We start from the raw sequence: 92,851 nt of genomic DNA on the forward strand, positions 1-92,851 counted from the left end.
GGCCGAACGCAGGCATTGTGGAGTGGGCATCCCGGCATGGATGCCGGGATAGCCGCGCTGGGCCATGGATGGCCCTTCGCGGCGGGCCCACGGAGCAATGCCGGAGTGAGGGCATGCCGAGCCTAGGCGAGGCACCAAGTGGTGGGGCATGAGCGCTTTGGTTACTTTCGCGCTTTTCGAAAGTGACCCGCTGTAAGAGCGGAACCGTCAGCAGCCATTACCGAAGAAACGGATATACACACTAAAACCAAAAGCGGGCTCGCCCAAAAGAAGGCGCAAAAAAAACGGCGCTTCCCATTTCTGAAAGAAGCGCCGTTTTTTCAAGCAAGCAGCACCGCGTTTTTCCAGCAAACTCACGCGCTATGGTAAGTCGGCAGCGCAAACCGATGCTGGCTCTGCAACAAGGTGATCTGTGGCAACTCGCTAGCCTGTTCAGCCAGGTCACGACGAATCGCACTGATCGCCCAGGACAACTGATCCCCAGCGTGCAGTTGAGCATAGGAAATCGTGCGTTTGAACAGCTTGCCGTCGCCATTGCGCAAGGTCAGCAGAATGCCGCCATCCGGGCGGGGCTGGGTGGTCACTTCGTAGTTGGAAAACAGGGACGCAAACTTTTCTTGAATCATGTTCATAGTTGACTGCTCCATGGTATGGCAAACCGTGGAGGGAAAGTTGCACTGTCTGTGCCAGCATTCGGCTTTGTATAAAACCCTTAAAAAACAGTTAGTTATATTTTTCCTGCATTTTTGATTTCGTGCATCTTGCATGAATAGCCATCGTGCATCCTGCATTTTGCGTGGTTGGGCAATGATTTTTGGAACCAAATCGTTTTGCGGCGCTCACGCTTCGCCTGTCTCGGGTAGCGGATACAAAACATTGCAAAAACCGCGTGTACAGCGCCGCAATCGCCGGCGTACTTTCGAGCCAAAATCACCTGCTGCCCGATAACAAGAACCGAGACCCACGCGGTCGAACGGGGAAGATCACCATGAGTCGAACACCCAGCGACGCGATTACCTGGGGCATGATGCTGCGCAAGCTGCCTGCCATTGCCAAAGCCGTCCCCCGGATCGTCAAGGGCATGAAGCAGGCCAACGTCCAGGACTCGACCCAGCCTTGCGGCCTGGGCTGGTGTTTCGAACAGGCCACGCAACGCAATCCCCAGGGCCCGGCACTGCTGTGCGGCGAGACGGTGTTGAGTTATGCACAGGTCAACGCGCAGGCCAATCGCATCGCCCATTACCTGCTGGCCCAAGGCATCGGCAAGGGCGATTGCGTGGCGATATTCATCGAGAACCGGCCACAGCTGTTGATCAGCGTGCTGGCGATGGCCAAGGTTGGCGCGGTCAGTGCCATGCTCAACACCTCGCAAACTGGCGACGCACTGGTGCACAGCCTGGCCCTGGTCAACCCGGTCGCGGTGGTGGTCGGGGATGAACGGGTTGCGGCCTTCAACGACATACGAGAGCGAACCACTCTGTCGAGCAGCAGGACCTGGTGGCTGGCGGATCAGGACAGGGTCGAAATCTCGTCTTATGCCCCGTCCGGTTTCATCGACCTGATGGCTTGCAGCGAGGATTACCCAAGCGATAACCCGGCGTGCAGCCGGCAGGTCTTCTGCAATGACCCGTGTTTTTATCTCTACACCTCGGGCACCACCGGGCTGCCCAAGGCCGGGGTGTTTCGCCATGGTCGCTGGATGCGCACGTCCACCAGCTTCGGCCTGATCGCCTTGGACATGCAGCCCGACGATGTCGTGTATTGCACGTTGCCGCTGTACCACGCCACCGGCCTGTGCGTGTGCTGGGGCGCGGCGATCTGTGGGGCATCGGGGTTCGCGATTCGGCGCAAGTTCAGCGCCAGTCAGTTCTGGAGCGACGTGCGCCGTTACCGGGCGACCACGCTGGGGTATGTCGGTGAGTTGTGCCGCTACCTGATCGACCAGCCTGCCGCTGCCGATGACCGTCACCACGGTGTGAAGAAAATGATCGGCAACGGCCTGCGGCCCGGGGCCTGGTCGACCTTCAAGATCCGGTTTGGCATCGACCATATCTGTGAGCTGTATGCCGCCAGCGACGGTAATATCGGTTTCACCAACATCCTGAATTTCGACAACACCATCGGGTTTTCCCTGATGGGCTGGGAGCTGGTGCAGTACGACCATGCCAGCGGCCTGCCGTTGCGCAACCTGCAAGGTCGCATGCAAAAAGTGCCCAGGGGCCAACCGGGCCTGTTGCTGGCGCGGATCGACGAGAAGGCGCCACTGGATGGCTACACCGATCAGGCCTTGACTGAAAAAACCATCTGCAGGGATGTCTTTGCCCTAGGCGACCGTTACTTCAATACCGGAGACCTGTTGCGCAACATTGGTTTCGGGCATGGGCAGTTCGTTGATCGACTCGGCGATACCTATCGCTGGAAAGGCGAAAACGTCTCCACCACGGAAGTCGAAAATGTGCTGCTGCAACATCCGCAGGTGGCCGAGGCGGTGGCCTATGGCGTGGAGATCAATGGCACCAATGGCCGTGCCGGCATGGCGGCAATCACCCCGTCCGAATCCCTGGCGACCCTGGATTTCAGCGAGTTGTTGCAGTTTCTGCAATGCAAGCTGCCTGCCTATGCCGTGCCGCTGTTCCTGCGTATCAAGGTGAAAATGGACACCACCGGCACCTTCAAGTACCAGAAGACCCGCCTCAAGGCCGAAGCGTTCGACCCATGCGTTACCGGGGATGAGCCGATCTTCGCCTGGCTGCCGGGCACCGATACTTACGTGCGGGTGGATCGGCAGTTGGCCGTTCGGATTCAGGGCGGACAATTGCGTTATTGATTCTGGCTATGACGGGCACAGTGAAAAAAGGGATGACAGCGCCCGGGTCCCTCGGGAAACTAGCCGCTTTGCGAAGACCCGAGTGGAGTTTCCCATGTCCGATACAAGCCGCCAGATGACCCCGGAAGAGGCTGCGGAGTTTGCCGAGCAGGTGTTCAACGTCGCACGCCAGGGTGATGCGGCCATGATGGCTGCGTTGCTGAGCAAGGGCCTGCCGCCCAACCTGCGTAACCACAAGGGCGACACCTTGTTGATGCTGGCCGCTTACCACGGGCATGTGGAAACGGTGAAGGTGTTGCTGGAGCACAAGGCCGATCCGGAAATCCGCAACGACAACGGCCAGAGCCCGATTGCTGGCGCGGCATTCAAGGGCGACCTGGCAGTGGTTTCGGCGTTGGTGGATGGCGGCGCGCAAGTGGAAGGCGCCTCCTTCGATGGTCGTACCGCGCTGATGATGGCGGCGATGTTCAACCGCGTGGAAATCGTCGACTACCTGATCGGCAAAGGTGCCGACCCGAAAGCCAAGGATGCCAACGGCGTCTCGGCTCTCGATGCCGCCAGGACCATGGGCGCGGTGGACACCACGGCGCAGTTGGAAAAGTTGTTGGCCCTGTAGGAGCTGCCGAGCGAAGCGAGCCTGCGATCTTTTCCCTGACAGTTGAATCTCAAGTGAAAGATCAAAAGATCGCAGCCTCGCTTCGCTCGGCAGCTCCTACGGACCGATATGATGCGTTATCCTGCCCGCCCTCAAAACACCCTTCGCCACAGGATTCACCCCATGAAAGCCGCCCTCATCGAACTCATCGGTAAAATCAGCTCCGGCTGCCTCGGCGAGGCGGACATCGCGAAAATCGCTGACGAAGCGGCCCAGGCCTACGCCGATCCGATGGCTTTCCTGGCGGCCAACCCCGATATCAACTACGACGACACGTTCCCGATCCCGTTGGGTGAGTGGATCGTGGTGGGCAGCCTGCCGGACACCGTGCTGTTCCAGGCCGACACCTACGTGGACCTGTTCGAACAGATCGTCGCCTCGTTCGGCCCCGGCGTGGCGTTCAACCTCAAGCCCAAGCAACTGGCGAAAACCGAAGCCCTGACCGCGCTGAACCGCATCCAGATCCAGATGAGCAGCCTGAACAAGGAAAACGGCGGCTACGTGCTGATGAACTTCAGCCAATTGCTCGACGATGAATTGCAAATGGTGCTGGTGTACGGCAACGACGTGCCGCGGGTGCTGGAGCTGTGTGCCGAGGTCGGCATTGCTGCCACGCCGTCCCTGGAAGCCCTCAAGGTCGCGGTCCACGTCTGAAGCAATAAAACGGAACCCTTGCCTGGGGCCCGCTATCCTAAGTGTGCACATCACCATTTGGGAGCGACACCATGGGTTCCACTTTCAACGGCCTGGTCGGCCTGATCATCCTGGCGCTCGATATCTGGGCGATCATCAACGTACTCAAGAGTGGCGCGGAAACCGGGATGAAAATCCTCTGGGTGCTGCTGATCCTGCTGTTGCCGGTACTGGGCCTGATCATCTGGGCGATTGCCGGGCCGCGTGGCAACGTGCGGATTTGACACGCTCCACCAAAAAGCCCGGGCGCTGAAGGCGACCGGGCTTTTTTATGCGTGGGGTATTCAGGCCGTAGCCAGGGACTGCTTGCGCGAGGTGCTCAAGAAGCGCAGCAAGGCCAACAGTGGGAAGGCACTGCCGACAATCACCACCCACAACCAGCCGCCGTGTTCGTACACCGCACTGGCAATCGATGAGCCGAAGGCGCCACCGACGAAGATGCTGGTCATGTACAGCGCATTCAGCCGGCTGCGACTCTTGGCATCGAGGGCATAGATGGTGCGCTGGCCCAGGACCATGTTCATCTGCACACAGAAATCCAGGACCACGCCGGTCACCGCCAGGCCGATCACGCTGTAGAGCGGATGGATGAACGTTGGCAGGAAACTCAGGCTGGCGAACAGCATCGCCAGCAGCGAGGCGATGCGGGTATGGCCGGCATCCGCCAGGCGACCGGCGATGGGCGCGGCGATCGCACCAATGGCACCGACCAGGGCGAACAAGGCGATTTCAGTCTGGGACAGGCCATGGTTGCGTGACAGTTCCAGCGGCACGGCGGTCCAGAACAGGCTGAACGTGGCAAACAGGCAGGCCTGGTAGAACGCCCGTTGCCGCAACAGCGGTTGTTGACGCAGCAGGGTGCCGAGCGAGCCCAGCAGTTGGCCATAAGAGGCGCTGTGGTCGGGCTGGCGCTTGGGCACGGTCAGTGCCAGGACGATGCTGATGGCGGCCATCAACGCGGCGGCGATGATGAACATGGCCCGCCAGCCGAAGTGATCGGCCACCACGCTGGAGACTGGCCGCGCCAGCAGGATCCCCAGCAGCAGGCCGCCCATGATCCCACCCACGACCCGACCCCGGGTCTCCTCCGGCGCCAGGTGTGCGGCCAGCGGAATCAGGACTTGTACCGACACCGAGCTGAACCCCACCAACAGCGAAACCAGCAGGAATACGTTCGGTTGATCGGTGAACGCTGCCCCTAACAAACTGGCAATCGCCACCACGGTGGTGATGATCATCAGCCGACGGTTTTCCAGCAAGTCCCCCAGTGGCACCAGGAAAAACAGGCCCAAGGCATAACCGATCTGGGTCAGCGAAACGATCAGGCTGGCCATGGTGCTGCTCAGGCCGACGTCGGGAGCGATCAGTTCAATGATCGGTTGGGCGTAGTAGATGTTGGCGACGATGGCACCGCAGCAGAAGGCGAAGAGCAGGACCATGCCGCGGGTCAGCGGGCTGCCGGGTGAGGTAGGTGAATGAGCACTCATGGCAATCTCGTCGATCAATTGGAAGGATGGCGTGAGGCTAAAGACTTAGAGGGGGCAGGAACAGGGCTTGTGGTCGATAGCTGTCATGCCTGCGGTTGATGATAGGCAGCACCACAGGAGATAAGGGAGTGCTCTTGTGGCGAGTGCTCTTGCTCCCGCTCGGTTGCGCAGCAACCGCCAGAGTGGGGCCGCTGCGCAGCCCAGCGGGAGCAAGCTCCCTCGCCACAAAAGCCTCCCTACCCACCGATGAATGAAAAAGGTGACCCGGAGGTCGCCCTTTTATTCGAATCAGCGCCTCACTGCCCGCTGTAGATCTGGTCGAAAACCCCACCGTCATTGAAGTGAGTCTTCTGCACCGTGCGCCAGTCGCCGAAGGTTTTTTCCACCGACAGGAAGTCCACTTTCGGGAAGCGGTCGGTGTATTTGGCCAATACCGCCGGGTCCCGTGGGCGCAGGTAGTTGGCGGCGGCGATTTCCTGGCCTTCGGGCGACCACAGGTATTTGAGATACTCTTCGGCGGCTTCGCGGGAGCCTTTTTTCTCGACGACTTTGTCGACCACGCTGACCGGTGGCTCGGCTTCGGCGGAAACGCTCGGGTAGATCACCTCGAACTGGTCGCGGCCGAATTCGCGGGCGATCATTTCTGCTTCGTTTTCAAAGGTCACCAGCACGTCGCCGATCTGGTTGGTCATGAAGGTGGTCGTCGCGGCGCGGCCGCCGGTGTCCAGTACCGGCGCCTGCTTGAACAGTTTGCCGACGAAGGCCTTGGCCTTGTTCTCGTCACCGCCATTTTTCAGCACATAGCCCCAAGCCGAGAGGTAGGTGTAGCGACCGTTGCCGGAGGTTTTCGGGTTGGGCACGATCACCTGCACACCGTCCTTGAGCAGGTCAGGCCAGTCTTTCAAGGCTTTCGGGTTGCCTTTGCGCACGATGAACACCGTGGCCGAGGTGAACGGCGCGCTGTTGTTCGGCAGGCGGGTGACCCAGTTCTCGGGCACCAGTTTGCCGTTGTCCGCCAGGGCGTTGATGTCGGTCGCCATGTTCATGGTGATGACATCTGCCGGCAGGCCGTCGATCACCGAGCGCGCCTGCTTGCTGGAGCCGCCGAACGACATTTGCACGGTGATGTTTTCGTTGTGCTCGGCCTGCCAGTGCTTCTGGAAGGCTGCGTTGTAGTCCTTGTAGAAATCGCGCATCACGTCGTAGGAAACGTTGAGCAGGGTCGGGGCGGCGTGGGCCAGGCTGCCAAAGGTCAGGCCAGCGGCGAGAAGGGCGGCGCCAAAGAAGTTCTTCACTGCGAATTCCTTTTTATCAACGGGGGTTCCGGGCAATTAGCCAGCACACTAGCTGCAAGCCTATAGACCTTCAAGCATCAAAAAGTGCTTTGCTTATTCCAATTTCTTAAACAGCGCATTGCCACAACGGGAGCAGAAAGCGGCACCGTGTTCGTGGTTGTTTTTGCTGCACACCGGGCAATCGTGCTGGAGCTGGTCGCCGCGCATGGCGGTGGCCAGTTCAGCCGTGAAAATACCCGTCGGCACGGCGATGATCGAATAGCCGGTGATCATTACCAGGGATGACACCACCTGGCCCAGCGGCGTCTTGGGCACGATGTCGCCGAAGCCCACGGTGGTGAGTGTCACGATAGCCCAATAGATGCCCTTGGGAATGCTGGTAAAGCCATGCTCGGGACCTTCGATGACGTACATCAGCGTGCCGAAGACGGTCACCAGGGTCGAGACGCTGACCAGGAACACGATGATTTTCTGCTTGCTCCCCCGCAGCGCCGCCATCAGGTAATTGGCTTGCTTGAGGTAAGGACTGAGCTTGAGCACGCGGAAAATCCGCAGCATGCGGATGATCCGAATGATCAACAGGTACTGGGCATCGCTGTAGTACAGCGCCAGGATTCCCGGCACGATCGCCAGCAGGTCCACCAGCCCGTAGAAACTGAAGGCATAGCGCAGCGGCTTGGGCGAGCAGTACAGGCGCAGGCCGTACTCGACGATGAATACGAAGGTGAAGCCCCACTCGATACCGGCCAGCAGGGCCGCGTAGTTTTTGTGCACGCTGTCGATGCTGTCGAGCATCACGATCACCAGGCTGGCGAGGATGATCAACAGCAAGGTGCTATCGAAGCGCCGACCGGCGACGGTGTCGGTCTGGAAAATGATCACGTAGAGGCGTTCGCGCCAGTTGTTGCTGCTTTGCATAATCGTCGCCTGAACCGGAATCAGCGAAGCCTAGGGCGATTGCCCTGCAGAGCGCAAGGCGCGCTGTCGAGGCTGGCCTGGCGCCACGCCCGGCCGGTGGCCTGGATCAACCAGCACGCGAGGATGAACGGTGCCGTCAGGGGAGGCAGGCCGAGGGTGATAAAACCTGGGGCAAGCATGAGCGCCAGGAGAATGCCCGCCAGTGGCAGCCAGGCATGGCGGCGCTGTTGGCTGAGGGCCAGCGCCACCAACACCGGGTTGTAGCCACCCAGCCCGCAAAGGGCGGTTACGTTTTCATGTTGCGACAAGGCGAAGGCCAGGCCGGCGGCGGAACCGAACAATGCCCAAGCGGCGGCACGACGGTCGGCCAGCAGCAGGCCCGCCGCGATCAGCGCCCCCGCCGCCGGGTGGCTGAGAAACATGACTTGGCCCAGCCCGCTCAAATGCGCTGCCAGCAGGTTGGGTACTGTCATTTCAATCGAGGTGGTTGGGGGCGGCGGCAGGGTGAAACTCATCAGCAGCCAAGCCAACCCTACAAAAGGCGCGGTGTAGGCGGGCAGGCATCGAGGGCCTCGGGTGCGCTTGAGCCATTGCTGGGTCAGCATCGCGCTGAGACCGCCTGTGGCGAGGATCAACGGTGGCAACAGGACGGACCAGGGCAACGCGAGGCTCAGCAGCAAGCCCAGCAGGATGCCGTTGTAGCTGAACAGCCCGGCTTGCCGGTCGGCCTTGGCGTAACCGCGTCGCTGGGCCGTGAGCAACCCGGCCACCCCACCCAGCAACGCACCGCCGAACAGAGCGGGCGCAGTGAGCAGGATCGCCAGCAGGCACAGCAGGCCGCACAACGGATGGCGCTGGAGGAAGACTTGGCTGAAGCCGTTGAGCAGGGCGGTGGCCCAGTCTGGGCAGGGGGTGTTGGGCATAGTAGGTGTGTCAGAGGGACTGAGTCGACTTCATCGCGAGCAAGCTCGCTCCCACACTGGACTTGTGGCATTCACAAAACCCTGTGGGAGCGAGCTTGCTCGCGATGGGGCCAGTAGAGCCGCTAGATCAGGGTCTCAATGCGCAGCGAATTGGTCGACCCCGGCTGCCCGAACGGCACGCCCGCCGTGATCAGCAAGGTATCGCCGCGCTGGGCCATGCCTTGGGCCTGGGCGATTTCCAGGGCGGTGGAACAGACTTCATCCACTTGCTTCAACCGATCGTTGACCACCGAGTGCACGCCCCAGGCCACTGTCAGGCGGCGAGCGGCCTGCAGGTTCGGCGTGAGGTTGAGGATCGGCACCGTCGGCCGTTCCCGCGCCGCCCGCAGGCTGGAACTGCCCGATTCGCTGTAGTTCACCAGCACCGCCACCGGCAGCACGTTGCTGATACGCCGGATCGCGCAACTGATCGCGTCCGACACCGTGGCTTCGGCTTTCGGCCGGCTGACGTCCAATTGCGCCTGGTAGTCGGGGCCGTTTTCCACTTGGCGGATGATCTTGCTCATCATCTGCACGGCTTCGAGGGGGTAATCCCCTGAAGCGGTTTCCGCCGACAGCATCACCGCATCGGCCCCCTCGGCCACGGCGTTGGCCACGTCGGTGACTTCGGCGCGGGTGGGCGCCGGGGAGAAACGCATCGACTCGAGCATCTGCGTCGCCACCACCACCGGTTTGCCGAGGGCGCGGCAGGTGCCGATGATGGTCTTCTGGATCTGCGGCACGCTCTCGGCCGGGACTTCGACACCCAGGTCACCGCGAGCAACCATGATCGCGTCACTCAATTCGGCGATTTCCCGCAGTTGGGTCACCGCCGACGGTTTCTCGATCTTTGCCATCAGGAACGCCTTGTCGCCGATCAGCGCCCGGGCCTCGCGGATGTCCTCGGGGCGTTGGACGAACGACAACGCCACCCAGTCCACGCCCAGCTCCAGGCCGAAACTCAAGTCGTGCCGGTCCTTGCTGGTCAACGGGCTCAGGTCAAGCACGGCCTGGGGCACGTTCACGCCTTTGCGGTCCGACAGCTCGCCGCCGTTGAGCACCTCGGTGTCGATGGCGTCGCTGTGCCTGGCGGTCACGCGCAGGCGCAACTTGCCGTCGTCCAGCAGCAGGTCCATGCCGGGCTCCAGGGCCGCGATGATCTCCGGGTGGGGCAGGTTGACCCGGCGTTGATCGCCGGGCGTCGGGTCCAGGTCCAGACGCAGGGCCTGGCCGCGTTGCAGCAGGACTTTGCCGTCGGCGAACCGGCCGACCCGCAGCTTCGGGCCTTGCAGGTCCATCAGGATACCCAGCGGGTAATTGAGCTGCTGCTCGACCTCGCGAATCCACTGGTAGCGCTGGGCGTGGTCGGCATGCTCGCCGTGGCTGAAGTTCAGGCGGAAGATGTTCACGCCGGCCTGTACCAGCTCGCGAATGTCATCGATGCCGCGGGTGGCGGGGCCGAGGGTCGCGAGGATCTTGACCTTTTTATCAGGCGTCATGTTCGGGGTTCTCGAGGATCAGGATGGCGCGAAAGTCATTGACGTTGGTGCGGGTCGGTTCGGTGACGATCAGCCCATCCAGGGCGGCGAAGTAGCCGTAGCCATTGTTGTTGTCCAACTCGTCGCTGGCGCACAGGCCCAGCGCGGCGGCGCGGCGATAACTGTCCGGGGTCATGAGGGCACCGGCGTTGTCTTCGGAACCGTCGATGCCGTCGGTGTCGCCGGCCAGCGCGTAGATGCCAGGATGACCCTTGAGGCTGTCGGTCAGGCTCAGCAGGAATTCTGCATTGCGCCCGCCACGACCGTCGCCGCGCACGGTGACGGTGGTTTCGCCGCCGGAGAGGATCACGCACGGCGCCGCCAGTGGCTGACCGTGCAGGGCGACTTGCCGGGCGATGCCGGCGTGGACTTTCGCCACCTCCCGGGATTCGCCTTCCAGGTCGCCGAGGATCAATGGGCTGAAACCGGCCTGGCGCGCCTTCACTGCCGCGGCCTCCAATGACTGCTGGGGGCGGGCGATCAATTGGAAGTGGTTGCGGGCCAGGCTTGGGTCGCCGGGCTTGACGGTTTCCGATGCCGGGCTGTGCAACCAGTTGCGCACCGAGGCCGGCACCTCGATCCGGTAGCGCTGGAGAATCGCCAGGGCTTCGGCCGACGTGCTGGGGTCGGCCACGGTGGGGCCGGAGGCAATGACCGTGGCAAGATCCCCGGGCACATCGGAGATCGCGTAGGTGTACACCGTCGCCGGCCAGCAGGCCTTGCCCAGGCGCCCGCCCTTGATCGCCGAGAGGTGCTTGCGCACGCAGTTCATCTCGCCGATGGTCGCGCCGGATTTGAGCAGGGCTTTGTTGATCGATTGCTTGTTGGCCAGGGTGATGCCTTCGGCGGGCAAGGCCAGCAGGGCAGAACCGCCGCCGGACAGCAGGAAGATCACCCGATCGTTTTCGCTGAGGTTGCTGACCATTTCCAGCACCCGCTGGGCCACGGCCAAGCCGGCGGCGTCAGGCACCGGGTGGGCGGCTTCCACTACTTCGATTTTCTGGCAGGGCGCGCCATGGCCGTAGCGGGTCACCACTAGGCCAGACACTTCGCCCTGCCAGCAGCGCTCGACCACTTGCGCCATGGCCGCCGCGGCCTTGCCGGCACCGATGACGATCACCCGACCGCTGCGGTCGCTGGGCAGGTAGCGTTCAAGGACGTGTTGCGGATGGGCCGCGTCGATGGCTGTGGCAAACAGCTCGCGCAGCAGTTGTTGCGGATCGACCGACATGGCGGGCTCCCGATTTTTATTATTGGCTGAGGCGACTTGGTTACTTGTGGGAGCGAGCTTGCTCGCGATGAGGGCCTGACATTCAATATCGATGTCGACTGAAAGTCCGCTATCGCGAGCAAGCTCGCTCCCACAGGGTTCTTTGGTGTGTCAGTTATCGCGGATGGAGAAATTGGCCATGTGCTCCAACCCCTTGATCAACGCCGAGTGATCCCAGTTGCTGCCACCAATGGCCGCGCAGGTGCTGAACACTTGTTGGGCGTTGGCGGTGTTGGGCAGGTTGATGTTCAGTTCCCTGGCGCCTTGCAGGGCCAGGTTCAGGTCCTTCTGGTGCAGGCTGATGCGGAAGCCCGGGTCGAAGGTGCCCTTGATCATGCGTTCGCCGTGCACTTCGAGGATCTTCGACGAAGCGAAACCACCCATCAGCGCTTCACGGACCTTGGCCGGGTCGGCACCGTTTTTCGAGGCGAACAACAACGCTTCGGCTACCGCCTGGATGTTCAAGGCAACGATGATCTGGTTCGCGACTTTGGCGGTCTGGCCATCACCGTTGCCGCCCACCAGGGTGATGTTCTTGCCCATGGCCTGGAACAGCGGCAGGGCACGCTCGAAGGCGGCGCTGTCGCCACCGACCATGATGCTCAGCGTCGCGGCCTTGGCGCCGACTTCACCGCCGGATACCGGAGCGTCGAGGTACTGCGCGCCTTTTTCATTGATCTTCGCCGCGAAGGCCTTGGTGGCGGTGGGGGAGATCGAGCTCATGTCGATCACCACCTTGCCCGCGCCCACGCCCGCCGCCACGCCGTCGGCGCGCAACAGTACGTCGTCGACCTGCGGGGTGTCCGGAACCATGACGATGATGAACTCCGCTTCCTGGGCCACTTCCTTCGGGTTGGCCAACGCTACCGCGCCGCCCGCCAGCAGGTCGGCCGGGGCCGTGTCGTGGTGCTGGGACAGGAACAGGCTGTGACCGGCCTTTTGCAGGTTCAGTGCCATGGGGTGGCCCATGATGCCGGTGCCGATGAATCCGATTTTAGCCATGGGGAAATCCTCTTGTTGTTATCGCTGCTTCAAACCGATGAAGAACTGCTTTTCTGTGGGAGCGAGCTTGCTTGCGATAGCGGTGGGTCAGTGCCGGTGATATTGGCTGTACCGACGTCATCGCGAGCAAGCTCGCTCCCACAGGGGGGAAGAGTGGGTTAGATCGCGTTATGGGTTTTCAGCCAGCCCAATCCCGCTTCGGTGGTGGTCAGCGGCTTGTATTCGCAGCCGACCCAACCCGTGTAGCCGATGCGGTCCAGGTGTTCGAACAGGAAGCGATAGTTGATCTCGCCCGTGCCCGGCTCGTTGCGTCCCGGGTTGTCCGCCAGTTGCACGTGGTTGATCTCGCCCAGGTGCGCCGACAGGGTCCGGGCCAGGTCACCTTCCATGATCTGCATGTGGTAGATGTCGTATTGCAGGAACAGGTTGGCGCTGCCCACCTGCTCGCGGATCGACAGGGCCTGGGCGGTGTTGTTCAGGTAGAAGCCGGGAATGTCGCGGGTGTTGATGGCTTCCATCACCAGCTTGATGCCTTTGGCCTGCAGCTTCTCGGCGGCGTATTTCAGGTTGGCGACGAAGGTTTTTTCCACCAGGGTTTCACTGCAGTTCTGCGGGCGAATCCCCGACAGGCAGTTGACCTGGGTGTTGCCCAGCACCTGGGCGTAGGCGATTGCCAGGTCGACACCGGCGCGGAATTCCTCGACCCGGTCCGGCAGGCAGGCAATGCCGCGCTCACCCCTGGCCCAGTCGCCGGCCGGCAGGTTGAACAGCACCTGGGTCAGGTCGTTGGCGTCGAGCAAGGCCTTGAGTTCGGCGGAGCTGTAGTCATAAGGAAACAGGTATTCGACACCACTGAAACCGGCCTTGGCGGCGGCTTCGAAACGGGCGAGAAAATCCTGCTCGGTGAACAGCATGGACAGGTTGGCGGCGAAACGCGGCATGGTGGTCTCCTTAAATAATGTGAACGCACCCCTGTGGGAGCGAGCTTGCTCGCGATGAAGGCAGTACAGCCAACATCACCGGCACTGACCCACCGCTATCGCGAGCAAGCTCGCTCCCACAGGAGGGTGTCGGCAGTCAGTCGAGTAGCGAAATGGCAGTCGGTGCATCGTTGCCCACAAGCGCCAGATCTTCAAATTCATTGACGGCGTTGATCTCGGTGCCCATGGAAATGTTGGTCACCCGTTCCAGGATGATCTCGACGATCACCGGCACCTTGAACTCCTCGATCATGGCCTGGGCCTGGCGCAGGGCTGGCTGGATACCGGACGGTTCGAACACCCGTAGCGCTTTGCACCCCAGGCCTTCGGCCACGGCAACGTGATCCACGCCATAACCGTTGAGTTCCGGGGCGTTGAGGTTGTCGAAGGACAGCTGCACGCAGTAGTCCATGTCGAACCCGCGTTGGGCCTGGCGAATCAAGCCCAGGTAGGAGTTGTTCACCACGACGTGGATGTAGGGCAGCTTGAACTGCGCACCCACCGCCAGCTCTTCGATCATGAACTGGAAGTCATAGTCGCCCGACAGCGCCACGACCTTGCGGCTCGGATCGGCCTTGACCACCCCCAGCGCGGCCGGAATGGTCCAGCCCAACGGCCCGGCCTGGCCGCAGTTGATCCAGTGGCGTGGCTTGTAGACGTGGAGGAACTGCGCCCCGGCGATCTGCGACAGGCCAATGGTGCTGACGTAGCAGGTGTCCTTGCCGAACACCTGGTTCATTTCTTCGTACACACGCTGTGGCTTGACCGGCACATTGTCGAAGTGCGTCTTGCGTTGCAGGCTGGCCTTGCGTTGCTGGCAGTCTTGCAACCAGGCGTCGCGGTTTTTCAGCTTGCCGGCGGCTTGCCATTCACGGGCCACTTCGATGAACACCGTCAGGGCCGAGGCGGCATCGGAGACGATGCCCAGGTCGGGCGTGAACACGCGGCCGATCTGGGTCGGCTCGATGTCCACGTGAATGAACGTGCGGCCTTCGGTGTAGACGTCCACCGAACCGGTATGACGGTTGGCCCAGCGGTTGCCGACGCCCAGCACCGCGTCCGACTTGAGCAAGGTGGCGTTGCCGTAGCGATGGGAGGTTTGCAGGCCGACCATGCCGACCATCAGCGGGTGATCGTCGGGGATGGTGCCCCAGCCCATCAAGGTTGGGATGACGGGGATGCCGGTCAGCTCGGCGAACTCCACCAGCAGTTCGCTGGCATCGGCGTTGATGATGCCGCCGCCAGCCACCAGCAATGGACGCTCGGCCTGATTGAGCATCGCCAGGGCTTTCTCTATCTGCACGCGGTTGGCCGCGGGTTTGGCCAGGGGCAGTGGCTGGTAGGCGTCGATGTCGAATTCGATCTCGGCCATCTGCACGTCGAACGGCAGGTCGATCAGCACCGGGCCCGGACGGCCGGAGCGCATCTCAAAGAACGCCTTCTGGAAGGCATACGGCACCTGGCCGGGCTCCAGCACGGTGGTTGCCCACTTGGTCACGGGTTTGACGATGCTGGTGATATCCACAGCCTGGAAGTCTTCCTTGTGCATACGGGCGCGGGGGGCTTGCCCGGTGATGCACAGGATCGGGATCGAATCGGCCGAGGCGCTGTAGAGCCCGGTCACCATGTCGGTGCCGGCAGGGCCCGAGGTACCGATGCACACGCCGATATTGCCAGCCTTGGTGCGGGTGTAGCCCTCGGCCATGTGCGAGGCGCCTTCAACGTGGCGAGCAAGGACGTGATCGATGCCACCCACCTTCTGCAGGGCGGAGTACAGCGGGTTGATCGCGGCACCCGGGATACCGAAGGCGGTGTCCACGCCTTCACGGCGCATTACCAGAACGGCGGCTTCGATTGCTCTCATTTTGCTCATTGTTTTGTGCCTCTTACGTTTTGTAATTGTATACAAGTTGCTTTGCGCAGAGTGTATTCACGGTAAACGGCGCAGGTCAATCCATTTCCTCAAGCATCTGTTTCATTCGTCGGAAGGCCAGGTTTTGCTGCAGTCTTTCATCGATTAAGGTGCTTTGTGAAAATTATTGTATACAAAAAAATGTATTGTTGTGTTCTATTTGTTGTGTTCGGTTTTGCTGAAAGTGAAGCCCACAAGGCTCTCCCATAACAAAAGAAGGACAGCACCCATGAGCGTTCTAACCTTGAAAATCGCCGTCAACCTGGCCGGGCAAGCCCTTGTCGCCGGTCGTGAAATCAGCGCAGCACCCCTGACCGTCGCGGTCCTGGACAGCGGCGGGCACCTGGTTGCCTTGCAACGCGAAGACGGCGCCAGCCTGCTTCGCCCGCAGATCGCCATCGCCAAGGCCTGGGGCGCCATTGCCCTGGGCAAAGGCTCACGCCTGCTCGCCCAGGACGCCCAGCAACGCCCGGCGTTTTTCGCGGCATTGAACGGGCTGGGGCAGGGCAACGTCGTACCGGCCCCGGGTGGGGTATTGATCAGGGATCAGGATGGGAAGGTGCTGGGGGCGATTGGTGTCAGTGGTGATGTTTCGGATGTGGATGAGCAGGTGGCGGTCAGGGCGGTAGAGGCGCTGCAGTTGAGGGCGGATGCGGGGGCTTGATTTGTACTGACTGAGCCTTTGCTATCGCGAGCAGGCTCGCTCCCACAAGAGGGCGGCGGGTGGGGGCATATTCTGCAAACACTGCAAATTCACACTGTGGGAGCGAGCCTGCTCGCGATAGCAATCTAGCAGACACATTCAGCTAAAAGTCTGCCTCCTATCCAGGCATCCACGGGTCTAGCCTTCTTTATGACTCAATCATCAAAGGGGCAAGGAATGCCTGTTTCACCTGCTTCACATAGACTGCGCCTCGGCCGCTATGCCGAGTCCAGCCGGATCTATTTACTGTCCACCAACACATTTGGCCGCGCACCAGTTTTTAAGGACGTTGTCCTGGGTAGACTGGTCGTTGAGCAATTTCGAAAGGCTCAGGAACAAGGCCGGGCCGACTCATTGGCCTGGGTTGTTATGCCGGATCATTTCCATTGGTTGATCGAGTTGCGCAGGGGATCTCTGAGTGAGTTGATGCAAAGGACCAAATCATTGAGTACCAAGGCTGTAAATCTGTGCCTGGACAGTAAAGTCAGCCTTTGGCAGCAAGGATTTCATGACCGAGCACTGCGGCGGGAAGAAGATCTGAAAATAATGGCTCGCTATGTCGTCGCCAACCCGTTGCGGGCAGGCTTGGTGAGCCGACTTGGCGACTATCCGTTGTGGGATTCCATTTGGCTTTGACTTGAAATCGAGTTGCCGCTTTCGCGAGCAGGCTCGCTCCCACAAGGGATTCAGGTTGCTCGCAGAATCTATATTCACAGCAGAACCCTGTGGGAGCGAGCCTGCTCGCGAAGGCGGCGACTCGGTCCTGAGCCTAGCGATCCACCTCACACCCCTTCAACACCAACCGAATAATCGTCTGCGCCGCCGCTTCGTAATCCGCCTCATCGAGCTTGGCCTTGCCGGTCACGGCGCTGATCTGCCAGTCGAAATCGGCATAGGTCTGGGTGGCGGCCCAGATGCTGAACATCAGGTGGTTGGGGTCGATGGGGGCGATCTGGCCGCGGTCGATCCAGGTCTGGATGCAGTCGATGTTGTGCCGGGCCTGGGCGTTGAGTTGGTCCACCAGGTCGGGGCTCAGGTGGGGGGCGCCGTGCATGATTTCGCTGGCGAAGACTTTCGAGGCGAAGGGCAGGTCGCGGGAGATGCGGATCTTGGAGCGGATGTAGTGGCTCAGTACCTCGCCGGGCACGCCGTCGGCATTGAACGGTGTCGAAGCCTGGAGAATCGGCTCGATGATGCTTTCCAGTACCTCGCGGTAGAGGTTTTCCTTGGATTTGAAGTAGTAGTAGACGTTGGGTTTGGGCAGGCCTGCCTTGGCCGCGATGTCGCTGGTCTTGGTCGCGGCGAAGCCCTTGTCGGCAAACTCTTCGCTGGCGGCACGCAGGATCAATTCTTTGTTGCGCTCGCGGATAGTGCTCATAAACCCAGGGGTTCCTTGCCTGTTCTGGCGGTGGCGCATGGTAGCACCGGCCTCGCGCGGCGCTCAAGAATGCCCCTGGTGGCCTGTGTGGCTAATTCGTGCACTCAACTTCGGCGCCAGTGCTTGCCAAGCTGCGTTACCATTCCTCGCCGTAGCGGGCTACGACTCGTCATGGCGCCTTGCCTGGCAAGCACTGGCACTCGAATTTGAGTACTCGAATTAACAGTACAGGCCACAAGGCGCTGCGGCTCGCGGTATGCTGCGCGGCATTATTATTCAAGGAGCCCCTCCATGGCCGGAAGCAGTTTGCTGGTACTGATCGACGATATCGCCACCGTGCTCGACGATGTTGCGCTGATGACCAAAATGGCCGCCAAGAAGACCGCTGGCGTGCTCGGCGATGACTTGGCGCTCAATGCCCAGCAAGTCTCTGGTGTACGGGCCGAGCGGGAACTGCCGGTGGTGTGGGCGGTGGCCAAGGGATCGTTCATCAACAAGTTGATCCTGGTGCCATCGGCGCTGGCGATCAGCGCCTTCGTGCCCTGGCTGGTGACGCCGCTGTTGATGGTGGGCGGCGCCTATCTGTGTTTCGAAGGGTTCGAAAAACTGGCCCACAAGTTCCTTCACAGCAAGGCCGAGGACCAGGCTGAACATGCGCAACTGGTCGAGGCGGTGGCGGATCCGGCGGTCGATCTGGTGGCCTTTGAAAAGGACAAGATCAAGGGCGCGGTACGCACCGACTTCATTCTGTCAGCGGAAATCATCGCCATCACCCTCGGCACTGTTGCCGACGCCGCGCTGACCCAGCAAGTGATCGTCCTGTCGGGCATCGCCATCGTCATGACCATTGGCGTCTATGGCCTGGTGGCCGGGATCGTCAAGCTCGATGACCTGGGGCTCTGGTTGACGCAAAAGCCAGGGCAGACCGCCAAAAGCATCGGCGGCGCCATCCTGAGTGCAGCGCCCTACATGATGAAAAGCCTGTCGGTGATCGGCACGGCAGCGATGTTCCTGGTGGGCGGCGGCATCCTGACCCATGGCGTGCCAGCGGTGCATCACTGGATCGAAAGCGTGACGGCCAGCGCCGGTGGTGCCGGGTTTATCGTGCCGACGTTGCTCAATGCGGTGGCGGGCATTGTCGCGGGGGCGGTGGTGTTGGTCGGTGTGCTGGCGGTGGGCAAGATCTGGAAGACGCTCAAAGGCTAAAACTGACAACTCCTAACCCCTGTGGGAGCGAGCTTGCTCGCGATGAGGGCCTGGCATCCAACATTAATGTTGCCTGACAGACTGCTATCGCGAGCAAGCTCGCTCCCACAGTGGGTTTTGGGGGGGGCCGAAAGTTATTCGGCAATCTGCAACTTGCGCGACTCGGTGTACACGTAGCGCACCTTCTCATACTCGAATGGCGAGTTCAGTTGCCCGTAGCGGAAGCTGGTCTGGTAGCGCTTGTCCACGCCGCGCAGAAGCAGCAGCTCCGGGTGGTTGGAGCTGACTTCCGAGACGTTCAGGAAGTTGATCGCCGATTCGGCCGTGTAGTCCACCAGCAGGCCTGAGGTGTCGCGCAAGTTCGACGGGCCAAAGATCGGCAACACGAAGTAGGCGCCGCCCGGTACGCCGTAGAAACCCAGGGTCTGCCCGAAGTCTTCGCTCTGGCGCGGCAGGCCCATGGCGGTGGCTGGGTCCCACAGGCCGGCGATGCCGACGGTGGTGTTGAGCAGCAGGCGCGCCGTGGTTTCCATCGAACGCTTGCCCTTGAATTGCAGCAGGCTGTTCATCAGGTTTGGCACATCCCCCAGGTTGTTGAAGAAGTTGCTCACCCCAGTGCGCACGAAGCTTGGCGTGACGTAGCGGTAGCCATCGACCACGGGCAGGAATACCCATTGGTCGAAGCGATAGTTGAAGTGGTAGACGCGGCGGTTCCAGGACTCCAGCGGGTCATAGACGTTCAGGGCGTTGAGGGTCGAGCGCTCGAATTCGCGCTGGTCCAGGCCCGGGTTGAACTTGAGCTTGCTCGACGGCTCCTTGAAGCCGTCCGAATCCACCACCACAGGCGCATTGGCCTTGCTGTTGTCGGCGTGGACCATGCCCGCACTCATTAACGCAGCGATAAGCAGCAGATATTTAGCCACGGAAGAACTCCAGCATGGCGTCGCTGTTGACGCGGTAGTTAAGGTTGCCGCAGTGGCCGCCCAGCGGATAAACCGTCAGGCGATCGCCAAAGGTCTTGCGCAGGAAGCCCAGGTCGCCCGGACCGAGAATGACGTCGTCGGCATTGTGCATGACGGCAATCTTCGGGCTGTCGTGCAGGTAATCCTTCAGCGCGTACAGGCTGACCTGGTCGACCAGTTGCAACAGGCTGCCGCCGTCAGTACGCGCGCGCCACATCGGAATCACCTGCTCGGTGAGGTAACAGTCGAAATCGCATTGCAGCGCACGCTTGAGGAACGGCGTCAGGCTGGTGCTTTCGGTAATCGGGAACTTGGGCGGGATGATCAGCCCGCGCCGATTGATCAGGTCCGAAGTGAACGCGATGTCGGCCGCCGAGAAACGGAACGAGGTGCCGATCAACATGGCCATCTGCTCGTTGCTCAGGTGCTGCTTGGACTGCTGGAAGTCGTAGACCAGGGCATCGTTGAGGTCGATGTAGCCTTTTTGCTGGAAGTAGCGCGTCAGCTTGTTCAGCACCAGCTCATAGAAGGTGGTGGTGTTGTTGATGCCCTTGACCTCGGTCTGGACCAGTTTGTCCAGGTTGGTGATCGAGGTGTAGAGGTTAACCGGCGGGTTCAGCAGCAGCACCTTCTTGAAATTGAAGCTGCGCCGGGTTTCGTCCAGGTGTGCGACGAAGGCCGCGTCCAGGGCACCTAGGCTATAACCGGTCAGGTAATACTCGGTCACCGGCAGCTTGGGGTTCTGCGCGCGCACGGCTTGCATCACCCGGTACATGTCTTCGGCGTCTTCCTTGGAAATGCCTGGCGTGGCGAAGCGCGAAGCGGCGCTCATGAAGTCGAAGCTGGTGGGCGAGGACAACTGCACCACGTGGTAGCCGGCCTTGTAGTAGAGGCGCTTGAGGTATTCATTGATGCTACTGTCAAAGCGCGCACCGGTGCCGGCGATGAGAAAGATCAGCGGCGCGGGTTTGTCCTGGGTGGCCATGCGGTAGGTGAGGCTTTTCACTGGCCAGAAGTTGTCCGGCAGGATGAACTCGCGTTCCGGGCGCAGGGTCAGGCTGTGGTCTGCCTGGTCGATGTCTTCGATAAGCGGCAACTCCGGGCGCAGGTCCGGTGGCGTGGTAGCGATGGTCGCCTCGAACGGGTTGGTCAAGGGGTAGCCATAGCTGGCGGCGTCAATATCTGCCGCCAGCGCGGACGCACTCAGGATAAGGCCGCCGAGAAGGGCAGCGAAGCGCAAGGAACGGAGCATGACTGGATCCCTTAGAGGAAGGTGCCGAATGAGGTTCGCAGGCTATGACCACCGAAGCAGAGCCAAGTGCCATGATGGGCACAAAACAGGCACGGACGGGGCGCGATAGTAGCGGGACGATACACGCTCGTGCGTGCTGGCGGCTAGTTATCTGGCGTTTGCCGGATTTGACCGCTAAATTTCACGTGTGACGGAGCTACAAATGCCCGGAACTGAGAGCTGGCGTTCTGATGTCGTTTCTCGTTGCCTCGACGTCGCAGACAGAGCAGGTTCCGGATCGGCGCAGGTCGATGATCAACGAGTCAGTACTCCACTGGCGTTCGAGCTGGTTTCAGGCGAACGTGATGGGGGCGCTGTGCACCATAACAATACGTTGACGCTGCCCGACATCCGTCGGGCGCAGCACTTTCGGGGAAGTAACGATGAAGATGCGACGACTCTTGGGCGCAGGTGCCGCACTGGTACTGGCGATCAGCTCCACCCTGGCCAGCGCCGAAAACAAAACCTTGAGCATCGGTTACGTTGACGGCTGGTCCGACAGCGTCGCGACCACTCACGTGGCCGCCGAAGTCATCCAGCAGAAGCTTGGCTACGATGTGAAGCTGCAAGCGGTTGCGACCGGGATCATGTGGCAAGGCGTGGCCACCGGTAAACTCGACGCGATGCTCTCGGCCTGGCTGCCGGTGACCCACGGCGACTATTGGACCAAGAACAAGGACAACGTGGTCGATTATGGCCCCAACTTCAAGGACGCAAAAATCGGCCTGATCGTGCCGGAGTACGTCAAGGCCAAGTCGCTCGAGGATCTCAAGACCGACGACTCCTTCAAGAAACGCATCGTCGGCATCGACGCCGGTTCAGGCGTTATGCTCAAGACCGAACAGGCCATCAAGGATTACGACCTGACCGGTTATCAACTCAAGGCCAGTTCCGGCGCCGGCATGATTGCCGAGCTGACCCGTGCCGAGAAGAAAAACGAATCCATTGCCGTCACCGGTTGGGTGCCGCACTGGATGTTCGCCAAGTGGAAACTGCGCTTCCTGGAAGACCCGAAAGGCGTCTACGGCGCGGCTGAAACCGTGAACAGCATCGGCAGCAAGGAACTGGAGGCCAAGGCACCGGAAGTGGTCGCGTTCCTGAAGAAATTCCAATGGGCTTCGAAAGACGAGATCGGCGAAGTCATGCTGGCGATCCAGGAAGGCGCCAAGCCTGACGCCGCCGCCAAGGACTGGGTTGCCAAGCACCCGGATCGCGTGAAGGAATGGACCGGCAAATAATCGGCCTGGTTTAGCTGTTCCGAAAAACCGCATGACCGTGTGTCATGCGGTTTTTTTGTGCCCGAAATTCCTGTTTCCCCCAACCCCCTGTGGGAGCGAGCTTGCTCGCGATAGCGGTGTGTCAGCTTGCATCTACACTGACTGTGCTACCGCCATCGCGAGCAAGCTCGCTCCCACAGGGGAGGGGCTTGGGTTTTTTTGCGGAAAACTGGCAAAACCGTCATGTCGTTCTAATACTAAGGTCGTCTGGAACCTGGCCTTGAGCCGCATAGAGTAGGGCTGTTCCAATTAAATCTGTGCTGCGAGGATAAAAACAATGAACGACAGCATTTACCTCTCGATTCAAAACAGCCCGCGCTTCAAGGAGCTGGTGAGAAAAAGGGAAAAGTTCGCCTGGATTCTCTCGGCGATCATGCTTGGGCTGTATTCCGGCTTCATTCTTCTGATCGCCTACGGGCCACACATTCTCGGGGCCAAGATCACGCCTGAGTCCACCATCACCTGGGGCATTCCCATCGGTGTCGGCCTGATTGTCTCGGCCTTCGTCCTGACCGCTATCTACGTACGACGCGCCAACGGCGAGTTCGACGACCTGAACAATGCGATTCTCAAGGAGGCTCAGCAATGATCCGGCGTCTACTGGCTCTATTGAGCATCGCAGCGTTTGCCCCGGGCGCCTGGGCGGCTGAAGCCCTGACCGGTGCCGTGCAGAAACAGCCTCTGAACGTCTCGGCCATCGTGATGTTCGTGGTTTTCGTCGGTGCGACCCTGTGCATCACTTACTGGGCCTCCAAGCGCAACAAGTCGGCCGCTGACTACTATGCGGCGGGCGGGCGGATCACCGGTTTCCAGAATGGCCTGGCCATTGCCGGTGACTACATGTCGGCGGCGTCCTTCCTGGGGATTTCCGCACTGGTGTTCGCCTCCGGCTACGACGGCCTGATCTACTCGATCGGCTTCCTGGTGGGCTGGCCGATCATTCTGTTCCTGATCGCTGAACGCCTGCGTAACCTGGGTAAATACACCTTTGCCGACGTGGCGTCCTATCGCCTTGGGCAAGCCCAGATCCGCAGTCTGTCCGCCTGTGGCTCGCTGGTCGTGGTGGCGTTCTACCTGATCGCGCAAATGGTCGGTGCCGGCAAGCTGATCCAGCTGCTGTTCGGCCTGGACTACTACGTTGCGGTGATCCTGGTCGGTATCCTGATGTGCCTCTACGTGTTGTTCGGCGGCATGCTGGCCACCACATGGGTACAGATCATCAAGGCGGTGCTGTTGCTGTCGGGTGCTTCGTTCATGGCCCTGATGGTCATGAAACACGTCAACTTCGACTTCAACATGCTGTTTGCCGAAGCGGTCAAGGTCCACCCTAAAGGTGAGGCGATCATGAGCCCTGGCGGCCTGGTGAAGGATCCGATCTCGGCCTTCTCCCTGGGGCTGGCGCTGATGTTCGGTACCGCAGGCCTGCCGCACATCCTGATGCGCTTCTTCACCGTGAGCGACGCCAAGGAAGCGCGCAAGAGCGTGCTGTATGCCACTGGTTTCATCGGCTACTTCTACATCCTGACCTTCATCATCGGCTTCGGCGCGATCCTGCTGGTCAGCACCAACCCGGCCTTCAAGGACGCGGCAGGTGCCTTGCTCGGCGGCAACAACATGGCGGCGGTGCACCTGGCCAACGCTGTGGGTGGCAGTATCTTCCTGGGCTTCATCTCGGCGGTAGCCTTTGCCACCATCCTGGCGGTGGTAGCGGGCCTGACCCTGGCCGGTGCCTCGGCGGTGTCCCATGACCTGTATGCCAGCGTGATCAAGAAAGGCAAGGCCAACGAGAAGGACGAGATTCGCGTCTCGAAAATCACCACCATCGCCCTGGCGGTGCTGGCGATTGGCCTGGGCATCCTGTTCGAGAAGCAGAACATCGCGTTCATGGTCGGCCTGGCGTTCTCCATTGCGGCGAGCTGCAACTTCCCGGTACTGCTGCTTTCGATGTACTGGAAGAAGCTGACCACCCGTGGCGCCATGATTGGCGGTTGGCTGGGCCTGGTCAGTGCCGTGGGCCTGATGATCCTCGGCCCGACCATCTGGGTGCAGATCATGGGTCACGAGAAGGCGATCTTCCCGTATGAATACCCTGCGCTGTTCTCGATGGCCATCGCCTTCGTCGGCATCTGGTTCTTCTCCATTACCGACAAGTCGGCTGAAGGTGCAAACGAGCGGGCGCTGTTCTTCCCGCAGTTCGTGCGTTCGCAGACGGGCCTGGGGGCGAGTGGGGCGGTTAACCACTGATACGCCAGTAAGCTACAAGCGTATTGCTTGAGGAAATACCCCGGTCGAGAGGCTGGGGTATTTTTTTGTGCCGGGTTTAAGGGGGGGGGGCAGGGCTGTCGTCATCGCGAGCAAGCTCGCTCCCACAGGTAATGCTGTTCACTTAAGGCTGTGGATTGGGGTAGGGGTGTATATCCGTTGCTGCGGTAACGGCTGCTTAGGGTTCCGCTCTTACAGCGGCTCACTTTTGAGAAGCGCAAAAGTAAGCAAAACGCTCCTGCCCCACCACTTGGTGCCTCGCCTAGGCTCGGCATGCCCTCACTCCGGCATTGCTCCATGGGCCCGCCGCGAAGGGCCACGGAGCAATGCCTTCGTTCAGGCACACCGAGCCTAAGCGAGGTGCCGAGTGGTGGGGCATGAGCGCTTTGGTTACTTTCGACTGGGCCGGCTTCCGGGCTTTTCGAAAGTCACCCGCCGTCAGGGCGGAACCCTAAGCAGCCGTTACCGCAGCAACGGATATGTACCCAACCCAACCCCAAAGGAAACGGCGCTCCCTCGGAAAAGCGCCGTTTCCTTAAGTGAGCGGTATTACGCTCCCACAGGGGATTTGCGTCATACACAGGGTCCAATGTGGGAGCGAGCTAGCTCGCGAAGGTGTCGGACCAGTCGCAGCAGATATCAAAGAGGGCACAAGCAAAACAGCCCCTGCTCTTATATAAGAAGCAGGGGCTGTTTCAGTACAGCTTGGGACCTATAGCAAGGAAGGCCTTACTTGCGGTCTTCCAGCTGGGTGATGTCACGCGACTCGTAGCCGGTGTACAGCTGGCGCGGGCGGCCGATCTTGTACGGGCTGGAGAGCATTTCCTTCCAGTGGGAGATCCAGCCGACGGTCCGCGCCAGGGCGAAGATCACGGTGAACATGCTGGTTGGAATGCCGATCGCCTTGAGGATGATCCCCGAGTAGAAGTCGACGTTCGGGTACAGCGAGCGTTCGATGAAGTACGGGTCGGTCAGGGCGATCTCTTCCAGGCGCATGGCCAGTTCGAGTTGCGGATCGTTCGTGATCCCCAGTTCCTTGAGCACTTCGTCGCAGGTCTGCTTCATGACGGTGGCGCGCGGGTCGCGGTTCTTGTAGACCCGGTGACCGAAGCCCATCAGCTTGAACGGATCGTTCTTGTCCTTGGCCTTGGCGATGAACTTGTCGATGTTCGAAACATCGCCGATTTCATCGAGCATGGTCAGTACCGCTTCGTTGGCACCGCCGTGGGCTGGGCCCCAGAGTGCGGCGATACCGGCGGCGATACAGGCGAACGGGTTGGCACCCGAGGAGCCGGCCAGGCGCACGGTGGACGTGGAGGCGTTCTGCTCGTGGTCGGCATGGAGGATGAAGATCCGGTCCATGGCCTTGGCGAGCACCGGGCTGATCGGTTTGATCTCGCACGGGGTGTTGAACATCATATGCAGGAAGTTCTCTGCATAGGTCAGGTCGTTGCGTGGGTACATCATGGGCTGACCCATGGAGTACTTGTAGACCATGGCTGCCAGGGTCGGCATCTTCGCCACCAGGCGGATCGCGGAGATTTCGCGATGCTGGGGGTTATTGATGTCCAGGGAGTCGTGGTAGAAGGCCGAGAGGGCGCCGACAACGCCGCACATCACGGCCATCGGGTGGGCATCGCGACGGAAGCCGTTGAAGAAGGTCTTCAACTGCTCGTGAACCATGGTGTGGTTCTTCACGGTGCTGACGAACTGGGCCTTTTGCTCTGCGGTTGGCAGCTCGCCATTGAGCAGCAGGTAGCAGGTTTCCAGGTAGTCCGATTTTTCAGCCAGTTGCTCGATCGGGTAGCCGCGGTGCAGCAGGATGCCGTTGTCGCCGTCGATATAGGTGATTTTCGATTCGCACGAGGCGGTCGACATGAAACCTGGGTCAAAGGTGAAACGGCCCGTGGCCGTCAGGCCCCGTACGTCGATTACATCGGGACCAACGGTGCCGGTTAAAATGGGCAGCTCGACGGGGGCTGCGCCCTCGATGATCAACTGCGCTTTTTTGTCAGCCATGTGGCCTCCTATTAATGCTTGGAATCATCAGACAGACCCCCCACGCAGGGCCCGCACCACTATAGTGAGATAAATCCGAATGTCAATTTGCCTAAAGTCTTGCTCCAGAAGGCTTTAACCGGACTTTTTCCGCGAAATTACCTGCCGTTTACGCCTTTTGCGCCGTATGTGCAATGCGCTATTAGGGGAAGGTGAACGCGTTGTCATTAGTAGCCTAACTGTCTATACTCGGCCACCGACCGCCAGGGGCTTTTGGGCCTGCTTTCTTGGGGGTCGTCACTCCCTGGGTGGTGAGTACCTGACCAGTGCGCGCCCCAACAACTTTGCCCTGATTGTTAGGGGCTCTTCAGTGTGAAAAAAAAGCCGTGAAAAGCCAACGACCTGTAAACCTAGACCTAAGGACCATCAAACTCCCAGTCACTGCTTACACGTCCATTCTTCACCGTATTTCCGGTGTCATCCTCTTCGTCAGCCTGGCCATCATGCTTTATGCATTGGACAAGTCGCTCGATTCGGAAGAAGGCTTCGGTCAGGTGAAAGCGTGTCTGACCAGTCCGCTAGCCAAGCTAGTGATTTGGGGCATCCTGTCCGCCTTGCTGTATCACTTGGTTGCCGGTGTGCGCCACTTGATCATGGACATGGGCATCGGTGAGACGCTGGAAGGCGGCAAGCTGGGCTCGAAAATCATTATCGCCGTGTCTGCGGTGCTGATCGTTCTGGCAGGAGTCTGGATATGGTAACCAACGTCACGAACCTTTCGCGTTCGGGCCTCTATGACTGGATGGCGCAGCGTGTGTCTGCGGTCGTTCTCGCGGCTTACTTCATCTTCCTGATCGGATATGTCGTAGCAAACCCAGGCCTGGGCTACGCCCAATGGCATGAACTGTTCGCAAACAACTGGATGCGTATCTTCAGTCTGCTGGCACTTGTCGCACTGGGCGCTCACGCCTGGGTTGGCATGTGGACCATCGCGACCGACTACCTGACGCCAATGGCGTTCGGCAAGTCGGCGACTGCCGTACGTTTCCTCTTCCAGGCAGTATGCGGCGTTGCGATGTTCGCTTACTTCGTCTGGGGTGTGCAGATTCTCTGGGGTATCTGATCCATGGCTAACATTCCAACGATTTCTTTCGACGCTATCATCATTGGTGGTGGCGGTGCCGGCATGCGCGCAGCGCTGCAACTGGCACAGGGCGGTCACAAGACTGCCGTGATCACCAAGGTTTTCCCTACCCGTTCGCACACTGTTTCCGCCCAGGGTGGCATCACCTGCGCCATCGCTTCGGCCGACCCGAACGATGACTGGCGCTGGCACATGTACGATACCGTCAAGGGTTCCGACTACATCGGTGACCAGGACGCTATCGAATACATGTGTCAGGAAGGCCCGGCCGCAGTGTTCGAGCTGGACCACATGGGTATGCCATTCTCGCGTACCGAGCAAGGTCGTATCTATCAGCGTCCGTTCGGTGGCCAGTCCAAGGACTACGGCAAGGGCGGCCAGGCTGCGCGTACTTGCGCGGCGTCCGACCGTACCGGTCACGCGCTGCTGCACACCCTGTACCAGGGCAACCTGAAAGCCGGTACCACGTTCCTGAACGAGTACTACGCCGTTGACCTGGTGAAGAACCAGGACGGCGCCTTCGTCGGCGTGATCGCGATCTGCATCGAAACCGGCGAAACCACCTACATCCGCGCCAAGGCCACCGTACTGGCGACCGGCGGTGCAGGCCGTATCTACGCATCCACCACCAACGCCCTGATCAACACCGGTGACGGCGTCGGCATGGCCCTGCGTGCTGGCGTTCCGGTGCAAGACATCGAAATGTGGCAGTTCCACCCAACCGGCATCGCCGGCGCCGGTGTACTGGTGACCGAAGGTTGCCGTGGTGAAGGTGGTTACCTGATCAACAAGCACGGCGAGCGTTTCATGGAGCGTTATGCTCCGAACGCCAAGGACCTTGCCGGTCGTGACGTGGTTGCCCGTTCGATGGTTAAGGAAATCATCGCTGGCAACGGTTGCGGTCCGAATGGCGACCACGTGATGCTCAAGCTCGACCACCTGGGCGAGGAAGTGCTGCACAGCCGCCTGCCAGGTATTTGCGAACTGTCCAAGACCTTCGCTCACGTCGACCCGGTCGTCGCGCCAGTTCCAGTAGTTCCAACCTGCCACTATATGATGGGCGGCGTTGCCACCAACATTCATGGCCAGGCAATCACCCAGAACGCCGAAGGCGTGGACGCAATCATCCCTGGCCTGTTCGCAGTGGGTGAAGTGGCGTGCGTATCGGTCCACGGTGCCAACCGCCTGGGCGGCAACTCGTTGCTCGACCTGGTGGTCTTCGGTCGCGCTGCCGGCCTGCACCTGGAAAAAGCGCTGTCCGACGGTATCGAATATGACGATGCCACCGACGCCAACATCGAAGCCGCCCTGGCGCGTCTGTCCGCTCTGAACGAGCGTACCGAAGGCGAAGACGTGGCGACCCTGCGTCGCGAGTTGCAAAACTGCATGCAGAACTACTTCGGTGTATTCCGTACCGGCGAATACATGCAGAAGGGTATTGCCCAGCTGGCGCAATTGCGTGAACGAATCGCCAACGTGAAGATCAACGATAAGTCGCAGGCGTTCAACACTGCCCGTATCGAAGCGCTGGAGTTGCAGAACCTGCTGGAAGTGGCCGAAGCCACCGCCATCGCCGCAGAAGTGCGTAAAGAGTCCCGTGGCGCCCACGCCCGCGAAGACTTCGAAGACCGTGACGACGAAAACTGGCTGTGCCACACCTTGTACTTCCCGGGTGATAAGCGCGTCACCAAGCGTGCCGTGAACTTCTCGCCGAAGACTGTTCCGACTTTCGAACCAAAAGTCCGGACTTATTAAGGGTGACCGCTATGTTGCAAGTCAGTGTTTATCGCTACAACCCTGATCAGGACGCTGCGCCGTTCATGCAGGACTTCCAGGTCGACACCGGTGGTAAAGACCTGATGGTGCTGGACGTGCTGGCCCTGATCAAGGAGCAGGACGAGGGTTTCTCCTATCGTCGCTCTTGCCGTGAGGGCGTTTGCGGCTCCGACGGCATGAACATCAACGGCAAGAACGGCTTGGCTTGCATCACGCCGCTGTCTGCCGTGGTCAAGGGCAACAAGCTGATCGTTCGTCCGCTGCCAGGTTTGCCGGTTATCCGTGACTTGGTCGTCGATATGAGCATCTTCTACAAGCAATACGAGAAGGTGAAGCCATTCCTGCAGAACGACACGCCGGCTCCGGCCATCGAGCGTCTGCAGACTCCTGAAGAGCGTGAGAAGCTCGACGGTCTGTACGAGTGCATCCTGTGCGCTTGCTGCTCGACCTCGTGCCCATCCTTCTGGTGGAATCCGGACAAGTTCCTGGGCCCGGCCGCCCTGCTGCAAGCGTACCGCTTCCTGGCAGACAGCCGTGACACCAAGACGTCCGAGCGTCTGGCTTCGCTGGATGACCCGTTCAGCGTATTCCGCTGCCGCGGGATCATGAACTGCGTCAACGTCTGTCCGAAAGGCCTGAACCCGACTAAGGCCATCGGTCACATTCGTAACATGCTGCTGCAAAGCGGCGTGTGATTCAGCTGCTGTACCCGTAGGACCGCTTTACCCGTAGAAGGCCAGGCGCGGGCTTCAACCCGCGCTCAGGCTATAACCAGAACAGCCGCTCACAAAGCGGCGGTTCTTATTTTGAAGAAATGAGACAAGCAGGGGCATCCGGGCTGGTACCCGGACTATCAGCGTGATCCTAAGTGGCTTGTTTTAGTCGCTGCACTCGGACTTCTGCAAGTTTGCTCGGTGTTTTCGCCGGTGGTGTTCCCCTAATCGAGGGTGACCAAGCATGCAAGAAAGCGTGATGCAGCGCATGTGGAACAGTGCCCACCTTTCCGGTGGTAACGCTGCCTATGTGGAAGAGCTTTACGAGCTCTACCTGCACGACCCTAACGCTGTGCCAGAAGAATGGCGCACCTACTTTCAGAAGTTGCCGGCTGACGGTAACTCTGCCACTGATGTTTCGCACTCGACGATTCGCGATCATTTCGTGTTGCTGGCAAAGAACCAGCGCCGCGCTCAACCGGTATCTGCCGGCAGCGTGAGCAGTGAACACGAGAAGAAGCAAGTTGAAGTGCTGCGACTGATCCAGGCCTACCGGATGCGTGGCCACCAGTCAGCCCAGCTTGACCCGCTGGGGCTGTGGCAGCGTCCTGCACCTGCAGACCTGTCGATCAATCACTACGGCTTGACCAATGCCGATCTTGATACGACCTTCCGTGCCGGCGACCTGTTCATCGGCAAAGAGGAAGCGAGCCTACGCGAAATTCACGAAGCGTTGCAGCAGACATATTGCCGCACCATCGGCGCTGAATTTACGCATATCACCGATTCCGAGCAGCGCCAGTGGTTCCAGCAGCGTCTGGAAAGCGTGCGCGGCCGTCCGACGTACTCTGTCGACATCAAGAGCCACCTGCTTGAGCGCGTCACCGCCGGCGAAGGCCTTGAAAAATACCTCGGGACCAAATACCCGGGTACCAAGCGTTTCGGTCTGGAAGGCGGCGAGAGCCTGATTCCGATGCTCGACGAGTTGATCCAGCGTTCCGGTTCCTACGGCACCAAGGAAATCGTGATCGGCATGGCCCACCGTGGTCGCCTGAACGTCCTGGTCAACACCTTCGGCAAGAACCCGCGCGAGCTGTTCGACGAGTTCGAAGGCAAGAAGAAGGTCGAGCTGGGTTCCGGTGACGTGAAATACCACCAGGGCTTCTCGTCCAACGTGATGACCGCAGGTGGCGAAGTGCACCTGGCCATGGCGTTCAACCCGTCTCACCTGGAAATCGTTTCTCCAGTGGTCGAAGGTTCGGTTCGCGCCCGTCAGGATCGTCGTAACGACCCTACCGGCGAGAAGGTACTGCCGATCTCCATCCACGGTGACGCGGCATTCGCCGGTCAGGGCGTGGTCATGGAAACCTTCCAGATGTCGCAGACCCGCGGTTTCAAGACCGGCGGCACCGTGCACATCGTGATCAACAACCAGGTCGGTTTCACCATCAGCAACCCGCTGGACTCGCGCTCCACCGAGTATGCGACCGACGTTGCGAAGATGATCCAGGCGCCGATCCTCCATGTGAATGGTGATGATCCGGAAGCCGTGTTGTTCGTGACCCAGCTGGCCATCGACTACCGCATGCAGTTCAAGCGTGACGTGGTGATCGACCTGGTCTGCTACCGTCGTCGCGGTCACAACGAGGCCGACGAGCCAAGCGGCACCCAGCCAATCATGTATCAGCAGATCACCAAACAGCGCACCACCCGTGAGCTGTATGCCGATCATCTGACCCAGAGCGGTGTGCTGGACGTTGAGCGTGTTCAGGCGAAAGTCGACGAATACCGCAACGCGCTGGACAACGGTCTGCACGTGGTAAAAAGCCTGGTCAAAGAGCCGAACAAAGAGTTGTTCGTGGACTGGCGTCCGTATCTGGGCCACGCCTGGACCGCGCGTCACGACACTCGCTTCGATCTGAAAACCTTGCAGGAACTGTCCGCCAAGCTGCTGGAAATTCCGGAAGGCTTCGTGGTTCAGCGCCAGGTCGCGAAAATCTACGAAGACCGGCAGAAGATGCAAGCCGGCGGCCTGCCGATCAACTGGGGTTACGCCGAAACCATGGCGTACGCGACCCTGGCGTTCGAAGGTCACCCGATTCGCATGACGGGTCAGGACATCGGTCGCGGTACGTTCTCGCACCGTCACGCTGTCTTGCACAACCAGAAAGACGCGGGTACCTACGTCCCGCTGCAAAACCTGTACAAGGGCCAGCCACGTTTCGACCTGTACGATTCGTTCCTGTCCGAAGAAGCCGTGCTGGCGTTCGAATACGGTTACTCGACCACCACGCCTGAGGCGCTGGTGATCTGGGAAGCCCAGTTCGGCGACTTCGCCAACGGTGCCCAGGTGGTTGTCGACCAGTTCATCACCAGCGGCGAGCACAAGTGGGGCCGTCTCTGCGGTCTGACCATGCTGTTGCCACACGGTTATGAAGGGCAGGGGCCGGAGCACTCTTCGGCGCGTCTGGAGCGTTACCTGCAACTGTGTGCCGAGCACAACGTCCAGGTCTGCGTACCGACCACGCCAGCACAGATCTACCACTTGCTGCGTCGTCAGGTCATCCGTCCGCTGCGCAAGCCGCTGATCGTGCTGACACCGAAGTCGCTGCTGCGTCACAAACTGGCGATCTCCACGCTCGAGGATCTGGCCGAAGGCTCGTTCCAGACCGTTATTTCGGAAATCGACACCCTGGACGCGGCGAAGGTCACTCGCCTGGTCCTGTGCAGCGGCAAGGTCTACTACGACCTGCTGGAAAAACGTCGTGCCGAAGGCCGCGAAGACATCGCCATCGTGCGGATCGAGCAGCTTTACCCGTTCCCGGAAGAAGACCTGATGGAGGCCATCGCGCCTTACACCAACCTCACCCACGTGGTGTGGTGTCAGGAAGAACCGATGAACCAAGGCGCGTGGTACAGCAGCCAGCATCACCTGCGTCGCAGCATCGGCAACCACAACAAGGCCCTGGGCCTGGAATATGCCGGCCGTGATGCTTCTGCTGCACCTGCGTGTGGTTATGCGTCGATGCACGCCGAGCAGCAGGAAAAACTGCTGCAAGATGCCTTCACTGTTTAACGCCTTCGCGCTGACTGAAACCGAATTTTAAGGACCCACAGATAATGGCTATCGAAATCAAAGCCCCGTCATTCCCGGAATCGGTTGCCGATGGCACCGTTGCCACCTGGCACAAGAAACCAGGCGAGGCCGTCAAGCGTGACGACCTGATCGTCGACATCGAGACCGACAAGGTCGTGCTGGAAGTATTGGCCGAAGCTGACGGCGTGCTGGGCGCAATCATTGCCGAGGAAGGCGCTACCGTTCTGTCGAACCAGGTCCTGGGCTCGATCGAAGAGGGCGGCGCTGCCGCTGCTCCAGCCGCCGCTGCTGCACCGGCTGCCGCCCAGGCTGCTGCTCCAGCCGCTGGTGGTGAAGACGATCCGGTCGCTGCCCCTGCTGCTCGCAAGCTGGCTGAAGAGAACGGCATCAACATCGCTTCCGTTGCCGGCACCGGCAAGGGTGGTCGCGTGACCAAGGAAGACGTGGTTGCAGCCGTTGCCGCCAAGAAAGCCGCTCCGGCCGCCGCGCCAGCCAAGCCTGCCGCACCTGCCGCTGCCGCTCCGGTGTTCGCTGCCGGTGATCGCGTTGAAAAACGCGTTCCGATGACCCGCGTTCGCGCTACCGTGGCCAAGCGTCTGGTAGAAGCCCAGTCGAACATGGCGATGCTGACCACCTTCAACGAAGTCGACATGACCGAAGTCATGGCCCTGCGTTCGAAGTACAAGGATCTGTTCGAGAAGTCCCACAACGGCGTACGCCTGGGCTTCATGTCGTTCTTCGTCAAGGCTGCCACCGAAGCGCTGAAACGCTTCCCGGCCGTCAACGCGTCGATCGACGGTTCCGACATCGTCTACCACGGCTACGCCGACATCGGTGTTGCTGTTTCCAGCGACCGTGGCCTGGTGGTTCCAGTACTGCGTAACGCCGAACTGATGAGCCTGGCCGAAATCGAAGGCGGCATCGCCACCTTCGGCAAGAAGGCCCGTGACGGCAAGCTGTCCATCGAAGAGATGACCGGCGGTACGTTCACCATCACCAACGGTGGTACATTCGGTTCGATGATGTCGACCCCGATCGTCAACCCGCCGCAAGCGGCGATCCTGGGCATGCACAACATTCTGCAGCGTCCTATGGCGATCAATGGTCAAGTCGTGATTCGTCCGATGATGTACCTGGCACTGTCCTACGATCACCGCCTGATCGACGGTAAAGAAGCCGTGACGTTCCTGGTAACCATCAAGAACCTGCTTGAAGATCCGGCTCGTCTGCTGCTGGATATCTGATTTTCGCCGCGAGGGCCGGTCTGTTTTGACCGGCCTCTTGCTGAAACAACCGGTTTCGTCCCTCGACGGTCATCACAAGTGATCGTCCGGTTTGATTCGAAAAGGAATGACTCATGACTCAGAAATTCGACGTGGTAGTGATTGGTGCGGGCCCTGGCGGCTACGTAGCGGCCATCAAGGCTGCGCAACTGGGCCTTACCACTGCCTGCATCGAGAAATACACCGACAAGGAGGGCAAACTGGCCCTCGGTGGTACTTGCCTGAACGTCGGTTGCATTCCTTCCAAGGCGCTGCTGGACAGCTCCTGGAAGTTCCACGAAGCCCAAGACGGCTTCGCGATCCACGGCATCAGCACGGGCGACGTGAAGATGGACGTGCCAGCGATGGTGGGTCGCAAGGCCAACATCGTCAAGAACCTGACCAGCGGTGTTGCCACCCTGTTCAAGGCCAATGGCGTGACCTCGATCCAGGGCCACGGCAAGCTGCTGATGGGCAAGAAAGTCGAAGTGACCAAGCCAGACGGCTCGGTTGAAGTGATCGAAGCCGAGAACGTCATCCTGGCGCCAGGCTCGCGTCCGATCGACATTCCACCGGCTCCTGTCGACCAGAACGTGATCGTCGATTCCACCGGTGCCCTGGAATTCCAGACCGTGCCAAAACGCCTGGGCGTGATCGGCGCTGGCGTGATCGGCCTCGAGCTGGGTTCGGTATGGTCGCGCCTGGGTGCGCAAGTCACCGTACTGGAAGCCCTCGACACCTTCCTGATGGCCGCTGACACTGCGGTTTCCAAGGAAGCGCTGAAAACCCTGACCAAACAGGGCCTGGACATCAAGCTGGGCGCTCGCGTCACCGGTTCGAAGGTCAACGGCGAAGAAGTCGTGGTGACCTACACCGACACCAACGGCGAACAGACCATCACCTTCGACAAGCTGATCGTCGCGGTCGGCCGTCGTCCTGTGACCACCGACCTGCTGGCTGCCGATAGCGGCGTGGAAATCGACGAGCGCGGCTTCATTGCCGTCGACGACCAGTGCGCAACCGCAGTACCGGGCGTCTTCGCCATCGGTGACGTGGTTCGCGGCATGATGCTGGCACACAAGGCATCCGAAGAAGGCATCATGGTTGTCGAGCGCATCAAGGGCCACAAAGCCCAGATGAACTACGACCTGATCCCTTCGGTTATCTACACCCACCCGGAAATCGCATGGGTTGGCAAGACCGAGCAGGCCTTGAAAGCCGAAGGCGTTGAAGTTAACGTCGGCACCTTCCCGTTTGCAGCCAGTGGCCGTGCCATGGCAGCCAACGATACCGGTGGTTTCGTGAAAGTCATCGCCGATGCCAAGACGGATCGCGTATTGGGCGTTCACGTCATTGGCCCAAGCGCTGCCGAGCTGGTACAGCAAGGCGCGATCGGCATGGAATTCGGCACCAGCGCTGAAGATCTGGGCATGATGGTCTTCTCCCATCCGACCCTGTCCGAAGCCTTGCACGAAGCGGCCCTGGCCGTAAATGGCGGCGCCATTCACGTGGCCAACCGCAAGAAGCGTTAATAGACAATAAGAAACCACGGCGGTATGGCCCGTCGTGAGCCTTGCGAGCAAGACTCACCGCGGAATATCCGCTGGACGCAGCCTTGCGTAGCCGAACCGGTTAACTGGAACGCTACGCAAGCAGCAGTCACAGGTGGTGCGGCACCAGAACGGTGCAGCACCGAATGCGCAGTACCTAACGAAGACGGTAATAAGCATGAATCTTCACGAGTATCAGGGTAAGCAGCTGTTCGCTGAGTACGGCCTGCCAGTATCCACCGGTTACGCGGTAGACACCCCGGAAGCGGCAGCAGAAGCTTGCGACAAAATCGGTGGCAGCGAATGGGTTGTCAAAGCCCAGGTTCACGCCGGTGGTCGCGGTAAAGCGGGCGGCGTCAAGCTGGTTCGCAGCAAAGAAGACGCCAAAGCCTTCGCACAGCAGTGGCTGGGCAAGCGTCTGGTGACTTACCAGACTGACGCCAACGGTCAGCCAGTCACCAAGATCCTGGTTGAATCGTGCACTGATATCGCTAAAGAGCTGTACCTGGGCGCTGTCGTTGACCGTTCGAGCCGCCGCATCGTGTTCATGGCTTCCACCGAAGGTGGCGTGGACATCGAGAAAATCGCTCACGATACCCCTGAGAAAATCCTCAAGGCCACCATCGATCCACTGGTTGGCGCACAGCCATTCCAGGGTCGCGAGCTGGCATTCCAGCTGGGCCTGGAAGGCAAGCAAGTTGCTCAGTTCGCCAAGATCTTCGTAGGTCTGGCCAAGCTGTTCAAGGATCACGACCTGGCACTGCTGGAAGTGAACCCGCTGGTGATCAAGGCCGACGGCGACCTGCACTGCCTCGATGCCAAGATCAACATCGACGCCAACGCCATGTACCGTCAGCCTAAGCTGAAGACTTTCCACGATCCGTCGCAAGACGATCCGCGCGAAGCGCACGCTGCCAAGTTCGAACTGAACTACGTAGCCCTGGAAGGTAACATCGGCTGCATGGTCAACGGTGCTGGCCTGGCCATGGGTACCATGGACATCGTCAACCTGCATGGCGGCAAGCCAGCCAACTTCCTCGACGTGGGCGGTGGTGCTACCAAGGAACGCGTAACCGAAGCGTTCAAGATCATCCTGTCCGACACCAACGTCGCTGCAGTACTGGTCAACATCTTCGGCGGCATCGTTCGCTGCGACATGATTGCCGAAGGCATCATCGGCGCCGTGAAAGAAGTTGGCGTGAAAATCCCGGTTGTTGTTCGCCTTGAAGGCAACAACGCTGAGCTGGGCGCTAAAGTACTGGCAGAAAGCGGTTTGAACATCATCGCTGCTACCAGCCTGACCGACGCTGCTCAACAAGTTGTCAAAGCTGCGGAGGGCAAATAATGAGCGTCCTGATCAATAAAGACACCAAGGTTATCTGCCAGGGTATTACCGGTTCGCAAGGTAGTTTCCACACCCAGCAAGCCATCGAATACGGCACCAAGATGGTTGGCGGCGTAACACCGGGCAAGGGCGGCACCGAGCACCTGGGCCTGCCAGTGTTCAACACCGTGAAAGACGCTGTAGCCGCCACTGGCGCCACCGCCAGCGTGATCTACGTTCCAGCTCCTTTCTGCAAGGACTCCATCCTTGAAGCGGCGTTCGGCGGCATCAAGCTGATCGTCTGCATCACCGAAGGCATCCCGACCATCGACATGCTGGAAGCCAAGGTCAAGTGCGACGAGCTGGGTATCACCCTGATCGGCCCTAACTGCCCAGGCGTGATCACTCCAGGCGAATGCAAGATCGGCATCATGCCAGGTCACATTCACTTGCCAGGCAAGGTCGGTATCGTTTCCCGTTCCGGCACCCTGACCTACGAAGCTGTGAAGCAGACCACTGACGCCGGTTTCGGTCAGTCGACTTGCGTCGGCATCGGCGGTGACCCGATCCCAGGCTCGAACTTCATCGACATCCTGAAGCTGTTCCAGGAAGACCCGAAGACCGAAGCGATCGTCATGATCGGTGAGATCGGCGGTTCGGCTGAAGAAGAAGCGGCTGCCTACATCAAGGCCAACGTGACCAAGCCGGTTGTTTCCTACATCGCTGGTGTGACTGCTCCTCCGGGCAAGCGCATGGGCCATGCTGGCGCAATCATCTCTGGCGGCAAAGGCACTGCAGACGAGAAATTCGCTGCACTGCAAGACGCAGGCGTGAAAACCGTGCGTTCGCTGGCAGACATCGGCAAGGCCCTGGCCGAGCTGACTGGCTGGGAAATGAAGAAGTAAGCTTCGGCTGACCTTTTCGTTCCAGCAACAAAGGCCACCTTCGGGTGGCCTTTGTCGTTTCTGGCCCTATGCCTGTGCAGCCGCCGAGGGCTCTTGTGGCGAGGGAGCTTGCTCCCGCTCGGCTGCGCAGCAGTCGTAAACCAGACAGTACCGTTTTACCTGAATAGATCCGGTTGCCTGTATTGGGGCTGCTGCGCAGCCCAGCGGGAGCAAGCTCCCTCGCCACAAGGGTACTGCTGCGGCCTGTACACGCTAGAGCGACCCGGAAAAATAGATGCGTAAACGCGACACACGAACGTCGTGCATCGGATAGTTCGCCCCTTAACAGTGCGCTTTCTCGCTAAATTCGTTAGGCTAGCAGCCATTTTTGCGACCGCTGCCCACAAGGAAGCGCCGCGCTAAACGGGTCGGTCCCATACGGATCGGCAGCATTTCCCTCATCCATAAGGGAAATCCCTCTCTAAATTCCGATTCAGTAGTGTGGTTTCCTTAATGAAAGTGTTGAAAGGCCAGGACATCCTGGCGCTAGGTTTCATGACATTTGCCCTGTTCGTCGGGGCCGGCAACATCATCTTCCCGCCTATCGTCGGTTTGCAGTCCGGACCTCATGTCTGGATGGCGGCGCTGGGCTTCTTGATCACGGCGGTCGGGCTGCCGGTCATCACGGTCGTTGCACTGGCCAAGGTGGGCGGTGCGATGGACGCCTTGAGCAGCCCCATCGGCAAGCTCGCCGGTGGTGTACTGGCGGCGGTGTGCTACCTGGCCGTCGGCCCGTTGTTCGCCACGCCGCGTACCGCCACCGTTTCGTTCGAAGTCGGCTTGGCGCCGTTTACCGGTGAAAGCCCGCTGGCGCTGTTCCTCTATAGCGCAGCGTATTTCCTGCTGGTGTTTTTCATCTCGCTCTACCCGGGCCGCCTGCTGGACACCGTCGGGCGCTTCCTCGCGCCACTGAAGATCATCGCCCTGGCCGTGCTCGGCATCGCGGCGTTTGCCTTGCCCGCCGGCGATGTCGGCGTGGCGACCCCCGAGTACATCGCGGCACCGTTCTCCCAAGGGTTCATCAACGGCTACCTGACCATGGATACCCTGGGCGCCTTGGTGTTCGGCATTGTCATCGTCAACGCGATCCGTTCCCGGGGCGTCGAGTCGCCGGCCTTGATCACCCGCTATGCGATCATTGCCGGGCTGATTGCCGGGGTGGGCCTGGCGCTGGTCTACGTCAGCCTGTTCCGCCTGGGTTCGGGCAGTCATGAGGTGGCAGTGGGCGCAACCAACGGCGCCGCTGTGCTGCATGCCTACGTGCAACACACCTTCGGCAGCCTGGGCAGTGGTTTCCTCGCCGTACTCATCTCCCTGGCGTGCCTGGTGACCGCAGTTGGCCTGACCTGCGCTTGCGCCGAGTACTTCAGCCGCGTCCTGCCGCTGTCCTATAAGACCTTGGTCGTGATCCTGGCGGCCTTTTCGCTGCTGGTCTCCAACCTGGGCCTGACCAAGCTGATCGCGTTCTCGATTCCGGTCCTCACCGCGATCTATCCGCCGTGCATCGCCCTGGTGGCCCTGAGCTTCTGCAAGGACTTCTGGCACGAGCAGGGGCGCATCGTTGGCCCGGTGATGCTGGTGTCGTTCCTGTTTGGTCTGATCGATGCGCTCAAGGGCGCTGGCCTGGCGGACTGGATGCCGGCGCAACTGGCCCACCTGCCGCTGAGCGAGCAGGGCCTGGCCTGGCTGGTGCCTTCGGTGATGACCCTGGCGGTCGCGGTGGTGTGCGATCGCCTGCTGGGCAAGCGCAGCGAAGCGTTGGCTTAAGCGGCCTACTGGCAGATCCATCGGCAAGACTGAAATGCCCCGTATCAATCGATATGGGGCATTTTTTTTGAGTGCAGTGTCTTTTTCCATGGGCTAACGTCGAAGCAGTGTCTTGAAAAACCTGCACAGAACCCTGTGGGAGCGAGCTTGCTCGCGATAGCGGTCTATCAGCCACCTCATCGCTGACTGATCCGACGCCATCGCGAGCAAGCTCACTCCCACAGGTCGGCATTTCAAGGCAAGTCTGGCTTTAGACGTCATGTTTTTAGACACACAGGAAATCGAATGTCATTCATCCAAGCCAACCTGATCCACCTGCTTGCCGCCGCCTGGTTCATCATCTGCTGGGCGGGCTACACCCGTTATGCCACCTGGAAGGCGCGCGACACGGCGTGCCTGGCCAGTGTGATGCACCTGTACCGTGAAGACTGGATGCGCCGCATGCTGCTGCGTGAGAACCGTATCGCCGATGCCAGCGTGATCGGGAACCTGGAGCGCAACGCATCCTTCTTCGCCTCCAGCACATTGATCATCCTGGCCGGTATCCTGACGGTACTCGGGGCGTCCGATCGGGCGGTGTCGTTGCTGGCGGACATACCCATGGTGCAGCAGGCGTCCCAGGGCATGGCGGAGGTCAAGTTGCTGTGCCTGGCACTGGTGTTCGTGTATGCGTTCTTCACGTTCAGTTGGTGCATGCGCCAGTACAACTTCGCGGCGGTCCTGATTGGCTCGGCACCGATGATCGGCGAGCGCCATGTGTCGGAGCAGGAGCGCAAGGCCTTTGCGCTGAGGGCAGCGCGAGTGATCTCCATGGCCGCCAACCAGTTCAACTTCGGGCTGCGTGCCTATTATTTCGGCATGACCATGTTGGCGTGGTTCGTCAGCCCCTGGTTATTCATGTTGATGAGTGCTGGCGTGGTGTTCGTGCTGTATCAGCGCGAGTTTCACTCCGATGTACTGGACGTGATGGTCTATACCCCCACCGAAGCACCCGTGTCCGAGGTGGGCAAGGAAGCAGCCTGACAGGCGGCGCCGCCAAATCGCAGGCAAAAGAAAACCCGCACCAGGCGGGTTTTCTTTTGCTGCTAAAACCGTATCAGTTGGTTTTAGCTGGAGTCGCTGGAGTAGCTGGGGCTGCTTCTTTCGCGGCCGCTTCGTTCGATTCAGCCTGCTTTTTGGCGGCTTCGGCGTTTTCTTTCGCCGCGTCGTTCACTTTATCCTGTGCTTTGTTCATGTCTTGCTGAGCTTGCTCAGCGTGTTGTTGGGCATCTTGAGCTTTGTCCTCGGATTTTTTATCGCAGGCAGCGAGGCCGAGGGAAGCGGCCAACATCAAGGCAATAGCAAAAGTCTTACGCATGGGGTGTTTCTCCTTATGGAAATAACTACTGGCCTTTTGAACGCCTCCCCTCGGATTAAGTTCCTGTTGTGTAACAGATATATAACTTTGCACTGCGATGGAACTTTGTGCATCGCGCCTGTGGTCAGGTCTCGTCACTCATTGGAGCGTTAATCGAATGGCCGAAGACCCCGTTTTTGAGCGTGCAACACGTTTTTTATCCGCACTCAGGCATTGCCAGGTACTGGGCTTGAAGTTGCACAGTGCCAGTCGTGACGGGCTGACGGTCATCCTGCCGTTCAGCCCGCAAATCGTCGGCAATCCCCTGACGGGCATCATCCACGGCGGGGCGTTGACCTCGTTGATGGACACCGCGTGCGGCATGTCGACCTTGTGTGTGCTGCCGCAATTCGAAGTCTGTCCCACCCTCGACCTGCGCATCGACTACATGCATGCCGCCGAGCCCCACAAGGATGTCTACGGCTTCGCGCAATGCTATCGAGTGACCCCGGACGTGATCTTCACCCGGGGTTTCGCCTACCAGGACGATCCCGAGCAACCCATCGCCCATGTGGTGGGGACATTCATGCGCCTGGGCCAGCATGCCAGGGGAATGGGGAAGGGCGTTCCGATGACCGCTGTGGGCCAGCCATGACCGATATCCTCCAGGAACAACTGCGCCGCGCCTGCGAGCAGGGCGACTATGCGCTGCTGCTCGCCTCGATTCCCTATGCCCAACTCATCGGCGTCGAATGCACGCGCCAGGGCGACGACTTGTTGTTTCGCCTGCCGGCCAACAAAGACAACATTGGTAACCCTTTACTGCCGGCCATCCACGGTGGGGTCATCGCCGGTTTCATGGAGCTGGCCGCTGCCGTGCATCTGTTGATCGCCACTGGCACGCCGGGCATACCGAAAATCATCGATTTCTCCCTGGATTACCTGCGCACCGGACAGTTTCGCGACACCTATGCCAAATGCCAGGTCTGGCGCCAGGGCCGGCGGGTCGCCAACGTCGCGATCACCGCCTGGCAAGACGCCGAGGCACAACCCATCGCCACTGCCCGGGCGCATTTCAAGATCCAGGAGCCGTCAAAACCGGATCGCCCTTGAGCTGATCACTCGGGGCTTGGTGAAGTTGACGATGGCATGTTCTTTTGTTCGACCCGGAAGGTCAGATAGTTTGAGGCGAAGATAATCACCGCGCCGACCAATACCCAGATTTCGAGAGGCTCGCCGTAGAGAAAAAAACCAACGACGGCAATGAGTGGCACTCTGAAAAAATCAATCGGGATGGCAATGGAGGCCTCCATGACGCTCAGTGCCTTGGCCATGGCAAAGTGCGCACTTAAACCCGTTATACCCAACAGCAGGATCCAGGGGAGGCAGGCGAGCGTAGGGGTACGCCATTGTGCCAGGGACAGACCAAGGCCCAAGGGCAATTGTAGAAGCACCATCCAGATCACGATGATGGCGGGACTGCTGGTCAACGTCAGTTTTTTCACCATGATGATGGATGTCGCGTAGCCCATGGCGGCCAGAAGAACGATGAACGCGGCGGGTTCAATGCTATCAAGGCCGGGCCTTAGGACGATCAGGACACCCAGGAAACCGCCGATGGCGGCGAATATCCTGGCGGTGGAGAGTTTTTCCTTCAAGAATAAAAACGCCAGGAGGGAAACCCATATCGGGGTGGTGAACTCCAGGGCAAAGACCTTAACCAACGGAAGCGATGCCACGCCAATGGTCCAGGCATATTGTCCGGCGAAGTGAACCGCGTTCCTGCCAATCTGCAGACCCAGGTCTCGGGCTTGTTTGAGCTTGGCGCGCTGTTGGTAAATAACCGGAAAAACAATGATCAGTCCGACCAGGGACCTGAAAAACAGGATCTCGAAGATCGACATGAACTTGGAAAGCTCTCGTGCCGCGACAGCCATGCCTATGAATGAAAGCAGGCTTGCTGCCATCCATAATGCTCCACCTAATGGCAGCTTTACCTGATGCATTGACGCTCCTTTTTACTCGGCCATTGTTCTTCGTGAACCGCCGTCGGGTATTAAAGCAGCGATTATCCGTGGCTCAGGCAATTTCTTCGCAACACACTCCGTCAGCACCCGGCCAGGTGCCAGGGGCGGGTGGCCAACGTCGCGATCACCGCCTGGCAAGACGCCGAGGCACAACCCATCGCTACCGCCCGGGCGCATTTCAAGATCCAGGAGCCGTCAAAACCGGATCGCCCTTGAAATCATCAGCGTTGCCCCCACCTTGAGGACATCCCGCCGCCAATCTCAGCGAGGCGGACACCACCATCCACTTGGAGTTTGATGACCATGAGCGTGGAAACTCAAAAGGAAACCCTGGGCTTCCAGACCGAGGTGAAGCAACTGCTGCACCTGATGATTCACTCGCTGTATTCCAATAAGGAAATTTTCCTTCGCGAGTTGATTTCGAACGCCTCTGACGCTGTCGACAAATTACGTTTCGAAGCCCTTTCCAAGCCAGAATTGCTGGAAGGCGGCGCTGAGCTGAAAATCCGTGTGAGCTTCGATAAGGACGCGAAAACCGTCACCCTCGAAGACAACGGCATTGGCATGAGCCGCGAAGAGGTGATCACGCACCTGGGCACCATCGCCAAGTCCGGCACCGCCGACTTCATGAAGAACCTGTCCGGTGACCAGAAGAAAGATTCCCACCTGATTGGTCAGTTCGGCGTCGGTTTCTATTCCGCGTTCATCGTTGCCGACCAGGTTGAAGTGTTCAGCCGCCGTGCCGGCCTCGCAGCGAGCGAAGGCGTGCACTGGTCGTCCAAGGGCGAGGGCGAGTTTGAAGTCGCCACCGTCGACAAGGCTGATCGCGGCACCCGCATTGTGCTGCACCTCAAGTCCGGTGAAGACGAGTTCGCCGATGGCTGGCGTCTGCGCAACATCATCAAGAAGTACTCCGACCATATCGCGCTGCCAATTGAGCTGCCGAAGGAAGTCACCGCTGCCGAAGGCGAAGAAAAGCCTGAAGTGGAATGGGAAACCGTCAACCGCGCCAGTGCCTTGTGGACCCGTCCGCGCACCGAGGTGAAAGACGAGGAATACCAGGAGTTCTACAAGCACATCGCCCACGACTTCGAGAACCCGCTGAGCTGGAGCCATAACAAGGTCGAAGGCAAGCTGGAGTACAGCTCGTTGCTGTACGTGCCGGCCCGTGCGCCGTTCGATCTGTACCAGCGCGAAGCGCCACGCGGCCTGAAGCTGTACGTGCAGCGTGTGTTCGTGATGGACCAGGCCGAATCGTTCCTGCCGCTGTACCTGCGCTTCATCAAGGGTGTGGTGGACTCCAACGATTTGTCGCTGAACGTTTCGCGGGAAATCCTGCAGAAAGATCCGATCATCGATTCCATGAAGTCGGCACTGACCAAGCGCGTGCTGGACATGCTGGAAAAACTGGCGAAGAACGAGCCCGAGCAGTACAAGGGCTTCTGGAAAAACTTCGGCCAGGTGATGAAAGAAGGTCCGGCCGAGGACTTCGCCAACAAAGAGAAGATCGCCGGCCTGCTGCGTTTTGCGTCGACCCAGGGTGACGATGGCGAGCAGATCGTTGGCCTGGCCGATTACCTGGCCCGCACCAAGGAAGGCCAGGACAAGATCTACTACCTGACCGGTGAAACTTATGCACAGGTCAAGAACAGCCCGCACCTGGAAGTCTTCCGCAAGAAAGGCATCGAAGTGCTGCTGCTGACCGACCGCATCGATGAATGGCTGATGAGCTACCTCAGCGAGTTCGACGGCAAGAGCTTTGTCGACGTGGCCCGTGGTGACCTGGACCTCGGCAACCTGGATTCGGAAGAAGACAAGAAAGCCGCCGAAGAAGTCGCCAAGAGCAAGGAAGGCCTGGTCGAGCGGATCAAGGCGGCCCTGGGCGATGCTGTCAGCGAAGTGCGTGTCTCGCACCGCCTGACCGATTCCCCGGCGATCCTAGCCATCGGTGAGCAGGACCTGGGCCTGCAAATGCGCCAGATCCTCGAAGCCAGCGGCCAGAAAGTCCCGGACTCCAAGCCGATCTTCGAATTCAACCCGGCCCACCCGCTGGTGGAAAAACTCGACAACGAGCAGAGCGAAGAGCGTTTCGGCGATCTGTCGCACATCCTCTTCGACCAGGCGGCCCTGGCGGCTGGCGACAGCCTGAAGGACCCGGCGGCGTATGTGCGTCGCCTGAACAAGCTGTTGGTTGAGCTGTCAGCTTAAAGTAAGTGCAGGAAAAACCCGCTTCGGCGGGTTTTTTCATTTCTGGTGTTCAGTCAAAAAGGAGTCCGTCATGAGTCAGGTTACGGTTCGTTCGCTGGTCTATCAGATCGATGGTCAAAGTTATGAAGGTCGCCTGGCCTTCGACGTCAGCCAACAGGGCTCGCGCCCGGGTTTGCTGATGGCGCCGAATTGGATGGGCGTAGGGGCGGGGGCCGAGGACATCGCCAGATCGGTGGCGGCCAACGGTTATGTGGTGTTGATCGCCGACCTGTACGGGCAGGCGGTTCGCCCGAGCAATGCCGATGAGGCGGGAGCGGCGATGATGCCCCTCAAGAACGACCGGGCGTTGTTGCGCAAGCGCATGCAGGCGGCGCTTGAGCAACTGCAGAGCCAGGGCGAAGCGCAGGTCGACGCTTCCAGGCTGGCCACGTTCGGCTTTTGCTTCGGTGGCTGCTGCGCCCTGGAACTGGCCCGCAGCGGCGCACCGCTGAAGGCGGCGATTTCCTTCCACGGCACCCTGGATACACCGAACCCGGCCGATGCGCAGAACATCAAGGGCGCGGTGTTGGTCATGCATGGCGCCTCGGACCCGCTGGTGCCGAAAGAGCAGCTACCGGCCTTCGAAGATGAAATGAACGCCGCCGGGGTGGATTGGCAACTGCTGAGCTACGGCGGTGCGGTGCATTCGTTCACCGACCCGCAGGCCAATGTGCCGGGCAAGATGATGTACGACGCCAAGGTCGCCGGGCGGGCGTTCAGGTCGATGCATAATTTGTTGGATGAAGTGTTCAGGGGCTGAATGCTTCAAGTTGAACCTGTGGCGAGGGAGCTTGCTCCCGCTGGGCCTGTAGGAGCTGTGTAGGAGCTGTCGAGTGCAACGAGGCTGCGATCTTTCCCCAGTCACTTGAACCTCAAGCGAAAGATCAAGATCAAAAGATCGCAGGCTTCGCCAGCTCCTACAGAGCCAAGCGGGAGCAAGCCCCCTCGCCACAGGATGTTGTGAAGCTAGGGCAACTCGATCCGCTCGCTTTCCCCCGGCACCGCCGGCCAGTCTCCAGCGGCCCAGCGCCGGCGGGCCTCATCGATCCGGGCCGGGTCGCTGGAAACGAAGTTCCAGTTGATCCGTCGCGGTCCGTCCAGGGGCGCACCGCCGAACAGCACGGCATGGCAGTCATTGTCGGCAAACAGCGTCATTTCTTCCCCTGTCGGCAGGATCACCAGGGAATGGGCTTCTACCGGCTCGCCATCCAATGACGCCTCGCCGCTCAGCACATACAGGGCCCGCTCTGCATGTTCGGTGGGAATCAGCAAGGTCGTCGCGGTTTGCAGCATCAACTCGGCATACAGCGTTGGCGACAGCACCGGCACCGGCGATTCCAGGCAAAAGCCTGACCCGGCGATCATCCGGATGCTGACCCCCAGGTTCTCGCTGACCGGCAGGCTGTGTGCCGGGTGATGGCTGTAGTGCCCGGGGCCTTGTTCGTGGGCCTTGGGCGAGGCCAGCCAGACTTGCAACCCATGCATGACGAATGCGCTGCCCAGCAATGACTCTGGGGTGCGCTCGACGTGGGCGATGGCGCTGCCGGCGGTCATCCAGCTGACATCCCCGGCGTCCACCACCTGGTCGGAACCCAGGCTGTCCTTGTGCTGGAGTTTTCCTTGGAACAGGTAGGTGAGGGTGGACAGGCCGATATGCGGATGTTGGCGGATGTTCATGCCTCTGCCGGCCGGGTAGGTGGTTTGCAGCATGTGATCGAAGAACACGAAAGGCCCGACGCTGCGGCATTTGGCGGACGGCAGCGGGCGAAGAATCGGCTGGCCTTCGACATCTTCGGCGCGGGGGCGAACGGTCAGGGGAGTGCTCATGTTGTCTTCCAGGTTGAACAACGGTTGCACGAAGCATAACCCGTCGTCGGCAGACGCGGCAGATACGCCTTGAACCCAGGCGGGACGGTTAGGGTCTACGCTGTTCAAGGCTTCTGGAGACTGCCCGTGCCCCTGACTCGTCTGATCTGCGCCTGGCTACTGGTCGTTTCCAGCAGCGGCGCCGTGGCTCATGAATATGCCTACAGCGATGCGCACCTGCATTACGTCGATTTCTTCCAGGAAACCGCCGGCATGCCCAAGTTGCTCCAGGCGATGGCGGACAATCGCATTGAGCATGTGATGATTTCCGGTGTGCCGGTGGCCAAGAAATGGCATGAGGACGAGCCCAAGCGTCCGCGCTATTACGCCGGTGACGATGCGGATGCCTATTGGTACAGCGCCACCGACGTGATTGTCGCCGCGGCGGTGAGCAAGCTGACCGACGAGCAGCGCCGGCACTTTCATCCCTTCCTGTCGGGCTTCAACCCCAACGACAAGAACTCCGCCGCCCATATCCAGCGCATGCTCGATCTCTACCCGGGTTTGTGGCAAGGCATCGGCGAGGTCTTCACCCGCCACGACGACCTGACGGCGCTGACCTCGGGCGACACCCCGCGGGCCAACAATGAAGCCATGACGCGGATCTATCACCTGGCGGCCGAGAACGACTTGCCGGTGATGCTGCATTCCAACATCACTTCCAAGCGTGAGAAAAATCCGCTGTATCTGGCAGAAATCGAGGAGCCGTTGCGCAATCATCCGCATACGCGCTTCATCTGGGCTCACGCCGGTACCAGCATGGAGATCCATCGCCACCAGACCCGCTTGGATTTTCTGTTGCCGACCCTGACCCGCATGCTCGAGGCTTACCCCAATCTGTACATAGACCTGTCCTGGAGCGTGCTCACGCCGTACTTGCTGGACGAGGCGGGTAAGCCGCGGGATGAGTGGCTAACGCTGGTGGAGCGCTTTCCTGAGCGCTTCATGGTGGGTTCGGATGTCGTCGGACGGTTCAACAAGTTGGGCAAGGAGCTGCGCAGCTTCGATCCGTTTCTCGATGCCTTGCCGCAAGACGTGGCGCGGAAGGTGGCGCGGGATAACTTTCTTTCGGTATTGCCGCGCTCAGTGGCCCGCTGAGTCCGCTTTTGTGGCGAGGGAGCTTGCTCCCGCTGGGCTACGCAGTAGCCCCAAATCTGGCGACTGCTGCGCAGTCGAGCGGGAGCAAGCTCCCTCGCCACAGGTCAACCCTATCCCCAAGTTATAGCTGGCATGGCCAACATCGCTTTGTCATCAGCCTGTCACTCCCGCGTCATACCCTCGCGCTCATCTCAATCAAGGAGCGCACTATGCACCTCACCCGTTCAAGCGCACTGGTCGCGCTGTTGTTGACCTGCGGCCTGGCACAGGCCGAAGTCCGTGTCGAAGGCCCGGTGGAGTACGGTGTTTTCGACGGGCCGCAAGCCGAGCTGCAATCGGGAGAGCGGGTCCTGCGGCGCAGCAACGAGCAGATCCGCCAGACCGAGAGCGTGCCGGCGAAGCTGGGCACCAAGTTCGGCATGCGCTACCAGTTGGCCGGCAAGGTCGCGGATGACCAGCCGTTGACTCTGTTGTACTTCACTCCCGGCATCCGCACCCCTGATGGCGTGCGCCACGACAAGTTCGAGGTCATCCAGAAACTGGTGCCCGGCGCGCCTCAGGATGTCATGGCCTACGAATTCACCGAAAGCCACGAAGTGGTGCCGGGGGAGTGGCGGTTCATGGTGTTCCAGGGGGATCGGCTGCTGACGCAGCAGCGGTTTGTCGTGCGCTGATTGAGGGAGCACTGTGGGAGCGAGCTTGCTCGCGATGGCTGCGGCACATTCAACATTGATGCAGGCTGATCCACCGCTATCGCGAGCAAGCTCGCTCCCACAATGAGCTCAGACATATTTGCCAGGCAAAAAAAACGCCCCGAACCAGTCGGGGCGTTTTTGTGTGTGGCGTAGCGACGGGGCTTACTTGCCCTGCCAGCGCTGCATGACCAGGGTGGCGTTGGTGCCGCCGAAGCCGAAGCTGTTGCTCATCACGGTATTGATGGTGGCGTTTTCGCGAGTCTTGGTCAGGATTGGCAGGTCGGCCACTTCCGGATCCAGTTCGTCGATGTTGGCGGAACCGGCCATGAAGTTGCCTTCCATCATCAGCATGCAGTAGATCGCTTCGTGAACGCCGGCGGCGCCCAGGGAGTGACCCGACAGGCTCTTGGTGGAGCTGATGGCCGGGGCCTTGTCGCCGAACACTTCGCGCACACCTTTCATTTCCGCGACGTCGCCGACCGGAGTCGAGGTGCCGTGGGTGTTCAGGTAGTCGATCGGTGCATCAACGGTGGACATGGCCATCTGCATGCAACGCACGGCGCCTTCACCGCTTGGTGCGACCATGTCGTAGCCGTCGGAAGTGGCGCCGTAGCCGACGATTTCCGCGTAGATCTTGGCGCCACGGGCCAGGGCGTGTTCCAGCTCCTCGACCACCACCATGCCGCCGCCGCCAGCGATGACGAAGCCGTCACGGTCTGCATCGTAGGCGCGGGAAGCCTTGTCCGGGGTGTCGTTGCGCTTGCTGGACAGGGCGCCCATCGCGTCGAACAGGAACGACTGGCTCCAATGTTCTTCTTCACCGCCACCGGCGAACACGATGTCTTGTTTGCCCATCTGGATCTGCTCGACCGCATTACCAATGCAGTGGGCACTGGTGGCGCAAGCGGAGGAGATCGAGTAGTTCAAACCCTTGATCTTGAACGGCGTGGCCAGGCAGGCGGAAACGGTGCTGCCCATGGTCCGCGTGACGCGGTACGGGCCAACGCGCTTGACGCCTTTCTCGCGCAGGATGTCCAGCGCTTCCATCTGGTTCAAGGTGGAGGCGCCACCGGAACCGGCGATCAGGCCGGTGCGCGGGTTGGAAACCTGCTCTTCGGTCAGCCCGGAGTCAGCGATGGCGTCCTTCATGGCCAGGTAGGCGTAAGCCGCCGCGTGGCCGACGAAACGGTAGATCTTGCGATCGATCAGCTCTTCGAGGGGAAGGTCAATGGAGCCGGAAACCTGGCTACGCAGACCCATTTCGGCATATTCCGGATTGAACCGGATGCCAGGGCGACTTGCACGCAGGTTAGCGGAGACGGTCTCTTTGTCATTGCCCAGGCACGAAACGATGCCCAGACCAGTGATAACGACGCGGCGCATGCGGATAACCCTTAGAAGTTGTCAGTGGAGGTGAAAACGCCAACCCGGAGGCCTTCGGCGGTGTAGATCTCGCGACCATCCACGGCGACCGAACCATCGGCAATGGCCATGTTCAGCTTGCCCTTGAGGACACGCTTGATATGAATGTTATAGGTGATTTTCTTGGCGGTCGGCAGGACCTGACCAAAGAACTTCACTTCGCCCGAGCCCAGGGCGCGACCGCGACCCGGCAGGCCTTGCCAGCCGAGGAAGAAACCGACCAGTTGCCACATGGCGTCAAGGCCCAGGCAGCCCGGCATGACCGGATCACCTTCGAAGTGGCAGGCGAAGAACCACAGGTCCGGAGTGATATCCAGCTCGGCGACCAATTCACCTTTGCCGTACTTGCCACCCTCTTCGCTGATATGGGTGATGCGATCCACCATCAGCATGTTCGGGGCGGGCAGTTGCGCGTTACCTGGGCCGAACAGCTCACCGCGACTGCAGCGCAGCAAATCTTCCCGGGTAAAGGCGTTTTGTTTGGTCATGCGAGCTCCTCAATAGTCCCATGCGGCAGGGTGGGGCAAATCTTCCCGGCCGACCGAAGCGTTCATGCCTCGAATCGACAGCCTACTCATAGACTATTGCGTTGTAGTGAAAGTCACAGCACACGGGAAATGAATGTACACCTGTGCACTGAAATTTTTATTCAAGCCCCAATCGAGGCTTGTTCGGGTGCTTAAGACTGCCGCACTTTCGCCTTTCACGCCAGTCACAGATGGTCCAGTGACCTGTTCTAATTCACCCAGCGCTGCAGAATCTGCTGCAGGTCGTTCCTTTTGAACGGCTTGGCCAGGTAATCGTTCATGCCCGCCGCGAGGCAGGCTTCGCGGTCACCCTGCAAGGCGTTGGCCGTCAGGGCGATGATCGGCACCTCGCCGCAGCCCGGCAACTGACGGATCTGCCGCGTGGCTTCGTAGCCATCGATGATGGGCAAACGGCAATCCATGAGGATCGCCTCGAAAATCAGGCTTTCGGCGCTGCGTACAGCCTGGGCGCCATCGGTGGCGATGCTGACGGTGAAGCCCAGGCTGCGCAGCATGGCTTCGACCACTGTCTGGTTGACCGGATTGTCTTCCACCAGCAATACGTTGCGGCCTTCGCCATCGCCGCTGCCGCTGCCGATAGGCAGGCGCGGCGCCAGGGTCACTGGCGTCTGGCGCGACAGGGCCAGCGGGATTTCGAGGGTGAACACCGAACCCTGGCCTTCTTCGCTCTGGGCCCGCAGCGTCCCGCCCATGCGCTCGGCCAGGGTACGGGCGATCGGCAGGCCCAGGCCGGTGCCGCCGTAGCGCCGGGAGATCGAATTGTCGGCCTGCTGGAAGGCGTCGAACATGCGCTCCAGGCTCTCGGCCGGGATTCCGATGCCACTGTCGCGCACTGTGCAGGTGAACCACAGCAGTTCGTGGTCCAGGGCCTGCCACTGGCATTGCACGGTGACACGGCCTTGCTCGGTGAATTTCAGTGCATTGCCGATCAGGTTGACCAGGATCTGCCGTATCCGCGTCGGATCGCCCTGGACCTGCAAGGCCTGCAGGTCGTCCGGGACCAGCAGGTCCAGGCCCAGCTTGCGCTGCGCGGCGCTGTGCTGGAACGACTGCGCGCAACTGCTCACCAGTTCTGCCAGGTTGAACGGGATGTGCTCCAGCTCCAGGGCCGAGCGTTCGATGCGCGAGAAATCGAGGATGTCGTTGATCACCTTCAGCAGGTGTTCGGTGGATTCCGAGGCCAGCGCCGTGTACTCGTGCTGCTCGTCGGTCATGCGGGTGGTTTCCAGCAACTGCAGCATGCCCAGTACGCCGTTCATGGGCGTGCGCAGTTCATGGCTCATCATCGCCAGGAATTCGGACTTGGCGCTGTTGGCTTTTTCCGCTTCTTCACGGGTCTTGATCAACTGCGCCATGGCCTGGTGCTGTTCGCGGCTGGCTTGCCCCAAACCATCGGCCAGGTTGTTGATGTGCCGCGACAAGGCCCCCAGCTCGGCGTCATCGACGATGGGCAGCGGGGTGCTGTAGTCGCCTTGCTGGATGGCCTTGACCGCGTTACCGATGTCGCGGATCGGCCGGGACAGGTTGGTCGCCAGCCGGCGCGCCACCAGGAAGGTGAACAGCAGGGCGAACAACGCCAGGATCGCGGCCTTGAACAGAATCTCCTGTTGCCGCTGACTGAAGGCGTCACTGGACATGCCGACGATCACGCGGCCCAGGTAATCTTCGCCGGAGGCCTCCACGGATGGGCTGTTGCCCTGCAGGAAATCATTGTTCAGGGCGATGCGCTGCAGGCGCACCGGGGCCTGGAAGACTTCAACCTGCTGGCCACGGCTGCGGGTTTGCTCGGGTTGTTCGACGTACACCAGGACCTTGTCGGTGCTGTCCTGGATCTCCAGGAAGCGCACGTGTGGGGTCGCCAGGGTGGCGGTGAGCAGGCTTTCCAACACTTCTTTGTTGCCGGAAATCACCCCGTATTCCGTGGCGGGGGCCAGTTGGTTGGCGATCAGTTGCCCGGTGTGATTGAGCTCCTGGCGCAAGTCCTGGATCCGCACGAAGGTAAAGAAACTGATCAGCAGCACAGTCAGCAGCAACGCCGGGCCGAGGGCGATGAGCTGGGTTCGGGTGTTGATGTCCCAACGGCGACGCAAGGTCATGGGCGGTGTTCTCCTTCGGCCAACGTTGCCGCGACGGATTCGGCATCAATCGGTTCGATCCCCAGTGAGCGGGAGACCTGCCGGTTGCCCAGGACCTTGAAACGGTCCGGATACAGGGTGCGCGGCCAGGTGGTGGCGGGGCGGTCGAGCAACTCGTCGAGAATCGCCAGCCAGTCTTGTTGGTCGCTATAGGTGCTGGCCAGGCTGCCGGCCTTGACGAATGCGGCGCTGGGCCCGATCAGGGCGCGTTGCCGGGCGTAGCTGCTGAGCAACAGGTTCTTCACGGTCTTGGGGTTGTACAAGTCGGGGTCATCGAGACCCAGCAGCACGTCGCTCTGGCCCAGCAGGTTTTGCAGGGAACGGCTGTCATTGGTGTCGTCCCAGCGTTCGCTGACGAGGGTCAGGCCCAGCGGTGCCGCGGCCTGTTGAATGTCCTTGAGCAGGAATTCGCTGTGGGTGTCGTAGAGCACGCCGACCCGTCGCACCTGCGGCAGGATGGCGCGGATCAGCCGCAATTGCCGCGCCATCGGTGGATCGCTCCACAGCAGGCTCAGGTGCGCAGGCGTTGCTTCGCCCAGGCGATCACGGGCTTGCTGGCGGCTGATGCGCAGCACCAGGGTGGCCGGGCCGCGGGCGTCTTGCAGGCGCCAGTCGAGGCTGGGCAGGTCAAGCAGGATCAGGCGGACATTGCCCGGCAGCTTGTCTGGTGCTGGCAGGTTGGCCAGCGGCGTAAACCGCACGCTGTCTTCAGGGCGCAGGGTTTTCAGGGCATGGGTGAAAGATTGCACGCCGGGGCTGTCCTCGGCGCCGGTCAGCAGGATCTCGGCGGCCTGGGCCTCGATGGTCGCCAGCCAACCGGCAAACACCAGGCATAGGGCTAGCGTCAGGCGGCCATGAAATGGCGTCTTGCGGGGTGGGCGTCGGGACATCTAGAAAGACAACTCCGCGCTGAAGTACACGACATGGCGGGAGTCGTAGCGATTGTCGATAAACGTGGTGGGCTGGTTGTCCAGGCGCTGCTGCAGGACTCCTGCCAGTTCCAGGCTGGCCTTGCCCAGGGGAATGCGCCGGGCGAGGCGGGTGTCTACCCGTTCGTAGCGATAGCCATTGAGGGCGTCGGCGGCGTAATAGAACAGCGCACTGTTCCAGCCTTGGCCCCAGTCCCGTAGCCAGCCGGCCGAACCGCTGTTGCGGGCGGTCAGTTGTTCGTCGAGGGGGTTGCTGGCCTGGGCGTCGACATAGGCATAGGTCAGGCGCAGGCGGTCGGCGCTGGTCACGCGCCAGTCGACCTGGGTTTCGGCCCCGGAGAATTGCGATTCGTTGCTGTTGCTGGCGATGTACTGATTGTTGCGCAACGGTTCGCTGATCATGTCGGTGATTTCGTCATGGAACAGTTTCACGTCGACCGCCAGCCCCAGGTCCACGAAATAACCGTTGTAGCCCAATTCCCGGGAGCGCATGTGCTCTTGTTCCAGGTTGCCCGGGCCGCGGGTCCGGACGAAGTAACGGGCACTGTTCTGGCCGAAGGCGGCGGGTTGCAGGTTGGTGACTTGATAGCTCCAGTTGACGTTGTTCTCGAACATGTCCGGGGAGCGCACGGCTTCGGAGTACACCGCCCGCAGGCCGTGGCGCGGGGTGATCAGGTAGTTGACCGCGACCCGTGGGGTCAGCGAACTGCCGGTCAGGCGGGTGTCTTCGAACATCGCGCCGCCCTGCAACAACCAATGCTCGGTGGCCCGCCATTCGAGCTGGCCGAACAGGCGCCAGGTGGTGTCGTCCAGGGTGCCGTTGAAGTATGTCTGCGAATCGGCCCGGTCATAGCGATAGTTGGCGCCGGTGACCAGTCGCAGGCTGTCGGACAGGCTCAGGGTGTCCTGGATCTCCAGGTCGTAGCGCGATTCCCGGGCGCTCTGGTCGATGTCGCCGCACAGGGTTTGCGAGGCACCGTTGCGCCACTGGTCGAGTACCTGATTGGCCAACGCCTGTTCCTGTGGCGTGCCGGCTGGCGCGCCGCTGCTGATGTAGCTGGGGATATTGCGCGCCAGCTTCTCGGCATAGTAGGGGTTGAGCTGCCACAGGTCGGTCAATTGCGGGCTGAAGGACACCTCGGCGTCGCAGGCGCGCCAGGTCTGCTGGCGATCCCAGTGCTGGATCGAGCCCTGTACATAAAGACTGTGGTCGGGGTCCAGGTCCAGGTTCCAGCGCAGTGAGCCTGCGTAGTCCTTGGCGATGACGTCGGAATTGTCGCCGGCGGCGGTAATCCCGGCGAACACCGGGTGGTAGGTGTAGGGCCGCTGATTGGTCCCGTCCTTGGCGTTCAACTGCCAATCGATACTTTGCTGCTCGTTCAACGTCTGGCTGACGGACAGGTTGAAGCGGTTCAGGCGGCGGCTGTCGCGGTAATCGGCGCCGTTGCGGTCGCTGTCAAAGCCATCGTCTTCCTGGCCGGACAACGACAACCGCAGGTCGCCGCCGTCCCAACCGCTGCCCTGGCTGGCGTACCAGTCGCTGATGCCGCGTTGGCCACGGGTGATTTTCAACCGGGTGCCGTGGCTGTCGGCCGGGGCACGGGTGATGATGTTGACCACCGCCATCAGCGCATTGGCGCCGTAGCTGACGGTGTTGGGGCCGCGGAAGACTTCGATCCGCTCGATGTCCTCCATGGCCACCGGAATATCGCTCCAGTCCACCGTGGCCAGGCCGGCGCGGTACACCGAGCGGCCGTCGATCAGCACTTGCATGCGGCGGGCTTCGCTGGAGTTGGTGCCATGGTAGTTCACCGCGGCCTGGTTGCCGCTGATGTTGCCGACCATCATGCCCGGCACCAGGCGCAGCAGTTCGCTGATATCGCGGGCGCCGCTGGCCTTGATCAACTCGCTGTCGAGCACGGTCATGCTGCCTGGCACTGCCGCTGGTGATTGCTTGAGGCGCGTGGCCGTCAGCACCTGGGGCATGGGCTGGCTGTCCACGAACAGGTCGTCGCCCAGCACTGGCGGGCTGATGATCAGTGCCAATAGCAGGGACGAGCCTGGACGGGAAGGGCCAACGGACACGGCACAGCCTTTGAGATAGGGTGGATGGCGGGCATGTTAACCGAGCTGAACGACTTTTCCATTCGCGTTGACAGCATTTTCCTAGGAATTGATGGTCAGCTTCCTACAGCTGGTGGTAATTGTTGCCGGGGCTGGTCGCGCTCTGGCCGCTCCGTATAATGCCCCGCATTGCCACTTGGTATGGATGAACGGATTGCATATGACTGAACAGCGCCCGATTGCGGTCCTGGGAGGCGGGAGTTTCGGCACCGCCGTGGCTAACCTGCTGGCCGAGAATGGTCACCCGGTGCGCCAGTGGATGCGTGACCCGGAGCAGGCCGAGGCCATCCGGGTCAATCGCGAGAACCCGCGTTACCTCAAGGGCATCAAGATCCGCCCGGAAGTGGAACCGGTGACTGACTTGCAGGCAACCCTGGAGGGCAGCGACCTGTTCTTCGTCGCCTTGCCATCCAGCGCCTTGCGTTCGGTGCTGGCGCCCTACGCAGAACGCTTGAGCGGCAAGCTGTTGGTGAGCCTGACCAAGGGCATCGAAGCCAAGACCTTCAAGCTGATGAGCGAGATTCTCGAAGAAATCGCGCCCAAGGCTCGGATCGGTGTGATCTCCGGGCCGAACCTGGCGCGGGAAATCGCCGAGCACGCGCTGACCGCCACCGTGGTCGCCAGTGAGGATGAGGAGCTCTGCCAGCGGGTCCAGGCGGCATTGCATGGCCGCACCTTTCGGGTCTACGCCAGTGCCGACCGTTTCGGTGTGGAACTGGGCGGGGCGTTGAAGAACGTCTATGCCATCATCGCCGGCATGGCGGTGGCGCTGGGCATGGGCGAGAACACCAAGAGCATGCTGATCACCCGTGCGCTGGCGGAAATGACCCGCTTTGCCGTCAGCCAGGGCGCCAATCCGATGACCTTCCTGGGGTTGGCCGGCGTGGGCGACCTGATCGTCACCTGTTCCTCGCCCAAGAGCCGCAACTACCAGGTCGGTTTTGCCCTCGGCCAAGGCTTGAGCCTCGACGAGGCCGTGTCGCGCCTGGGTGAAGTGGCCGAAGGGGTCAATACCCTCAAGGTGCTCAAGGCCAAGTCCCAGGAGGCGGGGGTGTACATGCCGCTGGTCGCCGGGCTGCACGCGATCCTGTTCGAAGGGCGCACGCTTGAACAGGTGATCGAGCTGTTGATGCGTGGCGAACCGAAGACCGACGTCGATTTCATTTCCACCAGCGGTTTCAACTGAACCTTTATTGACCGCAAGCAGGAGCGAGCCATGAACGATCCGCAAGGACAACCCCAATACGAATCCATCCTGCTGCGTGTGCTGTGGATGGTGATTTACCTGCTGGTCTGGCAGGTGGCGCAATTCATCCTCGGCGCCGTGGTGCTGGTGCAGTTGATCTATCGGCTGATCTACGGCGCTCCCAGTGCCAGCCTGATGAATTTCGGCGACAGCCTGAGCCAGTTCCTGGCCCAGATCGGTCGTTTCGGTACCTTTCACAGCGATCAGAAACCCTGGCCGTTCGCGGACTGGCCGACCCCGCGCACGCCTGAAGGTGAAGCGCCTCACACCGTGGCGCCGGCCCCGCATCCGGCCCGGGACGAGGAGCCGAAGCTATGAGATTGTGGGTGTTGCGTCATGGTGAGGCTGAGCCGTACGGTGCCCGTCCCGATCCGGAGCGGGCCCTGACGGCTCACGGTCGCGAGGAGGTGTTGCGCAGTGCCGCGCAATTGATCGGCCAGCCCCTGACCGCGATTTACGCCAGTCCCTATCTGCGCGCCCAGCAGACCGCACAACTGGTGCGCGAGGCACTGGGTTTTCAGCCTGAGCTGATCACGGTGAACTGGCTCACGCCGGACACCCGGCCGCAAAAAGTCCTGGAACGCCTCGAGGACCAGGACAATGTGCTGCTGGTCAGCCATAACCCTTTGGTGGGCAGCCTGCTGGGCTTTCTGCAGCACGGCCATCTGCAACACCCCGAGCAGGTGCAAACCGCCGGTCTGGCCGAGCTGGAAGGCGACATGCCGCTGGCCGGGGCGATGACGCTCAAGCGTCTGTAATACCTGATCCACCCCAGCGTCTGCATCGCGGGCAAGCCTTGCTCCCACAGTGCTGTGCAGGATTGAATGCAATAAAAAAACCACACAGGAAGGGCAACGATGAGTCTGTGGCGCACCACCCCCAACATCGAGCAACTGAACGCTGCCGGTAAAAATACCATCAGCGAAATGCTGGACATTCGTTTCGAGTCTTTCGATGACGAATCCCTGACCGCCAGCATGGTGGTCGATCATCGCACCCACCAGCCGTTCGGCCTGCTGCACGGCGGTGCCTCGGTGGTACTGGCCGAAACGGTCGGGTCCATGGCGGCCTATCTCTGTGTCGATGCCAGCAAGTTCTATTGCGTGGGCCTGGAGATCAATGCCAACCATCTGCGCGGTGTGCGCAGCGGACGGGTGACCGCCACGGCCCGGATGGTCCACCTGGGCCGCACCACCCAGGTCTGGGACATCCGCCTGGTCAATGACGAGGGCAAGGTCAACTGCGTGTCGCGCCTGACCATGGCCGTGGTGCCGCTGGGTGAACAGCCGCCGGCGCGTTGAACCCGAATGCATTTGTGGCGGGGAAGCTCTTGTGGCGAGGGAGCTTGCTCCCGCTGGACTGCGCCGTAGGAGCTGCCGAAGGCTGCGATCTTTTGATCTTTCGCTTGGGACTCAAGTGCCTGGGGAAAGATCGCAGCCTCGTTGTACTCGACAGCTCCTACACAGCCCAGCGGGAGCAAGCTCCCTCGCCACAGGTTTTCATCGCTCATACAACCCCATAGCCCAAGCCCGACTGTCATCATTCCTGTCAGTTACGGTCATTGCCGTGCCGTCGGGTTCTGCGGACAATCTGCCCCAGTTCCCCAATGGATCGGCTGTCATGTCGCAACAGATTTTTTTCGCCCACGCCAACGGTTTTCCCTCGGCCACCTACGGCAAGCTGTTCGCCGCGCTGGCGCCGCAGTACCAGGTCGCGCATCTGGAGTTGCACGGCCATGACCCGCGTTTTCCGGTGGACGATAACTGGCACAACCTGGTGGACGAACTGATCCATCACCTGGAGCAGCAACCGACGCCTGTGTGGGGCGTCGGTCACTCACTGGGCGGCGTGCTGCACCTGCACGCGGCGTTGCGCTGCCCGGAGCTGTATCGGGGCGTGGTCATGCTCGATTCGCCGCTGCTGACCCGTACCGACCAGTGGGTGATCCTGGCCGCCAAGCGCCTGGGCTTAATTGACCGCCTGACGCCAGCGGGCCGGACCCTGGGTCGGCGTGAGGAGTTCGCTGACCTGGCATCGGCCCGGCAGTATTTTGCCGGCAAGACCCTGTTCCGCAGCTTTGATCCGGATTGCTTCGACGCCTACCTGCAACACGGTCTGCAACAAGTCGGCGACCGGTTACGGCTGCGCTTCGACCCTGCCACCGAAATCAGCATTTACCGCGGCGTGCCGCACACCAGCCCCGGGCGGCCCCGTAAGCTCAAGGTGCCGCTGGCCGTGGTGCGCGGTCGGCAGAGTCGCGTGGTGATGCGTCATCACACGCGTTCGGTGGGGCGTATGCTCCATGGCGAATCCCTGAGCATGCCCGGCGGCCATATGTTCCCCCTCGAACGTCCACAGGACACGGCCAACCTGCTCAAGAACCTGTTCCAGCGTTGGGAAGGGCACAACGCATGAGTGTGGTCGAGGAAGTCCGCCTGAGCCTGCCGCACATCGAACTGGCGGCCCACCTGTTCGGGCCGGAAGATGGGCTGCCGGTGATTGCCCTGCATGGTTGGCTGGACAACGCCAACAGTTTCGCCCGCCTGGCGCCCAGGCTCGAGGGCCTGCGAGTGATTGCCCTGGACATGGCGGGCCACGGTCACTCCGGGCATCGGCCGCCCGGTGCCGGTTATGCCCTCTGGGACTACGCCCACGATGTGCTGCAAGTCGCCGAGCAACTGGGCTTGAAGCGTTTCGCCCTGCTGGGGCACTCCATGGGTGCCATTGTCTCGCTGGTGCTGGCCGGCTCCCTGCCGGAGCGGGTGACGCACCTGGGGCTGATCGACGGGGTCATTCCTCCGACAGCCAAAGGCGATAATTCGGCCGAGCGCATGGGCATGGCCCTGCAAGCCCAGTTGGATCTGCAGCAGAAACGCAAGCCGGTCTACAAAACCCTCGAACGGGCCATCGAAGCACGGATGAAGGGGCTGGTGGCGGTCAGTCGCGAGGCCGCCGAATTGCTGGCCCAGCGCGGCCTGATGCCGGTGCCCGGGGGCTATACCTGGCGCACCGACAACCGCCTGACCTTGCCATCGCCTTTGCGCCTGACCGATGAACAGGCCATGGCGTTCGTGGCGCGGGTTGGTTGTCCGGCGCATCTGGTGGTGGCAGCCGACGGCATGCTGGCCCAGCACTCGGAGTTGCTGGAGCGTCTACCCTTCAGTCATGAGCAGTTGCCCGGCGGCCATCATCTACATCTGAACGACGAGGTCGGTGCCACGCTTGTAGCAGACTGTTTCAATCGGTTCTTCACCGTTCCTTGACTTGCGGCGGGCAACTGTCGAGGCTGGGCGGGTTGAAAGGGAGACAACCATGACAGACCTCTGTTTATCAGCCTCGCGGTGCATCGACGACGCCCGTTGCGTCCAAGCGTCCCAGGCCAAGCCGACCCGATGAAATTATCCGTTCACTCACTCGTCCTGCTGGTGCTGGCCTGCTTCAGCCCGGCGTCGTTCGCCGTCGATGTGCCAGGCAGTCGCGACCTGGAGCGTGTTCCGCGCATGCCCGACGCGCAGATTGTCGATTACCGGCAAACCAGCGACATGGAACGCGTCTATCCCATGGGCTCGATCCGCAAGATCAGCGGCCAGTTGCGTTTCGACGGCCAGGTCGATGCCCGTGGGAACGTCACGTCTGTTACTTACGAACTGCCGCCGGAACATTCCGCCACCCAGGCCTTTACCGCAGCGCGCGAAGCGTTGCAGAAACAGGGCGCCGAGCTGTTGTTCTGGTGCCAGGCCCGCGATTGCGGCGAAAGCAGCCTGTGGGCCAACGACGTCTTCGGCAACTCCAAGCTCTATGGCGCCGACAACGACCAGGCCTTCCTGCTGCTGCGCCTGGCACCACCGGCGGACAGCACACTGATTGCGCTGTATGCCATCACCCGCGGCAATCGCAAGGCCTACCTGCATGTCGAGCAGTTCGAGGCGAACGCAGCGCTGGGGGACTTGCTGCCGACGTCGGCCACGCTGCTGCGCCAGCTCAAGGACACTGGGGTCCTGGATTTGCCGCGTCTTGCCGGTGAGCCAGACGACACCTGGTTGCGCCTGTTGTCCCGGGCGCTGAACCTGGACACGGGCTTGCGGGTCAATATCGCCGGTCCCCGGGCTGAGGATTGGATTGAGGCTCTGGCGGGCCAGGGCGTTCGGGCGGCGCGCATGGAGGCCGCCAGCGGCGAGGCGGCGGGATTGCACCTGGAGTTGCTGCGCTAAGCTGTCTCGGGGCAGCGGGTTTCACGCCGCTGCCGCGCTCCTGTTCATTTTTTCGAGACCCTACATGATCAATAACGATCGGCTGTTGGTGCAGATCCTGCTCCTGGTGTTGTTCGGCGCAAGCCTCTGGGTCATGGCGCCGTTCTGGTCGGCGCTGTTCTGGGGGGCGGTGCTGGCGTTCGCCAGTTGGCCGCTGATGCGCCTGCTGACCCGCTGGGTCAATGGTCGCGAATCCCTGGCGGCGGCGCTGCTGACAGTCGGCTGGATGTTGTTGGTGGCGGTGCCGCTGGTGTGGCTGGGTTTCAACCTGGCTGACCATGTGCGCGATGCCACCGCGTTCATCAAGGACGCACAGGTCGACGGCTTGCCCGAAGCCCCGACCTGGTTGGCCGGTGTACCGCTGGTGGGCGAGCGGCTGGTCGGCATCTGGAACAGCATCGACCAGCAGGGGGCCGCGCTGATGGTGTCCGCCAGGCCTTACCTGGGGCAGGTCGGCAACTGGCTGCTGGCGCGCAGTGCGCAGATTGGCGGCGGCATACTCGAGCTGACCCTGAGCATCGTGTTCGTGTTCTTTTTCTATCGCGACGGCCCGCGCCTGGCGGTGTTCGTCCACGGGTTGCTGGAGCGTCTGATCGGCGACCGTGCCGGTTACTACATCGAGCTGGTGGCTGGTACGGTGCAACGGGTGGTCAACGGCGTGATTGGCACCGCGGCGGCCCAGGCCGTGCTGGCGCTGATAGGCTTCCTGATCGCCGGGGTCCCGGGGGCGCTGGTACTGGGTATCGTCACGTTCCTGTTGAGCCTGATCCCCATGGGGCCACCGCTGGTGTGGATCCCCGCCACGGCGTGGCTGGCGTGGAAGGGTGAGTACGGGATGGCGGTGTTCCTCGGCATTTGGGGCACGTTCATCATCAGTGGCGTGGACAACGTGCTCAAGCCTTACCTGATCAGCCGTGGCGGAAACCTGCCCTTGGTCATCGTGCTGCTGGGGGTGTTCGGCGGGTTGATTGCCTTCGGTTTCATCGGCCTGTTCATCGGCCCGACCCTGCTGGCGGTGGCGTATAGCCTGTTGACGGACTGGAGCAAAAGCCAGGCGCGATAGCTTGAATGCCGAGTACCTGTGGCCCGAACACTTGTGGCGAGGGAGCTTGCTCCCGCTGGGTTGCGAAGCGACCCCAAACCTATGACCTCGATCCGTCTGATGCACCGTGTCGGCTGGCTTCAGGGCTGCTGCGCAGCCCAGCGGGAGCAAGCTCCCTCGCCACAGGGTTATTGTCGACCCATCAACCGCCAACCTGGCGCCCGAAGGGCCAGGTTCGAGTGAATCAGGTCGCCACGTTCAGGTGTTTCCCTACAGTGGCGATGTTATCCAGTGAGTACTGCCGGCTGAGGTTGGCGATCATTCTGTTCAACGCTTCGCTGACATTGGCCTGTTCGGTGGAGCTGTCGCTGCGGCGACCGGCCTGCAAGGCGCTGCTCAGTTCGCTGGCAGTGACGGTGGCGTCGCCATCGGCATCGAGCTGGCTGAACAGCTCTTCACTGGAGGCCTGTTGCGGTGGTGGCGGTGGCGCAAGGCTGGCGGCGAGTTCGTCGAGGCTGACAGTGCCGTCTTCATTCTTGTCCAACGCCGAGAACACTTGCTGGCTGTCGGCATCGCTGCCAGTGCTGGCCAGGCCGTTGCTCAACTCATCGCTGCTGACCACGCCATCACCGTCGGTGTCCAGGACACTGAGCAGCGCATCGGCCAGTTCGGTATTCGGCGCCTGGTCCCGTGGCGGCGGAGGTGGTGGCGCCATTGCGGCCATTTCCTCGCTGCTCAGGTCACCGCTGCCGTCACTGTCCAGGTCGCCGAAATTGTCGCTCAGGCTGACCAGGATGCCATCGTCGCTTTTCTGCGACAGGGCGGTGCTCAACTCTTCCTGATTGACCGAACCGTCGCCGTCACTGTCGAGCTTGCTCAGCAGTTCCTTTTGAAACTGCTGGCTGCGGGCACTGCTGGTGGCGGTACTGCTGGTGCTGGTATAGGTCGAGTAACTGCTGACGCTACCAATCATGGGCGCTCTCCTTGGGCTGGGATAGCCGGTGGGTGCACCGGCTTATGCAGCCTCTGCGGGGGAGTTGTCGGGGGTATGTGGAGTTTGTACCGAGAGAAATACACAGCGTTCGCCCCTGTGGGAGCGAGCTTGCTCGCGATGGCGGTGTATCAGTCCACCTTGATGTGCCTGACAGGCCTCTATCGCGAGCAAGCTCGCTCCCACAGGGGAGATAAGAGGGCTTAGAGACGAGGCAGGCTGATCACCGCCGTCAAACCGCCCCCTGGCGTCTCTTCGAGGGTCAATTGCCCGCCCAGGCGTTCGGTGGCTTCCCGGGCGATGGTCATGCCCAGGCCGACGCCGCCGGAGTTACGGTTGCGTGAGCCTTCCAGGCGAAAGAACGGCTCGAACACGGCCTCGCGTTTGTCCGCCGCAATACCGGGACCATGGTCGATGACTCGAATCAGCACCTGCTTGTGTTGGTCTTCCAGGCTAATCAAGGCATGACCGGCGTAGCGCAGGGCATTGTCGATGAGGTTGTTGAGGCACGAACGCAGCGCCATCGGTTGCACCTGCAGCGGCGCGCAGGTACCGCTGACCTGCACATCGGCGCCCTGGTCCTGGGCGTTTTCGCTCAACGATTCCACCAAGGCCTGCACGTCCATCCATTGCAGCGCTTCACTGGTGCGCTGTTCGTGCAAGTAGGTGAGGGTGGCATCGAGCATGCCGATCATGTCGTCCAGGTCCTGGCGCATCTGGCCTTGCAGCTTGATGTCATCGATCTGCTCCAGGCGCAGCTTGAGCCGCGACAGCGGCGTGCGCAGGTCATGGGACACCGCGCCGAGCATGCGCGAACGCTGCTGCACCTGCTCGAGAATCCGTTGCTGCATCAGGTTGAACGTATGGGCTGCCTGTCGCGCCTCACGGGGGCCGTTTTCATCCAGCGGCGGGCTGTCGAGGTTTTCGCTCAAGCGCTCGGCTGCATCGCTCAGGCGCTGGATGGGTCGGGTCAGGAGCTTGGCGCCGTACCAGGCCGCGACGATCAGGAACACGAATTGAAAGGTCAGCGGCACCACCGGCCCGCCGAACCAGGGGCGCGCTGGACGGTTAGGGGGCGGGCCGAAGCGCGGGGGGCCTTCGGCTTGTCGGGAAAATCCCGGTGGCGGCCCGGGAGGCGGCCTGTCGTAGTGAGAAAACCAGGCAAACGCCAACAGATGCGCCAGGACAATCGCCAGCAACAGCACGCCAAACAGGCGGCCGAACAGGGAGTCGAGGCGCAGTTGCATCAACCGATGTCCCGCGCGTCGAACAAATAGCCCTCACCGCGCACGGTCTTGATCAGTTGCGGGGCCTTGGGGTCGTCGCCCAGCTTCTGGCGCAGGCGTGATACAAGCAGGTCGATGCTGCGGTCGAAGGCCTCGATGGAGCGCCCGCGAGCCGCGTCCAGCAGTTGTTCGCGGCTGAGCACTCGGCGTGGCCGTTCGATGAAGACCCACAACAGGCGGAACTCGGCATTGGACAGCGGCACCACCAGCCCATCGGCGGAGATCAGTTGGCGCAGCACGCTGTTGAGCCGCCAGTTGTCGAAACGGATATTGGCCCGCTGCTCGCTGCGGTCGTCGCGCACCCGGCGCAGGATGGTCTGGATACGCGCCACCAGCTCCCTGGGTTCGAACGGCTTGGCCATGTAGTCATCGGCGCCCAGCTCCAGGCCGATGATGCGGTCGGTGGGCTCGCAACGGGCGGTGAGCATCAGGATCGGGATGTCCGATTCGGCGCGCAGCCAGCGGCACAACTGCAAGCCATCTTCACCTGGCAGCATCAGGTCGAGCACGATCACGTCGAAGTGCTCGGCCTGCATTGCCTGGCGCATGGCCGCGCCATCGGTCACGCCGCTGGCGCGTATGCTGAAGCGGGCCAGGTAATCGACCAGCAGCTCGCGGATCGGCACGTCGTCATCGACGATCAGCGCGCGGGTGTTCCAGCGCTTGTCATCGTCGGGTACTTTTTGATCGCCAGAATTTGCAACAGGGGTGTTCTGCATGGATGCATCATCTGCCAGGTAGGCTGCCAACCGCAAAGCAGGCGGCGAGGTTGAGCCCTCAGCATAGGCTTCGTGCCGCGAGGCGTGAAGCGCTGAAAGGACGGGTTGCGGTGGCGGACGGTAGCGTGTCGACGTGTTGTACGCATGTCATGAATGTATCGGCTTCGACACAAAGGCCGGTATCGTCCATGCTGCTGGGGGGATGATGAGATTTACCGATCATCGGGTCCCGCACGGGCGCTCGTTCCGCTACAATGCGCGCCGATTTCGACTTGCCTGAGAGCCCGCTCATGTCCGCCTGCCAGACGCCCATTATCGTCGCCCTGGATTTTCCCACCCGTGACGCCGCCCTGAAGCTGGCCGACCAGTTGGACCCCAAGCTTTGCCGGGTCAAAGTCGGCAAGGAACTGTTCACCAGTTGTGCTTCGGAAATTGTCGGGACCCTGCGCGACAAGGGTTTCGAAGTGTTCCTGGACCTGAAGTTCCACGATATTCCCAACACCACCGCCATGGCCGTCAAGGCCGCTGCGGAGATGGGCGTGTGGATGGTCAACGTGCATTGCTCCGGTGGCCTGCGCATGATGGCGGCCTGCCGTGAAGTGCTGGATCAGCGCAGCGGCCCGAAACCGTTGCTGATCGGCGTGACCGTGCTGACCAGCATGGAGCGCGAGGATCTGGCCGGGATCGGCCTGGACGTCGAGCCCCAGGAGCAGGTGCTGCGGTTGGCGGCGCTGGCGCAGAAGGCCGGCCTGGACGGTCTGGTCTGTTCGGCCCTGGAGGCCAGCGCCCTGAAAGCGGCTCACCCGTCGCTGCAACTCGTGACGCCGGGGATTCGTCCGACGGGCAGCGCCCAGGACGACCAGCGTCGCATCCTGACTCCGCGCCAGGCGCTGGACGCCGGTTCCGATTACCTGGTGATCGGCCGTCCGATCAGCCAGGCCGCCGATCCGGCTAGGGCGCTGGCGGCGGTCGTGGCCGAACTGGCCTGACCTGACCCCGAAGATCCCTTGGTGTGGGAGTGAACCTGTGGGAGCGAGCTCCCACAGTGGTTTTGTGTCAGACCTTGAGCACTAGCTTCCCGAAGTTCTCCCCACTGAACAATTTGGTCAGTGTCTCGGGAAATGTCTCCAGGCCTTCGACAATGTCTTCCTTGCTCTTGAGCTGCCCCTTGGCCATCCAGCCGGCCATTTCCTGCCCGGCGGCGGCGAACTGCGCGGCGTAGTCCATGACCACGAAGCCTTCCATGCGCGCCCGATTGACCAGCAGCGACAGGTAGTTGGCGGGACCCTTTACCGCTTCTTTATTGTTGTACTGGCTGATTGCGCCGCAAATTACCACGCGGGCCTTGAGGTTCAAGCGACTGAGCACGGCATCGAGGATGTCGCCCCCGACGTTGTCGAAATACACATCCACGCCCTTGGGGCATTCGCGCTTGAGGCCGGCGTGGACGTCTTCGTTCTTGTAGTCGATGGCGCCGTCGAAACCCAGTTCATCGACCAGGAACTTGCATTTGTCGGCCCCGCCGGCGATGCCCACCACGCGACAGCCTTTGATCTTGGCGATCTGCCCGGCGATGCTGCCCACCGCACCGGCGGCACCGGAGAGCACCACGGTCTCGCCAGCCTTGGGCGCGCCGACGTCCAGCAGGGCGAAATAGGCGGTCATGCCTGTCATGCCCAGTGCGGACAAATAACGTGGCAGCGGTGCCAGTTTCGGATCGACCTTATAGAAACCTCTTGGCTCGCCGAGGAAATAATCCTGCACCCCCAGCGCACCGTTTACGTAGTCCCCGACGGCGAACCCCGGGTTGTTGGAGGCAATTACCTGGCCGACACCCAATGCCCGCATCACTTCGCCGATGCCGACCGGCGGGATATAGGACTTGCCCTCGTTCATCCAGCCGCGCATGGCCGGGTCCAGGGACAGGTATTCGTTTTTCACCAGGATCTGGCCGGCTGCCGGTTCGCCGACCGGTACTTGCTGATAGGTGAAAGTCTCGCGGGTCGCCGCGCCTATCGGGCGTTTGGCGAGCAGGAACTGGCGATTGGTCTGGGCAGTCATGGCGGGCACTCAAGATGAATGAAGCCTTGTTGATAGACCTTCGAAGCGCTTGTCGCAAGGTTTGCTGACATAGCGAATGCAGTTCGATCCAACCCAGTGATAGTTCGCCTGGGGGCCTTATCACTGGCGCCCATGAGTGCTCAAACGGCAGTTGGATAGTGCTGCCGCGCCCTCGGGACCTGTGACTAGACTGGCGGCATCTCCCGCATTCTTCGAGGAACAGACAATGAGCATGACGTTTTCCGGACAGGTCGCCGTGGTTACCGGCGCTGCCGCTGGTATCGGCCGGGCCACTGCCTTGGCGTTCGCGGCAGAGGGCCTGAAAGTGGTGGTGGCCGACCTGGACGTGGCGGGCGGCGAGGGCACGGTGCAGTCGATTCGTGATTCGGGCGGCGAAGCGGTGTTCGTGCGCTGCAACGTGACGCTGGAAAACGATGTGCAGCAACTGATGGACGAAGTGATCAAGACCTACGGTCGCCTTGACTACGCCTTCAACAACGCCGGGATCGAGATCGAGAAGGGCAAGTTGGCCGACGGTACCCTCGATGAGTTCGACGCGATCATGGGGGTCAATGTGAAGGGCGTCTGGCTGTGCATGAAATACCAACTGCCATTGCTGCTGGCCCAGGGTGGCGGGGCGATCGTCAACACCGCCTCGGTGGCGGGCTTGGGGGCAGCGCCGAAGATGAGCATCTATGCGGCGTCCAAGCATGCCGTGATCGGCCTGACCAAATCGGCCGCCATCGAATACGCCAAGAAGAAAATCCGCGTCAATGCAGTCTGTCCGGCGGTGATCGACACCGACATGTTCCGTCGTGCCTATGAAGCAGACCCGAAGAAGGGCGAGTTCGCCAATGCCATGCACCCGGTGGGGCGTATCGGCAAAGTCGAGGAGATCGCCAGCGCCGTGCTGTATTTGTGCAGCGACGGTGCGGCTTTCACCACGGGCCATTCCCTGGCGGTGGACGGCGGCGTCACAGCGTTCTGAGGGCGTGCCCATTAGCTTGTAGGACGAAGCCCGCACTGGTTGCGGGCTTTTTCGTGTGAGGCCGAAAAAACCTCGGAACGGCCCTCAATGTGTTTCAAAGGGTGAGAATCGATGGTTTTGGCGACGTTGTCGTACATCGTCCCGTAGCGGCCTGTGCTTAACTGTTTCCGGAAATAAAACAAACGCTTAGGAGCTTGGTTACTCATGGAGTTGAGAATCGACCGACAGGCCCTGGTGCCTGTCGTGCAGCAAATCGTTGACGCGCTGACCGGCTGGATCCGACAGGATGCGGTGCAACCGGGAACTCGGCTGCCATCCGTGCGCCAACTGGCGCGGGAGAACCTGCTCAGCCAGTCCAGCGTCAATGAGGCGTGTGAACGCCTGGTCGCCCAAGGCTTGTTGGCGTCCCGCCATGGTTCCAGCTTTTTTGTCGCCCCACCCCCTCCGCCCGAGCCCACCGATCAGAATCGACAGCAAGACACGTTCACCGACGGGGGCGACAGCTCGCAATGGGAATTGAAGCTGGGGTGTGGCGGGCTGCCCGAGAGCTGGCGTGAAAGCGATGACCTGGGCTACGCGATCCGTCAGGTCACTCGCACCGACATGGCGGGATTGTTCAACTACAGCACGTCGTTGGGGCTGCCTGCCCTGCGTGAGCAACTGTCCAGGCGCTTGAAACAATTCAATATCGAGGCCGATAAAGACCTGATCCTGACCACCACCGGGGCGACCCACGGGCTGGACCTGATCGTACGGACACTGTTGCCGCCGGGTTCCTGCGTGGTCGTGGAGAGCCCCGGCTATTCAAGCCTGTTCGACCTGCTCAGGTTGCACGACATCGACATGATCGAACTGCCCAGGACCCCGCGCGGCCCGGACGTCGATGCGCTGCAAGACCTGCTGGCGATGCACCGGCCCACTGCGCTGTTCGTCAACAGCGCCTGCCATAACCCGACCGGCACCAGCCTGGCTCCGGCCGTCGCTCAACGGCTGCTGCAATTGACGAGGGAGCACGGCGTACTGGTGATCGAAGACGATGCCTATGGCGATTTCCAGAGCTCGGCACGGACCCGGCTGGCGGCACTGGATCCGGAGGTGGTCTACGTGGGCAGCTTCTCGAAAACCCTGAGCAGTTCGTTGCGCGTCGGTTTCGTGGTGGCCGGGCCTTCCATCATCGCGCGCCTGAGCGAGGTCAAGGGCATTACCAGCATGGGTGGCTCGCGGTTCTGTGAGTCGGTCCTTGCCTGCCTCCTGGCCAATGGTGCCTATCGCAAGCTGGTCCAGCGCCAGCGGCAGCGTCTGGGTGCCGATATGGCGGCGCTGTTGCAGGTACTGGAAGACGCCGACTGGGAGGTCTTTGGCAAACCGGCCGGCGGGCTTTTCATCTGGGCAAGACCGCCATTGTGTGACTACGCTGGAGTACAACGTCTGGCCAGGCGTTGTGGCGTGCTGCTGTCTTCGCGTAGCGCATTCAGCCCTTCGGGCGCCGACAGCGACTGGCTACGGATCAACGTGGCGTATGCCCGTGACCCCAGGGCGCTGGCGTTCTTCCGGGCCGCGGCTCTGGATCGACCTCTAGTGTCCTGAAAACGACGCGGCTGTAGCTTTTTGCCATTATTCCGACGCCAGCATCTTGTGTTGCAGGGCGTCTCGTTGCGAATCTGCAATCAACACACGCTGGCAGAGGACTGAGCGCAATGATTTCGGCCGTGCAAGGACGTTTTGCCAACCTCGGTATGGCAAAGAAACTGGGTATCGGATTTGTCCTGGTGCTGTTGCTGACCGCAGTGGTCGCGGCCATCGGTGTCTGGTCCCTGCAGACCATCAGCTATCGCTTCGATGGCCTGAAACAGATGTCCTCCCTCAACAGCGGGTTGCTCAAGGTCAGGCTGCTGGAGCAGGAATACGCCTCGCGCTCCGATCCCAAGACGGCCGACGCCCTGCGCCAGGGCGTCGATGGGCTGGTGGCCCAGGCGAACGAACTCAAGGTGCAGTCGGCTGCCAACGTGCCAGTGATGAACGACGTGGAGCAGGCGCTGGCCGCGTATCGCAAGGCGTTCGACGAATTTGTCGGGTTGAGCCAGAGCAAGGACCTGGCGCTGGAAATGGCCAGTTGGTCGGTGTCCAGCGTCGCCAATAACCTGGATGTGTTGCAGGCCGGGCTGGCGGATGACGGCGCCTATACCTTGAAAGATTCCGAGGGCAAGGAGGGTGCCGAGTTCATCGAGCAGGCCAACCAGGTCAGCGAAGTATCACGCTTGATGTTGCAGGCCATGAACGAAGCACGGGTCCGCCTGGACCAGAGCCGCAAAGGCAATGTCGAGGGCGCCGGAGAAGGCAGCATCGAACAGGCCGAGCAGGCGATGAAACAGGCCGAAGTGCTCAAGACCACGGTCAAGGACCCGGGTTACCAGACCGTGCTGAATGAAGTGGCCGGGCATATCGCCGGGTTCAATGAACAATTGGCCGAATACACCGGCCTGCTGGCGAAGGAAAAAGTCGTCTACCAGCAACTGCACGAGCGGGCCGACCAAGTGGTGGCGCGGGTTGACCAGGCCTTCAGTGCCGAAGACCAGGCCATGCAGACCGAGCTGAAGAAAAATTCGCTGCTGATCATCGGTTCGTCGGCCTTGGCGTTGCTGGTGGGATTGATCGCGGCGTGGGTCATAACCCGGCTGATCGTGACGCCGCTGCGCAGTGTCATTCGCGTGGCCCGGCAGATTGCGTCGGGTGACTTGAGCGCCACGGTCGAGGTGACGCGCCGGGATGAAATTGGTCAGTTGATGCAGGCGATGCAACAGATGGGCGCGGGGCTGAGCAGTATCGTCAGCGGCCTGCAGGCCGGCATCGAGCAGTTGGCCAATTCGGCCCAATCGCTGTCGGCCGTGACTGAACAGACCAACCTGGAAGTCAGCAGCCAGAAAGAGGAAACCGAGCAGGTCGCCACGGCGATGAACCAGATGACGGCGACTGTGCATGATGTGGCACGCAACGCCGAGGAAGCCGCACAAGCGGCCCAGACCGCCGACGACAAGGTCGAAAGTGGCCAGCAGGTGGTGCGGCAGAGCATGGTGCGCATCGAGCAGTTGGCCGATTCGGCCACGTCGGCCAGCTCCAGCATCGAGAGCCTCAGCGCCGAGATCCAGAACATCGGCACGGTGCTGAGTGTGATCAAGAGCGTGGCCGAGCAAACCAACCTGTTGGCACTCAATGCCGCTATCGAGGCGGCCCGGGCCGGGGAACAGGGCAGGGGCTTTGCGGTCGTGGCCGATGAGGTGCGGGCATTGGCCAGGCGCACGCAACAGTCCACCGAGGAGATCGAGCGACTGGTGAGTGCCCTGCGTTCAGCGGCCCAGGCTTCCGTGCAGCAGATCCAGAGCAGCGGCGAGTTGGTGAAGATGGCGGTCAGCGATGCACTGCAGACCGAAAGCGCCTTGGGCAGTATTGCGGCGGCGGTATCGCTGATCCAGCAGATGAATCAACAGATCGCGGCGGCGGCCGAGCAGCAAAGTTCGGTGGCCGAGGAGATCAATCGCAGTGTCACCAGCATTCGCGCCAGCGCCGATCAATCGTCCCTGGCGATGCGCGGCAATGCCGCTTCCAGCATCGAGCTGGCGCAGTTGGGGGTTGAGCTGAAAGGGATGGTGGGGCATTTCAAGTTGTGAGCCGGTGGTGGCTCGACATATACCCTGTGGCGAGGGAGCTTGCTCCCGTTTGAGTGCGGAGTACTCATCATTAAAGAGCGGCTACGCCCGAAGCCCGCGGCGTCGGACCGGCCCAGCGAGAGCGAGCACCCTCGCCACAAGGGTGCTTGATCCAGCCAAGTAATCTCAGTCGTAAACCTTCTTCTTCTTCCACTCGTCGTTGACTTCGGCGTCCTTCAGCCCTTCGGTCAACTGGTTGACCTCGCCTTCGACCGGCTGGGTGCTGGCCAGGACCTGGGCATTGGCGCGGGCCAGGAGTTTCTCCAGGTAGGCCAGTTGTTCGGCGTAGACCTGGGGTTCCTGTTGCTTGCGCAGGTACTGCACGCCGCGCTCGAAGGCCAGGCGGGCCTGCCCGGGTTGTTCTTGCTGCAGGGCTTGCTGGCCGAGGTTGTTGAAGAACTCGATGTGCAGCAGTACCAGGATGTGCCGCACTTCGCGAATCCAGCGCTTGGCTTCGTTAGACGGCAGGAAACCGTCCTGGGCGGCGCGAGTGATCTGGCCGTGCAAGGCCTCGAGCAGAAAACGTACGTCCTTGGCCTTGGCTTCTGTCAGGATCGGTGCCGGTGGATTGTTCACCGGGATCGACTCACCTTGGGCGGCCAGTGCGCTCAATTCGTCCAGGCGTGCCTTGACCGCGGAATTGGTCTTGTCCAGGTTTAGCAAACGCTGGCAGGCGTTCATCTCAAGGCGCGTCATCAACAACTTCAGGGCAGGGGTCATCAACTGCCCGGGGAAGGTTTCGGTGAGCTCGCCACAGCGACGCATGCGGTCGTTGAGTTCTACCTTGGTGCGGGCCTTTTCCAGCTTGTTGTTTTCCACCACGTGGTTCATGTAGCCAATGGCGATCAACAGGGCGATCCCGGCTACGACGAGCAGGGTGATCATGAGTGGTGTCACCGGTAAGACCTCTTTATTGTGGTACGCATGTCATCAGTGTAGTGGCTTGGCTTTTAAGCGCATAGGCCCGAGCGACGCGATTAGACGGGCGTCGTGCTGTTTATAGGAAGCATAAACGGGTGGATGCACATTGCCATCATTTGCCGGGCGCGACTATAGCGTCTCGGCGGCTGACAGAATATAGGCGTCAGAGACCGGGCGGACAAAATGTCCGGATTGCCCCCAAACCGGGCGAAGTCATTGATTTAAATAAATTTATATCTGGGGGTTGACGACCCTTCAATCCATCCATAGAATGCGCGCCACTTACAGCGTAAAGCACTCAGCTAAACGCTCTAAGCAGTGAATGTTGTACGTGTGTCCCCTTCGTCTAGTGGCCTAGGACACCGCCCTTTCACGGCGGTAACAGGGGTTCGAGTCCCCTAGGGGACGCCAATGCGGGAATAGCTCAGTTGGTAGAGCACGACCTTGCCAAGGTCGGGGTCGCGAGTTCGAGTCTCGTTTCCCGCTCCAATTTTAAACAGCGTTGCTTTCGGGCAGGGCTGAGTGAAACCAGAACCAAATCTTCGGAGGCGGATCTGGGCACTGGAACACACACCATGTGTTCCGGGCAGCGTGTCCCCTTCGTCTAGTGGCCTAGGACACCGCCCTTTCACGGCGGTAACAGGGGTTCGAGTCCCCTAGGGGACGCCATTTGCGGGAATAGCTCAGTTGGTAGAGCACGACCTTGCCAAGGTCGGGGTCGCGAGTTCGAGTCTCGTTTCCCGCTCCAAATTCAAAAAAACGCCGCTCATTTGAGCGGCGTTTTTTTATGCGCGTAAAAAGGCCATCTCAATGCCCAGGGTTATGTATCCGGCGCTCAAGGGCCTTTAACCAGCGATTTGCCTTGTATGAGGGGGCTGGCGACGATTTTCCTTAATATTGAAGGGGAGTGGAGAATACTTCCTGCAAAATTTAAGGGAAAACGCTTAGTAAGATTAATAGTTCATTCCTAAAGAAATGCACTTCTCCTAACCTTCCAGTACCCCTTCTGGAGATGCATTTATGCTGATATTCGTTAAATCGATGGTCATTGGGCTGTGCATTGCAGCCCCTGTAGGACCCATTGGGCTGTTGTGCATACAGCGAAGTCTGATGCTTGGGTGGAGAGCCGGTTTCGCGACGGGATTGGGTGCGGCCACAGCCGATTCGATCTATGGATTCATCGGTGCCCTGGGTGTCACCGCCATCATTGCGACGCTCATCAGCTTTAAACCCTGGTTGTGTATTTTTGGTGGGTTGTTCCTCGCCTACATTGGTTATCAGACAATACGATCGAAGAGCGGCTCGACGGCCATGGCGGGTGAGCGGGCCAATATGTTCAAAGCCTACTCGACCACGCTGTTCCTGACCCTGTCGAACCCCATGACCATCTTGTCGTTTATCGCGATATTTGCCGCGTTGAGTGATGGTATGGCCAGTGACCAAGGCGGCCAGCACGCCTTGCTGCCGATGGTGACCGGTATCTTCCTGGGCTCGGCTGCCTGGTGGCTGGGGTTGAGTGGGTTCTCCTCCATTTTCAAAGCGCGGATTGCCGAATCAAAGCTAAGGCTGATCAACTACTTTTCAGGGGCAACCATCACCGTCCTGGGGGCCTACCAGGTCGCCACTGGCGTCATGCTGGCCACGGGAGCCTGACCCGGAGCTTATGCCTCGCTGAGCGAGGCATAAGCCTTGGTATTCCCCCTGCAATACACGCAGACGTTTTATTGCAGCTTGAACTCGACGTACGCCCTGAAACGGCCTATCGCCTGGGTGATTTGCGAGGTGGTTGCATTGCTGAACGACAGCCTGACCTGGGTGGTGGCCTCATTCATCAGCGAAAACAAGGTGGTGGGAAATACAATCACCTTGAACAACCTGGCGCATTCGCGCATTTCAGAATATCCAAAGGCGAAAGGCAGCTGCACGTTGATGAAGAAGCCGCCTGCCGGATGATTCCAGCTGACCGCTCTTTGGGCGCCGACCTTGAATGGGAATTCGCGCTCAAGGCATTCAAGCATGTGATTTCTTTTCTTTGTGTAAGACAACACCCTGGGTTGGTTCAGCCCTTTCAACGAGTAGTCGTGCTCGATCAGCAAGCCTGCGACAACCGCTTGGCACAGAGCGGGGGTATTCACCGTGATCAGGCTTTTGGCCTTGCTCAATCGGCCGCTGAAGGACATGACCCCCGTGCCCTCTGGGGCGACCACATAGCCCATGCGCAAGCCCGGGAAAATCGATTTGGCAAACGAGCCCAGCAAGAACACCCGACGGCTGTCGATGGACTTCATGGACGCAATGGCATCGCCGTCGTACCTGAAGTAACGGTAGGCGGTGTCTTCGAGGATGAAAAAGTTCTTTTCATCGGCCAGGGAGAGCATGGCTCTCCTGTTGTCATGGGAAAGGCTGTCGGCGGTAGGATTGCTAAAGTCCGCAATTGCATAAAGCGCCTTGATTCTTTCACCTCTGGATTCCAGTGCTTCGATGAGCCTGCGCAGGGCGATCGGATCAAGAAAGGCAGCCATGGGGACGGGGGCTACTTTTATCCCCAGCAATTTTGCGATGCCCGTGATCCCGGAAAACACCGGGTCAGGTACCAATAAAACCCCACCGCCTTCAAAAATGGACAGGAGCGTCAAGGTGCAGGCTTCTTGAAAGCCCATGCACACCACAATGCTTTCAGGGTTGGAAACGTTGATCGCTTCATCCACCTGCAAATGGTTGGCGATTATTTCATTGATGATTCCAGAGGTTTTTCCATATTGGCAAAGCAGCGTCGCCAGTGACTGTTCGGTGCCGGCAACGTGATCCTTGTATTGGGCCAGGCCCCTGTCGATGAGCGAAGGGTCGCACTGCTCGTCATCGGGTCGACCGGAGGCCAGTGAAATGGCCTCCGGGTTTTCTTGGGCAATGGAGTTCAGTAGGTGGATGACGTTCAGGATGGGGTCGTCGAATATCGTGTTTTCGAATGCGCTGGACACTTCGCTTCTCCATAAAAAAAGCAACGAGCCATTGAAGGCCCGTTGCTCATGATCAACACCCGCTACGCAGGATCGAGTGAGCGTTCTTGATCGACCTTGCTCTGCGTGGCTTCGAATGCTTGCAGCAGGTCCTCCTTGAGGTCTTCCAGGTCCTCCAGGCCAAAGCACAATCGAACCAGGCCTTTCTCGATGCCCATGTCCGCTTTTTCCCGATCCGTCATCGAGGCATGGCTGCCGCTGAAGGGCTGGGCAACCATTGATGTCACGCAGGCCATTCCAGTGCCCGTGCCAAACCATTTGAGCGCGCTGGTGAACGTTTTGTAGAAGGGAACCAGATCGGGTCGAATATCAACAAACACGATGCCGCCATAACCGGTTAGCTGTTTGCCATCGACGCGTGGGTAATAGACATGCTCAATAAAAGGCAGCTCACGCAGATAGTTGAGCATGCTGGATGTCGTCTGGCTGTGTTTCTCCATGCGCAGGTTGAATGTCTGCATGCTTCTGCGAAGCAACCATGCGCTATTGGGGGTTAATATCGTGCCCGAATAAAAGCGGCCTTCAAGCAGGCGGTTATAAATCTTCTCGTTGTTGACCAGAACCAGGCCGCCCATGACATCGCTATGCCCAGAGAAGTATTTGGTTGCGCTGTACAGGGAAATGTCGGCGCCAAAATTCAACGGCTTCTGGAATATCGGCGTGGCCCAGGTATTGTCAACGACTACCAGCGCCTGCGGGTTGATTTGCTTGACGGCCCGGCTGACTGCATGAATATCAATGTCTTTCAGGAACGGATTGGTCGGTGTTTCGAAAATGACCATGTCGACGTTCGCCGGCAATGCCTTCAACCCGTCTGCCGTGGTGAGATCCAGAATCGTCAGGTCTGCGCCGATACGTGCCGCATACCGCTGGAACAATTTATAAGAGCAGCCATAGATGTATTTGTTGATGACCAGTGAAGCACCCGGTTTCAACAGTTCCAACACCATGTAGATGGCGCTCATCCCGGTGCTGTAGGCCAGGGCATATTCGCTGCCCTCCAGAGATGCGACAACCTGTTCCAATTCACTCACATTGGGATTGGCCTTCCTTGAGTAGAAGAAGGCCGAGTCAGCGCTGAAGGCGCTGCACTGATAAATAGGCGTGACCGAAGGGCGCGCGTCCCGGTCATCGACCTTGATATGAAGTATTTCAGTAGACACTTTCATGCCTGGCTGACCAGTTTGATGACCTGTTCATACATGTTCTGCTTGCCCTCGTAACCAATGGTCGGGGTAATGTCGTTTTGCGAAATACCAATTTCTTCAATCGATTCCGTGGGGAAGTGAGCCCTGTCGAATACTTCATGAAGGTTCGAGTTCACCCCGTTGGGCAGCCAGACCTCAGGACCGGTTTCATCGATGCGTGCCTTGGCAATAATGAATCGATAGCTTTCGTGTGGCCGCAGCGTCAGTGATTTCCAATCGCTGTTGTGCCCGTCCGTATAGTTGCGCCGCAGGTAGACGGTCTGTTCGAAATCTTCGGTATTGAGCACTTGGGCGTGCAGCGACACGATATCCCCATGCCACTCGAACTTGCGTTTCTCGTAAGCGCTCAGCGCGTCCTCGCGCAGCTCGACAGGGGCGTTCGCCTGATGCTCGCCGAGCAATTTGAAATGCGCATCGTGCCCGCATTGAGAGCAGCAACCCTTGCTGTCCAGCCCGATGATTTCAGCGTTCAAACCGTAGCGGGTGACGAGCAGGGCGTTACATTTGTTGCAGCTGGTATTGGTTCCCTCGACGTCATTCACGTTGCCCAGATAGACATGCTCAACGCCCATGCTCCGAGCAACGTCCCGAGCCTTCAGCAGCCGGTCCACAGGGGTACGGATGCTGTTGCTCATCTTGTAATCGGGGTGGAACCTGACGAAGTGCAGCGGCACATTCGGGCCCAGTTCATCCAATACCCACTGGCTGATTTTCCGGGCCGTTTCCTCGTCGTCGCTGATGTCGGTCACCATCAAGGTGCTGACCTCGACATATTTGCCGGCGTCGTAGACCTTCTTGATACCCGCCAGGACTGGCTCTACCCAGCCGGTGGTGACCTTGCGGTAGTATTCCGGGGAAATGGATTTCAGCGAAATCGAGAAAATATCAATAACCGGCAGTAATTCATCAATGGCTTCTTCACTGATAAAGAACGCCGATTTATACAGGTTGATCAGGCCCGCTTCCTTGGCCAACTTTGCCGTGTCGAGGATGAATTCATGCCAGACAACGGGATCGTTATACGTCCAGGAAATGACGCGTATTCCGTGCTTGAGTGCGGTTTCCACAACTTGTTCAGGGGTGTAGTAGTAAACGTCTTTGTCGGTGACGTACTTGGCTTGCGAGGTCTTCCAGTTGTGGCAATAACCACAGTTGAGCATGCAGCCGATATTGCCCAGGGACAGGATCCGCTCTCCAGGGGCAAAGTGGAAAACGGCTTCGGTCTCAATCGTTTCTTCCGTGCTGTGAACGCCTTTGCCGTAGTTCAATGTAACGAGTCTGCCGCCGCGGTTTCCGCGCACTTTGCAAAAACCTACCTTGCCCTCCTGTATGACACAATTTCGTGGGGAGAGATGACACTTGACGACGCCCCCCGGAAGTATTTCTTCCAGTTTTGCCGGGCTGCTTTCCAAGGTCCAGTTCTTATTTTTTGTAGTGTCCATCTTTCTCAGTCCTCATCACGGAAGTTGCTATCAATATCATCGGTTGAAAAAGTCGAGGCGAAACAATCCCGCTGCCATGGATGGCAACTATCTTTATGGGTATTAGTAGGCGGATGAAGCGCGAATCAATCCATAGTTCTTGAGAGAAAAGCGCTTGGCATTCATGTTCATGAAGGGTTGAATAAGCGGGCCGATCACTAGCAGGAATGCAATCGTTCCCACGCCGAACGGGCCGCCTAAAAGCCATCCGCTCGAAAAGATGCCGATTTCAATGATCATTTTGGCTCTGGTGAATGACCAGCCCCACTTGGAGACCATGGTCAGGACCACCAGGTCCATGATTCTGATTCCAATACCGCTCATGATGATCAACGCGGAGGAGTAGGCACATAACATCAGTCCCGTCGCCAATAACGTGTACTCATTCATTCTCGCGATCAAATACTCTCCGAGCCCCAACCATGACCAGAGATCAATCAACAGACCGGTCAGTGTTGTTGTAATAAAGGGACTTATCGGCGGGTATTTTTTGTTCCAGAGCATCCACCATGTGAGGAAGAAGAGGGACACGATAGCCGAACAAATGCCCATGCCAAGCATAAGTATTTTATCGATGGAAATGATCAAGACGTCTAATGGATCGGTACCCAGTTGACTGATGATGAAGCACTTGGCACCCAGCGAAAAGAAGCCGACACCCGTCAAGTACATGAGGATCTGGTCCTTCTTGAAGCGGCGAAGATTTAGTACTTGCGTGCCAATGTGCTGGGTGAAAGAGTATGACTTTTTTCCACACTTTATCTTTTCATCTTCCATGCGAATACCATCCCTGGAGAGAATATTTTATTATGAGTGCGTCACGCTAAAGAGCAGGGCTATTGATTGCCCTCGGCTTTCAGGCTGGAAATAGACTAGCGTCCTGCTTTATTTTGGTGCATGCTTTTTTTAATGAAAAACGCGCGCTTTTCATTAAAATTTATACTTTTAACCGGGGAAAACGCACATGGATCGTATAGACGTCAAAATCCTGGGTAAGGTACAGGACTGTGGTCGCATTTCCATCACAGAGCTTTCCAAGCACGCAGGTCTTTCTATTCCTGCCACCAATGACAGGTTGCGCAAACTTGAAGACTCAGGGGTCATCAAGGGCTATTGCGCTCAGTTAGATCCAACCAAACTGGGGTACGGCATATCAGCTGTCGTCGGCATCACCACCCTCAAGCCGGCGAAATCCAAACTGATCGCGACGCTCACCGACATACCCGAAGTCGTTGAGTGCCTGCACATCACGGGAAACGACTCCTATCTGATCCGGATCTACGCCAGATCCATGGCTGAGATCGAAGACATTATTGCGAAAATCAATGCCTACGGTGAGACGCGGACGAGCATTGTCCTGTCCATTCCTATCGAGAGAAGAAAGCTCGCCCCATGAGCCTGGGTGCTGCGCACTGACTACGTGCCTTGCTAAACAAATAGGGCTCACCCCTCAAGACTGTGCACCAGGTTTTCAATCGCTTCCAGAGCCGCTTCATCCACAGAGGGTGGCGCAGGACGTGCGCTGCGTACCTGGTACGCAAGACGGTACTCACTGGGGGTGCAACTGGCGTATTGCTTGAAGGCGCGGGCGAAGTAGGACGGGTCCTTGAAGCCGGCCTCGTAGCCGATGCTGGTGATGGGCATCTGGCTGTTGTCGAGCAGTTCCTTGGCAAAGCTCATGCGTTTGTTCAGCACGTAGTCGGTGAAGCCGAGTCCGTTGGCTTCCTTGAACACCCGGCTGAAGCGAAATGTGGTCATGCCGCAGCGCTTGGCCAGATCGCGCTGATCGATGCTTTCGCGAAAATGCTGGTCGATGTACAGCATGATGTGGCTGAGGGCCTGGTGTTTCTGGTGCCCGGAGGTCAGGCGGATACTGTCCGGCAGGGTCGGGGAGTGGTCGATCTGCGAGGTCTTTGCCCGGCCATTGGTATTGCGACGCAACTCGCACAGTTGCACCACGGCCGTCAGGTAGCGCCTTCTCTCGGCGGTAGACAGGGGCACCACCATGTATTCCCAGACGCTGGAGCGCATGGCCCACACCGCCAGTTCTTCGGAGTGCTGCACGGTGAACATGGTGATGGGGATGGCCGGAACGGTCCGCTTGATCTCCAACAGGCGCCGCAGGCCCGGCGTGTCCGGGCGATCGAAGTGGATGCAGATCATGTCGACCTGTTCCCCGCTGGGCAGCATGGCGTTCTTTGCCAGCGTGCAGTCGCAGCTGTCCTGGAACTGGGAGACGAGTTCCTGGGTGGACCGATCGTGAGTCAGATCGAACCATAACAGCTTTGGTTTTTCAGTCAGACTTGGCGCCATAGGACGACTACCCAGAGGTTCTTCCTGCCCTTTAGCTAGCAGTATTGTCACAGTGCTATCACTTCGCCGAATAAATTTTTATAAAAACCCGGTCTTTTAGCGCCGTCCCTGCCACGAGACGCTCGCGGGCGCCCGTTTGCGCTGCGGCACGGATGGATTTTCCGACCTCCTGGCGTTTCTCATCCCCCGCAAAAAAATCCTAGCGATGTGCAAAATCCTCCTAACGGCTATGACCACCTGCTGACTAGGGTTGCATCAGGCAGTTCGCAATGTACTGCCTCTTTGAAAAACAACCCCAATGAGGTGTGCGAAATGACTCTTCAAACTATCAAGGCTTCGGTACTGAAGTTCGCCAAAGATGAAGACGGCCTGACCATTGTGGAATACGCCGTGGCCGGTGGGTTGATCACGGTGGCTGTGGCGGCGATGTTCGTCTTGCTGGGCAGCGCTGTGAACACCCGGATTACCGCACTCTGCGCCGCGGTCAAGGGCTCTGCCTGCTGACAACCGCTCCCTTTCGGGAATGGGATGAAGCCCATCGAGGCGCCGGTTTCAGCATTGCCTGATAAAGCTTCGAAGTATTTGCTCAATGGGCTTCGCGTTGTTCTTTATCTGCCGGTTTTATGACCGTTGAAGTGAGGTAAATGACATGAAAGTTCAAAGACTCAGAACTTCGATAGTTAAGTTTATCGACGATGAAGACGGCCTGACCATTGTGGAATATGCCGTGGCCGGTGGGCTGATTACGGTGGCGGTTGCCGCGATGTTCGTTCTGCTGGGTGGTGCGGTGAATGATCGGATCACTGCGCTCTGCGCCGCGGTAAAAGGCTCTGCCTGCTAACTCCAACCGCACTATGGAGACGCATCATGTCCATGGAATTGCTGATGTCGACGGTATTGCTGCTAGGACTACTGGGTGTGGCGGTGGTGAGCGATCTGCTTCGCCACCGCATCCCCAACACGCTGGTGCTGTTGGGCCTGGCCTTGGGATTGGCCAGCCAGATTTATACAGACGGGATTGGCGGGCTCGGCGACAGCCTCTTGGGCATGCTGATCTGTTTCGCGCTGTTCCTGCCCATGTACGCGGTCGGTGGCATGGCCGCCGGTGACGTCAAGCTGATGACCATGGTCGGCAGCTTCCTGCCCTTTCATTACGCACTGTGGGCGGCGCTGTTCAGCCTGATCGCCGGCGGTGTATGCGGTTTCCTGATCGTCCTGGCCCGCGGCCAACTGCTCCAGACCCTGCAGCGCTACTGGTTGAGCGTCCGTGCGCAGGCGTATCTGGCGCCTACGTCGGATGAAGTGGCCGGCAAACCCTTTCCTTATTCGATTGCGATCCTGATCGGTACTTTGAACAGCGTTTACTGGCAACTGGTTGCCGGCGGCTGGGGAGTCTAGTCATGCATGTCATCAACGATAGCGATGCCTACCCCAGCGAACGGGAAGCGGTCCAACGCCTGGCGCCACAACCTTGCACCATTCGCGACACCGGCCTGACCGACAGCTTCCTGGGTGAGTTGGTGTGCAAGCACCTGCACGATGCCGGTGTGCTGGACATGTCGCGGCTGGTGGAGCGCCTGGCCCTGACCGGCGCGGTACTGGAAGAAGTCCTGGCGTTCCTGCGCAAGGACGGTCGCGTCGAAGTACTGGGCCAGTTGGGGCAATCAGGCGGGCAGACGCTGCGTTATGGCCTGACCGAGCGCGGCCGCAGTTCGGCGCGTGACGCCCTGGCCCGTAGCGGCTACATCGGCGCGGCGCCGTTCCCGGTGAGCACCTATCGCTCGCTGATCAAGATCCAGACCATTCACCATGGCCGCATCACCGCCAAGGACATGCACCAGGCGCTGGCCGGCATGGTGTTGAGCCAAGGCATGCTCGATCAGTTGGGCGTCGCCCTGAATTCCGGGCGGGCGATCATGATCTACGGCCCGGCGGGCACGGGCAAAACCTATGTCAGCAGCCGATTGATCCGGCTGTTCGCCGAGGCGATCTGGGTGCCCCATGCCATCGTCATCAACGAGTCGGTGATCGAGATCTACGACCCGCAGGTGCACCAGCGCCTGGATGACAACGGCCAATCGAACAACCTGATGCTCAACGAAGGCATCGACCGCCGGCTGCTGTGCTGCAAACGCCCGATCGTCATCACCGGCGGCGAGCTGAACATGGAACAGCTGGACGTGCGCTACGACCCGTTCACCCGGCAATACCAGGCGGCGTTGCAGCTCAAGGCCAGCAATGGCCTGTTCATCATCGATGACATGGGCCGCCAGCGCATGGCCCCGGCCGAATTGCTCAATCGCTGGATCGTGCCCATGGAGGAGAAGCGCGACTTCATCAACCTGGGCGGCGGCCGGCATTGCGAATTGCCGTTCGACCTGGTGCTGGTGTTTTCCACCAACCTCAATCCCCTCGAATTGGCCGACGAGGCCTTCCTGCGGCGCATTGGCTACAAGGTGCAGTTCGGCTACCTCAAGCCCGAGGAATACGAACAGATCTGGCGCCAGGAGTGCGAACGCTTGGGCATCCCCTATGACCCGCTGCTGGTGCGCTATGTCCTGCAGCGGTTGTATGCAGCCGAAGGCATGCCGCTGGTGCCTTGCCATCCCCGTGACCTGTTGAACATGGCGCTCGACCGCCAGCGTTACCTGGGCGGTTCCGGGCCCCTGTCGCCGCAAGAGCTGGAATGGGCCTGGCACAACTATTTCGTTCAGCTCGACTTCCTTTGATCTGGAGATACCGACATGAGCTCTCGTACGCTTCCGCTGATAGGCATTTCCCTGGTAATGGGCCTTGGTGCCGCATGGATGGCTGACTCCTGGCTGAGCGCGCGACTCAACGCGACCCCCGACGATCACTTGCGAAGCGTGGTGGTCGCCACGGTGGAAATCCCCTTCGGGCAAATGGTCGAGGCCCAGCAAGTCACGACCGTGCGCATGCCCATGGACACGATCCCGGACGACGCCTTCGATTCCAGCGAACAGGCCGTGGGCAAGATCGCCACCTTCGACATCCTGCGCGGCGACATCGTGCGGGGTGCGCGTCTGAGCGAGCACTTGGGCGGCAGCACCCTGGCTTCGCTGATCGCACCGGACAAACGGGCCATATCGGTGCGTGTGGATGATGTGGTCGGCGTGGGTGGCTTCCTCTTGCCGGGCAACCGGGTCGATGTCTTGGCGACCAAGACCACCAGTGCCGGCAGCAACAGTGCGACATCCCGGACTCTCCTGGAAAACCTGCGGGTACTGGCCGTGGACCAGACCGCAGGCACGGACAAGACCCAACCCGTAGTGGTGCGGGCCGTGACGCTGGAAATGTCCGCCACCGAAGCGGAATTGCTGGTCACCGCGCAGACCGAAGGCAAGCTGCAATTGGCCTTGCGCAACCCATTGAACCTGGAGAAGAAGGCCGTGGCCGTTGCGCCGCCAGCCCCTGCGCCGGTCATGGCGATGGCGGCGGCCCCAGTGCCAAAACCTGTGGTGCTGCGCAGTGCCAAGCCGCAAGGCGGGGCGATCACGTTGATCCGCGGGGTTGAAAGCAGCGTGATCAATGTTCGCTGAGTGACGCCTCCATGCCAGGCCGTTACGGGCCGTGGCGATGCCGATCCTCAAACGTTGTATGAGGGCTCGATGATGAATGCCAATATCCGGCGCCAGGGAGGGGCGGTGAGTGTACTGATGGTGATCGCCCTGGTGGCGATTTCCATGATGGCGGCCTTGGCCCTGGATGGCGGGCACATGCTGCTGAACAAGACGCGCCTGCAAAATGCGGTGGATGCCGCGGCCTTGGGCGGCGCCAAGACCCTGAGCCAGGTGAGTGGCGGCATCAACATGGCCAGCACCACCCGCGCGGCGGCCCTGGACACGCTCAACAGAAATGCCAACGCCGCCGGCAACACCGAGCTGGCAACCGCCGTCGCCGGCAACCCGGGTGCGTTTGCCGTGGTGGAGTTGTCCAGCAGCGTCTACGGCCCGTTCTCCTACCCAGGGCCTACCGATGCCAAATACGTACGGGTGTCGGTGTCCAGCTATCAGTTGAGCGGGTTCTTCTGGAGTTTCGTGCAAACGATGGGCAGCGCCGGCTTGGGCAACAAGCGCGTGGCGGCGATTGCCACTGCGGGTCCCAGTCCGACCTCTCCGTGTGACCTGGCGCCGTTGATGGTCTGCGGCGATGCCACTCAATACAACCCGGCCGCCGGCAACTTCTGGGGGTATCAATTTGGCGACCTGGAAGTCTTGAAAACGGCGGCGGGGAACTCGTCGCCCATCGGCCCGGGGAATTTCCAACTGCTGGATTTCGGCTCAGGCGGCAGTGCAGTCCGGGAGGATCTTGCCGGCGGTGGCTCGGTTTGCCGCAGTGTCGGCGACAACGTCCAGACTGCACCAGGTAATAAAGCCGGCCCAACGTCCCAAGGCATGAACACGCGCTTCGGTATCTACAACGGTCCGGTCAGTTCTTCGGACTACCCACCGGACCTGGTCACTACGTCGAGCACCCCGGCGATGACCTACAACGATGCGCTCTCCCAGGCGCAATACAAAGGCAAAGCCGTCACTTCGAGCAACGGCGATCTCTCGGCGGGCGGCGAGGCGATACAGGACTACAACGATTGGCGGACCAAGGTTGCCGCCTGTGTAGCGGGAGGGGCGAGCGGCTGCCAAAGCAACGGGGTTTTCGAACGTCGGATGCTGAAGATCGTGATTGGCAATTGCACCGGCAAGCAGGGCGGTTCCACCTCGATTCCGGTCCTGGGGTTCGGCTGCTATTTCGTCGTGCAGCCGGTGGATGGCGGGGGCTCGGACTCCCTGGTTTTTGGCCAGTTCGTCAAGGAGTGCGAGGGCGATAACGTCCCCGGCCCCACGCCGTCCAGCGATGCCGGCCCGCAGATCATCCAGCTCTACAAAACCTATCTCAACGGCAGCGGCACGCCGAGCACCGACTCGTAGGAGGCGTCATGAGACTTGCCCGATTCAAGCCAGCGCAGGCCCAGCAAGGCGTGGCGCTGGTGGAGTTCACCCTGGTGCTGCCATTGCTGCTGCTGTTGCTGCTGGCCTTCGGCGAGTTCGGTCGCATGCTCTACCAGTACAACGTGCTGTTGCAGGCCAGTCGCGATGCCGACCGCTTCGTCGCCAGCCAGGCGTGGAACTCCACCCTCGGCGCCGTCGCCTTGGGCAGCACGCTCCAGACCCAGACGAAAAACGTCGCGGTGTATGGCGTGCCCAGCGCTACTGGAACCGCCGTGGTGTCCGGGTTGACCACGGCTAACGTGCAGGTCGCCGCCGTGGGTATCGATCATGTGCGCGTCACCATCACCTACACCTTCTGCCCGGTGATTGGTGCGGGCAGTTGCAATGGGTCGATCCCCGGGTTTTTTGGCAACGCCATTCCGCTGGGCATCCAGTTGGTGGCGACCACCGTCATGAGGGCGCTCTGATGAACAATAAGCACATGCGCGGCACGTACGTCGTGGAGTTCGCTTTCGTTGGCCTGCTGGTGTTCACCCTGCTGTTCGGGGTGCTGGAAATGGGTCGGTTGTATTTCACCGTCAACGCCCTGGATGAAGCCGCACGGCGCGGTGCGCGTCTGGCGGCGGTGTGCAATATCAGCGACCCGGTGGTGTTGCGCCGGGCCATCTTCAACGCCGCGACGGACGCCGGTACCAGTCAACTGATCAGCAGCCTGGCGACCACGAACCTGGCGCTGACTTATCTGGACGTCAATGGCGCCGTGGTGGCGAACCCCGCCGACACGTCCGGCGCCACAGGGTTTCGTGCCATCCGCTACGTCCAGTTGAGCGTGCAGAACTTCGTTTTCAACCTGTTCATTCCCGGCTTAGGCGTGCCCATCACCTTGCCCACGTTCAGGGCAACCTTGCCACGCGAAAGCCTTGGGCGTCATTCCGATTCCGGGGAGATCACACCATGCTGAACACCAAGGAAACTCCGCTTTCGACCGCGACTGGCAGAGCCGGGCTGCGGATACTGATCAGCAGTCGCGATGCCACGTCGCTGCGCGACCTGCAATGCGTCTGCCAGCGCATGCCTGGCCTTGAGGTGAACACGCGCCTGGTCAGCAACGGCCATGTCGACCCGCTCTACGGCCTGGACCGCATGCCCGATCTGCTGCTGCTACGCGTCAGCCACCTGTGGCGCGAAGAACTGTCGGCGTTGCTGCAACGTCCGGCCCATGAACGTCCGCCGATGCTGGTATGTGGTCCCTTGGGTGAGCAGGAGGGCATGCGCCTGGCGATGCAGGCCGGCGCCCGGGATGTGCTGCCTGAACCCATCGCCGATACCGAATTGGTAGCGGCGCTGAATCGCCTGGTGACGGAAGTCCGCCTCGGCAACGGCAACGAGGGCAAGCTGGTCGCCGTGATCAGCGCCAAGGGAGGCTCCGGCGGAACCCTGGTGGCCTGCAACCTGGCCCAGCAGCTCAGCGCCCGGGCAGGCAATACCTTGCTGCTGGACATGGACCTGCAATTTGGCAGCGTGACCCATTACCTGGACGTGGCGCAGTCCCACAGCCATCTGGAAGTACTGCAGCAGATCGATGACATGGACAGCGTCGCGCTGCGGGGTTTTTGCAGCCACTTCAGCCCGACCCTGCACGTACTGGGTGGCCGGGCTGGCGAATTGTGCCTGCCCCAGGACGCCCAACCGGAACAGCTTGACGCCCTGTTGCAACTGGCCCGCGCCAGTTATGAGTGGGTGGTGGTGGACCTGCCGCGGCAGATCGATCACCTCACCGGTTCGGTGCTGGAACAGGTGGACCGGGTGTACGTGGTGGTGCAACAGAGCGTCAGCCACCTGCGCGATGCCAGCGCCCTGGTGCGGATCCTGCGCGAAGACTTGGGCGTGCGCGGGGATCAATTGCAGATCGTGATCAACCGCTATGACAAAAACGCTGCTGTCAGTCTCAAGGATATCGGCGAGGCCCTGCGTTGCACGAACCTGTCGAAATTGCCCAATGACTTCAACCTGGTCAGCCAGAGTCAGAACACTGGCGTGCCGTTGGGGCTGCATGCGCCGAAGGCGGCAATCACCGCCGCCCTGCGCGATTTGACCGAAGACCTGGTCGGTCACCAGATGGCCACAGACAAGGGCCTGCTTAAACGTGCCTTCAACCGTTTTTTCGGGGGATGACCCATGATCAGCGACTTTCGTAACCGCTTGCGCAAACAGCCCGCCAAACCTGGCGCTTCAGTGGGCGCCCAGCCCGGCGACGGCCTGCCTGACCCGACAGACGCGTTAATGGCCTGGGAGCAGGCCATCCCCGACGTGCTTTACGAAACCCGCAGCCAGGTCACGCCGGTGGAGGCCGAGTGGCGGGAAAAGATCTACCAGCAACTGCTCAAGGTCATGGACCTGTCGTTGCTCGATGCCTTGGAACAAGTCGAGGCCACGCGGCAGATACGCGATATCTGCCAGCGCCTGCTCGAGGAGCATTCGGCGCCGGTGAGTACCGTCAGCCGGCAACTGATCATCAAGCAGATCACCGATGAAGTGCTTGGCCTCGGGCCGCTGGAACCGCTGTTGGCCGACCATAGCGTGTCCGACATCCTGGTCAACGGGTTTGCCTCGGTCTACGTCGAGCGCTTCGGCAAGTTGCAACGCACCGACGTGCGTTTTCGCGACGACCAGCATTTACTGAACATCATCGACCGCATCGTTTCCAGCCTGGGGCGACGTATCGACGAGTCCTCGCCCTTGGTGGACGCCCGGCTCAAGGACGGTTCGCGGGTCAACGCGATCATTCCACCGCTGGCCATCGACGGTCCGAGCATGTCGATCCGGCGCTTCGCCGTGGACCTGCTCAACACCGACAGCCTGATCCAGGTCGGCACCATGACCCCGGCCATTGCCTTGCTGCTCAAGGCCATCGTTCGCGGGCGCCTGAACGTGCTGATTTCCGGCGGGACCGGCAGCGGCAAGACCACTATGCTCAACGTGCTGTCCAGTTTCATTCCCCATAACGAACGCATCGTCACCATCGAGGATTCGGCCGAGTTGCAACTGCAGCAACCCCACGTGGTACGCCTGGAAACCCGGCCGTCGAACATCGAGGGGCGCGGCGAGGTGAGCCAGCGGGAATTGGTACGCAACAGCCTGCGGATGCGTCCGGACCGCATTGTCATTGGCGAGGTGCGCGGCGCCGAGGCGATGGACATGCTCACGGCGATGAACACCGGTCACGATGGTTCGCTGACCACCATTCACGCCAACACCGCGCGGGATGCCCTGGGGCGAGTCGAGAACATGGTGTCGATGACCGGGGCGACTTTTCCGATCAAGGCCATGCGTCAACAAATTGCCTCGGCCATTGATGTGGTGATCCAACTGGAGCGTCAAGAAGACGGCAAGCGACGCGTGGTGAGCATGCAAGAGATCAACGGGATGGAAGGAGAGATCATCACCATGACCGAAATTTTCTCCTTCGTGCGCCAGGGCATCGGCGAGCACGGCGAGGTGCTTGGGGAGTATCGGCCCAGTGGCATGATCCCGGCCTTCCGCGATGTGCTGGCCAAGCGCGGCATCGAACTGCCACTGACCCTGTTTCGCCCTGAGTGGATGGAGGGCCGGACGTCATGAGCAATATCCCCAGTGAATTCATCCTGATTTTCCTCGGCATGGTGTTCATCGCCGTATTCCTGCTGTCCCAGGGCGTGGTGGTGCCGGTGTTCGGCGAAGCCGGCAAGATGCGCAAGCGCATTCGCGGGCGCCTGCATGTGCTGGAGAAGGCCAACCATTTGCCCAACATGCAGACCGTGTTGCGGCAGAAATACCTGACGCGCCTGTCACCCTTGGAAGCCCGCCTGGAACAGCTGCCGTTCATGGCCAACCTGACCCAACTGATCGAGCAGGCCGGGCATGAATACCGGGCTTATCGGGTCATGCTGCTCGGTCTGATCCTGGGGGCGGCGGCCGGTGCCTTGGTGCTGATGGTCTCGCCCGTCTGGTGGCTGGCGCTGCTGGCGGCATTTGCGCTGACCTGGGTGCCGGTGCTGAAAATCCTGCGTGACCGCAACAAGCGTTTCGCCGCGTTCGAGGAAGGTTTGCCGGATGCGCTGGACGCCATGTGCCGGGCCTTGCGCGCCGGGCATCCGTTCAACGAAACCCTGCGCCTGGTCGCCGAGGAGCACAAAGGACCGGTCGCCCAGGAATTCGGCATGACGTTTTCCGATATCAACTATGGCAACGATGTGCGCCGGGCCATGCTCGGCCTGCTGGAGCGCATGCCGAGCATGACGGTGATGATGCTGGTGACCTCGATCCTGATCCACCGTGAGACCGGCGGCAACCTGACCGAAGTGCTGGAGCGCCTGAGTCGCTTGATTCGTGGGCGGTTTCGTTTCCAGCGCAAGATCAGGACGCTATCGGCGGAAGGGCGCATGTCGGCCTGGGTGCTGGTGGCGATCCCGTTCGTGCTGGCGATCGCCATCGTGCTCACCAGCCCCAGCTACATGCCGGTACTGATCAATGACCCCATAGGGCACAAGCTGATCATCGGCGCGTTCTGCGCCATGTTGATCGGGATTTTCTGGATAAGAAAGATCATCCGGATCCAGGTATAAGCGCTGTTGCGCCGAGAGGTTTCAGTCATGGACTTTTTGCTCGGATTGTTGAGTCGGTTTACCGGCAACGAAGAGCTGGCACGCCTGTTGTTCGTCACAGTGGTCGGCGTCAGCACGGTGTTGGCGGTCGTCGCGCTCATGCTCTTGATGTTGGGCTTGCAGGATCCGGTGCAGCGGCGCTTGGCGCTGATCAAGCGCGGTTACGCTGGCAACACTGTGGGGCAGGAGGCGCCCAGTAACCTGCAGCTCTTGCTGGAACGGGTTGGCCAGCGCTTTGCCTCGACCGATCAGGCCCACACGTCCGCGACCCAGACCTTGCTGACCCATGCCGGTTACCGGTCTGCCTCGGCGGTGCAGATGTATTGGGCGGTGCGCCTGATGTTGCCGTTGTTGATGGTCGGCGTTGCGTTGTTGCTGCTGCCGATGGTCAAGGTTTCAGTGGCCATCGGCCTGCTGGCGGTGACCCTTGTGGCGGGCATTGGCTGGTTGCTGCCGGCGATCTACGTCGGCAAACGCAAGGAGGCACGGCAAGGCCGGCTGCGCGCCGCGTTCCCGGATGCGCTGGACCTGATGGTGGTTTGCGTCGAGTCGGGCCTGGCCCTGCCCACGACGATCGAGCGGGTGGCTGAAGAGATGTCGGTCAGCCAGGTTGAACTGGCCGAGGAGCTGGCGCTGGTCAATGCGCAGATCCGGGCGGGCATCACCAGCACCGAGGCCCTCAAGCAACTGGCCGTGCGTACCGGCCTGGAGGATATCCAGGGTCTGGTCAGCCTGCTGGCGCAGAGCATCCGTTTCGGCACTAGCGTGGCCGATACCCTGCGGATCTACGCCGATGAGTTTCGCGACCGGCGTACCCAGGCTGCCGAAGAAATGGGGGCCAAGATTGGCACCAAGCTGATCTTTCCGCTGATTTTCTGCCTGTGGCCGAGCTTCTTCCTGGTTGCCATTGGTCCGGCCATGATCGGTGTGTTCAGGGCCTTCGGGAATATGTAGATCGGTGGGTGTGCATGCGTCTTGTGTTCGCCACCGTCCCATTGTGGGAGCGAGCTTGCTCGCGATGGCGGCCTGACAGCCGGCCAGGGTTTTGTTGGGCCTGGATTTTGTTAAGTGAGTACATATCCATTGCTGCGGTAACGGCTGCTTAGGGTTTCGCCCTGACGGCGACTCACTTTTGAGAAGCCCGGAAGCCGGCCCAGTCAAAAGTAAGCAAAACGCTTCATGCCCCACCACTCGGTGCCTCGCCTAGGCTCGGCATGCCCTCACTCCGGCATTGCTCCGTGGGCCGCCGCGAAGGGCCATCCATGGCCCAGCGCGGCTATCCCGGCATCCATGCCGGGATGCCCACTGCGCAATGCCTGCGTTCGGCCAGCGTGGTTAACGGGGCGCCCGAGATCAACGTCCACCGCGAGGCGGCCTAGTAGCCGACCTGGCTC

At 60.5% G+C, this 92,851-nt stretch carries 86 protein-coding genes, 4 tRNA genes and 2 pseudogenes; 60 read left to right on the top strand and 32 right to left on the bottom strand.

Translation table 11 applies throughout. The features are described from left to right. Positions 1 to 353: 353 nt before the first annotated feature. Positions 354 to 632 (bottom strand): DUF3509 domain-containing protein, encoded by a 279-nt coding sequence (locus AB4Z20_RS17940; protein WP_442090336.1) that lies wholly within the window; start codon positions 630 to 632, stop codon positions 354 to 356. Between the two features lie 356 nt (positions 633 to 988). Between AB4Z20_RS17940 and AB4Z20_RS17945 the strand changes: the two genes are divergently transcribed. The 4 genes from AB4Z20_RS17945 to AB4Z20_RS17960 all read left to right on the top strand — a co-directional run bounded on the left by AB4Z20_RS17945 (position 989) and on the right by AB4Z20_RS17960 (position 4,399). Further along, a complete protein-coding gene (locus AB4Z20_RS17945; protein ID WP_442090337.1) occupies positions 989 to 2,827 on the top strand; it encodes a long-chain-acyl-CoA synthetase in 1,839 nt (612 codons plus the stop codon). Positions 2,828 to 2,921: 94 nt separating this feature from the next. Then, the gene (locus tag AB4Z20_RS17950) at positions 2,922 to 3,443 is read left to right on the top strand and encodes an ankyrin repeat domain-containing protein (protein WP_258689075.1); all 522 of its coding nucleotides are present in this window, start codon (positions 2,922 to 2,924) and stop codon (positions 3,441 to 3,443) included. A 162-nt stretch (positions 3,444 to 3,605) separates the two neighbouring features. Continuing rightward, entirely contained in the window at positions 3,606 to 4,136 is a 531-nt protein-coding gene (locus tag AB4Z20_RS17955) for a hypothetical protein (RefSeq protein WP_253477054.1), read from the top strand. 71 nt (positions 4,137 to 4,207) lie between these two features. Next, a complete protein-coding gene (locus AB4Z20_RS17960) occupies positions 4,208 to 4,399 on the top strand; it encodes a PLDc N-terminal domain-containing protein (protein WP_003204476.1) in 192 nt (63 codons plus the stop codon). 60 nt (positions 4,400 to 4,459) lie between these two features. Here AB4Z20_RS17960 and AB4Z20_RS17965 read toward each other — a convergent pair whose 3' ends face one another. The 9 genes from AB4Z20_RS17965 to gcl form a co-directional block, all read right to left on the bottom strand. Continuing rightward, a complete protein-coding gene (locus AB4Z20_RS17965; protein WP_258689073.1) occupies positions 4,460 to 5,662 on the bottom strand; it encodes an MFS transporter in 1,203 nt (400 codons plus the stop codon). 296 nt (positions 5,663 to 5,958) lie between these two features. Beyond that, positions 5,959 to 6,957 carry a sulfate ABC transporter substrate-binding protein gene (locus AB4Z20_RS17970; RefSeq protein WP_214509639.1) on the bottom strand — a complete coding sequence of 333 codons (999 nt, stop codon included), beginning with the start codon at positions 6,955 to 6,957 and terminating at the stop codon, positions 5,959 to 5,961. Positions 6,958 to 7,050: 93 nt separating this feature from the next. Next, complete coding sequence (locus AB4Z20_RS17975) at positions 7,051 to 7,875, bottom strand: ion transporter (protein ID WP_214509640.1); 825 nt, start codon at positions 7,873 to 7,875, stop codon at positions 7,051 to 7,053. A gap of 20 nt (positions 7,876 to 7,895) precedes the next feature. Then, positions 7,896 to 8,798 (bottom strand): urea transporter, encoded by a 903-nt coding sequence (locus AB4Z20_RS17980; RefSeq protein ID WP_442090338.1) that lies wholly within the window; start codon positions 8,796 to 8,798, stop codon positions 7,896 to 7,898. A gap of 122 nt (positions 8,799 to 8,920) precedes the next feature. Then, positions 8,921 to 10,336 (bottom strand): pyruvate kinase, encoded by a 1,416-nt coding sequence (gene pyk, locus AB4Z20_RS17985; RefSeq protein WP_442090339.1) that lies wholly within the window; start codon positions 10,334 to 10,336, stop codon positions 8,921 to 8,923. After that, positions 10,326 to 11,606, bottom strand: a complete 1,281-nt coding sequence (locus AB4Z20_RS17990) for a glycerate kinase type-2 family protein (protein ID WP_442090340.1) — start codon at positions 11,604 to 11,606, stop codon at positions 10,326 to 10,328. Before AB4Z20_RS17990 ends, pyk begins: the two co-directional genes overlap by 11 nt. Before the next feature lie 150 nt (positions 11,607 to 11,756). Further along, the gene (locus tag AB4Z20_RS17995; RefSeq protein WP_253477022.1) at positions 11,757 to 12,647 is read right to left on the bottom strand and encodes a 2-hydroxy-3-oxopropionate reductase; all 891 of its coding nucleotides are present in this window, start codon (positions 12,645 to 12,647) and stop codon (positions 11,757 to 11,759) included. Between the two features lie 158 nt (positions 12,648 to 12,805). Further along, the gene (gene hyi, locus AB4Z20_RS18000) at positions 12,806 to 13,588 is read right to left on the bottom strand and encodes a hydroxypyruvate isomerase (protein WP_442090341.1); all 783 of its coding nucleotides are present in this window, start codon (positions 13,586 to 13,588) and stop codon (positions 12,806 to 12,808) included. A gap of 136 nt (positions 13,589 to 13,724) precedes the next feature. Continuing rightward, a complete protein-coding gene (gene gcl, locus AB4Z20_RS18005) occupies positions 13,725 to 15,500 on the bottom strand; it encodes a glyoxylate carboligase (protein WP_258689068.1) in 1,776 nt (591 codons plus the stop codon). A gap of 268 nt (positions 15,501 to 15,768) precedes the next feature. On the opposite strand from gcl, the gene AB4Z20_RS18010 reads away from it, so the two are divergent. Beyond that, entirely contained in the window at positions 15,769 to 16,203 is a 435-nt protein-coding gene (locus AB4Z20_RS18010; RefSeq protein WP_442090342.1) for a GlcG/HbpS family heme-binding protein, read from the top strand. A 216-nt stretch (positions 16,204 to 16,419) separates the two neighbouring features. Beyond that, positions 16,420 to 16,878, top strand: coding sequence for an REP-associated tyrosine transposase (locus tag AB4Z20_RS18015; protein ID WP_442090343.1), 459 nt, complete (start codon positions 16,420 to 16,422; stop codon positions 16,876 to 16,878). A 133-nt stretch (positions 16,879 to 17,011) separates the two neighbouring features. Here AB4Z20_RS18015 and AB4Z20_RS18020 read toward each other — a convergent pair whose 3' ends face one another. Beyond that, positions 17,012 to 17,620 carry a TetR/AcrR family transcriptional regulator gene (locus AB4Z20_RS18020; protein ID WP_053182288.1) on the bottom strand — a complete coding sequence of 203 codons (609 nt, stop codon included), beginning with the start codon at positions 17,618 to 17,620 and terminating at the stop codon, positions 17,012 to 17,014. A gap of 291 nt (positions 17,621 to 17,911) precedes the next feature. On the opposite strand from AB4Z20_RS18020, the gene AB4Z20_RS18025 reads away from it, so the two are divergent. Then, positions 17,912 to 18,826, top strand: coding sequence for a DUF808 domain-containing protein (locus tag AB4Z20_RS18025; RefSeq protein ID WP_253477009.1), 915 nt, complete (start codon positions 17,912 to 17,914; stop codon positions 18,824 to 18,826). 134 nt (positions 18,827 to 18,960) lie between these two features. Here AB4Z20_RS18025 and AB4Z20_RS18030 read toward each other — a convergent pair whose 3' ends face one another. After that, positions 18,961 to 19,749 (bottom strand): MlaA family lipoprotein, encoded by a 789-nt coding sequence (locus AB4Z20_RS18030; protein WP_258689067.1) that lies wholly within the window; start codon positions 19,747 to 19,749, stop codon positions 18,961 to 18,963. After that, positions 19,742 to 21,040, bottom strand: coding sequence for a serine/threonine protein kinase (locus AB4Z20_RS18035; protein WP_253477003.1), 1,299 nt, complete (start codon positions 21,038 to 21,040; stop codon positions 19,742 to 19,744). Before AB4Z20_RS18035 ends, AB4Z20_RS18030 begins: the two co-directional genes overlap by 8 nt. A gap of 422 nt (positions 21,041 to 21,462) precedes the next feature. Between AB4Z20_RS18035 and AB4Z20_RS18040 the strand changes: the two genes are divergently transcribed. The 3 genes from AB4Z20_RS18040 (at position 21,463) to AB4Z20_RS18050 (ending at position 24,600) form a co-directional block, all read left to right on the top strand. Continuing rightward, positions 21,463 to 22,317: a glycine betaine ABC transporter substrate-binding protein gene (locus AB4Z20_RS18040; RefSeq protein ID WP_214509653.1), complete on the top strand. Its 855-nt coding sequence runs from the start codon at positions 21,463 to 21,465 to the stop codon at positions 22,315 to 22,317. Positions 22,318 to 22,633: 316 nt separating this feature from the next. Beyond that, positions 22,634 to 22,945, top strand: coding sequence for a DUF485 domain-containing protein (locus AB4Z20_RS18045; protein ID WP_003204445.1), 312 nt, complete (start codon positions 22,634 to 22,636; stop codon positions 22,943 to 22,945). Further along, positions 22,942 to 24,600: a cation acetate symporter gene (locus tag AB4Z20_RS18050; RefSeq protein WP_253477000.1), complete on the top strand. Its 1,659-nt coding sequence runs from the start codon at positions 22,942 to 22,944 to the stop codon at positions 24,598 to 24,600. The genes AB4Z20_RS18045 and AB4Z20_RS18050 overlap by 4 nt, the downstream gene beginning before the upstream one ends. 747 nt (positions 24,601 to 25,347) lie before the next feature. On the opposite strand, the gene gltA is transcribed toward AB4Z20_RS18050, so the two are convergent. Next, complete coding sequence (gene gltA / locus AB4Z20_RS18055) at positions 25,348 to 26,637, bottom strand: citrate synthase (protein WP_014339589.1); 1,290 nt, start codon at positions 26,635 to 26,637, stop codon at positions 25,348 to 25,350. 365 nt (positions 26,638 to 27,002) lie between these two features. Between gltA and sdhC the strand changes: the two genes are divergently transcribed. The 11 genes from sdhC to AB4Z20_RS18110 all read left to right on the top strand — a co-directional run bounded on the left by sdhC (position 27,003) and on the right by AB4Z20_RS18110 (position 41,216). Further along, a complete protein-coding gene (gene sdhC / locus AB4Z20_RS18060) occupies positions 27,003 to 27,377 on the top strand; it encodes a succinate dehydrogenase, cytochrome b556 subunit (protein WP_003179220.1) in 375 nt (124 codons plus the stop codon). Beyond that, on the top strand, positions 27,371 to 27,739 hold the full coding sequence (gene sdhD, locus AB4Z20_RS18065; protein WP_003204438.1) for a succinate dehydrogenase, hydrophobic membrane anchor protein: 369 nt from the start codon (positions 27,371 to 27,373) through the stop codon (positions 27,737 to 27,739). The genes sdhC and sdhD overlap by 7 nt, the downstream gene beginning before the upstream one ends. 3 nt (positions 27,740 to 27,742) lie before the next feature. Continuing rightward, the gene (gene sdhA / locus AB4Z20_RS18070; RefSeq protein WP_253476996.1) at positions 27,743 to 29,515 is read left to right on the top strand and encodes a succinate dehydrogenase flavoprotein subunit; all 1,773 of its coding nucleotides are present in this window, start codon (positions 27,743 to 27,745) and stop codon (positions 29,513 to 29,515) included. Positions 29,516 to 29,526: 11 nt separating this feature from the next. Beyond that, entirely contained in the window at positions 29,527 to 30,231 is a 705-nt protein-coding gene (locus AB4Z20_RS18075) for a succinate dehydrogenase iron-sulfur subunit (protein WP_003204434.1), read from the top strand. A 262-nt stretch (positions 30,232 to 30,493) separates the two neighbouring features. Next, the gene (locus AB4Z20_RS18080) at positions 30,494 to 33,325 is read left to right on the top strand and encodes a 2-oxoglutarate dehydrogenase E1 component (RefSeq protein ID WP_253476993.1); all 2,832 of its coding nucleotides are present in this window, start codon (positions 30,494 to 30,496) and stop codon (positions 33,323 to 33,325) included. 44 nt (positions 33,326 to 33,369) lie between these two features. Next, complete coding sequence (gene odhB / locus AB4Z20_RS18085; protein ID WP_253476990.1) at positions 33,370 to 34,590, top strand: 2-oxoglutarate dehydrogenase complex dihydrolipoyllysine-residue succinyltransferase; 1,221 nt, start codon at positions 33,370 to 33,372, stop codon at positions 34,588 to 34,590. Positions 34,591 to 34,703: 113 nt separating this feature from the next. Beyond that, the gene (gene lpdA, locus AB4Z20_RS18090; protein ID WP_253476987.1) at positions 34,704 to 36,140 is read left to right on the top strand and encodes a dihydrolipoyl dehydrogenase; all 1,437 of its coding nucleotides are present in this window, start codon (positions 34,704 to 34,706) and stop codon (positions 36,138 to 36,140) included. Positions 36,141 to 36,336: 196 nt separating this feature from the next. Further along, positions 36,337 to 37,503, top strand: a complete 1,167-nt coding sequence (gene sucC, locus AB4Z20_RS18095) for an ADP-forming succinate--CoA ligase subunit beta (protein WP_007919879.1) — start codon at positions 36,337 to 36,339, stop codon at positions 37,501 to 37,503. Further along, positions 37,503 to 38,387: a succinate--CoA ligase subunit alpha gene (gene sucD, locus AB4Z20_RS18100; protein ID WP_003179236.1), complete on the top strand. Its 885-nt coding sequence runs from the start codon at positions 37,503 to 37,505 to the stop codon at positions 38,385 to 38,387. The genes sucC and sucD overlap by 1 nt, the downstream gene beginning before the upstream one ends. 492 nt (positions 38,388 to 38,879) lie before the next feature. Then, the gene (gene brnQ, locus AB4Z20_RS18105; protein ID WP_253476984.1) at positions 38,880 to 40,193 is read left to right on the top strand and encodes a branched-chain amino acid transport system II carrier protein; all 1,314 of its coding nucleotides are present in this window, start codon (positions 38,880 to 38,882) and stop codon (positions 40,191 to 40,193) included. Positions 40,194 to 40,478: 285 nt separating this feature from the next. Then, positions 40,479 to 41,216, top strand: coding sequence for a DUF599 domain-containing protein (locus AB4Z20_RS18110; RefSeq protein ID WP_018610109.1), 738 nt, complete (start codon positions 40,479 to 40,481; stop codon positions 41,214 to 41,216). Between the two features lie 73 nt (positions 41,217 to 41,289). Here the strand turns inward: AB4Z20_RS18110 and AB4Z20_RS18115 are convergent, their stop codons facing one another. After that, positions 41,290 to 41,550: a hypothetical protein gene (locus AB4Z20_RS18115; RefSeq protein ID WP_053189659.1), complete on the bottom strand. Its 261-nt coding sequence runs from the start codon at positions 41,548 to 41,550 to the stop codon at positions 41,290 to 41,292. A gap of 157 nt (positions 41,551 to 41,707) precedes the next feature. Here AB4Z20_RS18115 and AB4Z20_RS18120 point away from each other — a divergent pair, with 157 nt between their 5' ends. Together AB4Z20_RS18120 and AB4Z20_RS18125 are read left to right on the top strand one after the other, a co-directional pair. Beyond that, positions 41,708 to 42,184 carry a PaaI family thioesterase gene (locus AB4Z20_RS18120; protein ID WP_214509659.1) on the top strand — a complete coding sequence of 159 codons (477 nt, stop codon included), beginning with the start codon at positions 41,708 to 41,710 and terminating at the stop codon, positions 42,182 to 42,184. Then, positions 42,181 to 42,642, top strand: coding sequence for a PaaI family thioesterase (locus AB4Z20_RS18125; protein WP_253476982.1), 462 nt, complete (start codon positions 42,181 to 42,183; stop codon positions 42,640 to 42,642). Before AB4Z20_RS18120 ends, AB4Z20_RS18125 begins: the two co-directional genes overlap by 4 nt. Positions 42,643 to 42,647: 5 nt before the next feature. Here the strand turns inward: AB4Z20_RS18125 and AB4Z20_RS18130 are convergent, their stop codons facing one another. After that, positions 42,648 to 43,535, bottom strand: coding sequence for a DMT family transporter (locus AB4Z20_RS18130; RefSeq protein ID WP_442090344.1), 888 nt, complete (start codon positions 43,533 to 43,535; stop codon positions 42,648 to 42,650). A gap of 54 nt (positions 43,536 to 43,589) precedes the next feature. On the opposite strand from AB4Z20_RS18130, the pseudogene AB4Z20_RS18135 reads away from it, so the two are divergent. The 3 genes and pseudogenes from AB4Z20_RS18135 to AB4Z20_RS18145 all read left to right on the top strand — a co-directional run. After that, positions 43,590 to 43,772 (top strand): annotated as a pseudogene (locus tag AB4Z20_RS18135) (PaaI family thioesterase); the annotation flags it as partial. A gap of 87 nt (positions 43,773 to 43,859) precedes the next feature. After that, positions 43,860 to 45,764: a molecular chaperone HtpG gene (gene htpG / locus AB4Z20_RS18140; protein ID WP_024617132.1), complete on the top strand. Its 1,905-nt coding sequence runs from the start codon at positions 43,860 to 43,862 to the stop codon at positions 45,762 to 45,764. A gap of 70 nt (positions 45,765 to 45,834) precedes the next feature. Next, entirely contained in the window at positions 45,835 to 46,563 is a 729-nt protein-coding gene (locus tag AB4Z20_RS18145; protein WP_442090345.1) for a dienelactone hydrolase family protein, read from the top strand. A gap of 206 nt (positions 46,564 to 46,769) precedes the next feature. Here AB4Z20_RS18145 and AB4Z20_RS18150 read toward each other — a convergent pair whose 3' ends face one another. Next, positions 46,770 to 47,630: a pirin family protein gene (locus AB4Z20_RS18150; protein WP_442090346.1), complete on the bottom strand. Its 861-nt coding sequence runs from the start codon at positions 47,628 to 47,630 to the stop codon at positions 46,770 to 46,772. Between the two features lie 126 nt (positions 47,631 to 47,756). Between AB4Z20_RS18150 and AB4Z20_RS18155 the strand changes: the two genes are divergently transcribed. Both AB4Z20_RS18155 and AB4Z20_RS18160 read left to right on the top strand, forming a co-directional pair. Next, positions 47,757 to 48,767, top strand: coding sequence for an amidohydrolase family protein (locus AB4Z20_RS18155; RefSeq protein ID WP_253476970.1), 1,011 nt, complete (start codon positions 47,757 to 47,759; stop codon positions 48,765 to 48,767). 209 nt (positions 48,768 to 48,976) lie between these two features. Then, positions 48,977 to 49,441: a DUF3859 domain-containing protein gene (locus AB4Z20_RS18160; RefSeq protein WP_025214927.1), complete on the top strand. Its 465-nt coding sequence runs from the start codon at positions 48,977 to 48,979 to the stop codon at positions 49,439 to 49,441. Between the two features lie 183 nt (positions 49,442 to 49,624). Here AB4Z20_RS18160 and fabB read toward each other — a convergent pair whose 3' ends face one another. From fabB to AB4Z20_RS18185, 5 genes are all read right to left on the bottom strand, one after another. Further along, positions 49,625 to 50,845 (bottom strand): beta-ketoacyl-ACP synthase I, encoded by a 1,221-nt coding sequence (gene fabB / locus AB4Z20_RS18165; RefSeq protein WP_014339570.1) that lies wholly within the window; start codon positions 50,843 to 50,845, stop codon positions 49,625 to 49,627. A gap of 11 nt (positions 50,846 to 50,856) precedes the next feature. Beyond that, positions 50,857 to 51,372 (bottom strand): 3-hydroxyacyl-[acyl-carrier-protein] dehydratase FabA, encoded by a 516-nt coding sequence (gene fabA / locus AB4Z20_RS18170; protein ID WP_003204400.1) that lies wholly within the window; start codon positions 51,370 to 51,372, stop codon positions 50,857 to 50,859. 248 nt (positions 51,373 to 51,620) lie between these two features. Then, complete coding sequence (locus AB4Z20_RS18175; protein ID WP_258689061.1) at positions 51,621 to 53,528, bottom strand: ATP-binding protein; 1,908 nt, start codon at positions 53,526 to 53,528, stop codon at positions 51,621 to 51,623. After that, positions 53,525 to 54,457 carry an ABC transporter substrate-binding protein gene (locus AB4Z20_RS18180; protein WP_253476965.1) on the bottom strand — a complete coding sequence of 311 codons (933 nt, stop codon included), beginning with the start codon at positions 54,455 to 54,457 and terminating at the stop codon, positions 53,525 to 53,527. Before AB4Z20_RS18180 ends, AB4Z20_RS18175 begins: the two co-directional genes overlap by 4 nt. Then, complete coding sequence (locus tag AB4Z20_RS18185; RefSeq protein ID WP_442090347.1) at positions 54,458 to 56,581, bottom strand: TonB-dependent receptor plug domain-containing protein; 2,124 nt, start codon at positions 56,579 to 56,581, stop codon at positions 54,458 to 54,460. It abuts the gene before it with no gap. A gap of 199 nt (positions 56,582 to 56,780) precedes the next feature. Here AB4Z20_RS18185 and AB4Z20_RS18190 point away from each other — a divergent pair, with 199 nt between their 5' ends. From AB4Z20_RS18190 to AB4Z20_RS18225, 8 genes are all read left to right on the top strand, one after another. Beyond that, a complete protein-coding gene (locus AB4Z20_RS18190; RefSeq protein ID WP_003204394.1) occupies positions 56,781 to 57,806 on the top strand; it encodes an NAD(P)H-dependent glycerol-3-phosphate dehydrogenase in 1,026 nt (341 codons plus the stop codon). 30 nt (positions 57,807 to 57,836) lie between these two features. Next, on the top strand, positions 57,837 to 58,184 hold the full coding sequence (locus AB4Z20_RS18195; RefSeq protein WP_003204392.1) for a DUF4389 domain-containing protein: 348 nt from the start codon (positions 57,837 to 57,839) through the stop codon (positions 58,182 to 58,184). Then, a complete protein-coding gene (gene sixA / locus AB4Z20_RS18200; RefSeq protein WP_320389281.1) occupies positions 58,181 to 58,624 on the top strand; it encodes a phosphohistidine phosphatase SixA in 444 nt (147 codons plus the stop codon). The genes AB4Z20_RS18195 and sixA overlap by 4 nt, the downstream gene beginning before the upstream one ends. Positions 58,625 to 58,723: 99 nt before the next feature. Further along, positions 58,724 to 59,167: a hotdog fold thioesterase gene (locus tag AB4Z20_RS18205; protein WP_063324859.1), complete on the top strand. Its 444-nt coding sequence runs from the start codon at positions 58,724 to 58,726 to the stop codon at positions 59,165 to 59,167. 319 nt (positions 59,168 to 59,486) lie between these two features. Further along, complete coding sequence (locus AB4Z20_RS18210; protein WP_253476958.1) at positions 59,487 to 60,281, top strand: alpha/beta fold hydrolase; 795 nt, start codon at positions 59,487 to 59,489, stop codon at positions 60,279 to 60,281. After that, complete coding sequence (locus AB4Z20_RS18215) at positions 60,278 to 61,129, top strand: alpha/beta hydrolase (RefSeq protein ID WP_442090348.1); 852 nt, start codon at positions 60,278 to 60,280, stop codon at positions 61,127 to 61,129. The genes AB4Z20_RS18210 and AB4Z20_RS18215 overlap by 4 nt, the downstream gene beginning before the upstream one ends. A 129-nt stretch (positions 61,130 to 61,258) precedes the next feature. Then, complete coding sequence (locus tag AB4Z20_RS18220; protein WP_253476953.1) at positions 61,259 to 62,077, top strand: DUF4892 domain-containing protein; 819 nt, start codon at positions 61,259 to 61,261, stop codon at positions 62,075 to 62,077. 64 nt (positions 62,078 to 62,141) lie between these two features. Further along, the gene (locus AB4Z20_RS18225) at positions 62,142 to 63,179 is read left to right on the top strand and encodes an AI-2E family transporter (protein WP_003204378.1); all 1,038 of its coding nucleotides are present in this window, start codon (positions 62,142 to 62,144) and stop codon (positions 63,177 to 63,179) included. Between the two features lie 223 nt (positions 63,180 to 63,402). On the opposite strand, the gene xopAW is transcribed toward AB4Z20_RS18225, so the two are convergent. The 3 genes from xopAW to AB4Z20_RS18240 form a co-directional block, all read right to left on the bottom strand. Further along, a complete protein-coding gene (xopAW, locus tag AB4Z20_RS18230; protein WP_442090349.1) occupies positions 63,403 to 64,131 on the bottom strand; it encodes a XopAW family type III secretion system calcium-binding effector in 729 nt (242 codons plus the stop codon). 221 nt (positions 64,132 to 64,352) lie between these two features. Continuing rightward, positions 64,353 to 65,396, bottom strand: coding sequence for a sensor histidine kinase (locus tag AB4Z20_RS18235; protein WP_442090350.1), 1,044 nt, complete (start codon positions 65,394 to 65,396; stop codon positions 64,353 to 64,355). Next, complete coding sequence (locus AB4Z20_RS18240) at positions 65,396 to 66,154, bottom strand: response regulator (RefSeq protein WP_253476945.1); 759 nt, start codon at positions 66,152 to 66,154, stop codon at positions 65,396 to 65,398. The genes AB4Z20_RS18235 and AB4Z20_RS18240 overlap by 1 nt, the downstream gene beginning before the upstream one ends. 290 nt (positions 66,155 to 66,444) lie before the next feature. Here AB4Z20_RS18240 and pyrF point away from each other — a divergent pair, with 290 nt between their 5' ends. Next, positions 66,445 to 67,143, top strand: a complete 699-nt coding sequence (pyrF, locus tag AB4Z20_RS18245) for an orotidine-5'-phosphate decarboxylase (protein WP_320389276.1) — start codon at positions 66,445 to 66,447, stop codon at positions 67,141 to 67,143. A gap of 67 nt (positions 67,144 to 67,210) precedes the next feature. On the opposite strand, the gene AB4Z20_RS18250 is transcribed toward pyrF, so the two are convergent. After that, the gene (locus AB4Z20_RS18250) at positions 67,211 to 68,215 is read right to left on the bottom strand and encodes an NADP-dependent oxidoreductase (protein WP_253476940.1); all 1,005 of its coding nucleotides are present in this window, start codon (positions 68,213 to 68,215) and stop codon (positions 67,211 to 67,213) included. 226 nt (positions 68,216 to 68,441) lie between these two features. Here AB4Z20_RS18250 and AB4Z20_RS18255 point away from each other — a divergent pair, with 226 nt between their 5' ends. The 4 genes and pseudogenes from AB4Z20_RS18255 (at position 68,442) to AB4Z20_RS18270 (ending at position 72,868) form a co-directional block, all read left to right on the top strand. Further along, complete coding sequence (locus tag AB4Z20_RS18255) at positions 68,442 to 69,203, top strand: SDR family oxidoreductase (protein WP_057451989.1); 762 nt, start codon at positions 68,442 to 68,444, stop codon at positions 69,201 to 69,203. 204 nt (positions 69,204 to 69,407) lie between these two features. After that, entirely contained in the window at positions 69,408 to 70,790 is a 1,383-nt protein-coding gene (locus AB4Z20_RS18260) for an aminotransferase-like domain-containing protein (RefSeq protein WP_442090351.1), read from the top strand. 992 nt (positions 70,791 to 71,782) lie between these two features. Then, positions 71,783 to 71,959, top strand: a pseudogene (locus tag AB4Z20_RS18265) (HAMP domain-containing protein); the annotation flags it as partial. 204 nt (positions 71,960 to 72,163) lie between these two features. After that, positions 72,164 to 72,868, top strand: a complete 705-nt coding sequence (locus AB4Z20_RS18270; RefSeq protein ID WP_371914243.1) for a methyl-accepting chemotaxis protein — start codon at positions 72,164 to 72,166, stop codon at positions 72,866 to 72,868. Between the two features lie 165 nt (positions 72,869 to 73,033). On the opposite strand, the gene AB4Z20_RS18275 is transcribed toward AB4Z20_RS18270, so the two are convergent. Then, on the bottom strand, positions 73,034 to 73,792 hold the full coding sequence (locus AB4Z20_RS18275; protein ID WP_253476929.1) for a hypothetical protein: 759 nt from the start codon (positions 73,790 to 73,792) through the stop codon (positions 73,034 to 73,036). 371 nt (positions 73,793 to 74,163) lie between these two features. Here AB4Z20_RS18275 and AB4Z20_RS18280 point away from each other — a divergent pair. The 5 genes from AB4Z20_RS18280 (at position 74,164) to AB4Z20_RS18300 (ending at position 75,481) form a co-directional block, all read left to right on the top strand. After that, positions 74,164 to 74,239 (top strand) — tRNA-Glu (locus AB4Z20_RS18280). Positions 74,240 to 74,241: 2 nt separating this feature from the next. Next, positions 74,242 to 74,317 (top strand) — tRNA-Gly (locus AB4Z20_RS18285). A 104-nt stretch (positions 74,318 to 74,421) separates the two neighbouring features. After that, positions 74,422 to 74,497 (top strand) — tRNA-Glu (locus AB4Z20_RS18290). A 3-nt stretch (positions 74,498 to 74,500) separates the two neighbouring features. Beyond that, positions 74,501 to 74,576: transfer RNA gene (locus tag AB4Z20_RS18295), tRNA-Gly, on the top strand. Between the two features lie 272 nt (positions 74,577 to 74,848). Beyond that, the gene (locus AB4Z20_RS18300; protein WP_442090352.1) at positions 74,849 to 75,481 is read left to right on the top strand and encodes a LysE family translocator; all 633 of its coding nucleotides are present in this window, start codon (positions 74,849 to 74,851) and stop codon (positions 75,479 to 75,481) included. 68 nt (positions 75,482 to 75,549) lie between these two features. Here AB4Z20_RS18300 and AB4Z20_RS18305 read toward each other — a convergent pair whose 3' ends face one another. The 4 genes from AB4Z20_RS18305 to AB4Z20_RS18320 form a co-directional block, all read right to left on the bottom strand. Beyond that, entirely contained in the window at positions 75,550 to 76,806 is a 1,257-nt protein-coding gene (locus AB4Z20_RS18305) for an aminotransferase-like domain-containing protein (protein WP_258689051.1), read from the bottom strand. Positions 76,807 to 76,868: 62 nt separating this feature from the next. Continuing rightward, positions 76,869 to 78,014 carry a PLP-dependent transferase gene (locus tag AB4Z20_RS18310; protein ID WP_253476923.1) on the bottom strand — a complete coding sequence of 382 codons (1,146 nt, stop codon included), beginning with the start codon at positions 78,012 to 78,014 and terminating at the stop codon, positions 76,869 to 76,871. Continuing rightward, the gene (gene amrS / locus AB4Z20_RS18315; protein WP_253476921.1) at positions 78,011 to 79,495 is read right to left on the bottom strand and encodes an AmmeMemoRadiSam system radical SAM enzyme; all 1,485 of its coding nucleotides are present in this window, start codon (positions 79,493 to 79,495) and stop codon (positions 78,011 to 78,013) included. Before amrS ends, AB4Z20_RS18310 begins: the two co-directional genes overlap by 4 nt. Positions 79,496 to 79,597: 102 nt before the next feature. Beyond that, positions 79,598 to 80,311 (bottom strand): YczE/YyaS/YitT family protein, encoded by a 714-nt coding sequence (locus AB4Z20_RS18320; RefSeq protein WP_442090353.1) that lies wholly within the window; start codon positions 80,309 to 80,311, stop codon positions 79,598 to 79,600. A gap of 187 nt (positions 80,312 to 80,498) precedes the next feature. On the opposite strand from AB4Z20_RS18320, the gene AB4Z20_RS18325 reads away from it, so the two are divergent. Beyond that, complete coding sequence (locus AB4Z20_RS18325) at positions 80,499 to 80,930, top strand: Lrp/AsnC family transcriptional regulator (RefSeq protein ID WP_003204346.1); 432 nt, start codon at positions 80,499 to 80,501, stop codon at positions 80,928 to 80,930. 47 nt (positions 80,931 to 80,977) lie between these two features. On the opposite strand, the gene AB4Z20_RS18330 is transcribed toward AB4Z20_RS18325, so the two are convergent. Further along, a complete protein-coding gene (locus AB4Z20_RS18330) occupies positions 80,978 to 81,847 on the bottom strand; it encodes a helix-turn-helix transcriptional regulator (protein WP_253476918.1) in 870 nt (289 codons plus the stop codon). A gap of 312 nt (positions 81,848 to 82,159) precedes the next feature. Here AB4Z20_RS18330 and AB4Z20_RS18335 point away from each other — a divergent pair, with 312 nt between their 5' ends. The 13 genes from AB4Z20_RS18335 to AB4Z20_RS18395 all read left to right on the top strand — a co-directional run bounded on the left by AB4Z20_RS18335 (position 82,160) and on the right by AB4Z20_RS18395 (position 92,836). Beyond that, on the top strand, positions 82,160 to 82,351 hold the full coding sequence (locus AB4Z20_RS18335) for a Flp family type IVb pilin (protein WP_003204342.1): 192 nt from the start codon (positions 82,160 to 82,162) through the stop codon (positions 82,349 to 82,351). Positions 82,352 to 82,496: 145 nt separating this feature from the next. Then, the gene (locus AB4Z20_RS18340) at positions 82,497 to 82,688 is read left to right on the top strand and encodes a Flp family type IVb pilin (protein ID WP_003204340.1); all 192 of its coding nucleotides are present in this window, start codon (positions 82,497 to 82,499) and stop codon (positions 82,686 to 82,688) included. Positions 82,689 to 82,714: 26 nt separating this feature from the next. Beyond that, positions 82,715 to 83,245, top strand: a complete 531-nt coding sequence (locus AB4Z20_RS18345) for an A24 family peptidase (protein WP_253476914.1) — start codon at positions 82,715 to 82,717, stop codon at positions 83,243 to 83,245. A gap of 2 nt (positions 83,246 to 83,247) precedes the next feature. Then, entirely contained in the window at positions 83,248 to 84,576 is a 1,329-nt protein-coding gene (locus tag AB4Z20_RS18350) for an AAA family ATPase (protein WP_320389273.1), read from the top strand. 15 nt (positions 84,577 to 84,591) lie between these two features. Continuing rightward, positions 84,592 to 85,407, top strand: coding sequence for a Flp pilus assembly protein CpaB (gene cpaB / locus AB4Z20_RS18355; RefSeq protein WP_253476909.1), 816 nt, complete (start codon positions 84,592 to 84,594; stop codon positions 85,405 to 85,407). Positions 85,408 to 85,476: 69 nt separating this feature from the next. Continuing rightward, positions 85,477 to 86,793 carry a TadE/TadG family type IV pilus assembly protein gene (locus AB4Z20_RS18360; protein ID WP_442090354.1) on the top strand — a complete coding sequence of 439 codons (1,317 nt, stop codon included), beginning with the start codon at positions 85,477 to 85,479 and terminating at the stop codon, positions 86,791 to 86,793. Between the two features lie 8 nt (positions 86,794 to 86,801). Beyond that, positions 86,802 to 87,281: a TadE/TadG family type IV pilus assembly protein gene (locus tag AB4Z20_RS18365; protein ID WP_253476903.1), complete on the top strand. Its 480-nt coding sequence runs from the start codon at positions 86,802 to 86,804 to the stop codon at positions 87,279 to 87,281. Beyond that, positions 87,281 to 87,775: a TadE/TadG family type IV pilus assembly protein gene (locus AB4Z20_RS18370; protein ID WP_253476901.1), complete on the top strand. Its 495-nt coding sequence runs from the start codon at positions 87,281 to 87,283 to the stop codon at positions 87,773 to 87,775. Before AB4Z20_RS18365 ends, AB4Z20_RS18370 begins: the two co-directional genes overlap by 1 nt. Continuing rightward, positions 87,769 to 88,989 carry an AAA family ATPase gene (locus AB4Z20_RS18375; protein WP_253476898.1) on the top strand — a complete coding sequence of 407 codons (1,221 nt, stop codon included), beginning with the start codon at positions 87,769 to 87,771 and terminating at the stop codon, positions 88,987 to 88,989. Before AB4Z20_RS18370 ends, AB4Z20_RS18375 begins: the two co-directional genes overlap by 7 nt. A gap of 3 nt (positions 88,990 to 88,992) precedes the next feature. Next, positions 88,993 to 90,435, top strand: coding sequence for a CpaF family protein (locus tag AB4Z20_RS18380; protein ID WP_214509694.1), 1,443 nt, complete (start codon positions 88,993 to 88,995; stop codon positions 90,433 to 90,435). Continuing rightward, positions 90,432 to 91,418, top strand: a complete 987-nt coding sequence (locus AB4Z20_RS18385) for a type II secretion system F family protein (protein ID WP_253476895.1) — start codon at positions 90,432 to 90,434, stop codon at positions 91,416 to 91,418. The genes AB4Z20_RS18380 and AB4Z20_RS18385 overlap by 4 nt, the downstream gene beginning before the upstream one ends. A gap of 27 nt (positions 91,419 to 91,445) precedes the next feature. Then, complete coding sequence (locus tag AB4Z20_RS18390; RefSeq protein WP_214509696.1) at positions 91,446 to 92,411, top strand: type II secretion system F family protein; 966 nt, start codon at positions 91,446 to 91,448, stop codon at positions 92,409 to 92,411. Between the two features lie 260 nt (positions 92,412 to 92,671). Beyond that, the gene (locus AB4Z20_RS18395; RefSeq protein ID WP_163006746.1) at positions 92,672 to 92,836 is read left to right on the top strand and encodes a hypothetical protein; all 165 of its coding nucleotides are present in this window, start codon (positions 92,672 to 92,674) and stop codon (positions 92,834 to 92,836) included. Positions 92,837 to 92,851 lie beyond the last annotated feature (15 nt).

The organism is Pseudomonas sp. KB_12 (genome assembly GCF_052114545.1).
Lineage (GTDB): Bacteria > Pseudomonadota > Gammaproteobacteria > Pseudomonadales > Pseudomonadaceae > Aquipseudomonas > Aquipseudomonas brassicacearum.

Excerpts from the sequence above, each read along its gene's own strand:
- AB4Z20_RS17940 (WP_442090336.1), bottom strand. The coding sequence starts at position 632 with ATGAACATGATTCAAGAAAAGTTTGCGTCCCTGTTTTCCAACTACGAA.
- AB4Z20_RS17945 (WP_442090337.1), top strand. The coding sequence starts at position 989 with ATGAGTCGAACACCCAGCGACGCGATTACCTGGGGCATGATGCTGCGC.
- AB4Z20_RS17950 (WP_258689075.1), top strand. The coding sequence starts at position 2,922 with ATGTCCGATACAAGCCGCCAGATGACCCCGGAAGAGGCTGCGGAGTTT.
- AB4Z20_RS17955 (WP_253477054.1), top strand. The coding sequence starts at position 3,606 with ATGAAAGCCGCCCTCATCGAACTCATCGGTAAAATCAGCTCCGGCTGC.
- AB4Z20_RS17960 (WP_003204476.1), top strand. The coding sequence starts at position 4,208 with ATGGGTTCCACTTTCAACGGCCTGGTCGGCCTGATCATCCTGGCGCTC.
- AB4Z20_RS17965 (WP_258689073.1), bottom strand. The coding sequence starts at position 5,662 with ATGAGTGCTCATTCACCTACCTCACCCGGCAGCCCGCTGACCCGCGGC.
- AB4Z20_RS17975 (WP_214509640.1), bottom strand. The coding sequence starts at position 7,875 with ATGCAAAGCAGCAACAACTGGCGCGAACGCCTCTACGTGATCATTTTC.
- AB4Z20_RS17980 (WP_442090338.1), bottom strand. The coding sequence starts at position 8,798 with ATGCCCAACACCCCCTGCCCAGACTGGGCCACCGCCCTGCTCAACGGC.
- pyk (WP_442090339.1), bottom strand. The coding sequence starts at position 10,336 with ATGACGCCTGATAAAAAGGTCAAGATCCTCGCGACCCTCGGCCCCGCC.
- AB4Z20_RS17990 (WP_442090340.1), bottom strand. The coding sequence starts at position 11,606 with ATGTCGGTCGATCCGCAACAACTGCTGCGCGAGCTGTTTGCCACAGCC.
- AB4Z20_RS17995 (WP_253477022.1), bottom strand. The coding sequence starts at position 12,647 with ATGGCTAAAATCGGATTCATCGGCACCGGCATCATGGGCCACCCCATG.
- hyi (WP_442090341.1), bottom strand. The coding sequence starts at position 13,588 with ATGCCGCGTTTCGCCGCCAACCTGTCCATGCTGTTCACCGAGCAGGAT.
- gcl (WP_258689068.1), bottom strand. The coding sequence starts at position 15,500 with ATGAGCAAAATGAGAGCAATCGAAGCCGCCGTTCTGGTAATGCGCCGT.
- AB4Z20_RS18010 (WP_442090342.1), top strand. The coding sequence starts at position 15,769 with ATGAGCGTTCTAACCTTGAAAATCGCCGTCAACCTGGCCGGGCAAGCC.
- AB4Z20_RS18015 (WP_442090343.1), top strand. The coding sequence starts at position 16,420 with ATGCCTGTTTCACCTGCTTCACATAGACTGCGCCTCGGCCGCTATGCC.
- AB4Z20_RS18020 (WP_053182288.1), bottom strand. The coding sequence starts at position 17,620 with ATGAGCACTATCCGCGAGCGCAACAAAGAATTGATCCTGCGTGCCGCC.
- AB4Z20_RS18025 (WP_253477009.1), top strand. The coding sequence starts at position 17,912 with ATGGCCGGAAGCAGTTTGCTGGTACTGATCGACGATATCGCCACCGTG.
- AB4Z20_RS18035 (WP_253477003.1), bottom strand. The coding sequence starts at position 21,040 with ATGCTCCGTTCCTTGCGCTTCGCTGCCCTTCTCGGCGGCCTTATCCTG.
- AB4Z20_RS18040 (WP_214509653.1), top strand. The coding sequence starts at position 21,463 with ATGAAGATGCGACGACTCTTGGGCGCAGGTGCCGCACTGGTACTGGCG.
- AB4Z20_RS18045 (WP_003204445.1), top strand. The coding sequence starts at position 22,634 with ATGAACGACAGCATTTACCTCTCGATTCAAAACAGCCCGCGCTTCAAG.
- AB4Z20_RS18050 (WP_253477000.1), top strand. The coding sequence starts at position 22,942 with ATGATCCGGCGTCTACTGGCTCTATTGAGCATCGCAGCGTTTGCCCCG.
- gltA (WP_014339589.1), bottom strand. The coding sequence starts at position 26,637 with ATGGCTGACAAAAAAGCGCAGTTGATCATCGAGGGCGCAGCCCCCGTC.
- sdhD (WP_003204438.1), top strand. The coding sequence starts at position 27,371 with ATGGTAACCAACGTCACGAACCTTTCGCGTTCGGGCCTCTATGACTGG.
- sdhA (WP_253476996.1), top strand. The coding sequence starts at position 27,743 with ATGGCTAACATTCCAACGATTTCTTTCGACGCTATCATCATTGGTGGT.
- AB4Z20_RS18075 (WP_003204434.1), top strand. The coding sequence starts at position 29,527 with ATGTTGCAAGTCAGTGTTTATCGCTACAACCCTGATCAGGACGCTGCG.
- AB4Z20_RS18080 (WP_253476993.1), top strand. The coding sequence starts at position 30,494 with ATGCAAGAAAGCGTGATGCAGCGCATGTGGAACAGTGCCCACCTTTCC.
- odhB (WP_253476990.1), top strand. The coding sequence starts at position 33,370 with ATGGCTATCGAAATCAAAGCCCCGTCATTCCCGGAATCGGTTGCCGAT.
- lpdA (WP_253476987.1), top strand. The coding sequence starts at position 34,704 with ATGACTCAGAAATTCGACGTGGTAGTGATTGGTGCGGGCCCTGGCGGC.
- sucC (WP_007919879.1), top strand. The coding sequence starts at position 36,337 with ATGAATCTTCACGAGTATCAGGGTAAGCAGCTGTTCGCTGAGTACGGC.
- sucD (WP_003179236.1), top strand. The coding sequence starts at position 37,503 with ATGAGCGTCCTGATCAATAAAGACACCAAGGTTATCTGCCAGGGTATT.
- brnQ (WP_253476984.1), top strand. The coding sequence starts at position 38,880 with ATGAAAGTGTTGAAAGGCCAGGACATCCTGGCGCTAGGTTTCATGACA.
- AB4Z20_RS18110 (WP_018610109.1), top strand. The coding sequence starts at position 40,479 with ATGTCATTCATCCAAGCCAACCTGATCCACCTGCTTGCCGCCGCCTGG.
- AB4Z20_RS18115 (WP_053189659.1), bottom strand. The coding sequence starts at position 41,550 with ATGCGTAAGACTTTTGCTATTGCCTTGATGTTGGCCGCTTCCCTCGGC.
- AB4Z20_RS18120 (WP_214509659.1), top strand. The coding sequence starts at position 41,708 with ATGGCCGAAGACCCCGTTTTTGAGCGTGCAACACGTTTTTTATCCGCA.
- AB4Z20_RS18125 (WP_253476982.1), top strand. The coding sequence starts at position 42,181 with ATGACCGATATCCTCCAGGAACAACTGCGCCGCGCCTGCGAGCAGGGC.
- AB4Z20_RS18130 (WP_442090344.1), bottom strand. The coding sequence starts at position 43,535 with ATGCATCAGGTAAAGCTGCCATTAGGTGGAGCATTATGGATGGCAGCA.
- htpG (WP_024617132.1), top strand. The coding sequence starts at position 43,860 with ATGAGCGTGGAAACTCAAAAGGAAACCCTGGGCTTCCAGACCGAGGTG.
- AB4Z20_RS18145 (WP_442090345.1), top strand. The coding sequence starts at position 45,835 with ATGAGTCAGGTTACGGTTCGTTCGCTGGTCTATCAGATCGATGGTCAA.
- AB4Z20_RS18150 (WP_442090346.1), bottom strand. The coding sequence starts at position 47,630 with ATGAGCACTCCCCTGACCGTTCGCCCCCGCGCCGAAGATGTCGAAGGC.
- AB4Z20_RS18160 (WP_025214927.1), top strand. The coding sequence starts at position 48,977 with ATGCACCTCACCCGTTCAAGCGCACTGGTCGCGCTGTTGTTGACCTGC.
- fabB (WP_014339570.1), bottom strand. The coding sequence starts at position 50,845 with ATGCGCCGCGTCGTTATCACTGGTCTGGGCATCGTTTCGTGCCTGGGC.
- fabA (WP_003204400.1), bottom strand. The coding sequence starts at position 51,372 with ATGACCAAACAAAACGCCTTTACCCGGGAAGATTTGCTGCGCTGCAGT.
- AB4Z20_RS18175 (WP_258689061.1), bottom strand. The coding sequence starts at position 53,528 with ATGACCTTGCGTCGCCGTTGGGACATCAACACCCGAACCCAGCTCATC.
- AB4Z20_RS18180 (WP_253476965.1), bottom strand. The coding sequence starts at position 54,457 with ATGTCCCGACGCCCACCCCGCAAGACGCCATTTCATGGCCGCCTGACG.
- AB4Z20_RS18190 (WP_003204394.1), top strand. The coding sequence starts at position 56,781 with ATGACTGAACAGCGCCCGATTGCGGTCCTGGGAGGCGGGAGTTTCGGC.
- AB4Z20_RS18195 (WP_003204392.1), top strand. The coding sequence starts at position 57,837 with ATGAACGATCCGCAAGGACAACCCCAATACGAATCCATCCTGCTGCGT.
- sixA (WP_320389281.1), top strand. The coding sequence starts at position 58,181 with ATGAGATTGTGGGTGTTGCGTCATGGTGAGGCTGAGCCGTACGGTGCC.
- AB4Z20_RS18205 (WP_063324859.1), top strand. The coding sequence starts at position 58,724 with ATGAGTCTGTGGCGCACCACCCCCAACATCGAGCAACTGAACGCTGCC.
- AB4Z20_RS18210 (WP_253476958.1), top strand. The coding sequence starts at position 59,487 with ATGTCGCAACAGATTTTTTTCGCCCACGCCAACGGTTTTCCCTCGGCC.
- AB4Z20_RS18215 (WP_442090348.1), top strand. The coding sequence starts at position 60,278 with ATGAGTGTGGTCGAGGAAGTCCGCCTGAGCCTGCCGCACATCGAACTG.
- AB4Z20_RS18220 (WP_253476953.1), top strand. The coding sequence starts at position 61,259 with ATGAAATTATCCGTTCACTCACTCGTCCTGCTGGTGCTGGCCTGCTTC.
- AB4Z20_RS18225 (WP_003204378.1), top strand. The coding sequence starts at position 62,142 with ATGATCAATAACGATCGGCTGTTGGTGCAGATCCTGCTCCTGGTGTTG.
- xopAW (WP_442090349.1), bottom strand. The coding sequence starts at position 64,131 with ATGATTGGTAGCGTCAGCAGTTACTCGACCTATACCAGCACCAGCAGT.
- AB4Z20_RS18235 (WP_442090350.1), bottom strand. The coding sequence starts at position 65,396 with ATGCAACTGCGCCTCGACTCCCTGTTCGGCCGCCTGTTTGGCGTGCTG.
- AB4Z20_RS18240 (WP_253476945.1), bottom strand. The coding sequence starts at position 66,154 with ATGCAGAACACCCCTGTTGCAAATTCTGGCGATCAAAAAGTACCCGAC.
- pyrF (WP_320389276.1), top strand. The coding sequence starts at position 66,445 with ATGTCCGCCTGCCAGACGCCCATTATCGTCGCCCTGGATTTTCCCACC.
- AB4Z20_RS18250 (WP_253476940.1), bottom strand. The coding sequence starts at position 68,215 with ATGACTGCCCAGACCAATCGCCAGTTCCTGCTCGCCAAACGCCCGATA.
- AB4Z20_RS18255 (WP_057451989.1), top strand. The coding sequence starts at position 68,442 with ATGAGCATGACGTTTTCCGGACAGGTCGCCGTGGTTACCGGCGCTGCC.
- AB4Z20_RS18260 (WP_442090351.1), top strand. The coding sequence starts at position 69,408 with ATGGAGTTGAGAATCGACCGACAGGCCCTGGTGCCTGTCGTGCAGCAA.
- AB4Z20_RS18270 (WP_371914243.1), top strand. The coding sequence starts at position 72,164 with ATGACGGCGACTGTGCATGATGTGGCACGCAACGCCGAGGAAGCCGCA.
- AB4Z20_RS18275 (WP_253476929.1), bottom strand. The coding sequence starts at position 73,792 with ATGATCACCCTGCTCGTCGTAGCCGGGATCGCCCTGTTGATCGCCATT.
- AB4Z20_RS18300 (WP_442090352.1), top strand. The coding sequence starts at position 74,849 with ATGCTGATATTCGTTAAATCGATGGTCATTGGGCTGTGCATTGCAGCC.
- AB4Z20_RS18310 (WP_253476923.1), bottom strand. The coding sequence starts at position 78,014 with ATGAAAGTGTCTACTGAAATACTTCATATCAAGGTCGATGACCGGGAC.
- amrS (WP_253476921.1), bottom strand. The coding sequence starts at position 79,495 with ATGGACACTACAAAAAATAAGAACTGGACCTTGGAAAGCAGCCCGGCA.
- AB4Z20_RS18320 (WP_442090353.1), bottom strand. The coding sequence starts at position 80,311 with ATGGAAGATGAAAAGATAAAGTGTGGAAAAAAGTCATACTCTTTCACC.
- AB4Z20_RS18325 (WP_003204346.1), top strand. The coding sequence starts at position 80,499 with ATGGATCGTATAGACGTCAAAATCCTGGGTAAGGTACAGGACTGTGGT.
- AB4Z20_RS18330 (WP_253476918.1), bottom strand. The coding sequence starts at position 81,847 with ATGGCGCCAAGTCTGACTGAAAAACCAAAGCTGTTATGGTTCGATCTG.
- AB4Z20_RS18335 (WP_003204342.1), top strand. The coding sequence starts at position 82,160 with ATGACTCTTCAAACTATCAAGGCTTCGGTACTGAAGTTCGCCAAAGAT.
- AB4Z20_RS18340 (WP_003204340.1), top strand. The coding sequence starts at position 82,497 with ATGAAAGTTCAAAGACTCAGAACTTCGATAGTTAAGTTTATCGACGAT.
- AB4Z20_RS18345 (WP_253476914.1), top strand. The coding sequence starts at position 82,715 with ATGTCCATGGAATTGCTGATGTCGACGGTATTGCTGCTAGGACTACTG.
- AB4Z20_RS18350 (WP_320389273.1), top strand. The coding sequence starts at position 83,248 with ATGCATGTCATCAACGATAGCGATGCCTACCCCAGCGAACGGGAAGCG.
- cpaB (WP_253476909.1), top strand. The coding sequence starts at position 84,592 with ATGAGCTCTCGTACGCTTCCGCTGATAGGCATTTCCCTGGTAATGGGC.
- AB4Z20_RS18360 (WP_442090354.1), top strand. The coding sequence starts at position 85,477 with ATGATGAATGCCAATATCCGGCGCCAGGGAGGGGCGGTGAGTGTACTG.
- AB4Z20_RS18365 (WP_253476903.1), top strand. The coding sequence starts at position 86,802 with ATGAGACTTGCCCGATTCAAGCCAGCGCAGGCCCAGCAAGGCGTGGCG.
- AB4Z20_RS18370 (WP_253476901.1), top strand. The coding sequence starts at position 87,281 with ATGAACAATAAGCACATGCGCGGCACGTACGTCGTGGAGTTCGCTTTC.
- AB4Z20_RS18375 (WP_253476898.1), top strand. The coding sequence starts at position 87,769 with ATGCTGAACACCAAGGAAACTCCGCTTTCGACCGCGACTGGCAGAGCC.
- AB4Z20_RS18380 (WP_214509694.1), top strand. The coding sequence starts at position 88,993 with ATGATCAGCGACTTTCGTAACCGCTTGCGCAAACAGCCCGCCAAACCT.
- AB4Z20_RS18385 (WP_253476895.1), top strand. The coding sequence starts at position 90,432 with ATGAGCAATATCCCCAGTGAATTCATCCTGATTTTCCTCGGCATGGTG.
- AB4Z20_RS18390 (WP_214509696.1), top strand. The coding sequence starts at position 91,446 with ATGGACTTTTTGCTCGGATTGTTGAGTCGGTTTACCGGCAACGAAGAG.
- AB4Z20_RS18395 (WP_163006746.1), top strand. The coding sequence starts at position 92,672 with ATGCCCTCACTCCGGCATTGCTCCGTGGGCCGCCGCGAAGGGCCATCC.